The 109,691-nt window shown below is 71.6% G+C and carries 108 protein-coding genes, 1 tRNA gene and 2 pseudogenes (1 of these 111 running past the window's edge); 58 read left to right on the forward strand and 53 right to left on the reverse strand.

Annotation, left to right across the window (positions count from 1 at the left end):
- Positions 1-207 precede the first annotated feature (207 nt).
- Positions 208-411 (forward strand): annotated as a pseudogene (locus AC5JJ1_RS03915) (transposase); the annotation flags it as partial.
- A 102-nt stretch (positions 412-513) separates the two neighbouring features.
- On the forward strand, positions 514-1,254 hold the full coding sequence (locus AC5JJ1_RS03920) for an IS66 family transposase (protein ID WP_495783979.1): 741 nt from the start codon (positions 514-516) through the stop codon (positions 1,252-1,254).
- A gap of 120 nt (positions 1,255-1,374) precedes the next feature.
- On the opposite strand, the gene AC5JJ1_RS03925 is transcribed toward AC5JJ1_RS03920, so the two are convergent.
- From AC5JJ1_RS03925 to AC5JJ1_RS03990, 14 genes and pseudogenes are all read right to left on the reverse strand, one after another.
- Complete coding sequence (locus AC5JJ1_RS03925) at positions 1,375-2,049, reverse strand: hypothetical protein (protein WP_495783808.1); 675 nt, start codon at positions 2,047-2,049, stop codon at positions 1,375-1,377.
- Entirely contained in the window at positions 2,046-2,537 is a 492-nt protein-coding gene (locus AC5JJ1_RS03930; protein WP_495783809.1) for a hypothetical protein, read from the reverse strand. The genes AC5JJ1_RS03925 and AC5JJ1_RS03930 overlap by 4 nt, the downstream gene beginning before the upstream one ends.
- Positions 2,538-2,781: 244 nt before the next feature.
- Positions 2,782-2,919, reverse strand: a complete 138-nt coding sequence (locus AC5JJ1_RS03935; protein WP_495783986.1) for a hypothetical protein — start codon at positions 2,917-2,919, stop codon at positions 2,782-2,784.
- Positions 2,920-3,014: 95 nt separating this feature from the next.
- Positions 3,015-3,317: pseudogene (locus tag AC5JJ1_RS03940) on the reverse strand (transposase); the annotation flags it as partial.
- Complete coding sequence (locus AC5JJ1_RS03945; RefSeq protein WP_495783810.1) at positions 3,308-3,529, reverse strand: transposase; 222 nt, start codon at positions 3,527-3,529, stop codon at positions 3,308-3,310. The gene AC5JJ1_RS03945 and the pseudogene AC5JJ1_RS03940, both read right to left, overlap by 10 nt.
- Positions 3,530-3,616: 87 nt before the next feature.
- Positions 3,617-3,691, reverse strand: a tRNA-Thr gene (locus tag AC5JJ1_RS03950).
- 34 nt (positions 3,692-3,725) lie between these two features.
- The gene (locus tag AC5JJ1_RS03955; RefSeq protein WP_495783811.1) at positions 3,726-4,058 is read right to left on the reverse strand and encodes an FKBP-type peptidyl-prolyl cis-trans isomerase; all 333 of its coding nucleotides are present in this window, start codon (positions 4,056-4,058) and stop codon (positions 3,726-3,728) included.
- Positions 4,059-4,105: 47 nt separating this feature from the next.
- Positions 4,106-5,074: a Bug family tripartite tricarboxylate transporter substrate binding protein gene (locus tag AC5JJ1_RS03960; protein ID WP_495783812.1), complete on the reverse strand. Its 969-nt coding sequence runs from the start codon at positions 5,072-5,074 to the stop codon at positions 4,106-4,108.
- Positions 5,075-5,079: 5 nt separating this feature from the next.
- Positions 5,080-6,054, reverse strand: coding sequence for a Bug family tripartite tricarboxylate transporter substrate binding protein (locus tag AC5JJ1_RS03965; RefSeq protein WP_495783813.1), 975 nt, complete (start codon positions 6,052-6,054; stop codon positions 5,080-5,082).
- Between the two features lie 64 nt (positions 6,055-6,118).
- Entirely contained in the window at positions 6,119-6,805 is a 687-nt protein-coding gene (gene rpiA / locus AC5JJ1_RS03970; RefSeq protein WP_495783814.1) for a ribose-5-phosphate isomerase RpiA, read from the reverse strand.
- The gene (pgl, locus tag AC5JJ1_RS03975; protein ID WP_495783815.1) at positions 6,802-7,506 is read right to left on the reverse strand and encodes a 6-phosphogluconolactonase; all 705 of its coding nucleotides are present in this window, start codon (positions 7,504-7,506) and stop codon (positions 6,802-6,804) included. Before pgl ends, rpiA begins: the two co-directional genes overlap by 4 nt.
- Positions 7,503-8,333, reverse strand: coding sequence for a Cof-type HAD-IIB family hydrolase (locus AC5JJ1_RS03980; RefSeq protein WP_495783816.1), 831 nt, complete (start codon positions 8,331-8,333; stop codon positions 7,503-7,505). The genes pgl and AC5JJ1_RS03980 overlap by 4 nt, the downstream gene beginning before the upstream one ends.
- On the reverse strand, positions 8,330-9,877 hold the full coding sequence (gene zwf, locus AC5JJ1_RS03985; RefSeq protein WP_495783817.1) for a glucose-6-phosphate dehydrogenase: 1,548 nt from the start codon (positions 9,875-9,877) through the stop codon (positions 8,330-8,332). Before zwf ends, AC5JJ1_RS03980 begins: the two co-directional genes overlap by 4 nt.
- Positions 9,878-9,976: 99 nt before the next feature.
- Positions 9,977-12,295, reverse strand: coding sequence for a glycoside hydrolase family 15 protein (locus AC5JJ1_RS03990; RefSeq protein WP_495783818.1), 2,319 nt, complete (start codon positions 12,293-12,295; stop codon positions 9,977-9,979).
- 204 nt (positions 12,296-12,499) lie between these two features.
- Here AC5JJ1_RS03990 and AC5JJ1_RS03995 point away from each other — a divergent pair, with 204 nt between their 5' ends.
- The 3 genes from AC5JJ1_RS03995 (at position 12,500) to rfbF (ending at position 15,094) form a co-directional block, all read left to right on the forward strand.
- Positions 12,500-12,970, forward strand: coding sequence for a dTDP-4-dehydrorhamnose 3,5-epimerase family protein (locus tag AC5JJ1_RS03995; RefSeq protein WP_495783819.1), 471 nt, complete (start codon positions 12,500-12,502; stop codon positions 12,968-12,970).
- A gap of 292 nt (positions 12,971-13,262) precedes the next feature.
- Positions 13,263-14,312 (forward strand): NAD-dependent epimerase/dehydratase family protein, encoded by a 1,050-nt coding sequence (locus AC5JJ1_RS04000; RefSeq protein WP_495783820.1) that lies wholly within the window; start codon positions 13,263-13,265, stop codon positions 14,310-14,312.
- An 11-nt stretch (positions 14,313-14,323) separates the two neighbouring features.
- Positions 14,324-15,094, forward strand: a complete 771-nt coding sequence (gene rfbF / locus AC5JJ1_RS04005) for a glucose-1-phosphate cytidylyltransferase (RefSeq protein ID WP_495783821.1) — start codon at positions 14,324-14,326, stop codon at positions 15,092-15,094.
- Here rfbF and AC5JJ1_RS04010 read toward each other — a convergent pair.
- Genes AC5JJ1_RS04010 through AC5JJ1_RS04020 form a run of 3 tightly spaced genes read right to left on the reverse strand, consistent with a single transcriptional unit; the run spans position 15,091 to position 18,070 of the window.
- Positions 15,091-15,777, reverse strand: a complete 687-nt coding sequence (locus AC5JJ1_RS04010) for an SDR family NAD(P)-dependent oxidoreductase (RefSeq protein ID WP_495783822.1) — start codon at positions 15,775-15,777, stop codon at positions 15,091-15,093. The genes rfbF and AC5JJ1_RS04010 overlap by 4 nt on opposite strands.
- Positions 15,774-16,703, reverse strand: coding sequence for a hypothetical protein (locus AC5JJ1_RS04015; RefSeq protein ID WP_495783823.1), 930 nt, complete (start codon positions 16,701-16,703; stop codon positions 15,774-15,776). The genes AC5JJ1_RS04010 and AC5JJ1_RS04015 overlap by 4 nt, the downstream gene beginning before the upstream one ends.
- Positions 16,700-18,070 (reverse strand): DUF4910 domain-containing protein, encoded by a 1,371-nt coding sequence (locus tag AC5JJ1_RS04020; RefSeq protein ID WP_495783824.1) that lies wholly within the window; start codon positions 18,068-18,070, stop codon positions 16,700-16,702. The genes AC5JJ1_RS04015 and AC5JJ1_RS04020 overlap by 4 nt, the downstream gene beginning before the upstream one ends.
- Before the next feature lie 278 nt (positions 18,071-18,348).
- Here AC5JJ1_RS04020 and AC5JJ1_RS04025 point away from each other — a divergent pair, with 278 nt between their 5' ends.
- Both AC5JJ1_RS04025 and AC5JJ1_RS04030 read left to right on the forward strand, forming a co-directional pair.
- Positions 18,349-19,632 (forward strand): methyltransferase domain-containing protein, encoded by a 1,284-nt coding sequence (locus AC5JJ1_RS04025; RefSeq protein ID WP_495783825.1) that lies wholly within the window; start codon positions 18,349-18,351, stop codon positions 19,630-19,632.
- A gap of 19 nt (positions 19,633-19,651) precedes the next feature.
- Complete coding sequence (locus AC5JJ1_RS04030; protein ID WP_495783826.1) at positions 19,652-20,653, forward strand: glycosyltransferase family 2 protein; 1,002 nt, start codon at positions 19,652-19,654, stop codon at positions 20,651-20,653.
- Between the two features lie 287 nt (positions 20,654-20,940).
- Here the strand turns inward: AC5JJ1_RS04030 and AC5JJ1_RS04035 are convergent, their stop codons facing one another.
- Positions 20,941-21,708 carry an SDR family oxidoreductase gene (locus AC5JJ1_RS04035; RefSeq protein ID WP_495783827.1) on the reverse strand — a complete coding sequence of 256 codons (768 nt, stop codon included), beginning with the start codon at positions 21,706-21,708 and terminating at the stop codon, positions 20,941-20,943.
- 31 nt (positions 21,709-21,739) lie between these two features.
- Positions 21,740-21,910, reverse strand: coding sequence for a hypothetical protein (locus tag AC5JJ1_RS04040; RefSeq protein WP_495783828.1), 171 nt, complete (start codon positions 21,908-21,910; stop codon positions 21,740-21,742).
- Positions 21,911-22,106: 196 nt separating this feature from the next.
- On the opposite strand from AC5JJ1_RS04040, the gene AC5JJ1_RS04045 reads away from it, so the two are divergent.
- From AC5JJ1_RS04045 to AC5JJ1_RS04065, 5 genes are all read left to right on the forward strand, one after another.
- Positions 22,107-22,985: an SDR family oxidoreductase gene (locus AC5JJ1_RS04045; RefSeq protein WP_495783829.1), complete on the forward strand. Its 879-nt coding sequence runs from the start codon at positions 22,107-22,109 to the stop codon at positions 22,983-22,985.
- Between the two features lie 2 nt (positions 22,986-22,987).
- Positions 22,988-24,130, forward strand: a complete 1,143-nt coding sequence (locus AC5JJ1_RS04050) for an iron-containing alcohol dehydrogenase (RefSeq protein WP_495783830.1) — start codon at positions 22,988-22,990, stop codon at positions 24,128-24,130.
- Positions 24,131-24,226: 96 nt separating this feature from the next.
- Entirely contained in the window at positions 24,227-25,342 is a 1,116-nt protein-coding gene (locus tag AC5JJ1_RS04055) for an LLM class flavin-dependent oxidoreductase (protein ID WP_495783831.1), read from the forward strand.
- A 37-nt stretch (positions 25,343-25,379) separates the two neighbouring features.
- The gene (locus AC5JJ1_RS04060) at positions 25,380-25,592 is read left to right on the forward strand and encodes a hypothetical protein (RefSeq protein WP_495783832.1); all 213 of its coding nucleotides are present in this window, start codon (positions 25,380-25,382) and stop codon (positions 25,590-25,592) included.
- A gap of 148 nt (positions 25,593-25,740) precedes the next feature.
- Entirely contained in the window at positions 25,741-27,120 is a 1,380-nt protein-coding gene (locus tag AC5JJ1_RS04065; RefSeq protein ID WP_495783833.1) for an FAD-dependent oxidoreductase, read from the forward strand.
- A 2-nt stretch (positions 27,121-27,122) separates the two neighbouring features.
- On the opposite strand, the gene AC5JJ1_RS04070 is transcribed toward AC5JJ1_RS04065, so the two are convergent.
- Positions 27,123-28,364, reverse strand: a complete 1,242-nt coding sequence (locus tag AC5JJ1_RS04070) for an NAD(P)/FAD-dependent oxidoreductase (RefSeq protein WP_495783834.1) — start codon at positions 28,362-28,364, stop codon at positions 27,123-27,125.
- Between the two features lie 244 nt (positions 28,365-28,608).
- On the opposite strand from AC5JJ1_RS04070, the gene AC5JJ1_RS04075 reads away from it, so the two are divergent.
- Positions 28,609-28,764, forward strand: coding sequence for a hypothetical protein (locus tag AC5JJ1_RS04075; protein ID WP_495783835.1), 156 nt, complete (start codon positions 28,609-28,611; stop codon positions 28,762-28,764).
- Here AC5JJ1_RS04075 and AC5JJ1_RS04080 read toward each other — a convergent pair.
- Positions 28,761-29,165 (reverse strand): nuclear transport factor 2 family protein, encoded by a 405-nt coding sequence (locus AC5JJ1_RS04080; RefSeq protein ID WP_495783836.1) that lies wholly within the window; start codon positions 29,163-29,165, stop codon positions 28,761-28,763. The two genes, AC5JJ1_RS04075 and AC5JJ1_RS04080, sit on opposite strands and share 4 nt — an antisense overlap.
- Before the next feature lie 54 nt (positions 29,166-29,219).
- Here AC5JJ1_RS04080 and AC5JJ1_RS04085 point away from each other — a divergent pair, with 54 nt between their 5' ends.
- Positions 29,220-30,095 (forward strand): isocitrate lyase/PEP mutase family protein, encoded by an 876-nt coding sequence (locus AC5JJ1_RS04085; RefSeq protein WP_495783837.1) that lies wholly within the window; start codon positions 29,220-29,222, stop codon positions 30,093-30,095.
- On the forward strand, positions 30,095-30,814 hold the full coding sequence (locus AC5JJ1_RS04090) for a haloacid dehalogenase type II (protein ID WP_495783838.1): 720 nt from the start codon (positions 30,095-30,097) through the stop codon (positions 30,812-30,814). The genes AC5JJ1_RS04085 and AC5JJ1_RS04090 overlap by 1 nt, the downstream gene beginning before the upstream one ends.
- Positions 30,815-30,991: 177 nt before the next feature.
- Here the strand turns inward: AC5JJ1_RS04090 and AC5JJ1_RS04095 are convergent, their stop codons facing one another.
- The 3 genes from AC5JJ1_RS04095 to AC5JJ1_RS04105 all read right to left on the reverse strand — a co-directional run bounded on the left by AC5JJ1_RS04095 (position 30,992) and on the right by AC5JJ1_RS04105 (position 33,085).
- The gene (locus tag AC5JJ1_RS04095; RefSeq protein WP_495783839.1) at positions 30,992-31,216 is read right to left on the reverse strand and encodes a hypothetical protein; all 225 of its coding nucleotides are present in this window, start codon (positions 31,214-31,216) and stop codon (positions 30,992-30,994) included.
- A gap of 64 nt (positions 31,217-31,280) precedes the next feature.
- Complete coding sequence (locus tag AC5JJ1_RS04100) at positions 31,281-32,081, reverse strand: NUDIX hydrolase (RefSeq protein WP_495783840.1); 801 nt, start codon at positions 32,079-32,081, stop codon at positions 31,281-31,283.
- 5 nt (positions 32,082-32,086) lie between these two features.
- Entirely contained in the window at positions 32,087-33,085 is a 999-nt protein-coding gene (locus tag AC5JJ1_RS04105; protein ID WP_495783841.1) for a Bug family tripartite tricarboxylate transporter substrate binding protein, read from the reverse strand.
- A gap of 125 nt (positions 33,086-33,210) precedes the next feature.
- On the opposite strand from AC5JJ1_RS04105, the gene AC5JJ1_RS04110 reads away from it, so the two are divergent.
- Positions 33,211-33,930 (forward strand): DUF1028 domain-containing protein, encoded by a 720-nt coding sequence (locus AC5JJ1_RS04110; RefSeq protein ID WP_495783842.1) that lies wholly within the window; start codon positions 33,211-33,213, stop codon positions 33,928-33,930.
- Positions 33,931-33,986: 56 nt separating this feature from the next.
- Complete coding sequence (locus tag AC5JJ1_RS04115) at positions 33,987-34,634, forward strand: histidine phosphatase family protein (RefSeq protein WP_495783843.1); 648 nt, start codon at positions 33,987-33,989, stop codon at positions 34,632-34,634.
- Here AC5JJ1_RS04115 and AC5JJ1_RS04120 read toward each other — a convergent pair.
- Entirely contained in the window at positions 34,631-35,095 is a 465-nt protein-coding gene (locus tag AC5JJ1_RS04120) for a GatB/YqeY domain-containing protein (protein ID WP_495783844.1), read from the reverse strand. The two genes, AC5JJ1_RS04115 and AC5JJ1_RS04120, sit on opposite strands and share 4 nt — an antisense overlap.
- A gap of 127 nt (positions 35,096-35,222) precedes the next feature.
- On the opposite strand from AC5JJ1_RS04120, the gene carA reads away from it, so the two are divergent.
- The 12 genes from carA to AC5JJ1_RS04180 all read left to right on the forward strand — a co-directional run bounded on the left by carA (position 35,223) and on the right by AC5JJ1_RS04180 (position 45,082).
- Positions 35,223-36,599: a glutamine-hydrolyzing carbamoyl-phosphate synthase small subunit gene (carA, locus tag AC5JJ1_RS04125; protein WP_495783845.1), complete on the forward strand. Its 1,377-nt coding sequence runs from the start codon at positions 35,223-35,225 to the stop codon at positions 36,597-36,599.
- Positions 36,596-37,357 carry an SDR family NAD(P)-dependent oxidoreductase gene (locus tag AC5JJ1_RS04130; RefSeq protein WP_495783846.1) on the forward strand — a complete coding sequence of 254 codons (762 nt, stop codon included), beginning with the start codon at positions 36,596-36,598 and terminating at the stop codon, positions 37,355-37,357. Before carA ends, AC5JJ1_RS04130 begins: the two co-directional genes overlap by 4 nt.
- Positions 37,358-37,360: 3 nt before the next feature.
- On the forward strand, positions 37,361-37,996 hold the full coding sequence (locus AC5JJ1_RS04135; protein ID WP_495783847.1) for a LysE family translocator: 636 nt from the start codon (positions 37,361-37,363) through the stop codon (positions 37,994-37,996).
- A complete protein-coding gene (locus tag AC5JJ1_RS04140; protein WP_495783848.1) occupies positions 37,993-38,253 on the forward strand; it encodes a hypothetical protein in 261 nt (86 codons plus the stop codon). Before AC5JJ1_RS04135 ends, AC5JJ1_RS04140 begins: the two co-directional genes overlap by 4 nt.
- A complete protein-coding gene (locus AC5JJ1_RS04145; RefSeq protein ID WP_495783849.1) occupies positions 38,250-38,426 on the forward strand; it encodes a hypothetical protein in 177 nt (58 codons plus the stop codon). Before AC5JJ1_RS04140 ends, AC5JJ1_RS04145 begins: the two co-directional genes overlap by 4 nt.
- Before the next feature lie 14 nt (positions 38,427-38,440).
- Positions 38,441-41,686 carry a carbamoyl-phosphate synthase large subunit gene (gene carB, locus AC5JJ1_RS04150; RefSeq protein WP_495783850.1) on the forward strand — a complete coding sequence of 1,082 codons (3,246 nt, stop codon included), beginning with the start codon at positions 38,441-38,443 and terminating at the stop codon, positions 41,684-41,686.
- 196 nt (positions 41,687-41,882) lie between these two features.
- Complete coding sequence (gene greA, locus AC5JJ1_RS04155) at positions 41,883-42,356, forward strand: transcription elongation factor GreA (protein WP_495783851.1); 474 nt, start codon at positions 41,883-41,885, stop codon at positions 42,354-42,356.
- A gap of 8 nt (positions 42,357-42,364) precedes the next feature.
- Entirely contained in the window at positions 42,365-43,576 is a 1,212-nt protein-coding gene (locus tag AC5JJ1_RS04160) for a threonine ammonia-lyase (RefSeq protein ID WP_495783852.1), read from the forward strand.
- Positions 43,577-43,687: 111 nt separating this feature from the next.
- Complete coding sequence (locus AC5JJ1_RS04165; protein ID WP_495783853.1) at positions 43,688-44,302, forward strand: hypothetical protein; 615 nt, start codon at positions 43,688-43,690, stop codon at positions 44,300-44,302.
- Positions 44,303-44,329: 27 nt separating this feature from the next.
- Complete coding sequence (locus AC5JJ1_RS04170) at positions 44,330-44,632, forward strand: hypothetical protein (protein WP_495783854.1); 303 nt, start codon at positions 44,330-44,332, stop codon at positions 44,630-44,632.
- A gap of 42 nt (positions 44,633-44,674) precedes the next feature.
- Positions 44,675-44,923 (forward strand): hypothetical protein, encoded by a 249-nt coding sequence (locus AC5JJ1_RS04175; protein ID WP_495783855.1) that lies wholly within the window; start codon positions 44,675-44,677, stop codon positions 44,921-44,923.
- A 21-nt stretch (positions 44,924-44,944) separates the two neighbouring features.
- Entirely contained in the window at positions 44,945-45,082 is a 138-nt protein-coding gene (locus AC5JJ1_RS04180; RefSeq protein WP_495783856.1) for a hypothetical protein, read from the forward strand.
- Here AC5JJ1_RS04180 and AC5JJ1_RS04185 read toward each other — a convergent pair.
- Complete coding sequence (locus tag AC5JJ1_RS04185; RefSeq protein ID WP_495783857.1) at positions 45,072-45,551, reverse strand: Lrp/AsnC family transcriptional regulator; 480 nt, start codon at positions 45,549-45,551, stop codon at positions 45,072-45,074. The two genes, AC5JJ1_RS04180 and AC5JJ1_RS04185, sit on opposite strands and share 11 nt — an antisense overlap.
- A 163-nt stretch (positions 45,552-45,714) precedes the next feature.
- Between AC5JJ1_RS04185 and trxB the strand changes: the two genes are divergently transcribed.
- The 7 genes from trxB (at position 45,715) to AC5JJ1_RS04220 (ending at position 53,829) form a co-directional block, all read left to right on the forward strand.
- Positions 45,715-46,695, forward strand: coding sequence for a thioredoxin-disulfide reductase (gene trxB / locus AC5JJ1_RS04190; protein WP_495783858.1), 981 nt, complete (start codon positions 45,715-45,717; stop codon positions 46,693-46,695).
- A gap of 1 nt (position 46,696) precedes the next feature.
- Positions 46,697-47,584, forward strand: coding sequence for a LysR family transcriptional regulator (locus AC5JJ1_RS04195; RefSeq protein WP_495783859.1), 888 nt, complete (start codon positions 46,697-46,699; stop codon positions 47,582-47,584).
- A gap of 304 nt (positions 47,585-47,888) precedes the next feature.
- Complete coding sequence (locus AC5JJ1_RS04200) at positions 47,889-48,911, forward strand: hypothetical protein (RefSeq protein WP_495783860.1); 1,023 nt, start codon at positions 47,889-47,891, stop codon at positions 48,909-48,911.
- Positions 48,911-51,865, forward strand: coding sequence for a caspase family protein (locus AC5JJ1_RS04205; protein WP_495783861.1), 2,955 nt, complete (start codon positions 48,911-48,913; stop codon positions 51,863-51,865). Before AC5JJ1_RS04200 ends, AC5JJ1_RS04205 begins: the two co-directional genes overlap by 1 nt.
- A 124-nt stretch (positions 51,866-51,989) precedes the next feature.
- On the forward strand, positions 51,990-52,589 hold the full coding sequence (locus AC5JJ1_RS04210; RefSeq protein ID WP_495783862.1) for a nitroreductase family protein: 600 nt from the start codon (positions 51,990-51,992) through the stop codon (positions 52,587-52,589).
- The gene (locus AC5JJ1_RS04215) at positions 52,586-53,179 is read left to right on the forward strand and encodes a nuclear transport factor 2 family protein (RefSeq protein WP_495783863.1); all 594 of its coding nucleotides are present in this window, start codon (positions 52,586-52,588) and stop codon (positions 53,177-53,179) included. The genes AC5JJ1_RS04210 and AC5JJ1_RS04215 overlap by 4 nt, the downstream gene beginning before the upstream one ends.
- A 164-nt stretch (positions 53,180-53,343) precedes the next feature.
- Positions 53,344-53,829 (forward strand): hypothetical protein, encoded by a 486-nt coding sequence (locus AC5JJ1_RS04220; protein ID WP_495783864.1) that lies wholly within the window; start codon positions 53,344-53,346, stop codon positions 53,827-53,829.
- A gap of 471 nt (positions 53,830-54,300) precedes the next feature.
- Here the strand turns inward: AC5JJ1_RS04220 and AC5JJ1_RS04225 are convergent, their stop codons facing one another.
- From AC5JJ1_RS04225 to AC5JJ1_RS04235, 3 genes are read right to left on the reverse strand one after another with little or no spacing between them, the layout of a single operon-like run.
- Positions 54,301-55,434, reverse strand: coding sequence for a bifunctional 2-methylcitrate synthase/citrate synthase (locus AC5JJ1_RS04225; RefSeq protein ID WP_495783865.1), 1,134 nt, complete (start codon positions 55,432-55,434; stop codon positions 54,301-54,303).
- Positions 55,431-56,060: a GNAT family N-acetyltransferase gene (locus tag AC5JJ1_RS04230; RefSeq protein ID WP_495783866.1), complete on the reverse strand. Its 630-nt coding sequence runs from the start codon at positions 56,058-56,060 to the stop codon at positions 55,431-55,433. The genes AC5JJ1_RS04225 and AC5JJ1_RS04230 overlap by 4 nt, the downstream gene beginning before the upstream one ends.
- Positions 56,060-57,598: an MmgE/PrpD family protein gene (locus tag AC5JJ1_RS04235; RefSeq protein ID WP_495783867.1), complete on the reverse strand. Its 1,539-nt coding sequence runs from the start codon at positions 57,596-57,598 to the stop codon at positions 56,060-56,062. Before AC5JJ1_RS04235 ends, AC5JJ1_RS04230 begins: the two co-directional genes overlap by 1 nt.
- 121 nt (positions 57,599-57,719) lie before the next feature.
- Here AC5JJ1_RS04235 and AC5JJ1_RS04240 point away from each other — a divergent pair, with 121 nt between their 5' ends.
- Both AC5JJ1_RS04240 and AC5JJ1_RS04245 read left to right on the forward strand, forming a co-directional pair.
- The gene (locus AC5JJ1_RS04240; RefSeq protein ID WP_495783868.1) at positions 57,720-58,631 is read left to right on the forward strand and encodes a LysR family transcriptional regulator; all 912 of its coding nucleotides are present in this window, start codon (positions 57,720-57,722) and stop codon (positions 58,629-58,631) included.
- Between the two features lie 134 nt (positions 58,632-58,765).
- The gene (locus AC5JJ1_RS04245; protein WP_495783869.1) at positions 58,766-60,154 is read left to right on the forward strand and encodes a dihydroorotase; all 1,389 of its coding nucleotides are present in this window, start codon (positions 58,766-58,768) and stop codon (positions 60,152-60,154) included.
- A gap of 218 nt (positions 60,155-60,372) precedes the next feature.
- Here the strand turns inward: AC5JJ1_RS04245 and AC5JJ1_RS04250 are convergent, their stop codons facing one another.
- Positions 60,373-61,350 carry a Bug family tripartite tricarboxylate transporter substrate binding protein gene (locus tag AC5JJ1_RS04250; protein ID WP_495783870.1) on the reverse strand — a complete coding sequence of 326 codons (978 nt, stop codon included), beginning with the start codon at positions 61,348-61,350 and terminating at the stop codon, positions 60,373-60,375.
- A gap of 136 nt (positions 61,351-61,486) precedes the next feature.
- Between AC5JJ1_RS04250 and AC5JJ1_RS04255 the strand changes: the two genes are divergently transcribed.
- The 5 genes from AC5JJ1_RS04255 (at position 61,487) to AC5JJ1_RS04275 (ending at position 65,418) form a co-directional block, all read left to right on the forward strand.
- Positions 61,487-62,719 (forward strand): ABC transporter substrate-binding protein, encoded by a 1,233-nt coding sequence (locus tag AC5JJ1_RS04255; protein WP_495783871.1) that lies wholly within the window; start codon positions 61,487-61,489, stop codon positions 62,717-62,719.
- A 141-nt stretch (positions 62,720-62,860) separates the two neighbouring features.
- A complete protein-coding gene (locus AC5JJ1_RS04260) occupies positions 62,861-63,484 on the forward strand; it encodes a hypothetical protein (RefSeq protein WP_495783872.1) in 624 nt (207 codons plus the stop codon).
- A 17-nt stretch (positions 63,485-63,501) separates the two neighbouring features.
- On the forward strand, positions 63,502-64,464 hold the full coding sequence (locus AC5JJ1_RS04265; RefSeq protein WP_495783873.1) for an N-carbamoyl-D-amino-acid hydrolase: 963 nt from the start codon (positions 63,502-63,504) through the stop codon (positions 64,462-64,464).
- Between the two features lie 180 nt (positions 64,465-64,644).
- Positions 64,645-65,055 carry a hypothetical protein gene (locus AC5JJ1_RS04270; RefSeq protein ID WP_495783874.1) on the forward strand — a complete coding sequence of 137 codons (411 nt, stop codon included), beginning with the start codon at positions 64,645-64,647 and terminating at the stop codon, positions 65,053-65,055.
- A 54-nt stretch (positions 65,056-65,109) separates the two neighbouring features.
- Entirely contained in the window at positions 65,110-65,418 is a 309-nt protein-coding gene (locus AC5JJ1_RS04275) for a hypothetical protein (protein WP_495783875.1), read from the forward strand.
- 15 nt (positions 65,419-65,433) lie between these two features.
- Here the strand turns inward: AC5JJ1_RS04275 and AC5JJ1_RS04280 are convergent, their stop codons facing one another.
- The 7 genes from AC5JJ1_RS04280 to AC5JJ1_RS04310 form a co-directional block, all read right to left on the reverse strand.
- Complete coding sequence (locus AC5JJ1_RS04280; protein WP_495783876.1) at positions 65,434-65,841, reverse strand: cupin domain-containing protein; 408 nt, start codon at positions 65,839-65,841, stop codon at positions 65,434-65,436.
- Positions 65,842-65,911: 70 nt separating this feature from the next.
- The gene (locus AC5JJ1_RS04285) at positions 65,912-67,396 is read right to left on the reverse strand and encodes a Ppx/GppA phosphatase family protein (RefSeq protein ID WP_495783877.1); all 1,485 of its coding nucleotides are present in this window, start codon (positions 67,394-67,396) and stop codon (positions 65,912-65,914) included.
- 5 nt (positions 67,397-67,401) lie between these two features.
- A complete protein-coding gene (locus tag AC5JJ1_RS04290; RefSeq protein ID WP_495783878.1) occupies positions 67,402-69,579 on the reverse strand; it encodes an RNA degradosome polyphosphate kinase in 2,178 nt (725 codons plus the stop codon).
- A 9-nt stretch (positions 69,580-69,588) separates the two neighbouring features.
- Complete coding sequence (locus AC5JJ1_RS04295) at positions 69,589-70,335, reverse strand: chromosomal replication initiator DnaA (protein WP_495783879.1); 747 nt, start codon at positions 70,333-70,335, stop codon at positions 69,589-69,591.
- The gene (locus tag AC5JJ1_RS04300; RefSeq protein WP_495783880.1) at positions 70,335-71,456 is read right to left on the reverse strand and encodes an AI-2E family transporter; all 1,122 of its coding nucleotides are present in this window, start codon (positions 71,454-71,456) and stop codon (positions 70,335-70,337) included. Before AC5JJ1_RS04300 ends, AC5JJ1_RS04295 begins: the two co-directional genes overlap by 1 nt.
- Positions 71,457-71,482: 26 nt before the next feature.
- The gene (locus AC5JJ1_RS04305) at positions 71,483-72,088 is read right to left on the reverse strand and encodes a CDP-alcohol phosphatidyltransferase family protein (RefSeq protein WP_495783881.1); all 606 of its coding nucleotides are present in this window, start codon (positions 72,086-72,088) and stop codon (positions 71,483-71,485) included.
- On the reverse strand, positions 72,075-72,770 hold the full coding sequence (locus tag AC5JJ1_RS04310) for a hypothetical protein (RefSeq protein WP_495783882.1): 696 nt from the start codon (positions 72,768-72,770) through the stop codon (positions 72,075-72,077). Before AC5JJ1_RS04310 ends, AC5JJ1_RS04305 begins: the two co-directional genes overlap by 14 nt.
- Before the next feature lie 95 nt (positions 72,771-72,865).
- On the opposite strand from AC5JJ1_RS04310, the gene purM reads away from it, so the two are divergent.
- From purM to AC5JJ1_RS04325, 3 genes are read left to right on the forward strand one after another with little or no spacing between them, the layout of a single operon-like run.
- The gene (purM, locus tag AC5JJ1_RS04315) at positions 72,866-73,939 is read left to right on the forward strand and encodes a phosphoribosylformylglycinamidine cyclo-ligase (protein WP_495783980.1); all 1,074 of its coding nucleotides are present in this window, start codon (positions 72,866-72,868) and stop codon (positions 73,937-73,939) included.
- 46 nt (positions 73,940-73,985) lie between these two features.
- Positions 73,986-74,651 carry a phosphoribosylglycinamide formyltransferase gene (gene purN / locus AC5JJ1_RS04320; RefSeq protein WP_495783981.1) on the forward strand — a complete coding sequence of 222 codons (666 nt, stop codon included), beginning with the start codon at positions 73,986-73,988 and terminating at the stop codon, positions 74,649-74,651.
- Between the two features lie 13 nt (positions 74,652-74,664).
- Positions 74,665-74,823 (forward strand): preprotein translocase subunit SecE, encoded by a 159-nt coding sequence (locus tag AC5JJ1_RS04325; RefSeq protein ID WP_495783883.1) that lies wholly within the window; start codon positions 74,665-74,667, stop codon positions 74,821-74,823.
- 37 nt (positions 74,824-74,860) lie between these two features.
- Here the strand turns inward: AC5JJ1_RS04325 and ndk are convergent, their stop codons facing one another.
- Entirely contained in the window at positions 74,861-75,283 is a 423-nt protein-coding gene (ndk, locus tag AC5JJ1_RS04330; RefSeq protein WP_495783884.1) for a nucleoside-diphosphate kinase, read from the reverse strand.
- Positions 75,284-75,392: 109 nt separating this feature from the next.
- On the opposite strand from ndk, the gene AC5JJ1_RS04335 reads away from it, so the two are divergent.
- On the forward strand, positions 75,393-75,566 hold the full coding sequence (locus tag AC5JJ1_RS04335; RefSeq protein ID WP_495783885.1) for a hypothetical protein: 174 nt from the start codon (positions 75,393-75,395) through the stop codon (positions 75,564-75,566).
- Between the two features lie 44 nt (positions 75,567-75,610).
- On the forward strand, positions 75,611-77,476 hold the full coding sequence (locus AC5JJ1_RS04340; RefSeq protein WP_495783886.1) for an ABC-F family ATP-binding cassette domain-containing protein: 1,866 nt from the start codon (positions 75,611-75,613) through the stop codon (positions 77,474-77,476).
- On the opposite strand, the gene AC5JJ1_RS04345 is transcribed toward AC5JJ1_RS04340, so the two are convergent.
- The gene (locus AC5JJ1_RS04345; RefSeq protein ID WP_495783887.1) at positions 77,477-77,953 is read right to left on the reverse strand and encodes a DUF1203 domain-containing protein; all 477 of its coding nucleotides are present in this window, start codon (positions 77,951-77,953) and stop codon (positions 77,477-77,479) included.
- A 245-nt stretch (positions 77,954-78,198) separates the two neighbouring features.
- Between AC5JJ1_RS04345 and AC5JJ1_RS04350 the strand changes: the two genes are divergently transcribed.
- Positions 78,199-78,537 (forward strand): hypothetical protein, encoded by a 339-nt coding sequence (locus AC5JJ1_RS04350; RefSeq protein WP_495783888.1) that lies wholly within the window; start codon positions 78,199-78,201, stop codon positions 78,535-78,537.
- Between the two features lie 289 nt (positions 78,538-78,826).
- Here AC5JJ1_RS04350 and AC5JJ1_RS04355 read toward each other — a convergent pair whose 3' ends face one another.
- Positions 78,827-79,744, reverse strand: a complete 918-nt coding sequence (locus AC5JJ1_RS04355; protein ID WP_495783889.1) for an isoaspartyl peptidase/L-asparaginase family protein — start codon at positions 79,742-79,744, stop codon at positions 78,827-78,829.
- The gene (locus tag AC5JJ1_RS04360; RefSeq protein ID WP_495783890.1) at positions 79,741-80,664 is read right to left on the reverse strand and encodes a DUF1835 domain-containing protein; all 924 of its coding nucleotides are present in this window, start codon (positions 80,662-80,664) and stop codon (positions 79,741-79,743) included. The genes AC5JJ1_RS04355 and AC5JJ1_RS04360 overlap by 4 nt, the downstream gene beginning before the upstream one ends.
- Before the next feature lie 257 nt (positions 80,665-80,921).
- Between AC5JJ1_RS04360 and AC5JJ1_RS04365 the strand changes: the two genes are divergently transcribed.
- Positions 80,922-81,803 (forward strand): calcium-binding protein, encoded by an 882-nt coding sequence (locus AC5JJ1_RS04365; protein WP_495783891.1) that lies wholly within the window; start codon positions 80,922-80,924, stop codon positions 81,801-81,803.
- A gap of 399 nt (positions 81,804-82,202) precedes the next feature.
- A complete protein-coding gene (locus AC5JJ1_RS04370; RefSeq protein ID WP_495783892.1) occupies positions 82,203-83,903 on the forward strand; it encodes a methyl-accepting chemotaxis protein in 1,701 nt (566 codons plus the stop codon).
- An 87-nt stretch (positions 83,904-83,990) separates the two neighbouring features.
- Here the strand turns inward: AC5JJ1_RS04370 and AC5JJ1_RS04375 are convergent, their stop codons facing one another.
- From AC5JJ1_RS04375 to AC5JJ1_RS04390, 4 genes are all read right to left on the reverse strand, one after another.
- Positions 83,991-86,333: an LPS-assembly protein LptD gene (locus AC5JJ1_RS04375; RefSeq protein WP_495783893.1), complete on the reverse strand. Its 2,343-nt coding sequence runs from the start codon at positions 86,331-86,333 to the stop codon at positions 83,991-83,993.
- Positions 86,330-87,451: an LPS export ABC transporter permease LptG gene (gene lptG / locus AC5JJ1_RS04380; RefSeq protein WP_495783894.1), complete on the reverse strand. Its 1,122-nt coding sequence runs from the start codon at positions 87,449-87,451 to the stop codon at positions 86,330-86,332. The genes AC5JJ1_RS04375 and lptG overlap by 4 nt, the downstream gene beginning before the upstream one ends.
- Positions 87,448-88,623 (reverse strand): LPS export ABC transporter permease LptF, encoded by a 1,176-nt coding sequence (lptF, locus tag AC5JJ1_RS04385; protein ID WP_495783895.1) that lies wholly within the window; start codon positions 88,621-88,623, stop codon positions 87,448-87,450. Before lptF ends, lptG begins: the two co-directional genes overlap by 4 nt.
- 97 nt (positions 88,624-88,720) lie before the next feature.
- Entirely contained in the window at positions 88,721-90,145 is a 1,425-nt protein-coding gene (locus tag AC5JJ1_RS04390; protein WP_495783896.1) for an FAD-binding oxidoreductase, read from the reverse strand.
- A 211-nt stretch (positions 90,146-90,356) separates the two neighbouring features.
- Here AC5JJ1_RS04390 and AC5JJ1_RS04395 point away from each other — a divergent pair, with 211 nt between their 5' ends.
- Both AC5JJ1_RS04395 and AC5JJ1_RS04400 read left to right on the forward strand, forming a co-directional pair.
- Positions 90,357-91,157, forward strand: a complete 801-nt coding sequence (locus AC5JJ1_RS04395) for a M10 family metallopeptidase C-terminal domain-containing protein (protein WP_495783897.1) — start codon at positions 90,357-90,359, stop codon at positions 91,155-91,157.
- 128 nt (positions 91,158-91,285) lie between these two features.
- Complete coding sequence (locus tag AC5JJ1_RS04400) at positions 91,286-92,362, forward strand: tartrate dehydrogenase (RefSeq protein WP_495783898.1); 1,077 nt, start codon at positions 91,286-91,288, stop codon at positions 92,360-92,362.
- Between the two features lie 24 nt (positions 92,363-92,386).
- On the opposite strand, the gene AC5JJ1_RS04405 is transcribed toward AC5JJ1_RS04400, so the two are convergent.
- Together AC5JJ1_RS04405 and AC5JJ1_RS04410 are read right to left on the reverse strand one after the other, a co-directional pair.
- A complete protein-coding gene (locus AC5JJ1_RS04405) occupies positions 92,387-93,022 on the reverse strand; it encodes a hypothetical protein (RefSeq protein WP_495783899.1) in 636 nt (211 codons plus the stop codon).
- A 127-nt stretch (positions 93,023-93,149) separates the two neighbouring features.
- Positions 93,150-94,109, reverse strand: a complete 960-nt coding sequence (locus AC5JJ1_RS04410) for a class I SAM-dependent methyltransferase (RefSeq protein WP_495783900.1) — start codon at positions 94,107-94,109, stop codon at positions 93,150-93,152.
- A 63-nt stretch (positions 94,110-94,172) separates the two neighbouring features.
- On the opposite strand from AC5JJ1_RS04410, the gene AC5JJ1_RS04415 reads away from it, so the two are divergent.
- Positions 94,173-95,351: a M20 aminoacylase family protein gene (locus tag AC5JJ1_RS04415; RefSeq protein ID WP_495783901.1), complete on the forward strand. Its 1,179-nt coding sequence runs from the start codon at positions 94,173-94,175 to the stop codon at positions 95,349-95,351.
- Positions 95,352-95,430: 79 nt separating this feature from the next.
- On the forward strand, positions 95,431-97,341 hold the full coding sequence (locus AC5JJ1_RS04420; protein ID WP_495783902.1) for an AI-2E family transporter: 1,911 nt from the start codon (positions 95,431-95,433) through the stop codon (positions 97,339-97,341).
- Between the two features lie 4 nt (positions 97,342-97,345).
- Here AC5JJ1_RS04420 and AC5JJ1_RS04425 read toward each other — a convergent pair whose 3' ends face one another.
- Entirely contained in the window at positions 97,346-98,302 is a 957-nt protein-coding gene (locus tag AC5JJ1_RS04425) for an acetyl-CoA carboxylase carboxyltransferase subunit alpha (protein ID WP_495783903.1), read from the reverse strand.
- Positions 98,303-98,414: 112 nt separating this feature from the next.
- Here AC5JJ1_RS04425 and AC5JJ1_RS04430 point away from each other — a divergent pair, with 112 nt between their 5' ends.
- Positions 98,415-99,701 carry a methyl-accepting chemotaxis protein gene (locus AC5JJ1_RS04430; RefSeq protein WP_495783904.1) on the forward strand — a complete coding sequence of 429 codons (1,287 nt, stop codon included), beginning with the start codon at positions 98,415-98,417 and terminating at the stop codon, positions 99,699-99,701.
- Between the two features lie 89 nt (positions 99,702-99,790).
- Here the strand turns inward: AC5JJ1_RS04430 and AC5JJ1_RS04435 are convergent, their stop codons facing one another.
- Positions 99,791-100,693 (reverse strand): tyrosine recombinase, encoded by a 903-nt coding sequence (locus AC5JJ1_RS04435; RefSeq protein WP_495783905.1) that lies wholly within the window; start codon positions 100,691-100,693, stop codon positions 99,791-99,793.
- 4 nt (positions 100,694-100,697) lie between these two features.
- Positions 100,698-100,844, reverse strand: coding sequence for a hypothetical protein (locus AC5JJ1_RS04440; RefSeq protein WP_495783906.1), 147 nt, complete (start codon positions 100,842-100,844; stop codon positions 100,698-100,700).
- A 147-nt stretch (positions 100,845-100,991) separates the two neighbouring features.
- On the opposite strand from AC5JJ1_RS04440, the gene aroB reads away from it, so the two are divergent.
- On the forward strand, positions 100,992-102,722 hold the full coding sequence (gene aroB / locus AC5JJ1_RS04445) for a 3-dehydroquinate synthase (RefSeq protein ID WP_495783907.1): 1,731 nt from the start codon (positions 100,992-100,994) through the stop codon (positions 102,720-102,722).
- Between the two features lie 99 nt (positions 102,723-102,821).
- Here aroB and AC5JJ1_RS04450 read toward each other — a convergent pair whose 3' ends face one another.
- The 3 genes from AC5JJ1_RS04450 to AC5JJ1_RS04460 all read right to left on the reverse strand — a co-directional run bounded on the left by AC5JJ1_RS04450 (position 102,822) and on the right by AC5JJ1_RS04460 (position 109,530).
- Entirely contained in the window at positions 102,822-104,939 is a 2,118-nt protein-coding gene (locus AC5JJ1_RS04450; protein WP_495783908.1) for a PAS domain-containing protein, read from the reverse strand.
- A 131-nt stretch (positions 104,940-105,070) separates the two neighbouring features.
- Positions 105,071-108,565, reverse strand: a complete 3,495-nt coding sequence (metH, locus tag AC5JJ1_RS04455; protein ID WP_495783909.1) for a methionine synthase — start codon at positions 108,563-108,565, stop codon at positions 105,071-105,073.
- A gap of 14 nt (positions 108,566-108,579) precedes the next feature.
- Positions 108,580-109,530, reverse strand: coding sequence for an ArsR/SmtB family transcription factor (locus AC5JJ1_RS04460; RefSeq protein WP_495783910.1), 951 nt, complete (start codon positions 109,528-109,530; stop codon positions 108,580-108,582).
- A gap of 55 nt (positions 109,531-109,585) precedes the next feature.
- Here AC5JJ1_RS04460 and AC5JJ1_RS04465 point away from each other — a divergent pair, with 55 nt between their 5' ends.
- On the forward strand, positions 109,586-109,691 hold the beginning of the coding sequence (locus AC5JJ1_RS04465; RefSeq protein ID WP_495783911.1) for a hypothetical protein. Its footprint extends 257 nt past the window's final position; only the first 106 of its 363 coding nucleotides appear in the window; the start codon lies at positions 109,586-109,588; its stop codon lies beyond the right edge, outside the window.

Below are 109,691 nucleotides of genomic sequence, written 5' to 3' on the forward strand. Positions count from 1 at the left end.
GTGAAGTTGGCCATTCGTCAGATCAGGTCAAGACAATGAGGGCCGCCTCAATAACGCGAGCTCTCAGCTCATCATGTACATCGGCCTGCCCACTCTTTGCGCTCCCGGTGCCCCTCGTCCCGGATGGTCGCACCATACGCCGGGACACCAAGGCCGTCCCAGCCGGACGAGGCAGGCACCGAGGTCTACATACCAGTTACCAACGCTACCAACGCTATAGAGTCGCTCAATGCCAAGCTGCGCCGTGCGGTGCGAGCGCGCGGCCACTTCCCACACGATGACGCCGCGCTGAAGCTGCTCTTTCTCGTGTTGAACCGCGCGTCCAAAGATTGGAAGATGCCGCAGAAGGAGTGGAGCGCTGCCAAGGCACAGTTCGCCATCCTCTTCCAGGACCGCTTTGCCATCACCTGATCAACGCCGCCCCACACAAAATTCCTGACAGTCTCGCGCAGGCCGACGCCGAGCTGGGAGCCTGAGATCGCCGTGTAGCCCCTTGCGCCGACGCGGCGCCGTCTGAGGGGCGAGCATCCGCAGCGGCGCCTGCGCGACTTCCAGGGTATCTTGCAGGCCGACGCCTATACGGGGTTCGACGCCCTCTACGAGAGCGGCCCTGTGGTCGAGGCGGCGTGCTGGACGCATGCGTGGCGCTACTTCCACGGCGAGTTGCTGGCGAACGGCAGCTCGCTGGCGCGGGAGACCATCGAGCGCATGCAGCCGCTGTTTGCAATCAAGACGGAGATCCACGACCAGCCGCCCGAGGTGCGCGTCGCCGCCCGCCAAGCCCGCTCGGCTCCAATGATGGCTGGCCTGCACGGCTGGTTGGAGGCGACGCTGCGGCGGATCTCCGGCAAATCGAACCTGGCCAAGGCCATCCGCTACACGCTGGCGCAGTGGAGCGCGCTGACGGCGGTGCTGCGAGACGGCCGCGCCTGCCTGTACAACAACGCCGCCGAACGGCGGGTAGGGCCCCTGCCGCTGGGGCAGAAGAACGACCTGTTCGCCGGGTCGCTCGAAGGGCGGCAGGCGCGCGGCGATCCCCTGCACTCTGGTCGGCACCGCCGAACTGAACAGCTGGGACCCGCAGGCCCACCTGCACGTGCTGCTCGACCGCATCGCCGATCACCCGACCAACCGGATCAGCGAACTCACGCCATGAAACCTCCGGCCCGACGCAGCCTGACCTCCCTCACGCTGCTGGCGCCGCAGCGGCCGATGCACGCTTACGGTGTCTCCCCTGATCGGAGTTTGCTTTAGATCCAGGACAGGTCCCGCGCAGGTTCGGTAAGCGTCCTTCAGCGCATGGGTACGATACGCTGAGGCATGAGGCCGCATGACTCCAGTTGCACGCCAGACGGCCATACCATAGGCGCGCTGTTATCGTTGCAAGCGCCGTCGGACCTCTGCCCTGGACGAGGCCTGGGAGCGCTGTCGCCCAACTCTCCGGCGAATTTCGGCAAGGAAGGGCAGATCGATTGCGACCTTCACGGTGGCCGCCACCGCCAGAGCGGAGAGCGCTGCCTTTGACACGAGCCCCATGGTTCCGTCGATCAGCAATGCGTGGACGACGCTGCCTACCACGATTCCCAAGGCGAGGCCGACGTGACAAACGCGCCAGACCAGCAGCCTCCAACGCAGCCGCCCGCGTAGGACGGCGAGCAACGCGGAAGCGAGCACCGCCCAGGTTGCAAACACGCCCCAAGCGGAAAACGGCGTCGGCGACCGAAGCAGAAGGGCGTCCAAGACGTCGGGCGGGCTGGTCAGCCACAGAGCACCGACATGAACCAACACCGCCGCCACAAGCCCGGCGCCTACCCAGGCATGCACCCGCCGTCCGAGCCGCGCGCGCAGCCCTGGCAGGTATCCCCCCGCGAGCAATGGCTGGAGAAGGAGCAGTCCCAGCGCGACCACCCCCGCGAACCCAGCCGCGATATAGACCGGATCGCGCCATGCGAGCAGCGGGCTGCGCGCCGCGATGGCGGCCGGCACGACCAGGGCGGTGGCCAGGGCGGCCCAGATCAGGACCGACCGCAGGGACCTCGCGCCGGTCACGCCCGCCGCAGAACGAAATCCGCGCTCAGCCTTGTGTCGCTGGCGCTCCGCATCACGGGCCGGAGGAAGACTGTCTCGAAGCCGTTGCTATCGTGCTCCGCGTCGTAGGCCAGGTGCCCATGCGCCTGCCCGAAAGCGGGGATGATCTGTGGCATCTCCATCCGAAACACGCCATTCGCGTCCGTCAGCGTAGCGCCGTGGCTGTGCGGGTCGCGCTCGTGCCCTTCTGTCGTGTGCGCCCAGATCTGGATGCGCACACGCGGCAGCGGGGCGCCGTCGCCCGCTCGCCGGACGGTGCCGGTCATCAGGAAGCCACCGCTGCCGATGCGCTCCACGAAAGGTGCGCCGGGCAGGTAGTTATTCGCGCCGCCTCGCATCGTGGGCGTCGGGGCGAGGCCCTGCGCTCGCAGCGGGCTGACAAGGCCGGATGCGGCGGTCGCAGCGGCAGCGAGGAGAAGGGTACGGCGAGCCTTGGGCGCTTGGGTCATCGTAATTTGTCCTTTCGACCATACTGGGCGTCCTTGCCAATCGGCTTCGCTTCCGTTGCAGGAAGCGGCGAGTTGCGTCGGATCGGCACACCAAGACGGTGATGTAGGAACACGATGCACCCCGTAAAGCACCCTTCGCTTCCGGGCGTGGACTTCGGCGGCGCGAGACCTGCGGCCACGGACCTATGATGGGCGCTGTTGCGTAAATCAGCGTGAGGACGTGTTTCGGTCTTTGATGCCTTGATCAGGCGCAGGCGGCCGTATTGGGCATGCCAAGGGCGTTGAAGGTGTTCAGGATGGCACAGCGGATCTGCACCTCGGCGATCTGACGGGCGGGGTCGCGGGCTGCGACGCGCTCGCCCAAGCGCTTGAGGCGGGACATGGCGGTCCGGCGAGGCTACGCCGGAGATAGCCGCTCCACCGCTTCCAGAGCCGTCGGCCGAGATGCCTGGTGGTGCGGAGTGTCTCGTTGTGCGCCGTCGCTCCGGTGGTTCTCACCTTCCACCGCTTGCCGTTGCGCCGGGGCGGCACGACCAGGTCGGCCTGTCGGGTGACGGAGGCCTTGTAGACGCCGCGGGTATCGTAGGCGCCGTCGCCACTGATCACCTCGATCCGCTCCGCTTCCGGCAGCTGCGCCAGCAAGCCCGGCACGATCTCGCCGTCATCATGCCGGTGGTCCGTCACCTCCACGGCCCTGACCTCATGGCTGTCGGCGTCAACCACGAGGTGGACCTTGCGCCACACCCGCCGCTTGTCGGCCCCGTGCTTCCTCACCTCCACTCGCCCTCGCCCAGCACCTTCAGGCCCGTGCTGTCGATCACCAAGTGCAGCGGCCCGCCCCGTGGGCGGCAAGGGATCTCCACGGTCAGATCCTTCTGCCGCCGCGAGAGGGTGCTGTAATGCGGCACCTGCCAGTTTAGGGCAGCCAAGCGGATCAAGCTTCCCGCCATGCCCTGAGCCGCCCGCAGCTGCAACTGGTACAGAACCTTCAACGCCGCGTCTTAGTGGCGATGGCCTGCAAGACTTCCAGTAGGTAACAGGCAGATTGTGCCCCCAATGTGCCCCCGTTTATCGAAAACTGGTGCCGGGTGAGGGATTTGAACCCCCGACCTTCTGATTACAAATCAGCTGCACTACCCCTGTGCTAACCCGGCCCTTGCGGCTGCTTACCAGACGCGGATGCGGTGGTCAGCCCACCCCGAGCAGCTCGACGTCGAAGACAAGGGTTGCATCGGGCGGGATGACGCCGCCCGCGCCGCGGGCGCCGTAGCCGAGCTCGGGCGGAATGGTCAGCCTCCGCTGGCCGCCGACCTTCATTCCCTCCACCCCCCGGTCCCAGCCGGCGATCACATGCCCGGCACCGAGCTCGAAGCGGAAGGGCTGACCCCGGTCGCGCGAGCTATCGAATTTGCGGCCTTTGTTCTCCGGCTGGGAGGAGTCGAAGAGCCAGCCCGTGTAATGCACCTCGACGGTGTGGCCGGCCGTGGCGGTGGCGCCGGTGCCGAGCTTCTGGTCGGTCATGCCGTGTTCCTTGCTTGCGGCCGGGGATCATGCACCGGGCGCGCCGGCTAATCCACCCTCGCCCCCGAGGCGCGGATGAGGGGCGCCAGCCGCTCCTTCTGCGCCACGCGGTAGCTGGCGATCTCCTCGATGCCGGTCCACCAGGGGCTGGCGCCGAGATCCTGGTAGGCACGGACCAGCCCGGGGCTCTCCAGCGCCTGCCTGGTCAGCGTCGACATGCGCTGCACCACCGCGGACGGCAGCCCGGCCGGGCCGCAGACGCAGGTCCAAGAGACGACGTCGAAGCCCGGCAGGAACTCGCCGATCGCCGGGATCTCCGGCGCCACCGGGCTGCGCACATCCGAGGTGACGGCCAGCGGCCGCACCTGGCCCTGGCGGGAAAGGGAGAGCGTGCCGGGGATGTTGTCGAACATCATCGAGATCCGCCCGGCGACGAGGTCGAGCTGCGCCGGCGCGCTGCCGCGATAGGGCACATGCACCATCTCAACGCCAGCGAGCTGCTTGAACATCTCCCCCGCCAGGTGAAGCGTCGTCCCCGACCCCGCCGAGCCGAAGCTGTATTGGCCCGGCGCCGATTTCAGCAGGGCGATCAGCTCCGGCACGCTCTGCGCCGCGACGCCGAGATGCACGGCAAGCAGATTCGGCAACTGCCACAGGCCGGAGACCAGGGTGAAGTCCCGCTCCGGATCGAAGGGCAGGCTGCGGTAGAGCGTCGGCGCGATGGCATGCGAGGCAATGCCGCCGAGCCCGATCGTGTAACCGTCGGGCGACGACTTGGCGATCGCGTCCGCCCCGACATTGCCGCCGGAGCCGCTGCGGTTCTCAACCACGAATTGCTGGCCCGCGATCTCCGACATCCGCGCGCAGTAGATGCGGGAGAGCGTGTCGGTCGGCCCGCCCGGCGGATAGGGGTTGATGTAGCGCACCGGCCGGTTCGGCCAGTCGCCGGACTGGGCGAGCGCCGGCGCGGCGAGGGCGGGCAGCAGGCCGAGCGCGGCGCGGCGGGAGAGGGCCATGACGGTCACTCCACCTGCGCACCGGCGGCGCGGATGACGGGGGCGAAGGCCGCCTCGTTGGCGGCGCGGAAGGAGGCCAGCTCATCCGGCCCGGCGATCCAGGGCGCCGCGCCGTTGTCCTCGAAGCGCGCGACGAGGTCGGGGCTCTCCAGCGCCTGGCGGGTCAGGGCGGCGATGCGGTGCACCATGGGTGCCGGCAGCCCGGCGGGTGCCACGACCGATCCCCAGGAAGTGATCTCGAAGCCGGGCAGGAATTCCGCCATGGCCGGGATGTCGGGCGCCTGCGGGCTGCGCTTCGCTCCGGTGACGGCAAGCGCCCTCACCTTCCCCTCCCGCGCCTCCTGCAGGGCCTGGGGAATGTTGTCGAAGATCATGTGCACGCGGCCGGCCATCAGGTCGACATGCGCCGGCGCCCCGCCGCGATAGGGCACGTGCACCATCTCGAGCCCCGCCTGCGCCGCGAACATCGCGCCCGAGAGATGCACGGTCGTGCCGGAGCCGGAGGAGGCATAGGTGAACTTGCCCGGATTGGCGCGCACCAGCGCGATCAGATCCGGCACCGTCCGCGCCGGCACCGCCGGATGGACGACGAGCATGTTCGGCAGCTGCCAGAGGCCGCCGATATAGGTGAAGTCCCGCAGGGGGTCGAAGGGCAGCCGCTTGTAGAGCGTCGGCCCGATCGCCAGCGGCGCGACGCTGCCGAGGCCGATGGTGCGGCCATCCGGCGCGCTGCGGGCGATGGCTTCCGTCCCGATGTTGCCGGCCGAGCCGCTGCGGTTCTCGACGATGAACTGCTCGCCGGTGATCTCGGAGATCTTCTGGCACCAGAGGCGGGAGAGGATGTCGGTCCCTCCCCCCGGCGGGAAGATGCCGATGAAGCGGATCGGGCCCGGCGGCCAGTCGCCCCGCTGCCCGAGGGCGGGCGCGGCGAGCCCCGCCGCGACCAGCCCCAGTCCCGCACGCCGCGTGATCCGCGCCATACCCGGCCCTCCCGACCTTATCGTTGCGGGGAGTGTAGGGGCAGCGCGGCGCCGTCCGCCAGCGTCAGCTGCCGAGGGTCACGACCTCGCCATCCTGCCTGCCGACCAGCACCTGCGGCCGGAGGCCGAGGAAGAGGCCGGTCTCCACCACGCCCGGGATTCCGAGCAGCGCCTGGTCGAGCGCGGCGGCATCGGCGATGAGGCCGGTCGCGCAGTCGGCGATGAGGTGGCCGCCATCGCTGCGGAAGGGCGCGCCATCCGCCCCCTTGCGAAGCGCCGGGCGCAGGCCGAGCTCGGCCAGCCGCGCGAGCGTCCTCCGCCAGCCGAAATCGACCAGCTCCACCGGCAGCGCCCCGCGGCCGAGCTGCGGCACCAGCTTCGACTGATCGACGACGATCACCAGGCGCCGGCTGGCGGTCGCGACCATCTTCTCCCGCAGCAGCGCGCCGCCGCGCCCCTTCAGCAGGGCGAGGGAGCCCTCCTCCACCTCATCCGCCCCATCGATGGCGAGGTCGAGCGGCGCCTCCTCCAGCTCCACCAGCGGCAGGCCGAGGCGGCGGGCGAGCGCGGCCGTCCCATCCGAGGTCGGCACGCCGCCGGCGATCCGCAACCCGGCCGACAGCCGTGTCGCCAGCGCCTCCACCACCAGCACGGCGGTGGAGCCGGTGCCGAGGCCGACCAGCATGCCCGGCTCGACCAGCGCCACCGCGGCCTCGGCGGCCCGGCGCTTCTGGCGGTCCTGCCCGATCATGCGCCGGCCGCCGCCCGGTCGGCGAGGATGGCGACCGGCCCGGCCGGGCCGAGCCCGGCCGCGGGCAGGGCGCGATCCCCGGCCCGGAGGCGGGCCAGGATCTCCCGCTTCTCCTCTCCCGCGACGAGGAAAGCGGCGGCGCGGCTGCTGTTCAGCGCCGGGTAGGTCAGGGTGATCCGCGGCTCCGGCTTCGCGCCGAGGACGGCGAGCACCCAGGCCTTGCGCTCCAGCAGCGCCGGGTTGCCGGGAAAGAGCGAGGCGGTATGCCCATCCGGCCCGAGGCCGAGGAGCTGGATGTCGAAGAGCGGTTCGCCCGGGCGGGTGTCGGCGAAGCGCCGCAGCTCGGCCTCGTAGCGCGCGGCGGCGGATTCGGGCGTGCCATCGGTCGGGACCGGGTGAATGTTGCCGGGCGGGATGGGCACGCGATCGAGCATCGCCCGCCGCACCATGCCCTGGTTGCTGTCCGGATGGTCGGGCGGGACGAAGCGCTCGTCGCCCCAGAAGAGGTGGATGCGCTCCCAGGGCATCCGGCCCCGCCACTCCGCCGAGGCCAGCCGCTCATAGAGCCGCTTCGGGGTGGAGCCGCCGGAGAGGCCGATGGAGACCGCCCCCTCCCGCGCTATGGCCTGCTCCAGCAGCCAGGCGGCGGCCCGCTCGGCCAGCGCCTCCGCATCGGCCACGACCTCCGCGCGATGCATCATGCCGGCCTCTCCTCGCCCCTGGCGCGGGGGAGGATGATGTCGCGCACCGCGGCGGCGAAGCCGTCCGCGTCATTCGCCAGCGTGACCGCCGCGGCGCGGGCCTGCACCGCGGGCGGGGCATTGCCCATGGCGATGGCCAGCCCGGCGACGCCGAACATCGGCAGGTCGTTCGCCATGTCGCCGATGCAGGCCGTCTCCTCGGGCGGGACTCCGCAGAGCTGGGCGAGGGCCAGCAACGCATGGCCCTTGTCCGCCTGCGGATGCGTCACGTCGAGATAATAGGTCTGGGAGCGGTGGATGCTCGCCTGCGCGCCAAGCTCCGCCTGCAGGCTCGCCTCGCATTCGGCGAGGAGCGCGGCATCGGGCGAGGCGCCGACCAGCTTGCCGGCGCGGGCGATGAAGGGGTCGAAGCTGTCCACCCGGCGCGGGGCGAAGCCGATTGTGCGCTGCTCATGCGCGACGTAGTGGCCGTCCGGGTCCTGCACCAGCCACTCGCCATCGGCGAAGACCCAAGCGTCGATGCCGCGCCGGGCGAATGCCGCGAGCGCGGCGCGGGCCGCCGCCTCCGGCACCGGGCGCTCGGCCAGGCTGCGGCCCTCGCTGTCGAGGATGACGCCGCCGTTGAAGCCGGCCACCGGCGTCCCGAGGCGGAGCTGCGCCGCGAGCGGCGCGATCCCGCGCGGCGGCCGGCTGCTGACCAGGGCGAGCGCCACGCCGGCCTCGCGCAGCCGGGCGGCGGCCTTGATGGTCGCCGGGGTGAGGCGCTTGTCGGTCGTCACAAGCGTGCCGTCGACATCGGAGACGAGCAGGCGGATCGGGGCGGTCATGCGAGCTTCAGCCAGTGCCTGCCGTCGCGTGCCAGCAGCGCATCGGCCGCGGCCGGGCCCTCGCTGCCGGCGGCATAGGGCTCGACCTTGAGCGAGGCGTCGAGGATGGGCTGCACCGCGCACCAGCCGGCCTCGACATTGTCGGCGCGCTGGAACAGCGTCGCATCGCCGGTCAGCACGTCATAGAGCAGCGTCTCGTAGCCCGTGCTCGGCATGGTGCGGAACCAGTCGCTGTAGCGGAAGTCCATCTGCACGCCGGAAAGCGTCAGGGTCGGCCCCGGCTCCTTTGCGCTGAGATGGAGCGAGATGCCCTCGCTCGGCTGGATGTGGATCACCATAAAATTCGGCGTCAGCCGGTCCACCGGCGTCTCGCGGAACATGGCGAAGGGCGCCTGCTTGAACTGGATGGCGATCTCGGTGCGGCGCAGCGTCATCCGCTTGCCGGTGCGGATGTAGAAGGGTACGCCGGCCCAGCGCCAATTATCGATCTGCAGCTTCATCGCCACATAGGTCTCGGTGGCGCTGTCGGGCGCGACATTCGGCTCGTCGCGGTAGCCGGGCACCGGCTGGCCCTTCAGCGTGCCCGCCGCGTACTGGCCGCGCACCACGTCGCGGGCGAGCTCCGCGGGGCCGAGCGGGTGGATGGCCTGCACCACCTTCGCCTTCTCGGCGCGCACCGCATCGGCGTCGAAGCTGTTCGGCGGCTCCATCGCCGTCATCGCCAGGAGCTGCATCATGTGGTTCGGCACCATGTCGCGCAGCGCGCCGGTCGTCTCGTAGAAGCGGCCGCGCTGCTCGACGCCGACCGTCTCGGCGGCGGTGATCTGGACATGGTCGATATGGTCGCGGCGCCAGAGCGGCTCGAAGATGCCGTTGGCGAAGCGCAGCGCCAGGATGTTCTGCACCGTCTCCTTGCCGAGGAAATGGTCGATGCGGAAGACCTGGCTTTCCTCGACCAGGCCGAGGATGCGGGCGTTCAGCTCCCGGGCGGAGGCGAGGTCGGTGCCGAAGGGCTTCTCGACGACGACGCGGCGGAAAGCCCCGCCCTCCTGCCGCATCAGCCCGGCCTCGGCCAGGCGCTCGATGATCGGGCCGAAGAAGCGCGGCGCGGTGGCGAGGTAGAAGACGCAATTGCCGTGGCCGGCGCGCTGGCGGATCTCCTCCAGCCGGGCGGCGAGGCGCTCATAGGTGGCGGCCTCCTCGAATTCGCCGGTGAGGTAGGAGAGGCGCCCGCGCAGCCAGCCCCAGGCGCGCTGGTCGATCCCGTCGGCCGAGAACTCGCCGCCCTTGTCGGCGATGAAGGACTGCATCGCCTCCGTCAGCTGCTGGCGATAGGCCTCGTCGCTCCGTTCGTTGTGGTCGAGGGCGATGACGTGGAAGCCCTCCGCCAGCAGCCCGGCGCCGGTGAGGTTGTAGAGCGAGGGTGTGAGCAGGCGCTTGGTGAGGTCGCCGCTCGCTCCGAAGATCACCAGGGTCGAGGCAGGCGCGGGCTCGGCTCGGGCCAGCACGGCGGGGTCGGGGCAAAGGCGGGTGTTCACGTCCATGCGTCGAATGCCCTCTGTCACGCTGGCCCAGGGGCGAGCGGCGGCGGATTGGGGCCCGGCCGCAGCGGCGCGGCAAGGACCTGTCGAGGGGCGTAACGGTCAGGCCCCGGCCGGGACGATGCGGACCTGGCGGTCCGGCCCGCCATCAATGGAGAAGGTGAAGCCCTCGCCCGCCGGCAGCGCCTTGGTCGGCAGGTCGGCGCAGTGGAGGCCGAGCAGGCCCCCCGCCGTCCGCGCCTCGCCGCCCGGATGCCAGCGGATCAGGGCCGGGGCTTCCAGCAGCAGGCGGAGGCCCTGGCCGGCGCGGATCCAGCCCACCGGCATCCGCTGGCTCCAATGCGCCCGCGGCGCCTGCGGCCGCCGGCCGCCATAGCGGAGCCAGACCGGCTCCGGCCGGTCGATCGGGCGGCCGAGGCGGAGGCTAGCGGCGAGCTTCATGGCCTCCGCATGCGCCCAGACCAGCGGCATGGCGGAGCCGGAAGGGCGGCCCGGGAACAGGAACTGGGCCGGGATCGGCGCCGCCTCCCAGACCTGCTCGGGCAGCAGGCCGAGGCGGCTGCCCATGCGCGCCATGGCCCGCAGCAGCGCGCGCGCCTCCGCATCCCGCCCGGCGGCGAGCTCGTAATGGCCGCGCTCGCCGGTCAGCAGCGGCCAGGGGCGGCCGCGTCCGGTGCCGTCGAAGGGGCGGCCATCCTCATGCTCGCCATAGCCGTCGCCGTTGTAGCGGTACCAGCTGGGGCCGGAGGGGGTCTCGGCCCGCAGCAGGGCGTCGATCAGGCGAACGGTGCCGGCCATCAGCGGGTCATCCGCCCGGCGCAGGCCGAAGCGGACCAGCTGCAACGGGTCGGTGCTGATCAGCGTGTCGGCCGGCACGAGGCATTCGCCGTCATGGTTGCGCACCGGGACGGCGTCGCGGATGCCGGCGCGGTCGGCGAAGACGGCGGGCGATGCGGCACGGACGTAGTAGGCGGGGATGCCATGCCGGGCCACGAGCTCGGGGTCGGCGCCGAGGCACCAGTCCTCGATGCGGCTGTTCCAGTCATCGGCCAGCAGCAGCAGGTCCCGCCGCGCCCCGGCCTCCAGCACCTCCGCGCCGCAGACCAGGGCGGCGATGGCGGCGGCGAGGGTGAAGGTGTTGACGCCCGGCGTCTCCTCCCAGCGGTCCTGGTCCGTCGCCGGGCCGTGCAGGAGGATGAAGCGCAGCGCCTTCCGGACCATCCCGACGGGCCGGATGCCGCCCAGCGCATCCGCCTCGGCCAGCGCCGAGGCGAGCAGGACGGGGAAGGCCGCCTCGTCGAGCTGGATGCCGGTCCAGTGCGCCTTGCCGCCCAGCCACTGGTTCTGCGCCCAGCGGCCATCCTGCTGCTGGGTGGCGATCAGGTAGCGGAGGATGTTCCGCGCCTCCTCCCAGCCGCCGAGGGCGAGCAGCGCGCCGGCGCTCTCCACCAGGTCGCGCGGCCAGACGAGGTGGTAGCCCCCGGGATCGTCCGTGCTGCTGCCCCAGGGGATGCTGAGGCTCGCCACCATGGCGCCGAGGAAGGTCTTGTCCTGGTGCACCCGCAGCACCATTGCCGAGACCTGGGCCGCCTCACGGAACTCGTCGGGGCAGGCGCCGGGGACGACATTGGCGGCCTGCCAGGCTTCCCAGGCCTCGACATGGCGGTGCCAGACGGCGTCGAAGGGCTGCAGCAGGGCGGAGAGGGCGAGCGTCGCCGCCGCCTCCGGCTCCGGCGCGAAGCCGAGGGCGAGCACGCCGGCCTGGCCGCGCAGCTCGCCGAGCAGGGCGACATTGCCCGGGCCCGCCTGGTCATACTCCCAGCGCATGGCGTCATGCGTGGCGAAGTCCTGCCAGCCGTCGCTGGTGCCGACATAGCCGGCGCTGGCACGCGCCCAGGCCTCGTCCTGCGTCGCCGGATCCGCCGCGGCGAGGGCCAGGGCGTGGCCGCCCTGCCAGGCCGAGAGCAGCACCCGGTCGCGCTCGCGGCGGATGGCGGCGGTGTTCCCCTCCCCCGTGCCGCCGCAATGCGGCGCGAGCAGCACGTAGAGGCGCAGGTCCGCATCGCCCGTCAGCACCGCCTCGACCAGCAGCACGTCGCGGTCGCGTTCCGGCGCGATGCGCAGCGCCAGCTCGAAGCGCGGATGCCGGTGCACCACCTGCACGGCCGGGATGCCGGGGCCGGCGGTCGCAAGGTTGTAGTCGGCATTCCGCTTCACCTCGGTCCAGAAGCCGCGGCCATCGGCGACGATGAAGCCGAGGTCGCGGATCTGCGGCAGGTCGACGCGCGGGTGGTAGATCTCGTTCACGATGCCGTAGCCAAGGGTGAACCAGAGGCGCGACGCGCCGATGGCGGTGCCGACGATGTCCTTCGCGCTGCTGGTCCAGCTCGGGCGGATGCCGGGGGCGCCGGGGGCGGTCATAGGGGCTGCTCCGTCATGGCGCCTTCAGGCTTAGCACCTGCCCTCGGCACAGGCGAGGCCGTGCGCCCTGGCCGGAGCGTGAATGGTTCCGGCCTGCCTTCCCAAGCAGAACCGCGCCTTGCGCAATATCGGGAGACGGGCGGTAGATCGTCCACCCCACGAACCTCGCCGGCGCCTTCGTCATCGAGCTTGTGCCGCGCGGCGATGCAGCGGCGCCCTCGCCCGCACCAAGTGCCGCGAGGAATTTGCCGCGCACGGGCTGGCCGGCGCCCTCACGCGGCAGAATCCCTCCGTCGCCGTCCAGGCGGGCACGCTGCGCGGGATGCATTCCCAGCGCGACCGGCGGCCGAGGCCAAGCTGATCCGCTGCGTGCGCCGCGTGGCGCAGCATGGCATCCTCGATCTCCGTGCCGGCTCGCCAAGCCTCATGCGGCACGAAGCCTTCACGCTGAGTGCCGCGAACGGGCGCCGGCCCCAGATCCCGCCCGGCTTCGCGCATGGCGTCCAGACACCGGCCGACGATGCGGAGTGGACCAATCCCATCCCCGCCCCCTGCACGCCTTCGGCCGGGGGCGGGCTGCCCCATGACGGCCCGCTGGTCGGCATTGCTTGGCCGATGCAAAAGGCAGGTGCCGCGCCGATCCTCCGCTACCGCAGCCCCGACATGGCAGCGTGATCGCCGGCCCGCCATGGGATCGCACCTGGGCAAGCGTGGCGGGCGACGCCCATTTCCTTGAAACCTGGATGGCGTGCGGCCATTCCCAGCCCGGAGCCGCATGGCTTGGCCGACATTTTCCGAAATTGCGGCGTGGCAAGCGCACATTTGCGCTATCGCATCATCCGCGAGGCCAAAATATTATGAAGCGTGCGATCCATGACTGGCGGGCTTGTTACATGAGTGCAGCTTAACTCTCTGATTATGTGCTGCTGCCGGCCCCTGGCCGTCCGACACTGATGCGAGCGAGAGCATGAAGGTCCTGATCACCGGAAATATGGGCTATGTCGGCCCCGTGGTGGTCCGCCACCTCCGCCGACGTTTCCCCGAGGCGGAGCTGATCGGCTTCGACAACGCCTATTTCGCCCACTGCCTCACCGGCGGTGCGGTGCTGCCCGAGGCCCTGCTGAACCGCCAGGTCTTCGGCGATGTCCGCAGCATCGATCCGGGCCTGCTGCAGGGCGTCGATGCCGTGGTGCACATGGCGGCGATCTCCAACGACCCGATGGGCGACCGCTTTGCCCGGGTCACCGCCGAGATCAACCAGGACGCCTCCGTGCGGATCGCGCAGCAGGCCGAGGCAGCCGGCGTCCGCAACTTCGTCTTCCTCTCGAGCTGCAGCGTCTATGGCGTCGCCGCCGGCCCGCCGCGGCGGGAGGAGGACGAGCTCAACCCCGTCACCGCCTATGCCGCCTCCAAGATCGGGACCGAGCGGGCACTCGCCGGCCTCAACGGCGACATGACCATCACCTGCCTCCGCTTCGCCACCGCCTGCGGCATGTCCGACAGGCTGCGGCTCGACCTGGTGCTGAACGACTTCGTGGCCGGCGCCCTCAGCCGTGGCGAGATCACCGTGCTCAGCGACGGCACGCCATGGCGGCCGCTGATCGACGTGGCCGACATGGCGCGCGCCATCGAATGGGCGGCGACGCGGCCGGCCGAGCGCGGCGGGCGGTTCCTCACCGTCAATGCCGGATCGGATGACCGCAACCATCAGGTCCGCGACCTGGCCCATGCCGTCGCCGCGGCGCTGCCGGGGACCAAGGTCTCGATCAACACCTCGGCGCCGGTCGACAGCCGCTCCTACCGCGTCGATTTCAGCCGATTTGCCGAGCTGGCGCCGGAGCACCAGCCGCAGGTGACGCTGGACGGTTCCATCCGCCACCTCGTCGATGGCATGCAGGCGATGCGCTTCGCCGACGCCGAGTTCCGGCACTCGCCGCTCATCCGCCTTGCGGTGCTACAGCAGCACCGGGAGGCAGGCCGCCTCACCGACGATCTTGTCTGGCGCCAGGGCGCCTAGGAGACCCCATCATGAAAGTCGTGCTGCTGGCCGGCGGGTTCGGCACCCGCCTGGGCGAGGAGACCTCCATTCGCCCGAAGCCCATGGTCGAGATCGGCGGCATGCCGATCATGTGGCACATCATGAAGATCTACGCGCATTACGGCTTCCGGGACTTCGTCGTCCTCGGCGGCTACAAGGTGCGCTACATCCGCGACTACTTCCTCCGCTACCGCGACGAGAACTGCGACTTCTCGATCGAGCTCGGCACCGGCAAGGTGCAGTGGCTCGAGGCGGTCGCCGAGAACTGGCGCGTGACCGTGCTCGACACCGGCATCGATACGATGACCGGCGGCCGCATCCTCCGCGCCCGGAAGCATATCGGCGACGAGCGCTTCTGCCTCACCTATGGCGACGGCGTCAGCGACGTGAACATCCGCCGCGTCATCGCCGCTCACGAAGCGACCGGCGCCTGGTGCACCCTCACGGCCGTGTCCCAGCCCGGCCGCTACGGCGCGCTGCGGCTCTCCGACGACGGGCATGTCGTCGGCTTCCGCGAGAAGGACGCGCGCGACGGCGGCCTCATCAACGGCGGCTTCTTCGTCTGCGAGCCGCAGGTGCTCGACCTCATCGACGGCGACAGCACCGTCTTCGAGGAGGGCCCGATGCGGCGCCTGACGGAGCTCGGCAAGCTCGGCAGCTACCAGCATGACGGCTACTGGCAGAGCATGGACTCGCTCCGCGACAAGCAGACGCTGGAGGCCCGCTGGGCGGCGGGCGCGCCCTGGAAGCTCTGGGACTAGCTCTTCCGCATGGGGCGCAGCATCAGCTGCGTCGCCTCGGCCGTGCGCGGCAGCCTCAGCATCGCCAGCACGGCATGGGCGACGTCGCCCGGCTGGATCAGCAGTTCAGGCCGGTAGTCGCGGCCTTCCATCTCGAAGATCGCCGCCTGCCGCTCGCTCGCCGTGCGGCCCAGATAGATCGACAGCACCCGCACCCCATGCTCGTTCACCTCGCCGCGCAGGCTGTCGGCGATGGCGCGCATCGCATGCTGCGTGGCGGCGAACTGCCCGACATCGGGCGCCGCATTCAGTCCCTGCGTGGAGTTGATGAAGACGATCTGCCCCTCGACCTCGATCAGGAAGGGCAGCAGGCTCCGAAGCAGCGCGTAGGGTGCGATGACATTGGCCATCATCTGCCGGTGCAGCATCTCGGCCTCGACCGAGCGGCTGTAGAAGCCGGAGCTGAGCACCAGCGTATTGAGCCGCCCTGCCTCGGCGATGCGGGCCTCGATCGCCATGATCGCTTCCGGCGTGGTCAGGTCGCCGGCCAGGACCTCGGCGCCCGTCTCCTCGCGCAGCCGGGCGGCGCGGCCGGCGTCGCGCCCATGCAGAACGATATCGGCCCCGGCCTCGCGCAGGGCGAGGCCGACGGCGCGGCCTATATGGCCTGTGGCACCTGTGACAAGGGCAAGCTCCCCTTTCACCGAGCCATCGCGAGATCTGGTGTGAAGACGAGGGTGCGCCCTTCGATCGCCGTGCCGTCGTCATAGAGCGTCACCACCTCCTCCGGCAGGCGGGAGAGGTCGGAGGCACGCAGGTAGTCGCGCATGGTCGTGCCGGTGGCGCGGGAATCGACATTGGGCGCGCCGCGCCGCGCTGCCGCGTCGCCGCGGTGCACGGTACGGAAGTCGATGCTGTAGCGCGCGAGGCCGCTGGTGTTCGGCACCGTCTCATGCAGCTGCGCGGCGGAGAAGAGGATGACGCCGCCCGGCGGCACCAGCAGGCGCAGGTCGCGCTCGGCGATCTGCTCGGTCAGCTTCGGCTGCTCGCGCGTGTCCTGCTTGACGTGCTGCGCGGCGCTGGCCCGGTTCTTGGTGTTCCACTCGTAGTAATTGTAGATCTCGGAGGTGTTGCCTACCGGCCGCCCGAAATACTCTGGATAGAAGGCAAGGCAGTTGCGCGTCTCGATCTCGAAGATCGGCAGCCACCAATTGATCTGCGAAGGCGGCGCCGAATACCAGGTGTCGCGGTGCGCATGGAAGGCATAGGCGATGCCGGAGGTGAGGTAGTGCGTCGGATAGGCGGAGCGCAGCCGCGGCACGTCGAAATAGGTCTCGTCGACATCGCCGCCGACGCCCTTGATGATCTCGGGCAGCAGCCGCTTGCATTCAGGGTGGTGGATGAAGGCCGGCTTCAGCTTGGCCAGCACCGCGGCGCATTCCTCCATCGACAGCACCTGATCGATGCGGCGCGGGTCATGCGGCGCGAAGGCCTCGGCGATCATGCCGCGGGCCAGCTCCGTCAGCGCCCGGGTCGCCGGCATCGGCGAGTAGATGAAGATGTCGCCGCGATAGAGCGCCTCGCGCCGCTCCTCGTCGCTGCAACGCACATCGTAATGGACGGCGCTCATGCCCGTGCTCTCCCCGGTTCGGCCGAATTATCCGGGGCCGTGGCGCCCTCGGCAAATGGACTTGCCGTGACGAGCAGCCCCGCCGCTTCCGCAGCCGCAGCCGCGGCGCGGATCTCGGCGAATGCCAGGCCGGCCCGCTCGGCCATGTCGAACAGGCTGTGCCGCCCGTCGGCGAGGTTCAGCACCCAGAGCAGCGCCATCTGCCCATAGCCTCGCCCTGCCGCCGCAGGCCCGGTGCCGCCGATCGGCGCATAGAGGCCGCGCCGGCCGAGCTGCGGCTCGCCATGGGGCGCGGTCGAGACCGGCACGTAGTCTTCCTCGAGCACCTCGGCGATGGCGGCAAGGGCGGCGAAGGACCGGGCGAGGTGCTCCGGCCGGACGAAGTCGAGGTTGTCGGCCGAGCTGTGGTATTCCGGGAAGGTCCCGTTCGGCGAGCGCATGAGGCAGCCGACCGGCAGGTCGAAGCCGGGCGAGCAGTATTGCCGCTCGTCATAGCCATAAGGCGAGAAGGGCAGCAGCCGGTTCTCCGGCGATTCGTGCCGCAGCACATGCGCGGCGACGCGGTCGATCATCGCATCGCCGCGGCGCGAGGCCTTGTAGCTGATCGGACCGCCGTCCCCGAGGCAGGTGAGCACCAGCCCATGGGCAATCCGCCCCAGCCGATCGCGGTTCTGCGCCAGCCAGGCAAGCGAGCCGATGGTGCCCGGGATGAACAGGAAGCGCCAGCTCAACCGCCGCCTGCGGCTGCCCAGCAGCCGTGCGAGCTCGAGCCCTAGCGCGATGCCGGAGAGGTTGTCGTTGGCGAGGGACGGGTGGCAGCTGTGGATGGAGACCAGCACCTCCGCCTCGCTTTCGCCCGGCAGCAGGCATTCGCCGAAGGACAGCGAGCCTTGCTTCATATCCGTATCGATATGTACGCGATACGCTTCGTCCTGCAGGCTCTCGCGCAGCCGGTGCGGCAGGCAGAAGCCCCAGCTGTCGCTGTAATAGGCCGTGCGGTAGGGGATGAGCTCCGGCTGGTCCGGGATGCTGTGCAGGTGGCGCTGCAGGTCAGCCAGCGGCAGCACCGCGTCGATGGCGCGACTGTACTGAAGCAAGTGGAGGTTGTGCTCGGCGAAGTCGACGACGGTCGAGCCGTCGAGCCGGCGGATCCAGGCGCTGTGGGGCACCCATTCGCGCGGCACCGTCCAGTCGAGGACCTGCGTGCCGCTCGGCACCTCGCGGATCTCGAGCGGGATGCGCGCGGCGATGTAGCGCAGCGTCTCCCGCAGCCCTGGGCCGGTGATGCTGCGGCAGGTCGGGAAGAGAGCGGCGCAATGCGCGTGCAGCGCCGCGCCGTCCCCGACGGGTCCGTCCTTAACCATCATGTATTACGTCCGTTTCGTTACAACCAGGAGTACCCGGTTTTGCGGCGGCAGCGTAAAGGGTGAAAATAATGTTAGATACGTTTGGCCTGGCGAACCTTTTTCAAGGTGCGGTGAGCGCACGGCGTTGGGAGAACATCCTTCTGCGCATATCTGCAATGTTAACTGGAGACGAGGTAAGGTCCCGGCGATGATGCCCCAGGCCGGTAGGGAGGCAAGAGGCTCGTGAGTACATCGATGATGGCTGCCGTGCCGTGTTGCGCGACGGGGACTTGATACGCATGGACGGCTCCATTTCAGCGCCGGTCGCAGCCACGCTTCGCGCCAATCTCCCTACAGGCCCTGCCTGCCGCTGCTGCGGCGCGCCGCTGCACGAGACCTTCGCCGATCTCGGCCTGACACCGCTGGCGAATTCCTACGTCGTCCCGGCCGACGCGGCGCGGATGGAGCCATTCTACCCGTTGCACGCTCTGGTCTGCTCCGACTGCCGCCTGGTGCAACTTGCGGAGTTTGAAAGCCCGCAGGCGATCTTCTCGGAGTACCGCTACTTCTCCTCGGTCTCCGAGGCCTGGCTCCACCATGCCGAGACCTATGCCGAGCGCATGGTGGCGCGCTTCGGCCTCGGTGCCGGGACGCCGGTGGTCGAGGTTGCTAGTAATGACGGCTACCTGCTGCAGTACTTCGCCCGGCGCGGCATCCCCGTGCTCGGCATCGATCCGGCGGCCAATGTCGCCCGAACCGCCATTGCCCGCGGCATCCCGACCGAGATCACCTTCTTCGGCGCAGCGGCGGCGCAGCGGGTGCGCGCCGCGCATCCGCAGCCGATTCTGATGGTGGCCAACAACGTGCTCGCCCATGTGCCGGACCTGCACGATTTCGTCGAAGGCTTCCGCATCCTGCTCGCCCCGGGCGGGGTCGCCACCCTCGAATTCCCGCATCTTCTGCAGCTGATGCAGCATGGCCAATTCGATACGATCTACCACGAGCATTTCTCCTACATCTCCCTCCTTGTCGCCGAGCGCATCTTCGCGCAGCACCAGCTCACCGTCTTCGACCTTGAGGAGCTGCCGACGCATGGCGGCTCGCTCCGCCTCTTCGTGCGCCACGCGGTGGATGCGGCGAAGGCGGTAACGCCGGCAGTCGAGGCGATGCGGTTGCTGGAGCGCCAATACGGCCTCGAAGGGCCGGCGGCCTATCGCGGGTTTGCCGAGCAGGTGGTCGAGAGCAAGGCTGCGCTGCTGGAATTCCTGCTAGAGGCCCGCCGCCTGGGCCAGCGCGTCGTCGGCTATGGGGCGCCGGCCAAGGGCAACACCCTGCTCAATTACTGCGGCGTGGGTCCGGAGCTGCTGCCCTTCACCGTCGACCGCAGCCTGCACAAGCAGGGCCTGCTGCTGCCCGGCACCCGTATCCCGATCCGCGCGCCGGAAGCGATTCTTGAGGAACGGCCGGATTATGTGCTGATCCTGCCCTGGAACCTTCGCGACGAGATCGCTAATCAGATGGCCGGCATCCGCGCCTGGGGCGGGCGCTTCGTCGTGCCAATCCCGCGCGTCGAGATATTTTAGCAACCGGCGGAGGCCGTTTATGATGTCCAAGGTCTGTGCCGTCGTTCTCACCTACAATCGCCGTGCCCTGCTGGAGGAGTGCCTGCAAGCCGTTGCGGCACAGAGCCACGCCTGCGACCGCATCGTCGTCGTCGACAATGCCAGCTCGGACGGCACTGCGGAGATGGTGGCGGAGCGCTGGGCGGGCCGCGTCGACCTGCATGTGCTGCGCGAGAACATCGGTGCTGCGGGCGGCTTCAATCTCGGCATGCGCCTCGCCTACCAGACGGGCGCCGACTACATCTGGGTCATGGACGACGACGTCCTGCCGGAGCCGGATGCGCTGGCCGCCCTCCTCGTCGCGGGGAAGACGCTGGAGGGGCGGGGGATCAGCCCTGCCTACCTCACTTCCCTCGCCCGCGCCCCGGGCGGCGAGGTCACCAACGTGCCGGAGCTGGACCGTCGCCCCAATGCCCTCGCCTACGAGAACTGGCCGGACCTGCTGAACCACGGCCTGGTGCCGGTGACACGCGCTGCGCTCGTCTCCAACCTCTTCCCCCGGGCGACGCTGACGCGGCACGGCCTGCCCATCGCCGCGATGTTCATCTGGGGGGAGGATTCGGAATTCACCCTGCGTGTCAGCCAGGACCGGCCCGGCTACCTGGTCGGCGCCAGCCGCGCGCTGCATGTGCGCCAGCTCGCGGGGGTGCTCGACATCCGGACCGAGCGCAACCCGGCCCGCATCAACTACCACTTCCACCGCATCCGCAACGACGTCTTCATGAAGCGGCGCTTCGAGGGGCCCCGCGCGGTGGCGCGGCTGATCCGGCGCCAGGTGAAGCTGGCGGTGCAGCTCCTCCGGGAGCAGGAATTCGCCAAGGCGCGCATTGTGCTGCGCGGCCTGGCTGCCGGCCTGTCCTTCAACCCGACGGTCGAGGCGGCGGATGCGCCCTGCACCATAGCCGGTATCCGCCACGTCGCCGACGCATTGCCGGTGCTGGATGAGAAGGCCTTCCCGAAGGACCTGCGCCCGGCGGTCTAGGCGAGGGCCCGTCCGGGCCAGAGTTGGCCCGGCTCCAGCCATGCAGGATGATCAAGGGCTCTGCCCGTCACGGCAGGCGGGGCGTGGAGATCTTACCGCCTTGGCCGGGTTGGGCGGAATTCAGACTGCATGCGCTAGCGCCGGGGGCCTAAGCTCGGTCCCTGCCGGTCATGACGTCGCCATAGGGAGCGTCCTCCGCCAGGATGGCAAGGAGGCGCGCATCGGGCAGGATGAAGCTCGTCGGCCGCCGACGCCATAGCGAAGCGGGTATAGCGGCAATCACCGCCTCAGCGTCCGCCGCTGACCGGCAGCAGCGCGCCCGTGACATAGCCGGAGGACGGGGAGAGCAGCCAGAGCACCGCCTCCGCCACCTCCTCGGCACTGCCGCCGCGGCCCATCGGCACGCCCGCGGCCATGCGGGCGACGCGGTCCGGCAGGCCGGCGGCGGCGTGGATCTCGGTATCGATCAACCCGGGATTGACGGCGTTCACCCGGATGCCCTCCGCGGCCAGTTCCTTCGCAAGGCCGAGGGTCAGCGTATCCACCGCCCCCTTGCTGGCGGCGTAGTGCACCCATTCCCCGCCGCCGCCGAGGCCGGAGGCACGGGAGGAGATGTTAACCATCGCCCCGCCCCGGCCGCCATGGCGCGTCGACATCCGCCGGATCGCCTCGCGGCTGCAGGCGACGAGGCCGAGGAGATTGATGCGCAGCACCTCCTCCCAGACCGCATCCGGCGTCTCGTCCAGCCGCCCGGCCGGGCCGGTGATGCCGGCATTGTTCACCAGCGCATCCAGCCGGCCGAAGCGCCCATCGAGCTCGGCGAAGCAGCGCGCCCGCCCCTGCGCCTCGGCGACATCCGCCTGGAGGGCGACGACGGTGGCGCCCGCCGCCCGCGCCGCCTCGGCCGTTGCCTCGGCCCGGGCCGAATCGGTACGATAGGTGAAGAGGATGTCGTGGCCTTGCGCCGCGCCCAGCCGCACCACGGCGGCGCCGATGCCGCGGCCGCCTCCGGTGACGAGCAGGACAGGGCGGCCGGAGGGGGAGGGTGCGCTCATCCCGCAAGCCTGCCGCCTGATCGCGCCCGGCTCAAGTCACTAGCCAGCCCAGGGCGAGCACGATGCCGATGAGCAGGGCGACCGCGCGCAGGACGTGCAGGATTTCGGCACGCATTCCTTCGGGCCCGGGGCTCCCGCGCGGGGTGGTCCTGGGCTCCGGCTTGGTCCGGCCAACGGCCTTGGCGGCGCTTCGCGTGGCCATGGGAATCCTCCGCGAGATCGGCGACGGGCTGAAGATGCGGGCCACATCACCGCGAGACCGCCAATCCACACGCCAAGCCCGCAAGATTCGTTACGCCACAGGATTGCGCGGACATTCGGGGATGCGGCGGGCGTCCTGGCCGGGGCGGCACGGCTCGGGCAGTCTCCCGGGGACGCATCGAGGGAGGGATCCAGCCATGTTCCGAGACGACCTCTTCGCCGGCCAGCGCGTGCTGGTCACCGGCGGCGCCACCGGCCTCGGCCGCATGATAGCCGAGCGGCTGCTCTCGCTCGGCGCTGCGGTGGAGCTCTGGGGCCGCCGTGGCCCGGTGCTCGCGGAGGCGAGGGCGGCGATGGAGGCGCAGCATCCCGGCCGCGTCGCCACCCGCACCGTCGACATCAAGGACGCCGAGGCAGTGGAGGCCGCGGTCGCCGCCGCCTGGGACGAGGGGCACGGCTACACCCACCTCATCAACAACGCCGCCGGCAATTTCGTCAGCCGGACGGAGGATGTCTCGCCGCGCGGCGTCCGCGCCGTCAGCGACATCGTCTTCCACGGCACGCTCGCGGTGACGCAGGCGGTCGGCAAGCGCTGGATCGCGGCGAGGGATGGCGGCCATGCCGTCGTCTCCATCACCACCACCTGGGGCCGCACCGGCGCGCCCTTCGTCGTGCCCTCCGCCATGTCGAAGGCGGCGATCGACGCGATGACGCGCTCCCTCGCCGTGGAATGGGGCCGCTACGGCATCCGCCTCAACGTCATCGCCCCCGGCACCATCCCGACCGAGGGGATGTATGCCCGCCTCCGCCCCGGCGACAACGACCCGACGGCGAAGGCGGCCGCCAACAACCCGCTGGGCCGCGTCGGCAATGCGGAGGATATCGGCAACCTCGCCGCCTTCCTCCTCGCCCCCTCCTGGATCAATGGCGAGTGCATCGCCCTCGATGGCGGGAGCTGGATGATGAATGGTGGCGGCTTCCGCGACCTCTTCGCCTATGGTGATGCCGAATGGGCCGCGGCGCGGGAGCGCATCGCCGCCCGCAACGCGGCCGACAAGGCCCAGAGGGGAGGCTAGAGATGACGCTTCACGCCTGGCCTGCCCAGCAGCGCGTCCGCCATGGCGAGCCCGTGGCCGAGGCCCTGCCACCCGAGCTCGCGGATTGCGGGCGCGTGGTGCTCGCCACCACCCGGTCGCTGGCCCGCAGCCGCATCGCCGAGGCGACGCGCGCCGCCATCGGGGCCAAGCTCGCCGGCGAATTCGCCACCATGCGCGCCCATTCCCCGGTGGAGGACGTCCTCGCCCTCGCCGCCCTGCTCCGCGAGACGCGGGCCGACCGCGTGGTGGCGCTCGGCGGCGGCAGCGTGATCGACGGCTCGAAGGTCGCCTGTGCCGCGGTCTGGCGCGGCCTCGCCGACCCGGCCGCGCTGCTCGGCCTCGCCACCTCTCGCGGCGCCAATGCCGAGCAATGGGACGAGCCTGGCCTCTCGCCCCGCATCACCGCCGTGCCGACCACCCTTTCGGCCGCGGAATTCGCGCCGCATGCCGGCTTCACCGACATCGCGGCCGGGCGCAAGTACCGCGCGCTGCACTCGATGCAGGTGCCGATCGCCGTGGTGCTCGACCCGGCGGCGACGATGGAGACGCCGGGCGAGCTGCTGCTCTCCTCCGGCATCCGCGCCGTCGACCATGCGGCGGAGCGGCTCTGCGCGCTGGAGCGCGCGGCCTTCTCCGACGCCGTCTCGCGCCAGGCGCTGGAGATGCTGGCCGTGGCGCTGCCCGCCATCCACCGACGGGGCGACGATCTCGAGGCCCGCGCCGCGGCGCAGCAGGCCATGTGGCTCTCCGTCATGGGCGGCTGGGCCGGCGTGCCGGTCGGGGCGAGCCATGGCATTGGCTACCTGCTCGGCGGCGGGCGGGGCGTGCCGCATGGCATCACCTCCTGCCTCGGCCTGCCGGCGGTGATGCAGTGGAACGAGCCGGCCAATGCCGCGCAGCAGCGGGTCGTCGCCGACATCCTCGGCGGCGGCACGGCGTCGGAGGCGCTGCGCCGCTTCATCCGCGGCCTCGGCCTGCCGACGACGCTCGGCGAGGTCGGCGTCGCCGAGGCGGAAATCCCGGCGCTGGCGGCGAAATGGGATGGCGGCCCGCCCATCGCCACCAACCCGCGGAAGGTCAACGGCACGGCGGATGTGGAGGCCATCCTGCGGTTGATGGTGTAGCCGCTCACGTTTGGTTGTGAGCTTCGGGCTTGCGCCGCGCCCGCGCGTGGCGCCAGCATCCTCCGCAACCGGCACCAAGCCGGAGAGGAGGACGCCATGGAATTCGGCTATTTCATGATGCCGTCTCACCCGCCGGAACGCGGGCTGAAGGAAGGGCATGACTTCGACCTGCAGGTACTGCGCTGGCTCGACGAGCTCGGCTTCTCCGAGGCCTGGGTCGGCGAGCACCACACCGCGCCCTGGGAGCCGCACCCCTCCCCCGACCTGCTCATCGCCCAGGCGCTGAAGGAGACGACGCGGCTGCGCATGGGCCCGGGCGGCTTCCTGCTGCCCTACCACCACCCGGCGGAGCTCGCCAACCGCGTCGCCATGCTCGACCACCTCTCGGAGGGGCGGCTCAATTTCGGCATCGCGGCGAGCGGCCTGCCGAGCGACTGGGCGATGTTCAATGTCGACGGCATGTCCGGCACCAACCGCGAGATGACGCGCGAGGCGCTCGACATCATCCTGAAGCTCTGGACGCAGGAGGGGCCCTTCCACCACGACGGCAAGTATTGGAAGGTCGACAAGCCCGACACGATGTTCGGCTTCCTCAAGCCGCACATCAAGCCGCTGCAGGCGCCGCACCCGCCGATCGGCGTCGCCGGGCTCTCCAAGAATTCCGACACGCTGAAGATGGCGGGCGAGCACGGCTTCCTGCCGATGAGCCTCAACCTCAACCCAGGCTATGTGACGAGCCATTGGGACAGCGTCGAGGCCGGCGCCCGCAAGTCCGGCCGCACGCCGAGCCGGCGCGACTGGCGCCTGGTGCGCGAGGTCTTCGTCGCCGATACGGATGAGGAGGCCTGGCGGCTCTCGGTCGGCTCCATGATGGGGCGGATGATGGGCGAGTATTTCCTGCCGCTGCTCTCCAATTTCGGCTTCAAGGAATACCTGAAGCACAGCCCCGAGGTGCCGGACAGCGACGTCACCGTCGAGTACTGCGCCCGCCGCAACTGGCTGGTCGGCTCGCCGAAGACGGTCGCCGAGCGGCTGGAGCAGATCTACGAGGAGGTCGGCGGCTTCGGCCAGCTCCTGGTCTTCGGCTTCGACTACCAGGATAACCCGGCCGCCTGGCGCAACTCGCTCCGCCTGCTGCAGGAGGAGGTGCTGCCGCGTGTCTCCCACCTGACGCCCGCGGCACCCACACCGGCGCTGGCGGCGGCGCAGTAGCTTGCATCGGAGCGGGCGGAGAACCACCTCCAGGGGCATGAAGCCGCTCCTGGTCGCCGCCCTGCTCCTCCCTCTCGCCGCCTGCGGCCCCGGCGGGCTTCAGGCAGGCGGCGAGTATTCCGGCCAGCCCGACACGGTGATCGGCAATACCGAGCGCAACATGGCGACCGGCGCGGTCACCAGCGAAGGTGCCGTCTATGTCCGCCGCCAGGGCTACCTGACGACGCCGGCGGACCGGCTCCGCTACTAGCCCCGGCCGATCCGCGCCAAGGCATGATCCACGGTCACGGGATCGCGGATCATGCGTCAGCCTGTTGTCCTGCCGCATGACTCCAGCCTTCGGCGGTCATGCTCTAGGCTCGCGCCTCACATCCATCATCGAGGGGAAGCAGGCGGCCATGGCGGAGCACTACGACATCCTCGTCCTCGGCGGCGGCAAGGCCGGCAAGACCCTGGCGATGGACCAAGCCAAGGCCGGCCGGCGGGTCGGCATGGTCGAGGTCGGGCTGATCGGCGGGTCCTGCATCAACATCGCCTGCATCCCCAGCAAGGCGCTCATCCGCAGCGCCGAGGTGGCGCATCTGGTGCGCCACGCGGCGGAGTTCGGCACGGAGGCCACGGACGCCGCCACCAGCATGGCCTGCGTCGCCGCGCGCACCGCCGAGGTTGTCGCCGGCATGGTGGAGTTCAACGCCAATGCCTTCCGGGCGAGCGGCCTCGAGCTGCTGCTTGGCTGGGGCCGCTTCGTCGAGCCGCGCGTCATCGAGGTGGACGGACGGGAGGGCGTCCGGCGGGTCACGGGGGAGCGGATCTATCTCGACCTCGGCACCGTGGCGGAGATGCCGCCCGTGCCCGGCCTCGCCGATGCGGCGGCGCTGACCCATGTCGAGGCGCTCGCGCTCGACGTGCTGCCCAGCCGCCTCCTCGTCCTCGGCGGCGGCTATATCGGCCTCGAGATGGGGCAGGCCTTCCGCCGGTTCGGCGCCGAGGTCACCGTCATCGAGCGCGGCGAACGGCTCGCCGGCCGCGAGGATCCGGACGTCTCGGCGGCGCTGCAGGCGCTGCTCGAGGCCGAGGGGGTCGAGCTGGCGCTCGGCGCGCGCGACATGGTGGTGGAAGGCCGCTCCGGCGAGCAGGTCGCCATCCGGCTCGGCGACGGCCGCAGCTTCGAGGGCTCGCACCTGCTGGTCGCGGCGGGGCGGCGGCCGCGGACCGAGGGGATCGGGCTCGAGATCGCCGGCGTCGAGCGCGACGCGCGCGGCTTCATCCGGGTGGACGAGCACCTGCGGACCAGCGCGCCGGGCATCTGGGCCTTCGGCGAGGCGGCAGGCACGCCGATGTTCACCCATGCCGCGCTGGACGACTATCGCGTGGCGAAGAGCGGCATCCAGGGCGGCGGCCGCAGCACCGCCGACCGGATGATCCCCTATTGCGTCTTCACCGACCCGGAGCTGGCCCGCATCGGCCTCGACGAGGCCGAGGCGCGCCGCCGCGGCATCGCCTACCGCCTCGCCACCCTGCCGATGGGTGTGGTGCCGCGGGCGCGCACCCTCTCGCAGCGCCGCGGCTTCATGAAGGCGCTGGTCGCGGCGGAGGATGACCGCATCCTCGGCTTCACCATGCTCGGCGCCGCAGCGGGCGAAGTGATGAGCGTGGTGCAGATGGCGATGCTCGGGGGGCTGCCCTACACCGCGCTGCGCGACGGCATCCTGGCGCATCCGACGCTCGCGGAGGGGCTGAACATGCTCTTCGCCAACCTCCGCGCGCCCGCGGCCTGAGCTCAGGCGAAGCGCTCCACCGCGAAGGGCGCCAGGTCGAGATTGGGCGCCGGCCCCAGCATGGCCTGCGCCAGCACCGCGCCGGTCGGCGCCGATCCCGTGAGCCCCAGATGCCCATGGCCGAAGGCGCACCACAGCCCCGGCCAGCGCCGCACCGGGCTGATCACCGGCAGGCTGTCCGGCAGGCAGGGGCGGTGGCCCATCCAGAACCCCTCGGCGCCCTCCACCCGCGCCTGGGGGAAGGCCATGCGCAGGTCGCGCAGCAGCAGCTCCGCCCGGCGCGGCGTCGGCGGATGGTCGAGCCCGCCGAATTCCACCGTGCCGGCGATGCGCAGCCCCTCCTCCATCGGCGAGATGAAGGCCTTGCGGTCCGCCGGGATCACCGGCCGCTGCAGCGAGATGCCGGCATCCGCCAGCATGACGTGGTAGCCGCGCTGGCTCTCCAGGGGCACGCGGATGCCGAGCGGCGCCAGCAGCCGCGCCGACCAGGCGCCGGCCGCCAGCACCACCGCATCCGCCGCGACCGGGCCCGCGGCGGTGGCGACGCCCGTCACCCGCCCCTCCCCCGTGGTGATCGCCTGCACCGTCTCCTGCCGGATCGCGCCGCCCAGCCGCTCGATGCCGCGCGCCACCACCTCCGCCTGGCGGCGCGGGTTGAGGCTGCTGCCCTGGTCGGGGATGAAGACGCCGAGCGCGTAGTCGCCCCGCATGTCGGGCTCCAACTCGCGGATCGCCTCGGCGCCCTCGAGGAATTCGAGACGCATCCCGTGCTGTTGGCGCAGCGCCCAGCCCGCCGCGTCCTTCGCGTAATGCGCGCGGTCCCGGTAGAGGTAGAGCTGCCCGGTCTCCCGGATGAGGTCGAGCGCGCCCTCCTCGGCGAGGATGCGCCGGTGCTGCTCCATGGCGCCGAAGAGCAGGCCGGAGAGCGCCTCGGCGATGGCGGCGACGCGGGCCGGGCGGGCGTTGGCGACGAAGCGCGCGAGCCAGGGCGCCGCCCGCAGCGCGTAGCGGGCGGGGAGGTGCAACGCCCCCTCCGGGTCGAGCAGCATCCCCGGCACCTGCCGCAGCACGCCGGGCATGGCGAGCGGCGCGACCGAGCCGGCGCTGAGCGCCCCCGCATTGCCGGAGGAGGCACCGCCGCCGGGCGGCCCGCCATCCAGCACCGTCACCGCCGCGCCGCCGCGCGCGAGGTGCCAGGCCGTGCAGAGGCCGACGATGCCGGCGCCGATGACGATGATTCGCATGGGCCGAGCCTCCGCCCTGAGCCGTCGCCGCGCAACCCGCTGCTCGCCATTCCGGGCACAGCCGAACCGGGTGAAGGGTCAGGACAGGTGGATTGCGGGCGATGCTGCGCCGAGGATTGGTGGAGTTGGCCCTGTTGCTGCCGCTCTGCCTTGCCCGGGCGGAGGAAGCGGCAGTTCCGCCTAAGGTCCTCGATTTTATACCCGTGCCGGCCTGCCCCGCCGCGCCGGCGGCGGGCGCATGCGGATGGTCGTCATTGACGAGCGCCCGCACGAGGCCGAGCGCCATCGTCTGCCGCGCGACGTGCCGCTGCGGCGCTGGCTCGCCCGCCACGGCGCCGATTGCGGCCCGGTCTGGAACCGGGTCGCGGCGCCGTCGCTCGGCCTGTGGCTGGAGCCCTAGCCCTCGCGCGTCTCGAACCGGTAGACCTTGCTGACGATGCGCCAGCCCTCGCCCGTCCGGTTGAGCACGAGGTAGTCGGTGAAGTAGCGCGGCGGCAGCTGGCAGGCGACCTTCACGAAGGCGGTCTCCGGCCCGCTGATATCCATCATCAGGATCCGGTCGTCGCGGGCGAGGCCGCGGCTCGCCGCCGAGGGGCGGTTCCGCACCATCTCGAACCAGGCCTCCCGGGGGAGGTCCTCCACGCCGCCATCCTTCGCCCAGTAAAGGTGCGAGACGGGGTGGAAGGCGGCGGCCAGCTTCTCCACGCTGCCCTCGTAGAGCCCGTCGAAGTAGGTCTGGATCACCGCCTCGATCTCGGCGACGGCGCTGGCCGCCGTGGGTTTTCCGCCTGCGTCCGGCATGGGATGCTCCTCCTCGAACGGCACGAGCCTAACCGAGGAGGAGCACTCACCGCCATGGCCCATCCGAGCCTGAAGGCCGCCTTCGAGGCGGGACGCTTCGTCGTCGCCCCCGGCATCTTCGACATGATCTCGGCGAAAGTAGCGGATGGGATGGGCTTCACCAGCCTCTATGTCACCGGCTTCGGCACGGTCGCCAGCCATCTCGGCGTCGCCGATGCGGGCATCGCCACCTATACCGACATGGTCGGGCGCGTCGGCGCCTTCGCCCGCGGCTGCCGCACGCCGGTCGTGGCCGATGCCGATACGGGCTATGGCGGCCTGCTGAACGTCCGCCACACGGTGATGGGCTACGAGGCGGCGGGCGTCACCGGCATTCAGCTCGAGGACCAGGAGATGCCGAAGAAATGCGGCCACACGCCGGGCCGCCGCGTCATCCCCGCCGAGGAGATGGTGCTGAAGATCAAGGTCGCGGCCGAGGCGCGGCGGGACCCGAACATGCTCATCGTGGCGCGGACGGATGCGCGGACGACGCTCGGCCTCGAGGAGGCGATCCGGCGCGGGCAGGCCTATGCCGAGGCCGGGGCCGACGTGATCTTCATCGAGAGCCCGGAGAGCGAGGCGGAGATGCAGGCGATCGGGAAGGCGATCAGGAAGCCGCTGCTCGCCAACATGGTCGAGGGCGGGCGGACGCCGATCCTCCCAGCGAAGCGCCTCGCCGAGATCGGCTATGCCATGGCGATCTATCCGGCGGTCGGCTTCCTCGCGGTCGCGGCGGCGCTGGAGCGGGTCTATGGCCACCTCAAGGAGCAGGGCGACAGCCATGCGCTGCCTGGCTCCGAAAGCTACGGCTTCGGCCGCATCTGCGAGCTGATGGGCTTCCCCGAGGTGTGGGAGTTCGACAAGAAGTGGGCGCAGCCGGAGGGGAAGTGATGTTCGAGCATGTGAAAGCCCTCGTCTTCGACGTCTTCGGCACCGTCGTCGACTGGCGCGAGGGCATCGCGCGGGAGGCGGGGCCCTTCCTCGCGCGGATCGGGCGGGGCGACATCGACCCGCACGCCTTCGCCGATGCCTGGCGGGCGCGCTACCAGCCGGCGATGGAGGAGATCCGCAGCGGCAGGCGGGGCTTCACCCGGCTCGACGTGCTGCACCGGGAGAACCTGGAGCAGGTGCTGGAGGCGCATGGCATCGCGCCGGCCGAGATCGGCGAGGCGGCGCTCGACGCGCTGAACCATGCCTGGCACCGGCTCGACCCCTGGCCGGAGGCGGTGGCGGGGCTCACCCGGTTGAAGCGGCGCTTCATCATCGCGCCGCTCTCCAACGGCAACATCGCGCTGATGACCAACATGGCGAAGCGCGCCGGCATCCCCTGGGACGCCATCCTCGGCGCCGAGGTGGCGCAGGCCTACAAGCCGGACCCGCTGGCCTATCTGCGGACGGCCGAGGTGCTCGGCATCCGGCCGGCAGAGCTCTGCCTGGTCGCGGCGCATAATGGCGACCTGCGTGCGGCGCGGGCGGCGGGGCTCGCCACCGCCTTCGTGCCGCGGCCGACGGAGCATGGACCGGGGCAGACGGGCGACCTGGCGCCTGGCGAGGCCTGGGACGTGGTCGCGCGGGACTTCCAGGACCTGGCGCACCGGCTGGGCGTCTGAGCAGGATCCGCAGGGCGCGGACAAAATCCCCTCCGGCGCGTCCGGGCAGGCCTTGGACGGGCGCGGAGGGATGGGCGCAGCTCCGGGGTTTATAGGACTGTCATCCTATTCGTTCCGAATCCGGAAGGTAAGGCGGAAGTTCCCCGGTATCCGCCAGCGCCCTTCCGCCTGAACCCGTCAGCGCGTGCCGGCGCGGCCGGGCTGGTTGCCGCTGCCGACGCCGCCGGCGCCGCCGGGCTGCACGGGCGTTGGCACCCCACCGCCGGTCGACATGCTGTTCACCGAGCCGGTGGGCGAGGCAGCGGTGGGAGCCAGGGGCTCGCCGGCCGGCCGGCCACCGGAATTCGAGCAGGCTCCGAGTGCTGCGGCCAACGCCGCGATCCCCAACAACTTGACGATCATGAACCCCTCCTTGCTGTCGGACGACGCTGACGTAACCGAGACGGCGCAGGAAAGTTCCGCCCGCCTATCCCGCGGTCCGCACCTGCGGCACCATCGCCCGCATCCCCGCCGGGAAGAGCGGGCCGCCATAGCCGGCCTCGACCGGGATGCGGAGCATCTTCCGGCCCTCGGCATCCACCTCCAGCACCGGCTGGACCGTGACGACGGGGCGGCCGGCGGCACGCGACAGCGCATCGCCCAGGCTCTGTGCCTCGGCCAGGCGGAGGAGGTTTAGCCGGGTCGGGAAGAGCAGGGTGCGCTGGCCAGCCTCCGCCTCGGCCAGGGCCTGGGACGGGGAGATCCAGACGCTGTCCACCCCCTCATGCCCGTCATGCGTCGCCTCGTGGCCGCCAGGGGCGGGAGCGAGGAAGAAATGGGTGTCGAAGCGCTTGGAGAGGTCGGCGGGCGTGACCCAATGGGCGAAGGGGACCAGCACGTCGATGTCCGGACGCAGACCCTCGGCCTGGAGCAAGGCAGCGAAGCCGCTTCTCCCGGCATTCAGCGCCTCGCGGTGCGCGAGGGCGATGGCGGCGCCCTGGGCGGGGTCCAGCGCCGCGCCAGATTCGGTGCGGGCGAGGAGCAGGCCACTCTCCTCGAAGGCCTCGCGGATGGCGGCGACGCGGAAGGCGGCGAGCGGGTCCGTGCTGCCGAGGCCGGCGGCAATTTCCGCATCGGCCGCATCGACGCTGCCGCCGGGGAAGACCAGGGCGCCGGCGGCGAATTCGATCTCGCGGTGGCGGACGACCATGAAGGTCTCGGGGCCGGAGGGGCCGTCGCGCAGCAGCAGGACGGTGGCGGCGGGGCGCGCGGGGACGGGTTCGGGCAAGCGGGCTACTCCGTGCGGATGCCGGCGGCCTGGATGAGCGGGGCCCAGCGGGCATGCTCGGCCTGGAGGAAGGCGGCGAAGTCGGCGGGGCTGCCGCCGACGATCTGCGAGGCCTGGGTCTGCTCGATCACCCGGGCGACCTCGGGCTGGCGAAGGGCGGCGTTGAAGATGCCGTTGGCGGCCTCGACGAGCGGCTCGGGCAGGCCGGCCGGCGCCATGATGCCGTGCCAGCCCTGCGCCTCGAAGCCGGCGAGCGCGGGGCCGCCGGCCTCGGCGATGGTCGGGACATCGGGCAGGAAGGGGTGGCGCTGCCGCCCGGCCACGGCGAGCGGCCGCAGCTTGCCCTCGCGGATGAAGGGCAGGCTCGTCGAGACGGTGATGATGCTGCTGCTGGTCTCGCTGGCGAGCAGGCTGCGGGCGACCTCGGCGCCGCTGCGATAGGGAACGGGCGTCATGGCGATGCCGGTGCGGCGCAGCAGCAGCTCCTGCGCCAGGTGGCCGACATACCCGATGCCGGGATGGGCATAGACCATGTCGCCGCGGCGGCGGGCGAGGTCGAGGAAGGATGGGAGGTCGGCCGCGGGCAGGCTGGCGGGGACCAGCAGGACGAGCGGCAGGTTGATCAGGTGGCAGATCGGGGTGAAGGCGCGCATCGGGTCGTAGCCGAGGCTCGGCTGCAGCTCCCGCCCGATGGCGTTGGGGGCGAGGTCGGCCATCATCAGCGTGCTGCCGTCGGGGCGGGCCTGGGCGACGACGGCGCCGGCGATGGTGCCGCCGGCGCCGGCGCGGTTCTCCACCACCAGGGTCTGGCCGTTGGCAAGCCCCGGGAAGGCATTGGCGACGGTGCGGGAGAGGGTGTCGATCGCGCCGCCGGCGCCGAAGGGGACGATGAGGCGCACCGGACGGTCCGGCCAGGGCGTGGCCGGCTGCGCGCGGGCGAGCATGGGCAGGGCGAGGCCGCCCAGGAGCGTGCGTCGGTGCAGCGCATGGGGCGCTTGCGGCATGGGCGTGACCTCCCCGATCATGGCGCCGGGCAGGGTGCCGCCGGGGCGCAGCGGACGCAACCGCTGGCGGAATCGGGACGATGGAATATGATTCAGCTCCGGTTTGAGAGGAGAAGACGACCCGCATGACTTGGTCCATCGTCGCGCATGATCCGGCGACCGGCGCCTTCGCCGTGGCCGTGACGACCTGCGCCTTCGCGGTCGGGGCGAGCTGCCCCTTCGTGCGCTCGGGCGTGGGCGCCGTCTCCACCCAATCGATGACCAACCGCTATCTCGGGCCGGCGGTGCTGGACGGGATGGCACGCGGCCTGTCGCCGACCGCGGCGATTGAAAGCGCCCTGGCCGGGGATGAGGGGCGCGGCATCCGGCAGATCCATGCCGTCGACCGGCATGGGCGGAGCGCGGCCTGGACCGGGCAGAATTGCGTCGAGTGGTGCGGCGACCGGCCGGGGCAGGGCTTCTCCGTGGCCGGCAACATGCTGGCCGGCGAGGCGGTGCTGGCGGATACGGTGGCGGCCTTCGTCACCCGCGACGACCTGCCGCTGCCGGAGCGGCTGGTGGCGGCGCTCGAGGCCGGGGATGCGGTGGGGGGCGACAGGCGCGGGCGGCAATCGGCGGCGCTGCTGCTGACGACGACGGAGGACTTCCCCGACATCAACCTCCGGGTCGACGACCATTCGGAGCCGCTGGGCGAGCTCGGGCGCCTGCTCGGCATCTGGCGGCGGGAGCGGGAGCCGGGGCTCCGCGACCAGCCGCGCAAGGCGAACCCGTCGGGCTGGATCGACCTGGATGCGATCGAGGCCAACTGGCGGCGGAAGGGCTCGACCCTGCGGTTCCGGCGCTAGGGCATGGTCCGCGACCACTGGATTGCGGATCCAGCTCCAGCCTGTTGCTTCGTCGCATGATTCACGCCTCCGGCGATCATGCCCTGGGCCAGCGGGGCATGCCGGGGCAGCAGGTCTACTTCGTCACCCACCCCGATGTGCTGATCGACCCGGCGGTGCCGGTGCCGGACTGGCCACTCTCGCCCCGGGGGCGGGAGCGCATGTTCCGGGCGCTCGCCCTGCCCTGGGTCGCCGGCCTGGGCGCTGTCTGGTGCAGCGCGGAACGCAAGGCGCGGGACGCGGCGGCGATCCTGGCCGGGCATCGCGGGCTTCCGGTCGAGGTGCTGGCGGAGCTCGGCGAGAATGACCGCTCGGCCACCGGCTACCTGCCGCGGCCGGAGTTCGAGGCGGTGGCCGACCGGTTCTTCGCCCATCCCGAGGAAAGCATCCGCGGCTGGGAACGGGCGGCGAATGCGCAGAACCGGATCATCGGCGCGGTCGAGCGGGTGGTGACGGCCTCGGCGGGCTGCGGCGGCGACATCGCCATCCTGGCGCATGGCGGGGTCGGGGCGCTGCTGCTGGCCCGGCTGCGCGGCGAGCCGATCAGCCGGCGGCACGACCAGCCGCCCGGCCAGGGCGGCCATTACTTCGTCTTCGCGGCCGCGACGGGGCGGCTGCGGCAGGGCTGGATCGCCATCGACCCTCCAACCCCTGCCCCGGGCTAGCCGCCGAGCGCGGCCTTCACCAGCGGGCCGGCCTTGGCCATGTCGAGGCTGGCGGCATGCTTCGCCCGCAGCACGGCCATCACCTTGCCCATCTCCTTGACGGAGGTGGCGCCCGCCTCGACGATGGCGGCCTGCACGGCGGCCTGCATCGCCGCCTCGTCCATCTGCTGGGGGAGGAAGCCCTCGATGACGGCGATTTCCGCCTCCTCCTTCTCGGCGAGCTCGGGGCGGTTGCCCTGGCGGTAGAGCTCCACGCTCTCGCGCCGGCTCTTCGCCATGCCGCGGAGCATGGCGGTGATCTGATCGTCCGGGACCTTGTCGACGCCTGAAGGGCGGGCGGCGATGTCGACGTCCTTCAGCTTCGCCAGGATCATGCGGAGGGTGGAGGTGCGGGCCGTGTCCTTGGCGAGCATCGAGGCCTTGAGGGACTCGGTGAAGCGGCTGCGCAGATCCTCGGCCATGGAAATGTCTCCGACTCTAGGGGATGGGGGCTGTAGCATGGGGCAGGAGGGAGATGGGAATGGGAAGTTTTTTCCCAAAGCTCGCCTCCGGCTTGAAATGGGAAGTCCCTTCCCGCATGTTCCGGCCATGCGGACCGTCGAAGAGATCATCGCCCAACTTGGCGGCCCGGAGGCCGCCGCGGCGCGTTGCGGCATCGGCACCGAGGCGGTGCGGAAGTGGCGGCAGGCGCGGGCCATCCCTGCCCGCCATTGGCCGGCCATCCTCGCCGCCACCGGCCTCGCCCTCGCCGACATGCCGGGCACCCCTGAACCCCGTGCGGAGACAGCCATGACCGAGACCGTTCCCGAAGGCGCGACTGCCTGCCTGGTGCTGGCCGACGGCAGCGTCCTCTGGGGTCGAGGCTTCGGGGCGACCACGGCGCCGGGGGCGGCGCCGGTGGCCGAGGTCTGCTTCAACACCGGCATGACGGGGTATCAGGAGACGCTGACCGACCCTTCCTATGCTGGGCAGATCATCACCTTCACCTTCCCGCATATCGGCAATGTCGGCGCCAACCCCGAGGATATCGAGGCGGTGACGCCGGCGGCGCGCGGCCTCGTCGTCAAGCAGGACCTGACGGAGCCGGCCAATTACCGCGCGACGCGGCATCTAGACGACTGGCTGAAATCCTTCGGCATCCCGGGCATCGCAGGGGTGGATACGCGGGCGCTGACCATCCGCATCCGCGACGGCGGCGCGCCGAACGGGGTGCTGTGCTTCCCGGCCGATGGGCGCTTCGACCTCACAGCGCTCAGGGCGCAGGCCACTGCCTGGCCGGGGCTCGAGGGGATGGACCTCGCCCGCGAGGTTTCCTGCCGGCAGTCCTACCAGTGGGACGAGACCACCTGGGCCTGGCCCGAGGGCTTCGGCCGGCAGACGGCGGCGAAGCACAAGGTCGTCGCCGTGGATTACGGGGCGAAGCGGAACATCCTGCGCTGCCTTGCCTCGGCCGGGCTCGACGTGACGGTGGTGCCGGCGACGGCGACGGCGGAGGAGATCCTGCGGCACGGGCCGGACGGCGTCTTCCTCTCCAACGGCCCTGGCGACCCGGCGGCGACCGCCGAATACGCCGTGCCGGCGATCCAGGGCGTGCTGGAGAAGCGGGTGCCCATCTTCGGCATCTGCCTCGGGCACCAGCTGCTCGGCCTGGCGCTGGGGGGCAGGACCTACAAGCTCGACCGCGGCCATCGCGGCGCCAACCAGCCGGTGAAGGACCTGGCCACCGGGCGGGTCGAGATCACCAGCCAGAACCATGGCTTCGCGGTGGACGACAAGAGCCTGCCCGAGGCGGTGAAGGTCACGCACATCTCGCTCTTCGACAACTCGAACGAGGGGCTGATGGCGACCGATCGCCCGGCCTTCTCGGTGCAGTATCATCCGGAAGCCTCGCCGGGGCCGACGGACAGCCACCACCTGTTCCATCGCTTCGTCGAGCTGATCGAGAAGCACAAGGGAGGGGCATGATGTTCGACCTCAAGGGCCGCACCGGACTGGTGACCGGCGGGAATGGCGGGATCGGCCTCGGCTTCGCGCGGGGGCTGGCGAAGGCCGGCGCCCAGGTGATGGTCGCCGGGCGCAATGCCGAGAAGAACGCGGCGGCGGTTGCCGAGCTCAAGGCGCTCGGCGCTGAGGCGGATGCGGTCATCGTCGACGTGACCGACGGCGCCAGCATCGAGGCGATGGTGGTGGCGACCGCCGAGCGCTTCGGCGGCATCGACATCCTGGTCAACAATGCCGGGACCAATATCCGCAACCGGCCGGAAGTCTATGCCGAGGCCGACTGGCACACGGTGATCGACACCAACCTGACCAGCGCCTACCTCGCCTCCAAGGCGGCCTATCCGCATCTCAAGGCGAGCGGGCATGGGCGGGTGATCAACAACGGGTCGATGCTGTCGATCTTCGGCCTGCCCTTCCACATCGCCTATGCGGCGTCGAAGGGCGGCGTGGTGCAGTTCACCAAGTCGCTCGCCGTCGCCTGGGCGGCGGATGGGATCACGGTGAATGCCGTGCTGCCCGGGTGGATCGACACCGACCTGACGCGCAAGGCTAGGTGCGACATGCCGGGGCTGAACGACAACGTGCTCGCGCGGACGCCGAAGGGGCGCTGGGGCACGATGGAGGATTTCGAGGGGCTGGCGGCCTTCCTCGGCAGCGATGCGAGCGGCTTCATCACCGGCGTGGCGATCCCGGTCGATGGCGGGTTCTCGGTGCAGGGCTGAGCCTTGCCCTCCGCCGACACCCTCCTCGTCTTCGCCGCGCTCTCCCTCGGCCTCGCGGTGACGCCGGGGCCGAACATGCTCTACCTCGTCTCGCGCTCGCTGGCGCAGGGGACGGGGGCGGGGATGGTCTCGCTGGCCGGGTGCCAGGCGGGGTCACTCGCCATCATGCTCTGCGCGGCGGCAGGGATCACGGCGGCGCTGCTCGCCATCCCCTATGCCTGGGACGTGCTGCGGCTTGGCGGCGCGGCCTATCTGCTCTGGCTCGCCTGGCAGAGCGTCAGGCCGGGCGGGCAGCCGGTCTTCGCGCCGAAGGCGATGCCGCGGGAGCCGGCGACGAGGCTCTTCTCCGTCGGCTTCGCCACGGCGGCGCTCAACCCGAAGGTGGCGCTCTTCTACATGGCGGTGCTGCCGCCCTTCATCGACCCGGGCCGGGGGGATGCCTTCGCCCAGGCGGCGGTGCTCGGGGTGGTGCAGGTGCTGATCTGCGCGGGCTGCGATGCGCTGCTGGTCTCGGGCGCCGCGGGCGTCGCGCGCTTCCTCGGCACGCGGCCGGGCTGGATGGCGGTGCAGCGCTGGGTGCTCGGCGCGGCGCTCGGGCTGCTCGCCGTCAAACTGGTGAGCGAGGGTCATAAGGCATGACACTCTTCCTCATCGCACTCGCCGCCCTGTCCTGGACGGGGCTGAGCCTCGCCGTGCTGGCGATGGTGCTGCGGCGCATCGGCACGGCGCGGCAGGCGGCCTGGCGGGCCTTCGGCATCGGCCTCGTCGTCAACAGCATCTCCGCCTGGTACGCCTCGCCCGGCGAGCCGATCGCGGCCGTCATCCTCATCATCCTCTGCCACCTGCTGCTGCTGCCGGCGCTGCTGATCGCGGCGCGGCGGGAGGAGATGCGGTGACGCGGCGCCTCCTTCTCCTGCTCGGCCTCGCCGGCTGCGCGGTGAACCCGACGCCCGAGCAGATCCGCGCGCAATGCGAGGCGGAGCGCACGCGGCGCGGCATCCGGCGGTTGCTGCCGCCCGAGACGCGCGACCGCCCCGAATGCCTGCCGCCCACCGCGGCCCCGAACTGACGGATACCCGACCCATGCCGAAGCGCACCGACATTCAGTCCATCCTCATCCTCGGCGCCGGGCCGATCGTCATCGGCCAGGCGGCGGAGTTCGACTATTCCGGCGCGCAGGCCTGCAAGGCGCTCAAGGCGGAGGGCTATCGCGTCATCCTGGTGAACTCCAACCCGGCGACGATCATGACCGACCCGGGGCTGGCGGACGCCACCTATATCGAGCCGATCACGGTCGAGATGGTCGAGAAGATCATCGCCAAGGAGCGGCCGGATGCGCTGCTGCCGACCATGGGAGGGCAGACGGCGCTCAACACCGCCCTCAAGCTCGCCGAGGCCGGCGTCCTCGAGAAGCATGGCTGCGAGCTGATCGGTGCCAAGGCAGAGGTCATCGACAAGGCGGAGGACCGGCTGAAATTCCGTGACGCGATGACCAAGATCGGCATCGAGAGCCCGCGCTCGGCGATAGCCCATACGATGGAGGAGGCGCGGGCGGCGCTCGACCTCGTCAAGCTGCCCTGCGTCATCCGCCCCTCCTTCACCCTGGGCGGCACGGGCGGCGGCATCGCCTACAACCGCGAGGAGTTCGAGCAGATCGTGGCCGCCGGCCTGGATGCCTCGATGACCAACGAGGTGCTGGTCGAGGAGAGCGTCCTCGGCTGGAAGGAGTTCGAGATGGAGGTGGTTCGCGACAAGGCGGACAACTGCATCATCATCTGCTCCATCGAGAACCTCGACGCGATGGGCGTGCATACTGGCGATTCCGTGACCATCGCCCCGGCGCTGACGCTCACCGACAAGGAATACCAGCGGATGCGCGATGCGAGCATCGCCTGCCTCCGCGAGATCGGCGTCGATACCGGCGGGTCGAACGTGCAGTTCGGCATCAACCCGGCCGACGGGCGCATGGTGGTGATCGAGATGAACCCGCGCGTCAGCCGCTCCTCGGCGCTGGCCTCGAAAGCGACGGGCTTCCCGATCGCCAAGGTCGCGGCCAAGCTCGCCGTCGGCTACACGCTGGACGAGCTGAAGAACGACATCACCATGGTGACGCCGGCCTCCTTCGAGCCGACGATCGACTATGTCGTGGTGAAGATCCCGCGCTTCACCTTCGAGAAATTCCCCGGCACGCCGGCGACGCTTACCACCAGCATGAAGTCGGTCGGCGAGGCGATGGCGATCGGGCGGAGCTTCACCGAAGCCCTGCAGAAGGGGCTGCGCAGCCTCGAGACGGGCCTGTCCGGCCTCGATGAGATCGCCGCCCCCGGCGACGGCAGCGCGGAGGCCTTTCATGCGGCGCTGGCGACGCCGAGGCCAGACCGCATCGTCATAGCGGCGCAGGCGATGCGGGCCGGCGTCTCGCTGGCCGAGATCGCCGAGGCCAGTAAATTCGATCCCTGGTTCCTGCGCGAGGTGGAGAAGGTCGTCGCCGCCGAGCGGCGGGTGAAAGCCGAGGGACTGCCGAGGACGGCGACCGGGTTGCGCGCGCTGAAGGCGCTCGGCTTCTCCGACAAGCAGCTCGGCCGGCTCACCGGACAGGGCGAGGCGGCGGTGGAGGCGCATCGGCTGAAGCTCGGCGTCACGCCCGTCTTCAAGCGGATCGACACCTGCGCGGCGGAATTCGCCTCTGACACTCCTTATATGTACTCGACCTATGAGGGCGGGTTTGGGGTACCGGACTGCGAGAGCCGGCCGACGGACCGCCAGAAGGTCGTCATCCTCGGCGGCGGGCCGAACCGGATCGGCCAGGGCATCGAGTTCGACTATTGCTGCGTCCATGCCTGCTATGCGCTGAAGGAAGCGGGCTTCGAGACCATCATGGTCAACTGCAACCCGGAGACGGTCTCGACCGACTACGACACCTCCGACCGGCTCTATTTCGAGCCGCTGACCGGCGAGGACGTGATCTCCCTCATCCGCAAGGAGCAGGAGCGGGGCACGCTGCTCGGCTGCATCGTGCAGTATGGCGGGCAGACGCCGCTGAAGCTGAGCCAGGCGCTGCACAAGGCGGGCATCCCGATTCTCGGCACCTCGGCGGAGGCGATCGACATCGCCGAGGACCGGGAGCGCTTCCAGCACCTGCTGAAGGGCCTCGGCCTGCGCCAACCGCAGAACGGCACGGCGCGGACGCTCGACGAGGCGGCGCGCCAGGCGGAGCGGATCGGCTATCCCGTCGTCGTCCGGCCGAGCTACGTGCTCGGCGGACGGGCGATGGAGATCGCCTGGAACCGCGAGCAGCTCATGCGCTTCGGCCAGGAGGCGGTGAAGGTCTCGGGGGAGAACCCGATCCTCATCGACCAGTATCTCGCCGACGCGATCGAGGTCGATGTGGACTGCATCGCCGACGAGGATGGCGCGGTCTATGTCGCCGGCGTCATGGAGCATATCGAGGAGGCGGGCATCCATTCGGGCGACAGCGCCTGCTCGCTGCCGCCCTATTCGCTCCCCCCCGCCATCGTCACCGAGCTCAAGGCCGAGACCGAGGCGATGGCCAAGGCCCTCAAGGTCAAGGGGCTGATGAACGTCCAGTATGCGGTGAAGGACGGGGAGATCTTCGTCCTCGAGGTCAACCCCCGCGCCTCGCGCACCGTACCCTTCGTCGCCAAGGCGACGGGCGTGCCGGTCGCCAAGATCGGCGCTCTCGTCATGGCCGGGCGGCGGCTCGGCGAGTTCGACCTGGATGACAGCGCCGTCAACCGGCATGTGGCGGTGAAGGAGGCGGTCTTCCCCTTCAACCGCTTCCCGCAGGTGGACGTGATCCTCGGGCCGGAGATGAAGTCGACCGGCGAGGTGATGGGGCTCGATGCCAGCTTCGAGCGAGCCTTCGCCAAGGCGCAGCTCGGCGCCGGCGTGAAGCTGCCGCTGGCCGGCACCGCCTTCATCTCGGTGAAGGAGAGCGACAAGCCGGCCGCGGTGGTCCTCGCCCGGCGGCTGATCGACATGGGCTTCGTCGTGGTGGCGACGCGGGGCACGGCGGCCCGCATCCGGGATGCCGGCCTGGCCTGCGAGATCATCAACAAGGTGCTGGAGGGGCGGCCGCATTGCGTGGATGCGATCAAGTCCGGCGACATCCAGCTCGTCATCAACACGACGGGCGGCGGGCAGTCGGTGGCGGACAGCTTCGACATCCGCCGCTCGGCGCTGACCCAGGGCGTGCCGCACTACACGACCGCGGCAGGGGCCCGGGCGGCGGTGCATGCCATCGCGGCGCTCCGGGCCGGAACCCTTGATGTGGCTCCCTTGCAGGCCTACTTTCACCGCTCGTTCTGATCCCGGGCCCGGGTTCCGGCGGACCTCGCGGGGTTTACCTCGCGGGGCGGAACCCCAGGCCCGGTTTCCGTGTTCCCACTCGCCAACCCGTGCCGCAACCGCAAGGGTGGCGCGTCGGGGATGGCTTTTTTTGGTCGCGTTTGCGGTGGCGGACCGCGCACACTCCGCTTCGATACGCTCAAGGGAAGGGCTAGCCGTGCAGAAGTTCCCCATGACCGCGGAAGGTCTGGCGAAGCTGGAAGAAGAGCTGAAGGTCCTCCGGTCCGAGGAGCGGCCGGCGGTGATCCGCGCGATCGCCGAGGCCCGGGCGCATGGCGACCTTTCCGAGAATGCCGAGTACCATGCGGCGCGCGAGCGGCAGTCCTTCATCGAGGGCCGGATCGCCGAGCTCGAGACCATCATTCCCGCGGCCGAGGTGATCGACGTCTCCAAGCTCTCCGGCGACCAGGTGAAGTTCGGCGCCCGCGTCACCGTCGTCGACGAGGAGACGGAGGAGCAGAAGACCTACCGCATCGTCGGCGCCTATGAGGCGGACATGAAGGTGAACTCCATCTCCATCTCCTCCCCCCTTGCCAAGGCGCTGATCGGCAAGAAGGTCGGCGACAGCGTCGAGGTGCCGGCGCCGGGTGGCGCCCGCGCCTATGAGATCACCGCCGTCGCTTTCCGCTGACGCCAAAGGTGCTCGACCAGCAGGTCGGCCTGGCCGAGGTCCGGGCCGCGGCGGCGCGCATCAGTGGCGCCGTGCTGCGGACGCCGACCGTCGAGGTCGATGCGGTCTCCCGCGCCGCAGGGGCTCGGGTCTTCCTCAAGCTCGACAACCTGCAGGCGACGGGCGCCTTCAAGGAGCGTGGCGCGGCCAACCGCATCGCGCTGCTGACGGCGCGCGAGCGGGCGGCGGGCGTCATCGCCATGTCGGCGGGCAACCATGCGCAGGCGGTGGCGCGGCATGCCGCCCTTGCCGGGATCGCGGCGACCATCGTGATGCCGCGCTTCACCCCCTCGACCAAGGTGGTGCGGACCGAGGGCTGGGGCGCCCGCGTCGTCCTGCATGGCGAGACGCTGGCCGAGGCCGCGGCGCATGCGCATGCCATGGCGCTCAATGAGGGGCTGACCTTCATCCACCCCTATGACGATCCGGGCGTGATCGCGGGCCAGGGGACCCTGGCGCTCGAGCTGCTGGAGGATGCGCCGGGGCTGGAGGCGGTGGTCTTCCCCGTCGGCGGCGGCGGGATGCTGGCCGGCTGCGCCGGGGCGATCCGCGAGCTGCGGCCGGAGGTGCAGGTCTTCGGCGTCGAGGTCGAGGGCTACCCGGCCATGGCGCAGCGCCTGGCCGGGCGGCCGGTCGCGGTCGGCGGGCCGACCATCGCCGAGGGCATCGCCGTGCGCGATGTGGGGGAGCTGCCCTATGCGCAGCTCAAGCGGCTCGGCGTCGAGGTGCTGGTGGTGCCGGAGCGGGCCGTCGAGCAGGCGATCGCGCTGCTCGCCGAAGGGGCGAAGCAGGTGGCCGAAGGGGCCGGTGCGGCAGGGGTGGCGGCGATGCTCGCCCATCCGGCGCGCTTCGCGGGCCGCAGCGTCGGAACCGTCATCTGCGGCGGGAATATCGATGCCCGCATCCTCGCCAACGTGCTGCTGCGCAACCTGCTGCGGGATGGGCGGATCCTCAGGCTGCATCTCGACATTCCGGACCGGCCGGGCGTGCTGGCCGACATCGCCATGCGGGTGGCGGCAGCGGGGGGCAATGTGATCGAGGTGAGCCATCAGCGGCTTTTCGCCGCGCCCTCGGTGCAGAGCGCCGAGCTGGAGCTGATGGTCGAGGTCCGGGACACGGTGCAGGGCGATGCGATCATCGCGGCGTTGGAGGCCGCGGCTTACGCGGTGCGGCGCGGGTGAAGCCGCTCATCCTAGCATTCTCGGACCATCGACTTCACAATATTGTGGTTGAACCGAATGTCTATGTTATAGACAAGGGTCTACACCAATTGCCCGAAGGATAGCCTGCACGTGGACATGCTGCCGGAGCTGGTGACGTTTGCGATCGAGCAGCCCAGGCGGTTCCGAAGCCTCAGCTTCAGCGGCTGCACGGCGGAATTCACCATGGCCGGCCTCGCCGACCGGTTCGACAACAAGCATATTTGGCGCGTCTCCCTGCCGGCGCTGATGTCCCGCCCGCATCCCGCGACGATCACCCTGCCCGAGCATCCGCGGGCGGCGCACTTCCTCGCGCGGGAGCTGCGGAAGGAGGTGCGGGCGGTGCTGCGGGAGGGGGATTGGGACCTCGTCGTCTTCGATTTCGTCGGCGACAACCTGGTCGACTTCCTGTGCTTCGACGGCTGCGTCATCCCCGATATCCGCAACGGCATCTTCGATCCGGCCTGGATGGGGATCGACTTCTCCTGCCATCCGCCGTTGGCGGGGGCAGAGGTGCTGCCGGGCCACAGCGACGCCTACTGGGCGCTGTGGCGAGAGAGCTTCGCGGCATTCCATGGGGAAATCCTGGCGCCGAAGATCGCGGACGGGACCAAGGTGGTGGTCCTCACCCGCCCGATCTGCCGCCGCTTCCTGGCGGAGGGGGCGGAGCAGCGCTTCGAGCTGCCGCCGGCGCTGCAGGCGGCGTAGGCGCGGCTGCCGGGCCTCTATGATTGGATGGCTGGGTTTCCCGGGCTGCATTTCATCCCCTTCGATCCGGAGCTGATGATCTCGGGCGCCGACGTGCCCTATGGCGGGCCGGCGCCCCTTCATCCGGTGAAGGAGGCCTTCGCCCCGGTTCGGGCGGCGGTGCTGCGGCTGATGGGCGAGGGCGAGGCGACGGCACGGGCCCAGGAGACGCAGGCCCTGGCCGGGCTGCTGCGCGACGGCGCGGCAAAGGCGCATGAGCGGGACCGCGCTATCGCCCTTGCGCAGCAGGCCGAAGCGGAGCGGGATGCAGCGCAGGAGGCGGCCAGCTGAATGGAAGCCGAGCGGAACGCCGCATGCGAGGCAGCCGGCCAGATGAAGGCAGCGCTTGCGGCGGCGCTCGCCCGGACCGAGGCGCTGGAAGAGGAGCTGCACCGGGCCCGGGCCGCTTGCGCGGCGGAGGCGGCGGAGGCCGCGCTGATGCAGCGGATGCTCGGCCAGGGGAGGGGCTGGAGGGCGCGGCTTCTGCGCCGGAGCGGGCTGGTGGAGCTGGCGCGGCATGCGGCCCGGCGCCGGCGCTGGGCCCAGGCGGAGCGGTTCTACCGGCTGGTGCTGCGCGCCTGACCCGGCCGGGCGGCGCTCTGGGTGCAGCTCGGCCACATGCTGAAGGAGCAGGGCGCCGCGGCCGCCGCCGCCGGGGCCTATCGCCGGGCGGAGCGGCTGGCCCCCGGCGCCTGTGATGCGGCGCGCCACCTCGCGGCGCTCGGCACCGTCAGGACGTGACAGGGACGCCGGCCTCGTCCTTCGAGGTGCGGATGGTCTGCAGGGTCTGCACGCGGGCCACCATCTCGGCGGCGGTGAGGCGGGCGGTCAGCGCATTCTCATGCGCCGTGTCGCGCGCCACCAGGCGAAGCAGGAAGTCGCCACCGCCGCGGATCATGTGGCACTCGCGCACCTCGGGCCAGTCGCGCACCATCCGCTCGAAGGATTGCAGCACCGCCTCCTTCTGGCTCTCGAGGCCGACGAGGGCGAAGAAGGTGATCTCGTAGCCGAGGGCCACGGGGTCCAGGTCGGCATGGTAGCCGCGGATGATCCCCTCCTCCTCCAGCCGGCGCACGCGGCGGAGGCAGGGCGGGGCGGAAAGGCCGACGCGGCGGGCCAACTCGACATTGGTCATCCGTCCGTCCGCCTGCAACTCGGCCAGGATCTGGCGGTCCACCTCGTCGAGGGATGGGTCGGTCTCGATGGTCATGCTCTCTGTTCATTGCCGGTCGCGGGCGTCGGGCGCAATATCATTGCAGAGGGCCAGGGCCGCAAGAACATCGGCTACGATTGACCCGGCTTTCGCTTGTTCCGCAGGACGGCCGCGCAAATATGCTCGGCAACCCTTCTGACCGCATGCCGGGAGCCCGACCGTGTCCAACATCCACCGCACGCGCCTGCTGATCCTGGGCGCCGGCCCGGCCGGCTACACTGCCGCGATCTATGCAGCGCGGGCAGGGCTGAAGCCCCTGGTCGTCGCCGGCCTCCAGCCGGGCGGGCAGCTCACCATCACCACCGATGTGGAGAACTATCCCGGTTTTGCCGAGCCGATCCAGGGTCCCTGGCTGATGGACCAGTTCAAGGCCCAGGCGGAGCATGTCGGCGCCGCCATCCTCCAGGACGTGGTGACGCGCATCGACCTCAAGGCGCGGCCGATCCGGGCCGAGGGCGATTCGGGCGATGTCTACCTTGCCGAATCGTTGGTCATCGCAACGGGGGCGCAGGCGCGCTGGCTCGGCATCCCCGGCGAGCAGGCGCTGTCGGGCTTCGGCGTCTCGGCCTGCGCGACCTGCGACGGGTTCTTCTTCCGCGGCAAGTCCGTCGCGGTCATCGGCGGCGGCAACACGGCGGTGGAGGAGGCGCTCTACCTGTCCAACCTCGCCAGCCAGGTGACCCTGGTGCACCGGCGGGACAGCCTGCGCGCCGAGCGCATCCTGCAGGAGCGGCTTTTTGCCAAGCCGAATGTTACCGTCCTGTGGGATACGATGGTGGAGGAAGTGCTCGGGACCGAAGGGGGCCGCTTCCGCGCCGTCCGCGCCATCGCCACCCGCCATGCCCGCACCGGCGAGCGGGGGGAGCTGGCGGTGGATGGCGTCTTCGTCGCCATCGGGCATGACCCGGCGACCGCGCTCTTCCGCGGCCAGCTCGGGATGGATGGGGAGGGCTATATCGTGACCGATCCCGGCAGCACCCGCACCAGCATCCCGGGCGTCTTCGCCGCGGGCGACGTGCAGGACCGCATCTACCGCCAGGCGGTGACCGCCGCGGGCACCGGCTGCATGGCCGCGCTCGAGGCCGAGAAGTGGCTGGCGCACCTTCCCGAGGACGCCCCCGCCATCGAAGCCTGGACCTGACATGCCGCTGGACTGGGACAAGCTGCGCGTCTTCCACGCGGTCGCCGAGGCAGGCTCCTTCACCCATGCGGGGGAGACGCTCAACCTGAGCCAATCCGCCGTCTCGCGGCAGATCCAGGCGCTGGAGGAGGCGCTCGCCGTGCCGCTCTTCCATCGCCATGCGCGCGGGCTGATCCTGACCGAGCCGGGCGAGACGCTCAACCGCACGGTACGCGAGGTCTTCGCCAAGCTGGCGATGACGGAAGCGCTGCTCACCGAAAGCCGCGAGCGGCCGGCGGGGCGCCTCAAGGTGACCTGCACCACGGGCTTCGGCAGCACTTGGCTGGCGCCGCGGCTGTCGCGCTTCCTCGCGCTCTACCCCGATGTCAGCGTGACGCTGCTGCTGGACGACAGCGACCTCGACCTTGCCATGCGCGAGGCCGATGTGGCGATCCGCATGCACCCGCCGCGGCAGCCGGACCTGATCCAGCGGCACCTGGCGAGCTTCGGCTGGCGGGTCTGCGGCGCGCCCGCCTACCTCAAGCGCGCCGGGGTGCCGGAACGGGCGGAGGAGCTGGACGCGCACCGCATCATCTGCTGGGGCGAGCACCGGCCGCCGATCGACGAGGTGAACTGGCTGGCCGAGGCCGGGCGGCGGCCCGGCTCGGCGCGGCGCGCGGCGGTCGAGGTGAACAGCCTCACCGGCATGCTGCGGGCGGTGCAGAGCGGGCTCGGGCTGGCGGCGCTGCCGGACTACATGGGCCCCGATCTCGATGGGCTGCTGCAGGTGCTGCCGGAGCTGAAGGCGCCGAAGCTCGACGCCTATTTCGTCTATCCGGAGGAGATGCGGCACTCGAAGCGGGTCTCGGTCTTCCGCGACTTCCTCGTGACGGAGCTGGCCGGGCATTGATCCATGCGAATTCCGCAGGGGAGCCGGTCGTTTTCACCAATGCTGCATGGCAGCGGCGGGCGTAGGCTTCCTGCATCCGGCGGTTGTGCCGGAGAGGGTTTCGGGGGTCTCCCCTGACATCCTTCGTCTCCCAGACGTGAAGCCTCCCTGTTTGACTTGGCCGCTAGCCCCATGGGCTAGCGGCTTTCTTTTTGCGCGATCACGCCGGCACGATATTGCCGCGAAAGCACACAAGCCCGCGTGATGCTTGCCTCAACCCCCGGCTGTGCTGGCTGCATCGGCCCTATTCTGTTACGTTCGGGTCATGCATCATACCACTTCGCGGCGCCCGGTTCGGCGCCTGACCGCCGGCCTGACGGCCATCGCCCTCCTCGCGGGCTGCGCCACCAATCAGGTCGACCGAATCGGCGCCGATGACGGCAGCGATGCCTGCCGGCCGCAGCGCGTCGCCCTGGATTCGACAGGCAACTACTACGGCCAGGACATGGTCCGCGGCGCGGCCATCGGCGCCGTCTCGGGCGGCGTCCTGGGCGGGCTGATCGGCGCGGCCGCGACGGGGCGGACGCGGGACATCGCCATCGGCGCCGGCGCAGGCGTGCTGGCGGGCGGGGCGCTCGGCGCGGCGGGCGGCTACCTCGCCGCGAAGCGGCGGCAGGCGCAGGACCAGGCGAGCCTCAGCGCCGCGATCGGCGGCGACCTGGCCAACGAGAATGCGCAACTCGACAAGACCCAGCTTGCCTTCAACCAGCTCATCGACTGCCGGTTGATGGCGGCGGAGGCGATCCGCCAGGAGGTGCGCAGCGGGCGGATGCCGCTCGAGGCGGGGCGGCAGCAGATGGCGGCGCTGCGCGAGCGGGCGCAGCAGGACATCGCCATCGCCCGCAGGATTAACCAGCAGATCGGCACGCGCGGGGCGGAGTTCGACACGGCGATCGATGCCGTGGCGCCGGAGGCGCGGACCCAGGTGGCGACCCGCACCGCGGCCCCCCCTGCCCCGGCCCGGCCGCGCGCGCCGGTGCCGCTGCGCATCCGGCCGGAGCCGACGGCGCCCGAGATCGGCCGCGTCGCCGCCAACGAGCCGGTGCGGGTGAAGCCGGCGGGCAGCAACTACGCGCTGGTCGAGATGGATAGCGGGCTGCGCGGCTATGCGCCGGCCAGCAGCTTCCCCGGGCGGCGGCCGGCGGCGGCGGCGCCGGTTGGTGGTGGCGATGGCGGCGGCGTGCGGGAGCTGGCGGCCTCCAACATCGCCAAGCGCGACAACTTCAACGAGAGCGTGATCAATGCGGAACGGGCGGCGCAGGGCCAGGGCTTCGAGCTCGCCGGCTGATGCTTCGCCTGGGGCTGCTGCTGGCCGGGCTGCTGCTGGGCGCCGGGGCGGTGGCCCAGCCGGCGCCGCCTGAGCCGCCACAGCAGCCCTTCCTCCGCATCGAGGCGGGGGCGCATACCGCGCCCGTCGCGCGTCTGGCTGTGGATGCTGGCGGGCAGGTCCTGGCCAGCGTCTCGGACGACAAGACGCTGCGGCTCTGGACCCTGCCCGAGGGCACGCAGCGGCGGGTGATCCGGCCGCCGATCGGCACCAACGAGGATGGCGAACTCTATGCCGTCGCCCTCAGCCCGGATGGCGGGCGGGTGGCGGCGGCAGGCTTCACCGGGCAGTCCTGGGACGGCGTCTTCTGCCTCTATCTCTATGATGCGCGGAGCGGGCGGCTGCTGGCGCGGCTCTCGGGCTTGCCGGCGCCGGTGCAGCACCTCGCCTTCTCGGTGGATGGGCTGCGGCTGGGGGTGGCGCTCGGCGGAAAGGCCGGCATCCGCGTCCTCGATGCGCGGACGGGGCAGCTGCTGTTCAACGATGCGGGCTATGGCGGGCCGGCGCGGATGCTGGGCTTCGACCGGCAGGGGCGGCTCGCCACCGCCTCGGCCGATGGGCATGTGCGGGTCTACGACCCGACGGGGCGGCGGCTGGCGGACCGGGTGCCGCTCGCCGGGGCAAGGCCCTTCGGGCTTGCCTGGTCGCCGGATGGCGGGCTGATCGCCATCGGCTACGAGGACCGGCTGCGGGTGGAGGTGCTGGCGGCGGCCGACCTCCGCAGCGTCATGCTGCCGGATGTGACGGGCCTTGCCGGCGAGGGGCTGCCGGCCGTCGCCTGGGCTGCGGATGGGCAGGGCGGCGTGCAGCTCCATGCCGGTGGCTATGCGCGGCTGGCGGGGGCGCCGGCCGCCGCCGCGCGGGGGATCGCGGTGCAGCGGGAGGCGGCGCCCTCCCCCTCCCCCAAGCGCGAATTCGTGGTGCGGCGCTGGACGGATTTCGGCCTCGGCCCCTCGACCGACATTCCGGCGGCGCGGGATGCGATCTCCCACCTGCTGGCGCTGCCGGGCGGGGGCGTCGCCTATGCGGCGGCGGACCCGGGTTGGGGGCGGATCACGCCGGAGGGGCTGATCGCCTTCGCACCGAGGCCGCCCGGCGCGGATTTCCGCGCGACCGGGGCGAGCCTCGCCGCGACGGAGGATGGGACGACCCTGCGCGTGGCGCTGCGGCCGGGCGAGGCGCCGGTCGCTTTCGATGCGCTGGACGGCCGGCTCGGGGCGGCGGGCGGCGCGGCCGCCTTCCTGCCGGCGCGGACGGCGAGCGCGCGGCTGCCGGTCGCGGACTGGCACAATTCCAACCGGCCGCGGCTGGGGCAGGTCCCGCTGCGGCTCGGCGTGGGGGAGTTCGCGCGGAGCCTCGCCATCCTGCCCAAGGAGGATGGGTTCCTGCTGGGGACGGACACGCATCTCCGCCTCTTCGATGCGGCGGGGCGGCCGGTGGATGCGCTGGCGGTGCCGGGCGCCGTGTGGGGGCTGACCGTCGCGGGCGACATGGCGATCGCCGCGCTCGGCGACGGGACGCTGCGCTGGTTCCGGCTCGGCAGCGGGGCGGTGGTGGAGCAGGCGGCGCTCTTCATCCAGGCCGAGACCGGGCGCTGGGCGCTCTGGACGCCGGAGGGGCTGTTCGACCATGCCGCCAATGGCGGGCAGGAGCTGGTCGGCGTGCAGCTCAACCGCGGGCGGGCGCAGAACACGGAATGGGCGAGCTTCCAGCAGGCCTACCGTGCGCTTTATGCGCCGCAGGCCGTCCGGCAGCGGATCGCGGGCGACCAGGGGCCGGCGCAGCAGCGGCTGGCGCAGCTCGGCGAGGTCAGGGCGCGGATCGGCCGGCTGCCGGTGCTGGCGGCAGGCAGCGCCGCCTGCGCGGTGGTCGAGGCGGAGTGCCGGCCCATCGCCTGGGATGCGCGCAGCCTGCCGGAAGGGGCGACGGCGCTGCGCCTCAGCCTCGCCACGACGGATCGCGGGCTCGGCCTCGGGCCGCTCGACGTGCTGGTGAACGACCGCATCGCCGCGCGCATCGAGGCGAAGCCGGGCGAGACCGAGGTCGAGGTGCCGCTCGATCCCGGGCCGAACCGCATCGCCACCCGCCTCTATGCCGAGGACAGGACGCTCTTCGCCGATGGGCCGGCGCTCGCGCTCCGCCGCCCGGGCGATGCTGGGCCGCCAGCGGATGCGGGGCGGCTCGTCGTGCTCGCCATCGGTGTGAACCGCTATGCCAATCCGGAGCTCGACCTGCGCTTCGCCGTGCCAGATGCGGAGACGGTGGCGGGGCTGCTGCGGGACGGCGCCGGCTCGCTCTTCCGCGAGACGCAGGTGACGGTGCTGCGCGATGCCGAGGCCTCGCGGCGCGGCGTGCTGGATGCGCTGGCGCGCGCGGCCGACGATGTCGGGCCGGCGGACACCTTCATCCTCTACATCGCAGGCCACGGCATCCGGACGGAGCCGGACAACCGCTTCCTCTTCCTCCCCGCCGATACGCGCGACACCTCGGGCTGGGCGGCGCTGCGCGCACAGGGGATCGACGACGGCACGCTGGTCGCGGCGCTGGCGCGCATCCGGGCGCGGGATGCCTTCCTGCTGCTCGACACCTGCCATGCCGGGCAGCTCACCATGGAGCAGCTCTCGGCGCTCGGGAACGAGACGGGGCGCTTCCTGCTCGCCGCCAGCGGCAGCGTGCAGGAGGCACTCGACAGCTATGACGACCGCAACGGCGTCTTCGCCTATGCGCTGCGCGAGGGGCTCAGCGGCAAGGCGGCGATGGATGCCGAGGGGCGGGTCAGCGCGCTGGGCCTCGGCGAGTGGGTGACGCGGCGGGTGCCGGAGCTGGCGCGGCAGCGGCAGCACCAGCAGGATGCCGTCTTCCGCACGGCGCAGCGGGACCTGCGGTCCTTCCCGATCTCGCAGGTGCGGCGCTAGGGTAGTCCCCAAGGCGATGCCGCGCATCGCCGCGGGGGCTCCGGTCTTCGTCGCTCCCGTCACGACGTCCCGCACCGCCTGCCGCGGCAGAGCCGCACCGGCGCATCCGAGGAGCAGCAAGCGCATGTCCACGCCACCCGACCGCGAGGCGCCGGCCGACCACCCGATCGAGGCGCTGCTGCGCCGGCGCTGGAGCCCGCGCAGCTTCATCGGCGCGCCGGTCGCGCAGGCCGCGCTCGACAGCCTGCTGGAGGCGGCGCGCTGGGCCGCAAGCTCAAGCAACCAGCAGCCCTGGCACCTGATCATCGCACGCAGGGACCGGGAGGCGGAGGCCTTCGCCAGGCTGCTCGGCGTCCTGGCGCCGGGGAACCAGGCCTGGGCGGGCAGGGCAAGCGTGCTGATGCTGGCGGTCGCGCGGGTGGTGAACCCCGCGAACGGCAACCCGAACCGCCACGCCTTCTACGACACCGGGGCGGCCATGGCGCAGATGGCGCTGCAGGCCGTGGCGCTCGGGATGCAGCTCCACCAGATGGGCGGCTTCGACGCGGCGAAGGCGCGGGAGGTCTTCGGCATCCCCGAGGGGTACGAGCCCGCGGCGGCGATCGCGCTCGGCCCTGTCGGCCTGGCGGAGGCGCTGCCCGAGGCGCTGGCGGCGCGCGAGGTCGCGCCGCGGCAGCGCAGACCCGTCGCCGACTGGGCCTTCTTTGGCGGGTGGCAGGGGTGAGCGAGCAGGAAGACCGCATCGCCATCCGCGCGCTCGTCGAGAACTGGGCGCTGTGGCGCGACGCGGGCGACTGGGAGCGCTTCGCCACCTGCTGGCACGAGGACGGCTATATGTGCGCCACCTGGTGCCAGGCGCCGGCGCGGCAATTCATCGCGGCGAGCCGGGAGGGCTGGGCGCGCGGCGTCTCCATCCTGCATGTCCTCGGCGGGCACAGCGCGGACATCGCCGGCACCCGCGCCATCGGCCAGACCAAGATGACGATCAGCCAGCGCGCCGCGGTGCATGGCGTCCTCGTCGACGTGGTCTGCACGGGGCGCTTCTACGACTTCCTCGAGAAGCGGGAGGGGCGCCGGGGCGTGGTGCTGCGCCAGCCGAACTACGAGAAGGACCGGATGGACCCGGTGGATCCGGCGGCGCGGCTCAACCTCGATCCGGCGCTGCTGGCGCGCTTCCCCGAGGGCTACCGGCACCTCGCCTATCTGCAGACGCAGATCGGCTATGCGGTGAAGACCGACATGCCAGGGCTCAAGGGCGCGGAGGTGGAGGCGCTCTACGCCCGCGGAGCGCGTTGGCTCGCGGGCGTAGAGTAGCTTGGACTTAGGTCGCCGGGGCTTCCGCCTCGGCGGCCATCGGCGCCGGGGCCGGGGCAGCGGAGTTCATCGCCGCGGCCTTCCGCGCGGCGCGGGTTGCGGCCGCCTTCTTCGCCGCCTCGGAGCGGGCGGAGCTTGCCGGCGCGGCCTTCCTTGCAGCCGGCTTGGCGACGGCCTTGCGAGCGGCGGGCTTCTTCGGCGCGGCGGTCGCGCGCTTCGGCGCGGCCTTGCGGGCAGCCGGCTTCGCCACCGCCTTGCGGGCGGCAGGCTTCTTCGCGGCAGCGGCGCGCTTCGGCGCGGCCTTGCGAGCGGCGGGCTTCGCCACCGCCTTGCGGGCGGCGGGCTTCTTGGCGGCAGTGGCGCGCTTCGGCGCGGCCTTGCGGGCGACGGGCTTCTTCGCCGCGGCGGCGCGCTTCGGCGCAGCCTTCTTCGCAGCCGGCTTCCTGGCAGCGGCCTTCTTCGGCGCGGCCTTCTTCGCCACCGGCTTCTTGGCGGCGGCCTTGCGGGCGGCAGGCTTCTTCGCGGCGGCGGCGCGGCTGCGCGCGGTCACCGGCTTCTTCGCGGTGCGGCGGCTGGTGGCGACGGCCATCGGCTGCGCGCGGTCGGCGGCAGGGGTCTCGGGGGTATCGGTCACGGTTGGCATCTCCTAGCGCATTCCGGTGTTGATCGGGCGGCAGCGCGACGGCGCTTCGCCCGGGTGGTGGCAGCGGGCATCGCAGTCCAGGCCAAGTGGGCAGCATGCGATGGCGGGCGATCGGCGGCGTGATGCCGCATCATGCTGCCGCCTTCCGCATATCCGGCGCGGGGCGCTAAGACTTCGCCCCCCTCCGGCACGACGAATGCGACGAACCGCGCCGCATCGTCCCTCTGCCCGCGGTCCATAGACCGTCCTTCCCTGCTGCGGCACGCTGTCGCCGGATGGCTCCGCGAGGTGCAGCGGTGCAGGCACCGCCGAACGAATCGCATGCAACATCGTGCGCGCGAATCACGCTATCTGCACACGCAACCACCGTGTCAACAGAAACTGCAGTTCGCGCGCTGCTTTTATGCGTGAAGCGCACATGCAAACGGCCGCCGGATCGCTCCGGCGGCCGTTGCCTGCGATGCGATGCCGCTGTCGCTCAGCGCTGGTCGAGCGGCGGCACCGGGCGCTGCTCGGGCCCGACATAGTGCGAGAGCGGGCGGATGAGTCGGTTGTCCGCTGCCTGCTCGATGACATGCGCCGCCCAGCCGGTGATGCGCGAGGCGACGAAGATCGGGGTGAAGAGCGGGATGTCGAAGCCCATCAGGTAGTAGGCGGGGCCGGCAGGGAAATCGAGGTTCGGGTGGATGTTCTTCTCCCTCAGCATCTTCGCCGCCAGCACGCGGGAGGTCTCCATCCAGCGCCGGTCGCCCACCACCTCGGCCATCTTTTCGGCATACTTGGTCATGGTCGGCACGCGGCTGTCGCCGTTCTTGTAGACGCGGTGGCCGAAGCCCATGACCAGCGCCCTGTGGTCGAAGCGGCTGGAGAGCCATTCCTCCGCCTTCTCCGGCCCGCCGACCTCCTTCAGCATGTGCATCACGGCCTCGTTGGCGCCGCCATGCAGCGGGCCCTTCAGCGCCGCGATGCCGGCGGTGATGGCGCCATGGATGTCCGCCCCCGTCGAGGTCACCAGCCGCGCCGTGTAGGTCGAGGCGTTGAAGGTGTGCTCGGCGTAAAGGATCAGCGAGACGTCGAAGGCCTTCAGCACCTCCGGCTGCGGGACCTTGCCGAAGACCAGGTTGAAGAAATTCTCGCCGAAGCTGTGGGCGGGGTTCGGCTCGATCGGCTCGAGGCCCTTGGCGGCGCGATGGGCGGCGGCGATGGCGGTCGGGATCTTCGCCAGCAGCCGCGCCGCCTTGCGCCGGGTGGCGGGCTCGGAGACGTCGCCGCTCTCCGGATCCTCCATCCCCATGAAGGAGACGGCGGTGCGGATGGCGTCCATCGGGTGGGCGTCATGCGGGAAGTCCTTGATGACGCGGTGCAGCGCCGGGCTGATGGCGCGCTGGCCGGCGACCTCCCCGTTGAAGGCGGCCAGCTGCGCCTGGTTCGGCAGCTCGCCGTTCCAGAGCAGGTAGGCGACCTCCTCGAAGCTGCAGGTCTCGCAGAGGTCCTGCACGGCATAGCCGCGATAGGTGAGGCTGTTGGTCTCCGGCATCACCTTGGAGACGGCGGAGACATCGGCATAGACGCCGACCAGGCCCTTCTTGATCTCGGGGGTTGCTTCGCTCATGCGGTCTCTCCTTCGCATGTGCCCAATGGCACGTATTGGTCTGGCGGCGGGGCCCAGGCGAGGATCACGTCCGGCTCCCCCTCCGCATGGGCCGTGGCGTCGCGGCAGGCGATCATCCGGAAGCCGCGCTGGCCATGGAAGGCGAGCGCGGCCCGGTTGCGCCGGAAGCAGGCGAGGCGGAGGCCGCCCGGCGCGGCGGCCTTCGCCCTCTCGAGCAACATGGCGCCGATCCCCCTGCGGTGCAGAGAGGGCGTCACGTAGAGGTGCAGCAACTCCTCCCCCTCCCGGGCGAGGTAGCCGACCGGCTGGCCCGCCCCCTCCGCGACGGTGACGCGGCAGCGGGCCAGCAACTCGCCGGCGAACCAGGCGAGCGTCTCCGCCTCCGTCCAGGGCCGCACCAGGCCAGGCAGCGCGGCGTCGAGCGCGGCCCGGTGGATGGCGGCGAGCGCCGGCGCATCGGCCGGCCTGCCGGGGCGGAGGGTAATGGGCATCGTCCAGACACCTGTCGACTGTGCTCCGGCCCGGTGCCCTTCCGCGGCTTTGCCGCAGAAGGCCGTGCCGAAGCCTGGGGCGCCGAGGGCTTTCGGCCCCCCTGCGGCGCCGCGCAGCGGCGTCGTGGGGAGCATCAGAAGATCCCGGGCTTCCCTTCGGCCAGCGCGCCCTTCGGTAGGGCCACGTTCAGCACCTCGAGCTCCCCTGCGGGGATGCGGGCGAGGTCCTGCACATCGGCGAGGAAGCGCTCGCTCTCCTTCCCGGAGATGAGGCCGTCGGTCAGGATCCGGAACTTGTTGATGTAGTCGGCCCGGCCGAAGGGCCTCGCCCCGAGCGGGTGGGCGTTGGCGACGGCCAGCTCGTCGCTCAGCACCGAGCCGTCCTTCATGGTGATCTCGACGCGGCCGCCGAAGGAGAGCTCGTTCGGGTCCCGCGAGTGGTAGCGCCGGGTCCACTCCGCCTCCTCCCGGGTCTCGATCTTGTGCCAGAGGCGGACAGTGTCGGGCCGCGCCGCCCGCTTCGGGGCGTAGCTGTCGACATGGTGCCAGCGCCCGTCCTGCAGGGCGACCGCGAAGATGTACATGATGGAGTGGTCGAGGGTCTCCCGGCTCGCCTTCGGGTCCATCTTCTGCGGGTCGTTGGCGCCGGTGCCGATGACGTAGTGGGTGTGGTGGGAGGTGTGGATCAGGATCTTCTCGATCGCCTCGAAGTCCGTAATTTTCTCCCGCATGCGGAAGGCGAGGTCGATCAGCGCCTGGGACTGGTACTCGGCCGAGTGCTCCTTGGTGTAGCTGTCTAGGATGGCGCGCTTCGGCTCGCCCGGGGCCGGCAGCGGCACCTCGTAGTAGACCGGCTCGTAGGCCGCCGTGCGGCCCTCCTTGTCGGCTACGCTGCGGCCGGAGAGGACCCAGCCGATGACGCTGTCCTCGCCTTCATAGATAGGGGACGGCGCGCCCTCCCCGCGCATGGCGCGGTCCACGGCCTCGACCGCCAGCTTGCCGGCATGGGCGGGGGCGAAGGCCTTCCAGCTGCTGATCTCGCCCTTGCGGCTCTGGCGGAAGGAGATGGAGACGTGCAGCGCCTGCTGCACCGCCTGGTAGATCGTCTCCTGCGGCAGCTTCAGCAGCGTGCCGATGCCGGCCGCCGCCGAGGGGCAGAGATGGGCGATGTGGTCCACCTTGTGCTCGTGCAGGCAGATGGCGCGCACCAGGTCGATCTGGATCTCGTAGCCGGTGGCCAACCCCCGGATCAGGTCCTTCCCCGACTTCCCCATGGTCTGGGCGACGGCCAGGATCGGCGAGATGTTGTCGCCGGGGTGGGAGTAGTCGGCGGCGAGGAAGGTGTCGTGCATGTCGAGCTCGCGCACCGCCGTGCCGTTCGCCCAGGCCGCCCACTCGGGGGAGAAGCGCTTGCCCGCCGGCATGCCGAAGATGGTCGCGCCGTCCTTGCGTGGATGGCCGAGCGCCATGGTGCGGGCGGAGGTGACGGGGCGGCGGTTGATGGCGGCGATGGCGACGGAGGCGTTGTCGATGATCCGGTTGATGATCATCCCGGTCACGTCCTTCTCGACCGCGACCTTGTCGGCGGCGACGCCGGCGATCTTCCAGGCGAGCTGGTCCTCGCGCTTCAGCAGCGACTTGGACGGGTAGAGCTTCACTTCGTGTTTCTGCATCGGCGGCATTCCCCCGGCCTCGATTGAAGAGGGATGCTTTGTCCCCCCGCCGGGCATCTTCGTCCATTCCGATTGAGCCGCAAGGACGATAGGATTTCCGTATCGAGATCGGTCGGGGACGATGGACTTCCGCATCCTACGCCGCATGGGGCATTTCCTCGCCGTCGCCGAGGAGGGGCATTTCGGCAGGGCGGCGGCGCGGCTCGGCGTCTCGCAGCCGCCGCTGACCGCGCAGATCCAGGCGCTGGAGGCCGAGCTCGGCGTCCGCCTGCTCGAGCGCACGCGCAAGGGCGCGCGGCCGACGCGCGAGGGCGAGGCGCTGCTGCCCATCCTCCGCCGCCTCGCCGAGGAGGCGAAGCAGGTCGAAAGCCTGGCGCGGGAGCTGCGCGCCGGCCGCCACGCGCCGATGGCGATGGCCTGCGTCACCTCGGCGCTCTTCGACTACCTGCCGCCGCTGGTGCGCGGGCTGCGCGCGGCGGCGCCGGACAGTGCCCTCGCCGTGCGCGAGATGGACACGGCGGATGCGGTGGAGGCGCTGCGCCGCGGCGAGGTGGATTTCGCCCTCGCCCGGCTCGACCGCGACCGCCCGCCGCTCCGCGTGCTGCCGCTCGGCTCGGACGCGCTGGTGGCGGCGCTGCCGGAGGGGCATGCGCTGCTCGCCGAGGCCGGGCCGCTGCCGCTGGCCGCGCTCGCCGGCGAGGCGCTGGTGCTGCTGCCGCGCTCGATCAGCCCGGCCTATTTCGACCGCCAGGTCACCGCCTGCCGCGAGGCCGGCTTCGAGCCCGTCGCCATGCGCGAGGTGGGCAGCGCGATGGCGCAGCTCGCCTTCGTCGCGGCGGGGCTCGGCGTGGCGCTGGTGAGCTCGGGCATGGCGGTGCTGCGGCCGCCGGGGGTTGCCTTCCGCTCGCTGGCGGGGCCGGTCGGCTCGGTCGGCGTGGCGCTGGTCTGGAATGGCGAGCGCGAGACGGAGGCGGCGCGGGCGGCGATCGCCGTGGCGCGCGGGGCCTTTCCGGCGCCCGGGGATGCGGCGTAACGCGCGATCGCCGGAGGCCGGGACGGCCGAAGGCGTGAATCGCGCGGTCAAACAATAGCGGGATCATGATCCGCAATCCCCTGATCGCGGATCATGGTCTAGCCTCGGCGGGGACCGATTCCAAGGATGCCAGCATGGACCAGAGCCCCTTCGACCGCGTGATCCTCGGCGACATCGTGCTACCCGATGCGGTGCTGCCGGGCGGCTATGTCGGCATCCGCGGCGAAACCATCGCCGCCATCGGCCAGGGCGCGCCGCCGCCGGCCGGGGCCGTCGCCGACTACAGCGGCCGGCTGGTGCTACCCGGGCTGGTCGACGGCCACATGCACACCAGCAGCAGCACCGGCTGGCCGGGGATCGAGGGCGCCTCCATGTCGGCCGCCGCCGGCGGCGTCACCACCTGCGTCGACATGCCCTACGACGTGCCGCAGCCGGTAACCGAGGCCGCCGTGCTGCGCGCCAAGATCGGCGTGGTCGAGGCCTCGAGCCATGTCGACATGGCGCTCTACGGCACCATCGCCAAGACCGGCGGCGTTGCCGCGATCGAGGGGCTGGCCGCGGGCGGCGTCTGCTCCTTCAAGCTCTCCACCTATGAATACGACGCGGTGCGCTTCCCGCGCATCGACCATCCGACCATGCTCGAGGCCTTCCGCGAGATCGCCAAGACCGGGCTGATGTGCGCCATCCACAACGAGGACCAGGAGCTGGTGCAGCGCCTGACCGAGGAGGCGAAGGCCGCTGGGCGGACCGACCCCATCATGCACGCCCGCACCCGCCCGCCGCTCGCCGAGAGCATGGCGGACCTCGAGATCTTCGAGATGGCGCTGGAGACGGGCTGCCACGTCCACATCGCCCATTCGTCGCTGGCGCGCGGCTTCGAGCTGGCGGCGCTGTTCCGCCGCCAGGGGGCGAAGACCAGCGGCGAGGCCTGCATCCAGTATCTCTGCATGACGGAAGAGGACCTCGTCCGGCTCGAGGGCTTCGGCAAGTGCAACCCGCCCTTCCGCTCGGCCGCCGAGGTAGAGCGGGTCTGGGGCGCCGTCGCCGCCGGGCAGGTCGCCTATGTCTCGACCGACCATGCGCCCTGGCCGCGCGAGCGGAAGGTCTACAAGGGCGACATCTTCGCCCCCGGCGCCGGGCTCACGGGGATGCAGAGCTTCACGCCGCTGATGTTCTCCCTGCTCGAGGAGCGCGGCCTGCCGCCGACGCTGATGGCAAGCCTCTGCGCCGAGCGCCCAGCGCGCTTCCACGGCCTCGCGCCGAAGAAGGGCGCGATCCGCATTGGCGCCGATGCCGACCTGCTGGTGCTGGAGCGCGGCGAGTTCACCTTCGACGAGGCGCAGATCCGCGACCGGCCGGATGCGCGATGGTCGCCCTATCACGGCCGGCGGATGCGGGCGCGCGTCGCCGCCACCTGGCTGCGCGGCAGCCTCATCTGGGATGGGGCGGAGGTGCTGGCGCGGCCGGGCCAGGGGCGCTTCGTGCCGCGGCAGCACCGGGAGACCTATCTGGGCGAGGGCTGACCGCCAGCTCCCGGTCCAGGCGGCGCAACGCACGGCGCAGCGCCGCCCTGGTCTCCGACAGGCCGAGCATGTCGGCCGCCAGGATCAGCAGGCCGAGGGACTCGCCGATCTGATGGCGAGCCCGGTCAGTCGGGCAGGCGTCCTCGTCCTCGGGCATCTCCTCCCCCGCCTCTCGGGCGCGTTACGCGCGGAGGGCCGGGTTGGATGCAGGGCGCGGCCTATTCCACGCGGATATCCGCCTTACGGATCACCGGCTCCCAGCGAGCGCCGTCCTCCTCGATGATGCGGGCCAGCGTCAGCCCGTCGGCCCAGGCGGATTCGATGCCGCGGGCGGCCATGGCCGCCTTGCCCTCGGGCGTGTCGACCGCCATGCGGACGGCCTCCGCGATACGGGCGAGGATGGCGGGCGGCACGCCGGCGGGGGCGAGGACGGCGCCCCAGTTGTCCACCGCATAGCCGGGCAGGCTCGCGGCCTGGGCGACGGTCGGCACGCCCGGCATCAGCGGGCTGTCCTGGGCGGCGAGGTTGCCGAGCGCCCGGAGCTGGCCGCCCTTCACCAGCGGCTCCACCGCGGACCAGGGGGCGGAGACCAGTTCCACCTCGCCGGCGACGCAGGCGGTCACGGCGGGGCCGGTGCCGCGGTAGTGGACATGGGTCAGCCTGCCGCCCGACATGCTGTCCATCAGCTCCGCCGAAACATGGGTAATGGTGCCGAGGCCGGGCGTGCCGTGGTTCAGGGAGCCCGGCTGGGCGCGGGAGATGGCGACGACCTCGGCCAGGTCGCGCGCCTTTAGCTTCGGCCCGCCGGCGATGACCGTGGGGGCGAGCGCCACGCGGGCCACCGGCGCCAGATCCCGCTTCAGGTCGAAGGGCATGGTGCGGAAGACGAATTGGTTCACCACGATGGTGTTGAATACCGTGACCAGCGTGTAGCCGTCGGGCGGCGCCTTGGCGACGGCGTCGGTGCCGATGTTGCCGCCGGCGCCGGAGCGGTTCTCCGGCACCACCGGCTGGCCGATGGCGTCGCCGATGCGCTGGGCCAGCAGCCGGCCGAGGATGTCGCTGCCGCCGCCGGGCGGAAAGGGAATGACCATGCGCAGCGGCCGGCTGGGGAAGTCGCTGGCCTGTTGCGCGAGGCCAGGGCTGGCGAGCGGGGCGGCGGCGAGCACCAGGGCGGCACGGCGGGTCAGCGGCATGGCATTCCTCCTTGACGGAGTCACATGCCGCATGCGGCAGCCCCTGTCATCGGGGCTTATGCGCTGGCGGGCGGAAAGCGGAACGGTGTAGCCTCCGCGCAGGCGGCGAGAAACGCCGCCCGGGAGGACAACGACAATGACGACATCTCGACGCGCCCTGCTGGGCGCGGGCGCCGCGCTGTCCGCCGGCGGCCTGCCCTGGCGCAGTGCCCGTGCCCAGGCCGCCGACACCATCCGCATCGCCCTGCTCTGCGACTTCTCCGGCACCTACCGCGACGTGACGGGGCCGACCGAGCTGGCCTGCATCCGCCAGGCCGTCGCCGAGTTCGGCAACCGGGGCTTCAACATCGAGGTGGTCTTCGCCGACAACCAGAACCGCGCGGATGTCGGCTCCAACGTCACCCGGCAGTGGTTCGACCGGGACGGGGTCGATGTCGTGGTGGATGGCGGCGCCTCCTCGGTGGCGCTGGCGGTGAGCGAGGTGGTGCGGGAGAAGAACAAGGTCTTCCTCAACACCTCCTCCGCCACCTCCGACCTCACCGGGCCCAAATGCTCGCCGAACACGGTGCACTGGACCTACGACACCTGGATGCTGGCAAAGTCGACCGGCGGCGCCACGGTGCGGGCGGGCGGGAACAGCTGGTACTTCGTCACCGCCGACTACGCCTTCGGCCATGCGCTGGAGCGGGATACCGGCACCTTCATCAGGGCCGCCGGGGGCAGCATCATCGGCTCGGCACGCACCCCCTTCCCCGGCACGACGGATTTTAGCTCCTTCCTGGTGCAGGCGATGGCGGCCAAGCCGAAGGTGATCGGCCTGGCCAATGCCGGGTCGGACACTATCAACTGCATCAAGCAGGCCTCGGAGTTCGGGCTGTCGCGGCGCGGCATCAAGCTCGCCTCGCTGCTGATGTTCCTCCCCGACGTGCATGCGCTCGGCCTTGCCACGGCGCAGGGGTTGATCTGCACCGAGACCTTCTACTGGGACCTGAACGACCGGACCCGCGCCTTCTCCGCCCGCGTCCGGCCGAGTATCGGCAACAACGCGCTTTGCATGAACCATGCGGGCGGCTACGCGGCCGTGCTGCATTACCTGAAGGCGGTGGCCGATATGGGCGTGCCGGCGGCCAAGGCGAACGGCGCCGAGACCGTGGCGCGGATGAAGGCGATGCCCTGCGACGACGACTGCTTCGGCCCCGGCACCATCCGCGCCGATGGCCGCAAGCTGCACCCGGCCTACCTGTTCGAGGTGAAGAAGCCGGAGGAAAGCCGCGGCCCGTTCGACTACTACAAGCTGCTGCAGACGACACCGGGCGAGGAGGCCTTCCGGCCGATCGGCGAGGGCGGATGCCCCTTCGTCAGGACCTGAGGGCCGAGGCGGCGAGGTTCACGGACCGGCCAGGGCCTCGCCGCAGGACGGCGATAATTTTACTTCGTATACGTATCCATCTTGTTGCTACAGCAACGAGATGGATGCGATACCGGTCTGGCCAGTCACAGAAGGCCGACCATGCCGTCACCGATCACGCTGCGCTTCAACGGCGAGACGACCATCGCCTATATCGTGCGCTTCAAGCCCTCCCATACCGAGGGGCCGCCCGATGGCGGCCATAGCGACTGCATCCTGCCGAGTGGTGCGCCGGTCGGCTATTTCGGGACGACCGCGATCGGTGGGACGGGCATCGTCTTCAGCTACGCCACCTATCTCGCGCAGCGCCGGCACTACGTGAAGCTGGCCAATGCGCGTGCCGAGCCCTGCGTCTCCACCATGCTGGTGCTCGATGTCGGCAAGCGGCGGGCGGAGGCCTTCCGCGACTCCTGGCTCGCCATGAGGGCGAAGACGGATGGCTTCACCATCACCGGCAACAATTGCTCGACCCATGCCTCGCGCGCCTTCTATGCGGCGGGGCTGATCTCGACCCATGAGGTCGACGGCATCGACACGCCGAACAACCTCTACGACCAGATCGTCAGCGACAGCCCGGTCGGCTGGAAATCCTACAGCGGCTACCTGGATTTCGACCCGATCGGCTCCGGCGCGGATCCGTTGATGATACCCTATGCCGTCACCCTCGACGCCACCGTGGTGCCGACCCTCGGCGGGCCGGGCGGCGGGGGCGGCAGCATGATCTAACCCCCGGAGCCTCGCCCATGTCCCGACGCATCGTCCTCGCCGCCGCCCAGTTGGGGCCCATCCAGAAGGCGGAGGGGCGGGAGGTCGCGGTCGGGCGCATGGTGCGGCTGATGGAGACGGCGCACCGGCGCGGGGCGGAGGTGGTGGTCTTCCCGGAGCTCGCCCTCACCACCTTCTTCCCGCGCTGGTACCACGAGGACCTGGCGGAGGCGGACCACTGGTACGAGACCGCCCTGCCCTCCAACGCCACCGCGCCGCTCTTCGAGGCGGCGCGCCGGTTCAACATCGGCTTCCACCTCGGCTATGCCGAGCGGACGCCGGAGGGCCGGCGCTTCAACACCGCCGTCTACGTCCACCCCTCGGGCGAGGTCGTTCTGAAGTACCGCAAGGTCCACCTGCCCGGCCATGCCGAGCACGACCCGACGCGCCGGGTCCAGCACCTGGAGAAGCGCTACTTCGAGGTGGGCGACCTCGGCTTCCCCGTGGTCCGCGCCCCGGTCGGCGAGGCGCAGGTCAATATCGGCATGATGATCTGCAACGACCGGCGCTGGCCGGAGGCTTGGCGGGTGCTCGGGCTGCAACAGGTCGAGCTGGTCATGCTCGGCTACAACACGCCGAGCCTCAACATGGAGAACCGCGGCTTCGAGGCGCATCATCTGCGCGTCTTCCACAGCCACCTCTCGATCCAGGCGGGCTGCTACCAGAATGCCTGCTTCGCCGCCGGCGTCGCCAAGGCCGGCGATGAGGACGGACACGAGCTGTTCGGCCATTCCATCATCGTCAACCCGCAGGGCGAGATCATGGCCCAGGCGACGAGCTGGGGCGACGAGCTGATCGTCGCCGACTGCGACCTCGGCATGTGCGAGCTGGGGCGGCGCACGATCTTCAACTTCGCCGCCCACCGGCGGGTGGAGGCCTATGGGCGGATCACTGGGCAGACGGGAAGCGAGGCGCCGGCGGAATGGGTGCCGAAGGCCTGAAGCATCCCCGGTTCACGCGGGGCCACCGGACATGCGCCCGGCTGTTGTCATCGGAGCGGCTTCACGCCTCTGGACGATGCCGTCCCGCAGCGCTCTGCTCCAGGCCCTCATGCAGCCGGGACATCCCTTCGCGTCGTTGCCGGCTTAATACCTTATCTGGAATGATTGGAGGACACTGCCTTGCGTCTCTGGGTGATCAGGCTGCTACTGGCCCTGTTGATGCCCGTCATGGCCGCGGCCCAGGCCCAGCTCGGCAAGCCGGAGGCGCTGCCGCCGGTGACGGGCGGCCGGATGGCCCCGGCCGAGCCCGGCGGGAAGCCGCCGCCGCTGCCGCCGGCCGGTAGCACGGGCAGCGCCGCGGCGCCGCGGGCGCCTGCCGCACCGCCCGGCAACGGCCAGGCGCCGCCGCGCTGTGCCCAGCCGATCGCCAACAACTGCCTTTCGCAGCAGAGCGCCTGCCAGGTCGCCTGCCCGCCCATGTGGAGCATGAACCCGAACGCCCCGGCCTTCACGCCGACCGACCGGGCCGGCTGCATGAACCAGTGCATGCAGCGCTACCTCTCCTGCATGCGGCTCTACAACTGCATGTAGCGCGATGCGGGCGATAGCCACGGAACCGAACCGAATGGCGGGCGCTATGGCGGCATGCCCCATGCCATCGCCCCCCGGCTTCCCCTCCTCGCCGCCCTGCTGATCGCCGGCCCGGCGCTCGGGCAGACGCCGGCAGAGCGCGCCTCGCGCCAGCTCAACCAGGAAACCCGCCAGGACCGCGCCGTCGACCAGGCGGAGGCGGCGCGGGAGCCGCAGCCCATCATCCCCCCGGCGCAGGTGCTGCCGCTGGAGGCGGACCGGAGTTCGCTGCGGCCGGATATCGGGCGCCCGGAGGAGCAGGGGCGCCTCGGCACCGGCAATACCGGGGCGCAGCCGGGGCTGAACCAGAATACCCAGCGGTAGTCGCGCCGCGCCCTCTCAATGGATCGGGTCGAGGAAGGGTGTCCCCGGCTCGGCCACATAGACGATGAGGACGCGTGCCGCGTCGCCGCCGCTCCGGTTGTAGCCGGTCATGCGGACATGCGGCGGCTCCACCAGCGCGCCGCCGGCCGGGACGGTGACAGGCTCCCGCCCCTCCATCTCCAGCGTGAAGGCGCCCTCGAGCACGTAGACGGTCACCGGAAAGCGGTGGGTGTGGAAGACCGTCGCCTGGCCCGGGGCGATGGTGGCGGTGAGGACCTGGATTTCCTGCCGCTCGCCGCGCGGCATGCCCTGCACCACCTCGCGGAGCAAGAGGTTCGGCCGGGCCGGCTCCTGCGCCGTCGCCGCGGCACTGCCCATCGCCACCATGCCCAGCATGGCGCCCAAGCCCGCGATCCAGCGCATCCTCCGGTCCTCCCATGTTGGCCGGGGAGAATTGACGCAGAAATCGCGGGGCGCGGGGCAAAAACTTCGGTCAGCCGTCGACTTCGACGATCGCCTCCAGGCCGAGCACGGCGCCCAGCTGCTCCACGCGGCGGAGCACGCTCTCGCCGGCGAAGACGCCGGTGCCCTCGGCGAGGCGCAGCATCAGCCGGCTCCCCTGGCGCTCGAGGCGGGTGCCGGCCAGCAGGGCGGGCGTGCCGCCGCATAGGGTGTAGGCCAGGCGGAAGGCGGCGCCGAGCGCCTCCGCCCGGCGGATGGTCGGCAGGTCCAGCAGCACGCGGGTCGGGCCGAGGAAGGGGGCGCTCGGGTCGGCCTCGTAGCGGAGGGCGGCGCAGAGGCCGAGGAAGGCGCGGGCATGGTGGTCGAGCCCGGCGCCATGCTGGCGCAGCACCCGGAGGAAGGCCTGCTCCGCCCGGTATTCCGGATGGTCGTGGCTGCCGATGTCCGAGACCCAGCAGGCGGCCTCGCGGAGCGCCCGCACCGCGGGATCCTGGTCGGGGAAGATCGGGTCGGTCCAGGCGACCAGCGCAGGCGGCAGGCCCGGGTCGCGGCCCCAGGCGGCGGCGAGGGCGCGGGCGGCGGCCAGCATCGGGTCGGCCCCGCGCACCGCCTCCGGCAGCAGCCGGGCGTACCAGCCCTCCCGCAAGCCGTTCGCCGAGAAGACGACGCGGGCGGCGCCGGTCGCCCGCAGCAGGCGGCGCATGGTGACGGCCGCGAAGGGCATGTCGGCGAGGCGCTTCTGCGGGGCGCCGGCCATCCGCTCCAGCACCCGGCGGGACGCGGCCATGACGACGCCGGCGAGGTCGCGCGCTTCCTCGCGGCGGAGGACGTAGTGGTGGACGATTGCCAGCGGGTAGCCGGTCTGGGCGATGTGCATCCGCGCCAGCGCCCGCCAGGCGCCGCCGACGAGGTAGAGGTCGCGGCCGCCGCCCTCGGCGAGCCAGGGGTGCTTCGCCAGTTCCTCCTCGGCGATGGCGCGGGCGCGGGCCACTTCGCCGCCGGCGCGCTCGGCCAGGCGGATGGCGCCGATGGGCAGCGAGGCGGCGCGGGCGACCCGCCCCTCGGTCAGCCGCACCACCTCCAGGCTGCCGCCGCCGAGGTCGCCAAGCACGCCATCGGCGCCGGGGAAGCCGAGGAGGACGCCATCGGCCGAGAGCCGGCCCTCCTCCTCGCCGGTCAGGATGCGGATGCCGAGGCCCGGCATCCGCTCCCGCATGGCGGCGACGAAGGCCGCGCCATTGGCGGCGTCGCGCACGGCCGCCGTCGCCACCACCTCCAGCGGGTCGGCGTGCATGGCATGCGCCACGGCGTGGTAGCGGGCGAGGACGGTGAGCGCCGGGCCAATCGCCTCCTCGTTCAGCCGCCCGGTCGCCTGCAGCCCCCGCCCGAGGCCGAGCACGGCCTTCTCGTTGAAGATCGCCTGCGGGTTCCGCCCGCGCCCCTCGAAGATGACGAGGCGGACGGAGTTCGAGCCAAGGTCGACGACGCCGCAGCGGGGCGCGACGGGAGCAGTCATGCGGATCAGTCCTGGGCGATGCGGTCGGGGCGCGGCTTGCGCATCGCTGCCCGGCCGCTGCGGTGCAACGCGCTGCCGCGGCCGGAGAGGGAGGGGTTGGTCATGAAATATTCATGCGCCGAGACCGGCTGCGCCCCGCGGGGCAGGCGGCGCCAGGCGCCCTCGCTGGTCAGTTCCCAGCTCTGGGCGTTGTCCTTCAGGTTCACCACCATGATCTGGTCGAGGATCTGGGCATGCACGGTCGCATTCTCGACCGGCACCATGGTCTCGACCCGCCAGTCCATGTTGCGCGCCATCCAGTCGGCCGAGGAGATGAAGACCCGTGCCCGGCGCGAGGGCAGCCGGTGGCCGTTGCCGAAGACATAGATGCGCGAATGCTCGAGGAAGCGGCCGACGATCGACTTGACCCGGATGGTCTCGGACAGGCCGGGCACGCCGGGGCGGAGGCAGCAGATGCCGCGCACCACGCAATCCACCTTCACCCCGGCGCGGGAGGCGGCGTAGAGCGCGTCGATGAGCTGCTCGTCGACCAGGCTGTTCATCTTCAGCCAGATGCCGGCGGGCCTTCCCTCCTCGGCGAAGCGCCGCTCCTGCTCGATCAGGCCAAGGAGGGTGGGGCGGATGGTCAGCGGGGCGAAGGCCAGGCCCTCCATCCGCTCCGGCCGCGCATAGCCCGTCATGTAATTGAATAGGCGCGCGGCATCGCCGGTCAGTGCCGGGTCGGCGGTGAAGAAGGAGAGGTCGGTGTAGATGCGCGCCGTCACGGGATGGTAGTTGCCGGTGCCGAAATGCGCGTAGGAGCGGAGCGCAACGCCCTCGCGCCGCACCACCAGCGACATCTTGGCATGGGTCTTCAGCTCGACGAAGCCGAAGACGACCTGCACGCCGGCCGCCTCCAGCTCCCGGGCGAGGGCGATGTTCCGCTCCTCGTCGAAGCGGGCCTTGATCTCGACGATGCCGGTGACGTTCTTGCCCGCCTCCGCCGCCTCGATCAGCGCGCGGGCGATCGGGCTGTCGCGGCTGGTGCGGTAGAGCGTCTGCTTGATGGCGACCACATTGGGGTCCCGCGCCGCCTGGCGGAGGAACTGCACCACCACGTCGAAGCTCTCATAGGGGTGGTGGACGACGATGTCCTTCGCCCGGATCGCGGCGAAGCAGTCGCCGCCATAGTCGAGGATGCGTTCCGGGAAGCGCGGCGTGTAGGGCGTGAAGAGCAGGTCCGGCCGGTCGTCGATGATGAGCTGGCGGAGGTCGTCGAGGCCGAGCAGCCCGTCGACCACGAAGACGCCGCTGCGCTCGGCATCCAGCTCCTCGATGACGAAGTCGACGATGTCGGAGGGCGTCGCGGCGGTGACGGAGAGGCGGATGGCGCGGCCGCGGCGGCGGCGCTTGAGCGCCGTCTCATAGGAGCGGACGAGGTCCTCCGCCTCCTCCTCGAACTCGACATCGGTGTCGCGGATCAGGCGGAAGAGCCCGTGCTCGGCCGGGATGAAGCCGGGGAAGACGCGGCGCAGGCTGAGCTCGATCAGGTCCTCGAGCAGGAGGAAGCGGACGGCCGTCTCGCCATCCTGCTTCGGCAGGCGGATGAAGCGCTCCACCTGCGCCGGCAGGGGCAGCAGGGCGCGCATGGTGCCGCCATCCTCCTCCCGCACAAGCTTCAGGACCATGCAGGCGGCGAGGTTCTGGATGAAGGGGAAGGGGTGCGCCGGATCCACGGCCAGCGGCGTGAGCACGGGAAAGACCCGCTCCATGAACCAGCCGTCGAGCCAGAGGCGGTCGGCCTCGCTCAGCTCCTCGGGGCGGAGGACGATGAGGCCGGCCTCGCGGATCAGCCCGCGGAGCTCCCGCCAGGCGGCCTGCTGCGCCTCGATCAACACCTCCGCCCGGTCATGGATGGCGGCGAGCTGCTGCGGCGGCGTGCGGCCGTCGGGCGACCGGGTGGTGATGCCGGCGCCCTCCTGGCCGATCAGCCCGGCGACGCGGACGGAGTAGAACTCGTCGAGATTGGCCGCCGAGATGGCAACGAAGCGCAGGCGCTCGAGCAGCGGGTGGTGCTCGTTGCCGGCCTCCTCCAGCACGCGCGTGTTGAAGTCGAGCCAGGAGAGCTCCCGGTTGATGAAGCGCTCCGGCTCCTGCGCGGGGGTCTCGGCGACGGGCGGGGTGCGGGTCTCGGCGAGGCTCATGCGGGCACCCTACAGCAGGGTCGGGGATGGCGGGCAGCCGGTCTCGGCCAATGCCATGGATTCGTCATCCGCACCGAATCCCGGCAGGTCGGCCAGGGTGGCGCGCGCCAGCGCCCGGGTGACGCGGCCGCCGAGCGCGAGCGCAGCGCGGTCGAGCCGGGCGGCGGCCTCGGCGATGGCGGCCGCCTCGCGCGGCAGCCGGGCGAGGAGGAAGGCCTGCACCCCCTCCTCCACCCGGAGCTGGCGGTGGGCGAAATGCCGCCGCAGCAAGGCGGCGAGCAGGTCGTCGCTCGGCGGGCGGATGCCGGCGGCGGGCATGGCGCGCAGCCGGCTGCGGAGGTCGGGCAGCGCGACCGGCCAGCGGGCGGGCGGGGCACGGCCGGCCAGCAGCAGGTGCTGGCCGCGCTCGGCGCAGAGGTTGAGGAGGTGGAGCAGGGCGGCCTCCTCCGCCATGCAGTCGGCATCGTCGAGGGCGAGGCCGGGGCCAGCGGGCACCTCCGGCAGGCCGCGGAGGGAGGGGCCCAGCAGCACCGGCCAGCCGCGGCGCGCGGCGAGGCCCCGCAGCAGCAGCGACTTGCCGGCGGCGGCGGGGCCGTGCAGGGCGAGGCGGCGCTGCGGCCAGGCCTCGGGCCGGGCGAGCCAGGCCAACGCCTCGGCATTGCTGTCATCGGCCAGCACCGGCTCCGTCTCGACGGGTGCTGCGGCGGGCAGCGGCAGGGCGAGCTGCCGCGGGAGCGGAGCCGTCGTATCCAGCATCAGCCGGTCCGCGGCGGGTCGAGATAGAGCGGGCTCTCGAGGTAGCGGCGCAGCCAGTAGCGGGCGATGACGCCGATCACCGCCGCCAGCGGCACCGCCAGCAGCACGCCGAGGAAGCCGAAGGCCACGCCGCCCGCGAAGAGGGCGAAGATCACCCAGACGGCGTGCAGCTCGACCCGGTCGCCGAGCAGCCAGGGGTAGATCACGTAGCCCTCGATCACCTGGCCGGCGACGAAGACCGCCATCACCACCAGCACCCCGTTCCAGGTGCCGAACTGGGCGAGCGCCAGGGCCAGCGCGGTGACGAGGCCGGTGATGGAGCCGATATAAGGGATGAAGGAGAGGATGCCCGCCATCAGCCCGACCGTCAGGCCGAGCTCCAGCCGCACGGCGGAGAGCGCCGCGGCGTAGTAGACCGCAAGCAGGGCGCAGCAGAGCAGCTGGCCGCGCAGCCAGGCGGAGAGCACGCGGTCCGTGTCGCGGGCGAGCTGGCGGAGCGTCGCAGCGGAGCGGCGCGGCAGCCAGGCATCGATGCGGCGGATGATCCGCGGCCAGTCGCGCAGCAGGTAGAAGGCGACGACGGGCGTGACGGTGACCAGGGTGAAGACGCTGAACAGCGCGATGCCGCCGGTGATCATCCGCGCGAGCGAGGTGCCGAGATAGGAGATGATCGACCCGGCCTGGCCGACCGCAAGATCCTGCAGGCGCTGGTCGAAGACATCCGGCCCGAGGCGCTCCGACAGGGCGGTCAGCGCATCCCGCACCGCCTGGCCGATGCCGAGGACATAGGCCGGCAGGCGCTGCAGCAGGATCGTCACCTGCGCCACCAGCAGCGGGTAGAGCAGCAGCAGGCAGAGCAGGGCGAAGGCAACGAGGGCCAGGATCATCAGCAGCGCCGAGACGCCGCGCGGGATGCCTATGCGCGTCAGCCGCGAGGCCGGCGGGTCGAGGAAATAGGCGATGACGGCGGCCAGCACGAAGGGGGTGAGGATCGGCGAGAAGAGCCAGAAGGCGAGGAACAGGCTGCCCGCGACGCCGAGGGCTAGGGCAACGCGCTGGGCGCGGGTCGCCACCGGCGGCGGGATGCGGGGGCGGGCCAGGGGCGGCGGCTCGGGCTTCATGGCCGGGGGCTGGGGCGGGACGAGGTTCATGGCCGCGGCCCGGGATGGTGAGTCCAGTGGATGGCCGAGACCACATAGGCGATGCCGGAGGCGAGCGTCGTCAGCGCCACGGCCCAGATCAGCGCGGTCAGCAGCCCGTCGGCGGCGAGGCCGAAGCCGGCGATGAAGAGGGCCAGCGCGGCGAGGGCGATCTGCAGGCAGGTGTTCAGCTTGGAGACCAGCAGCGGGCGGATGCGCGGCGGCTGGCCGAGCACCCAGAGCACCAGCACGCCGCCGACGATCAGGAGGTCGCGGAACACCACCATGATGGCGAGCCAGTCCGGCAGTCCGCCGATGGCGGCGAGCGTCACATAGACCGAGACGAGCAGCGCCTTGTCGGCCACCGGGTCGAGCATGGCGCCGAGCGCGCTGCGGGCATTGGTCACCCGCGCGAGCCAGCCATCGATGCCGTCCGAGATGCCGGCGCCGACGAAGACATAGAAGGCGAGGTCGAGGCGATGGTGCAGGATCAGCCAGATGGTCGCCGGCACGGCGCAGAGCCGCGCGAGGGTGATGAGGTTGGGCAGAGTGACGAGCACATGCGGCGCCGCCTCCCCTGCCCGCTCGGCCGGGCGCGTGTCAGCTTCCGGCAAGGCCCAGCCGCCAGGCGGGGCCCGCCTGTTCCAGCGCAATGCCGAGGGCGGCGAGCAGCGCCGCGGCCTCGGGCGGCGGGGCGCGCAGGCCGAGCCGGAGGCGCGCCGCATCGACGGCGATCGCCTGGACGTCGACCGAGGCGACCGGGGGCGCCCCGCGCAGCCGCCGCTGGAGTTCGAGCCATTCGCCCATGGAGCGATAGATGGCCCTTGCCTCGATCCAATTCGAGGCCGGCGCGGCGGCGGCCACGGGGGGCGGCGAGGCGCCCGGCACGCTGACGCTGCCGCCGAGCGCCGAGCGCACCCGGTTGGGGTCGAAGACCACGGTGATGCGGCCGGTGTAGCGCGTGGGCGCCGTCCGCTCCTGCTCGATGACGATGGAGCGGACCATGTCCTCGAGCCGCTGGTCGGACAGGTTGACCGGCGGCAGCCCGGCCTCCGACAGGGCGCGCTCCCAGGCGGTGCGGCGGCCGGCGGCCAGCGCCCGCTCGCGCGCCAGCACGCCGTTCTCGGCCGAGGCCTCGGCGGGGATGCCGCGCTGGGTGAGGTTCAGCGCCGAGGGATCGGGCATGGTGGCGACGGAGGGCAGCGCGGCGGTCTGCGCCAGGGCGGAGGTGATGGCCGGCGCGGCGGCGAGGGCCAGGCCCGCCATGCCCCGGAGGACGCCTGATCTGCCCAGCATTGCGCTTTCTCCTGCCATGCGGCCCGGCACAGGGGACGCGCCGGTGAAGGCGCGCTAGAAAGCCGCCGACTCCCCTTAGCCGATCGGAGGCCGCCCTGACCAGTTCCCCGCGAAACAGCCTGACCTACCGTGATGCCGGGGTGGATATCGATGCCGGCGACGCGCTGGTCGAGGCGATCAAGCCGATGGCCCGGTCCACCAGCCGGGCCGGCACCATGGGCGGGCTCGGCGGCTTCGGCGCGCTCTTCGACCTGAAGGCGGCGGGCTTCACCGACCCTGTGCTGGTCAGCTCGACCGATGGCGTCGGCACCAAGCTGCGCGTCGCCCTCGATGCCGGGCTGCACGGCACCGTCGGCATCGACCTGGTCGCCATGTGCGTGAACGACCTCGTGGTGCAGGGGGCGGAGCCGCTCTTCTTCCTCGACTACTTCGCCACGGGCAGGCTGCGGCTGGAACAGGCGCGAGACGTGATCTCCGGCATCGCCGAGGGGTGCCGCCGGGCCGGCTGCGCGCTGGTCGGTGGCGAGACGGCGGAAATGCCGGGGATGTACGCGGCGGAGGATTACGACCTGGCCGGCTTCTCGGTGGGGGCGGCGGAGCGCGGGGCGCTGCTGCCGCGGCCGGATGTCGGGCCGGGCGACGTGCTGCTCGGGCTCGCCAGCACCGGGGTGCATTCCAACGGCTTCTCGCTGGTGCGGCGGGTGGTGGAGGCGGCGGGGACCGGCCTCGGCGCCCCCTCCCCCTTCGGCGGCGGCACGCTCGGCGAGGCGCTGCTGGCGCCGACGCGGATCTATGTGAAGTCGCTGCTCGCCCTGCACCGGGCGGGGTTGCTGAAGGCGGCCGCCCACATCACCGGCGGCGGGCTGCCGGGCAACCTGCCGCGGGTGCTGCCGAAGGGCGTCGCCGCGGCGGTGGATGCGGGCGCCTGGACGGTGCCGCCCGTCTTCGCCTGGCTGGCCCAGGCCGGCAACGTGGCGCCGGAGGAGATGCTGCGCGTCTTCAATTGCGGGATCGGCATGGTCGCCGTCGTCGCGGCCGGAGCGGTCGCCGAGGCGACCGCCCTGCTGGAGGGCGCGGGCGAGACCGTCTTCGGCATCGGCACGCTGGAGCCCGGGGGCGGCGAGGCGCAGGTGCGGATCGGCAACCTGCCCGAGGGCTGGCCGCGATAGGGGAGCCGGACCGATTCAGACCCCTACGCCTGGCGGCGCCCCGGTCATCGGGCCGGCGAAGGTCCCGACCGCCATCCTGATCTCCGGCCGCGGCTCCAACATGGTGGCGCTGCTGGAGGCGGCGCGGGCGCCGGACTTCCCGGCGGAGATCGCCCTAGTCCTCTCCAACAAGGCGGATGCCGGCGGGCTGGCGCTGGCGGCCGCCGCCGGGGTGCCGACGGCGGTGGTCGAGAGCCGCCCCTTCGGCCGCGACCGCGCGGCGCATGAGGCGGCCGTCCAGGCGGCGCTGGAGGCACATGGCATCCGGCTCGTCTGCCTCGCCGGCTACATGCGGCTGCTGACGCCCTTCCTCGTCGGGCGATGGCCAGGGCGGATGCTCAACATCCATCCCAGCCTCCTCCCGGCCTTCCCCGGTCTCGACACCCATGCGCGGGCGCTGGCCGCCGGCGTCCGACTGCATGGCTGCACCGTGCATTGGGTCACCGAGGAGATGGATGCCGGGCCGATCCTCGCCCAGGCCGCGGTGCCGGTGCTGCCGGGGGATACGGAGGCGACGCTCGCCGCCCGGGTCCTCGCCCAGGAGCACCGGATCTACCCGGCAGCGCTGCGGGCGGCGGCGGGCGGGGCGCTGGCGCATCCCAACGGCTCGGCCGCGCTCGCCAACCCCTTGCCGAGCCCGCCCGCGCTTTCTACACCCCATTCCGAGAGCTGATGGGGACCGGACCGTGGCCGAACACCATGACCATTACGATTTCGGGGCCGTCGACGAGAAGGCGCTGCTCGTCGAAAAGGAGCGGGGCTGGGAAGGCTTCGTCCAGTTCACGACCTGGGGAATCGTGATCACCGTGTTGCTGCTGCTGGGGCTCCTGCTTTTCGTGGCGTGACGAAGGGGGGCCGGCCCCGAGGGCCGGCCCGGCTGCCTCAGCCGACGATCTCGGTGCCGGCGAAGAAGAAGGCGATCTCCGTCGCGGCGTTCTCGGCGCTGTCCGAGCCATGGACGCTGTTCGCCTCGATGCTCTCGGCGAATTCCTTGCGGATCGTGCCGGGCGCGGCATTGGCCGGGTTGGTGGCGCCCATGATCTCGCGGTTCCTGGCCACCGCGTTCTCGCCCTCAAGCACCTGCACCACCACCGGGCCGCTGATCATGAAGCTGACCAGGTCCTTGTAGAAGGGCCGCTCCCTGTGGACAGCGTAGAAGGCGCCGGCCTGGGCCTCGCTCAGCTGCAGCCGCTTCTGGCCAACGATGCGGAGGCCCGCCTCCTCGAACTTGGCATTGATCTTGCCGGTGAGGTTCCGGCGGGTCGCGTCCGGCTTGATGATGGAGAGGGTGCGTTCCACGGCCATGCTTGCGTTCCTTCGTGACGGTGGCGGCGGGATAGGCGGGCCGGGGCGCGGATGCAAGCCCAACCCGGCCCGCCCCGCGGCGTTGGGGATGCAGCAGAGGAGCGCCCCAATGGCCGATGACACGCTGAAGCCCCAGACACCCCATATCCCCCGGCCGCCGAGCCAGGCGGATATCGACCTGGTGAGCAGCCAGCAGGGCATGGTGTCCGACGAATGGGGCGAGGCGCCGGCGCCGAAGCCCCCCTCCCCGCCCGAGGCCGAGACCGAGGGCCAGCCCAGCTAGCCATCCTGCGTGACGGGGGGAGACGGCGGCGGTAGAAGGCGCGCATGACCGTGCTCGCCATCCGCGACCTCACCCTCCGCATCGCCGGCCGCGCCCTGCTGGAAGCCGCCGACCTCGCCGTCGATCCCGGCCGCAAGGTCGGGCTGGTTGGCCGCAACGGCGCCGGCAAGTCGACGCTGCTGAAGGCGATCATAGGCGACATCCAGCCCGATGCCGGTGAGATCCGCCTCGCCCAGCGCGCCCGGCTCGGCCATGTGGCGCAGGAGGCGCCGGGCGGGCCGGAGAGCCTGCTCGAGACGGTGCTCGCCGCCGATACGGAGCGCGCCGCGCTGCTCGCCGAGGTCGAGGCCGGGGCGGAGCCGCACCGCATGGCCGAGATCCATGAGCGGCTGATCGCCATCCAGGCCGACAGCGCGCCCTCGCGCGCCGCGACCATCCTCGCCGGCCTTGGCTTCGACGCGGCGGCGCAGGCCCGCCCCAGCACCGAGTTCTCCGGCGGCTGGCGGATGCGCGTGGCGCTGGCCCGCGTGCTCTTCCTCGAGCCCGAACTGCTGCTGCTCGACGAGCCGACCAACCATCTCGACCTCGAGGCGACGATGTGGCTGGAGGGCTGGCTGCAGCGCTTCTCGGGCGCGGCCATCATCGTCAGCCATGACCGCGGCCTGCTCGAGCGCTGCGTCGACGCCATCGCCCATCTCGACCGCGGCAAGCTCACGCTCTATCCCGGCGCCTTCGACAATTTCGTCCGCGTCCGCACCGAGCGGCAGGCGCAGCAGGCGGCGATGAACGAGAAGCTCGCCGCCGAGCGGGCGCATATCCAGAGCTTCGTTGACCGCTTCCGCGCCAAGGCGAGCAAGGCGCGCCAGGCGCAGTCGCGCATCAAGGCGCTGGAGCGGATGCCGGCGATCGAGAGCGTGGTCGAGGACCACGTGACCCGCTTCGCCTTCCCCGAGCCCGCCGAGCTGGCGCCGCCGGTGCTCTCCATCTCGGGGGGGAGCATCGGCTATGACGGGCGGGTGGTGCTGCGCGGCCTCGACCTCAGGCTCGACCAGGACGACCGCATCGCGCTGCTGGGGGCCAACGGCAACGGCAAGTCGACCCTCGCCAAGCTCTTCGCCGGGCGGCTGTCGCTGATGGGCGGGCGCGAATTCCGCTCGCCCAAGCTGAAGATCGGCTACTTCGCCCAGCACCAGACCGACGAGCTCGACATGGAGGGCACGCCGCTCTCCCACATGCAGGCGGCCATGCCCAAGACGACGGTGACGCAATGCCGCTCCCAGCTCGCGCGCTTCGGCCTCGACGTGGAGCGGGCGACGACGAAGATCTCGGCCTGCTCGGGCGGTGAGAAGGCGCGGCTGCTGCTGGCGCTCTGCACGCGGGAGGCGCCGCAGCTCCTCATCCTCGACGAGCCGACCAACCACCTCGACATCGACGCCCGCGATGCGCTGGTGAAGGCGCTGGCCGACTACAACGGCGCCGTGATCCTCATCAGCCACGACCCGCATCTGGTGGAGCTGGTGGCGGATCGGCTCTGGCTGGTCGGCGACGGCAAGGTCGCGCCCTTCGAGGGCGACCTCGACGACTACCGGGCGCTGCTCGGCGGCGGCCGCCGGGCCTCGCGGGCCGAGCCGGCCGGCGCGGCGCGGCCGTCGGAGCGGCGCGGGCGGGCGGAGAGCCGCACCGCCCTCGCCCCGCTGCGCGACCGGCTGAAGCAGATCGAGGCGCAGATCGCCAAGCTGCAGGACGAGGCGGCGGTGATCGACAAGGCGCTGGCCGACCCGCGCCTCTATGCCGGCAACAAGACCGACCTCATCAACCGCGCCACCACCCGCCGCGCCGTGATCAACAAGATCCTGCCGGGGCTGGAGACGGAGTGGCTGGAGCTGCAGGAGAAGCTCGAAGCGGCCTGATCAGCCGAGCTTCTCCACCGCCGTCAGCAGGCAGCCCGGCCGCGCGGTGTGGATGTTGACGAAGCGCGTGCGCGGGTCGGCGAGCGCGCGCTCGAGCAGCGGCGCAACCGCGCTGCCCTCGCTGACGGCGCCGAGGTCGTAGAGGCACATCTCCGCCCCGTCATAGGCGCGGACGGAGACGATGCCGTTGGCAAGGACGATGGGGGCAATCTCGTCCACCGCCTCGAAGGGCGCGCAGTCGCGGGCGTGCAGGAAGATCGGGCTCGGCGCCCAGTACACGCCCTGCGGATGCGGCAGGGCATAGCTGCCAAGCAGCATAGCCTCGCCGGGCTCGCCGAGTTGCAGGCAGTGACGGCAGGGGAAGCCGGGGCCGTCCACCACGCGGCGATGCAGCGGCTGCCCGCGGTCATCCGTGCCCGTGGCGCGCCAGCGCCGGGCCGTCTCGGTCGGGATGGGCGTGCAGCGGAACCGGGTCATGCGCGAGGTCTCCTTCGCCGTGACCCTCGCTTGGTCCGGGATGCTGCGCCTTCCGCCGGTTGCTCCGGCATGTCCGGGGGAGCCCAAGCCTCACGGCGGCGCGACCTTTGGGGTCCGCGGCGGGCCGCGCATCATTCATTTCGAAAATGATAGGCATGCGTCGAACGCATTGGCGCGGCCGGGCCATGCGGTCCATCTGGTGCGGCGAAGGCGGCCCCGGGCTGCCCAGCCATGAAGGACAGGATATGATCCGCTCTGCTCTCCTCGCTTCCGTGATTGCCCTTGGCGCCACCGGCGCCGCGCTGGCGCAGGAAGGCCCGCTGCTCGTTGGCGGCGGCGGCGACGGCGGCCCGCGCGTTGTCTACTCCACCACGCCCACCAACAACATCGTCGGCGGCGCCCAGGTGGCCATGAGCGGCGGCGAACTCGACCGCAGCTACAGCTACGGCGCGGTGACGAGCTTTCCGGGCCAGGCCGGCACGCTGGTCGGCGGTCTCGCCGATGGCGGCCCGCGGGTGATCTATGCCCCGCAGCAGGACAGCGGCGACCTCGCCAGCCTCCGCATCGGCGCGCCGCGCAGCTAGAGCAAACTCCGATCAGGTGGAACCACCTGGTCGGAGGTACTTGCTCGACCCGGCAACAAGCCAGAGCGGGTTCCGTGAGCCTATGCGAGCGGAAACCGCTGCAGGACGCGTGCCGTTCGACCTGGCTCACGGGACGCGCTCCAGCCTGTTGTTTGGTTGAGCGAATTACCCCGGAGCGGTCTCCGCCCGCGCCGGCTCGCGCAAGCCGCTCCGGCATCGTGTTCGGCCGGGCAAGCTCCGATCAGGTGGTCTCGCCCGACCAGACCTTGAAGCTTCGGTCCTCCGTGCCTCAGGCGTAGATGCCGACCTCAGGCGCTGCACCGTCGCGGAGGGTCCCGCGATACATGCCCGCGGTGCCGAAGGCGATGCCTGGCTCACCCGCCGCATCGACCGCGATGAGCCCGCCGCTGCCGCCATGCGCCGGCACCAGGATCTCGGCGATGTCGGCCGCGGCCTGCTGCACCGCCTGGCCGCGGTGACGCATCAAGGCGGAGAGCTCATGTGCCGCGGCGCAGCGGATAAAGGCCTCGTCGACCCCCGTGCAGCTCACCGCGACCGTCGCATCGGCCCAGGTGCCGGCGCCGATCAACGGGCTGTCGCCGACGCGGCCTGCGCGCTTGTTCGTCATCCCCCCGGTGGAGGTGGCGGCGGCGAGGCGCCCGGCGCGGTCGCGCGCCACGGCGCCGACCGTTCCCATGCGCGAGGGCAGGTCGTGGTCGAGGGCGATGCGCCCCGCCTCCAGGGCCGCCTGCAATTGCTGCCAGCGATGCTCGGTGCGGAAATACTCGGGAGGCGCCAGGGCGAGGCCCTCGGCCTCGGCGAAGCCGTCGGCTGCAGGCCCGATCAGCAGCACATGCGGCGTCCGCTCCATCACTGCGCGTGCCGCCGAGATCGGGTTGCGGATGCGCTGCACGCCGGCGACCGCACCGGCGCGGCGGGTGGCGCCGTCCATCAGCGCGGCATCCAGCTCGATCGTCCCGGCGGCGGTAAAGGTGGCGCCGCGGCCGGCATTGAAGAGCGGACAGTCCTCCAGCGTGCGCACCGCCTGCTCCACCGCGTCGAGCGCGCTGCCGCCCTGTGCCAGCACCGCGCCGCCGGCGGCGAGCGCGGCCTCCAGCGCCGCACGATGCTCCGCCTCGCGCGCCGCCGACATGTCCTCGCGCCGGATGGTGCCGGCGCCGCCATGGATGACGAGGGTGGTCCTCATGCGGCGGCTCCGGGGATGACGGCGACCTGGTCGGGATCCCAGAGCCAGGGCGGGTCCGGCAGCACGTGCACGCCCGCCTGGAAGCGCGGCGGCGGGCGGAAGCGGTCCGTCCCCGCCAGCACGGCGGCGCCGCGCGGCGTCAGGTGAAGCTGCGCGTCGCGCGAGACCAGCCGATTCGGGCCCTGGCGCAGGCGGCCGATCACCTCGCGCAGGATGAGGTCGGTAAGGTGGAAGACGGGATCGCCCTCTTCGAGGCGGCCGAGAAGGGCTGCCTCCTCCGTGATGCCGGCGGCGATGGCGCGCAGCACGCGGCGCTCCGTCTCGCCGAGCCCGTCCGTCGCCCAGGGCAGGTCGCGCAGGTGGCGGCGCAGCGCCGCGGCGAGGAACGGCAAGGCCAGCTCGCGCCGGCTGAGCGCGTCGAGCCCGCGCGGGTCGGGCGCGGCGAAGGCGGCCCAGGCCTCGGCCGCCTGCTCGATCTGCAGGTCGGACAGCGGCGCGGGGTGGAGCGCGCCGAGCTCGGCATCGCTCAGCCTCGGGAAGCAGCGTTCGCCATCGGCCGGCAGCAGCAGCAGTCGGCCGCGCAACAGGCGCTTCTCGGCCAGCAGCGAAAGGATGCGGATGAGCGCGATCTGGTCCCAGAGGTCGTGCTCGAACCAGAGCCAGACGGCCTCGCGCCGGTGCAGGCCGTTGAGCGCGGCATATTCGCGGCCGAGGCGGAGGCGCACCGCGGCCGGATCCTGCCCCGAATGCAGCGCCACGTAGCGCGCGCGCATGCCGAGCCAGGCCATCAGGTCGCCATCGTCCTGCGCCGGTCCGACGCAGACCGGATCGGCGAAGCAGAGGTATTCCCCGGCAATGCCGGCCGATTGCAGGCGGCTGCGGAGGTCGTCGCCGCAACGGAGGTGCAGGAGCGGCGTCACCGGCGGCGCAGGCCTGCCTGACCGGGGGCGGTTGCGAATCCCGTGTCGCGCGGCCTTGCGGCCATGCCTGTCCTCCGTCCCTTGCCGGCTTGATCGGCCAGCCTTGGCGAAGCATGCGACGGAACCGCAACCCCGCGCCACCCCCTTTGCCACGCCAGCCCGAGCGGCAGCGGCGTCGCGCAAGCGTGTCATCGAGACCATCGCAGGGGCTGCTGAGGCCGTCCCAGGCTCGCGCACAGGTCGGTAGGGCGAGGATCGTGGCACTGCGCAACGGCACTGCGGGGGCGGACAGCCTGCTTGGGACGACAGGGGGCGACCTGATCCTCGCCGGCGGCGGCAACGATACGATCTTCGGCGACAACTTCATAGGTGAGGGCCGTTCGGGCGGGCCGCTGCCGCCGGAGTCCAATTCCAGCGGCATCCTGCCCGGCCGCAACCTCATCCTGGCCGGCGCCGGCGACGACCGGGTCAGCGCAGGCATCGGTGCGGACACGGTGTTCGGCGGCAGTGGCAATGACTCGATCAGCGGCTTCGGCGTCTTCCTCGGCAGCCCGACCGGGGGCATCGGGGTGATCGACGCGGACGGGTCGGACCTGCTCATCGGCGGTGCGGGCAACGATACCATCAATGCCGGCGGCGCCGCCGACCAGGTCTACGGCGGTGCGGACGACGATGTCATCAATGGCGGGCGCGGCGCCGGCCAGCTCCACGGCGGCGCCGGCGAGGACCGGTTGCGCGGTGGCGAGGGAGCGGACCGGTTGGCCGGCGGGGGCGGCGCCGATGTCTTCATCTATATCAGGGATATTCCCTTCGGCGGCCCCGAATCCGGCGTCGGCCCCGGCGCGCGGGACGTGATCCTCGACTTCTGCCAGGGCGTGGACCGCATCGATCTTCGCGGCTACGCCAACACCTACGCCCAGGACCAGAAGTCGGTCTTCCTCGACGGTGCCGAGTTCGGCGCGAGCCTCGCCCTTCAGGTCCGCACCGTGGTCGAGGACGGGCATACCATCATCCAGCTCGTCACCGTCTACGGCGACCCGGGCCCGAGCGTCCCGCTGCCCACGCCGTCGGGGCCTTCGGAGGAGATCGAGCTCGCCGGGCTCTACGACCTGACCGCCGCGGATTTCATCCTGTTCTGACCAGGCTCGGCACATCCGTGGGCAAGACCTGCGGATGACGACGCCCGCCCCTGCACGAAGCGTCCGCGCGGGGGCGGCGCAGTCCCCGCCGCCATGGGACGTGGCGGCAGGTCATGGCGTTCGGGCGGCCCGGCAGGCGCGGGGGCTCAAGAGCGCCGCCTCGAAGGCATCGCGCAGCGTCCGCATGATGCGCTTGGCCGCGCCTGGACCGTCGGCGACGATGCCCATGCCGCGCAGGGCCGGCACCACCCGCTAGCCAGGCTTGCTGCTGGCCAGATCGCCCGGCACGTGCGGATGCATCTCCGGCGAGCCGCTTGAGGATCGGCATGTCGCCTACGGTTACGGGCTCTTATCGATTCGATGGCAGGCTCTGCTGGGATCCAGGGAGAAGATTGGATCATGCGGAAGCTTCGCCTCCCCTATGTCTGGCATGGCCTGGCGCCGCGGCTCCTGGCGGCGGTCGGCCTGCTGGCGGCGGTGGCGGCTGCCCTGCCGCTCATGGCGGACCGCATGCTGGCGCTGCAGGCCGAACGGATGGCGGCGGGCGCCGAGTTCACCGCGCGCGCCATCGCGGCCGGCCGGGCGACCTCCAACCTGCTGGCCTTCGCCAGGGCGACGGATGTGCTGGCCGTGGCGATGCCGGCGGAGGACCGGCAGCGCATCGAGGCCATCGCCGCGGACGAGCAGCAGCGGCTGGAGCGGCGGATGGAGCAACTCGCCCAGGTGCTGGTGGTGCCCGCCAACCGGGAGGACCTAGCCGCGGCCGCGGCAGGCATCGCCCGCTACCGGGTGCAGCAGGAAGCGATCCTCGCCGCCTCCCACGCAGGGCGCCTGGAGGAGGCGGGGCGGATCGCCCTTGCCGCCGCGCCCGAGGTCGAGGCCATCCGGCAGAAGCTGCGCGGCATCGAGCAGAGGGTGGACGAGCTGATCCGCGGCATGGCGCAGCAGGCAGCGGCCGAGATGCGTCAGGGGCGGGCCTGGCTGGCCTCGCTGGCGGCGGGCGGCATCCTCCTGGCGGTCGGCCTCGCGCTCTGGATCGTGCTGCGGCGCGTGACGGGCCCGCTGACGCGGCTCAGCCGGCGGGCGGATGCGCTGGCGGCCGGGCAGCTGGAGGAGGAGACGTCGGAGACCGGGCGGCGGGACGAGGTGGGCGCCATCGCCCGGGGGCTGGAGGCGCTGCGGGCGGCGGCGCGCCGGGCCAGGCTGCTGGAGGCGGAGGCGGCCACGGCCGGGCAGGAGGCCGAGGCAGCCCGGCTGCGGCAGCGGCAGGAGCTGGCGGTCGGGATCGAGGCGCAATTGGGCGCCGTGCTGGCAGGGCTCGCGGCCTCGGCCGCCGCGCTGGAGGGCAGCATCGGCACCCTTTCGGACCAGGCGGACCGCAGCGTCGGGCGGGCCGGCACCGCCGCGCAGCGGGCCGCGGAGGCGACGAGCCATGTGCAGAGCGTGGCCGCCGCGGCGGAGGAGCTGGCCAGCTCCGTCCAAGAGATCGGCCGGCAGGTCACCGAGGCCGCGCAGGCCAGCCAGCGCGCGGTGGCGGAGGCGGAGGCCGCGGACGGCACCATCGGCGGATTGTCAGAGGCCACGGGCCGCATCGGCGACGTGGTGCGGCTGATCGGCGACATCGCCGGGCAGACCAACCTGCTGGCGCTGAACGCGACGATCGAGGCGGCGCGCGCGGGCGAGGCCGGCAAGGGCTTCGCCGTGGTGGCGAGCGAAGTGAAGCAGCTCGCCGGGCAGACCGCCAGGGCGACGGAGGAGATCGGGCAGCAGATCGCCGCCATCCAGGGCGCCACGACGGAGGCGGTGCAGTCCATCAAGGGCATCGCCGGCATGGTCGCCCAGCTCGACCAGGTGGCGGCCGCCATCACCGCGGCCGTGGAGCAGCAGGGCGCCGCGACGCAGGAGATCGCCCGCAGCGTCGCCCAGGCGGCGGCAGGGACGACCGAGGTTTCCGCCACCATCGCCGAGGTCAGCGCCGGCGCCGGGGAGACCGCAGGCGCCCTGCAGGCGATGCGGCGGACGACGGCGGATGTCTCGCGTCAGGGCGGCACGCTGCGCGGCGCGCTCGGCACCCTGCTTGAGGGGCTGCGCGCCGCCTGACGCGGCCTCCGTTCGCCCTGGCTGACGGAGGCCGCTCCAGCCCGTCGTCGCGGCGGGCCGACTGCCCCGATCGGCGTCTGCCCGGGGTCAGATCGCCCGGAAGAAGTACTCGCCGAGCGTCTTGAAGCCGAGGCGGAAGAGGATGACGGTGTTCGCCGCGTAGAGCGTCTGGGTGGTCGGGTCCTGGGCGAATCGCTTGATGAAGCGCCCTTCGATGATGAAGCACTCGTCCTCGTAGCCGGCCGAGCCCTGGACGAGGACGGCGCGGCCCAGGCCGAGGTCGTACTTCCCGGTCGCCGCCACGCGCCAGTACTGGCCAATGCGGGCGGTGAAGCCGGCGCCCACCTCCTCGCGGGTGCGGCTGGGAACGAGGTAGGGCAGCGGCGGGGAGTAGAGGTAGCCTGCCGACAGCGTCACCCGGCCAAGGCCGAGATTGGCGATGGTGTCGACCAGCCGCCGGTCGGTGATGTTCTCGCCGTCGAGGCGGATGCGGCCGATGGCGTCGAACCAGGTGGTCGGCGCGATGCGCAGCCGGGCGACATAGTCCGAGGCGCGGCGGTCGAGGCCGGAGCCGGCATAGGGGCTCGAGACCTGGTCGTCGAACCGGAAGGAGCGGCCGATCAGCCCCTCGATCTGCCCGCCATTCGGGAAGTCCCAGGCGGCGCGGAGGGCGGTGTCGATGCGCGTGCCGCCCTCCTGCCGGTCGCGCCCGGTGAAGCGGTTGAGGGCGAAGAGGTTGGCGTCGGTGAACTCGAAGTCGATGCTGTCCTCATTCGGCACCCTGCGCTGCGGCCCGACCCGCGGGCCGGTGACGATCTGGACATGCGGCTCGATGGTCTGGCTGCCCCAGTTGCCGGCATAGCGCACGAAGGGCATCCGCCAGTCGAGCGCGGCGCGGATATTGCCGTTGAGCCGGTCGCCATTGGCCTCGGGCAGGAAGGTCGGCGGCTCCTGCAGCCCCTGCGCGCGGTAGGCGAGGCCGTCGGCCTGAAACTTCACCGTCCAGAGGCCGCCGAAGCGGTCCGTCTCCGGCCGCTGCCAGGAGACGCGGCTGGACAGCCGCTGGGTGGAGCTGCCGATGTCGCGGCTGATGCCGAGCAGCCCGGCATCCACGGTCAGGAAGCCGCCGAGATACTTGCCGTGCGGCGCGTGCTCGACCACGGCATTGGGCAGGACATAGGGAATCTGCCGCGTGTCGTCCACGCTGCGCAGGCCCTGATAGATGCGGCCGTCGATGCGGGCATAGGTCTCGGTGCCCCAGAAGCCCTCGACGAAGGCCTGGCTGGTCAGCACGCGGCGGTACTCGTAGCGGAAGGTGCGGAGATACTGCTCGGAGCTGGCGCGGTTGAGGTCGAAGCCGGCGCGCCAGTTCTCGTCGATGGTGAAGCGGCCCTTGAGGAAGATGTGGCCGGCCAGCTCGCGCTTGCCGCCGGTGTCGGTGCCGTTCAACCCGCCGATCGAGGCGCTGCCGGTGATCTCGCCAAAATTGAACAGCTTGCGGTATTCGAGGCCAAGGTTGGGATACTGCCGCGTCGAGAAGATCGGGATGACGGTGAGGTCGGAGGTGTCGTCGATCGCCCAGTAATAGGGCGTCTCGGCGAAGGCGCCGAGGAAGCGGGTATAGCCGAGCGTCGGGAACAGGAAGCCGGAGGCGCGCGGCGCGCTCGGGTCGGGGTGCGAGAGGTAAGGCGTGTAGAGCACCGGCCAGCCGCCCAGGCGCACGGTGGCGTCGCGGTAGGTGATGCGCTGCTCGCCCTTGTCCTGCGTGGCGCGGCGGGCCTCCACCTGCCAGAGCGGCGGCGCGGTCGGGTCCTCGGCACAGAGGTCGCAGGAGGAATAGACGACGCGGGCCAGCTCGTTGATCGTGCCTCCGGTGCGGCGGGCGCCGTTCGCCGCCATGCGGCCATTAGCGGCGAGCAGGGCGCGGACGCCCTCCAGCACGCCGTCGCGGAAGCGGTCCTTCAGCTCCGCCTCGTCGGCGAAGAGGACCTGGCCGTCCGGCTCCAGCAGCTGGACGTTGCCGCGGGCGGTGGCGATGCCGGTATTGCGGTCATAGGTGAACTCGTCGGCGCGCAGCAGACGCTCGCCCTGCCAGGCCTCGACCCGGCCGCGGGCGATGACGAGGCCCTTTTCGCGGTCGTACTCGACCTCCTCCGCCGTGAAGGTGACGGGGGCGTTGCGGTCGACCGGCTGGCTGCTGCCGCCGGCGATGCCGCCGAAGGGCTGGACGGCAGGCGCGCCCGAGCCGGGCACTTGGCTCATCCCAGGCGTGCCCGTCCCGGGCGCGGGCGCCACCAGCGAGGGGCGGATGGAGCTGTCGAGCGGCGTGTAGCTCGGCTGCTCGAGCTGCGCGAGGGCCGGTCCGGCCGGCAGCAGCGCGAGCGCCCCGCCGAGGAGCAGGCGCCGGCGGCGTGCGGGACGAGGGCTCATCCATCCTCCAGATGCAGCAGCAGGGCGAGGGCGAGCAGCAGCCCGGCCAGGGTCGGCGCCCAGGCGGCGAGGGAGACCGGGAGCGTCCCGGCCTCGCCGAATTCATTGGCGATCTTGTCGAGCACGAACAGCATGAAGCCGGCCGAGACGCCGGCCCCGATCATCTGCGCCACCCCGCCGCGGCGGGAGGAGCGCATGGAGAAGCCGGCCGACAGCAGCGCCATGGCGGCGGCCAGCAGGGGCAGCGAGAGCAGGCTCTGGAAATGCAGCCGGTGCCGCACGGCGGAGAAGCCGGCCGCCTCCAGCACCGCGATGAAGCCGGGCAGCGCCCAGACCGAGAGCGTGTCCGGCGAGGCGAAGCTGTTCTCGATGCGGTCCGGCGTCAGCTCGGTCGGGACGCTGAGCTCCTGCTTCAGCCCGGCGCTGCGGTCGGCGTTGAAGGGCACGGCATCCTCCAGCACCCAGCGCCCAGGCAGCAGCCGGGCGCGCGGCGCCTCGATCCGGGCCAGCGGCCGGTCATTGGCCGAAAGCCGCCACAGGGAGACGTCGGTCATGCTGAACCCATCCCGCGCCGCCTCCCGGTCGGAGACCGGGCGGCCGGAGAGGATGGCGACCCCTTGCTCCTCGATGCCGCGATCCGCCTGGCGGAGCCAGAGCCGGCCGCCGGCGAGCGCGGTGATGCCGGCGCTGGTGCGGAGATAGGCGTAGTCCAGCCGCTCGGCGCGGGCCAGCATCACCGAGGAGAGCGGCGAGATGGCGGCCGTGCCGAGCCCGCCGAACAGCAGGGCGACCGCGACCGGGCCGGAGAGGAAGCCCCAGGCGGAGATGCCGGCGGCGCGGGCCACCACCAGCTCCGAGGAGCGGGTGAGCCGCCAGAAGGCCAGCAGCCCGCCGAGCAGGATGGCGAAGGGCAGGATCTGCAGGGCGACGTAGGGCAGGCGCAGCCCGGCGATCGTCGCCACCAGGGCGAAGCCGGCATCCTGCCGGGTCGCGGCGCGGCGCAGCAGCTCGATGAAGTCGAAGAGCGAGACGAGCAGGGTCAGCCCCGCCAGCATCGCCACCGTCGCGCCGAAGAAGCGCTGCGCGACATAGCGCGTGAGGGTCACCGCCAGCATCATGGCGTGGCGGCGCCCGCGCCGCGGCGGCCGAACCACCAGTGCTGCGGCCAGCCCGGCGCGCCGGAAAGGATCCAGGCGGAGACGAGGCCGGGCAGCAGCGTGTTCAGCCAGATCAGCGGGATCAGCCGCGGCGTCCGCGCCGCGAGGTTGCCGGCGGTGAGGCCGAAGGCGAGCAGCGCCACCACCACCGCGATGCCGGTGAAGAGACGGAGGCTGCCGCCATGGCGGCGGAACTGCCCGGTCAGCGCCGTCGCCAGGGCGACCAGGGCATAGGTCATCGCCGTCAGCGGGCCGCTCAGGCGCTGGTGCGCCTCGGCGACGAAGCGTTTCAGGTCGCGCTCCGGGACATGCTCGGCCGGGTCGGGGTGGAGCAGCTCGCCGAGGGTGCGCTCCTGGGCGTTGCGGTAGCGGCTGTCCGCCTCGCCGCTGCGGGCGCGGGCGAGGTCGACGCTGTTCTCGCTGAAAGACAGGACGGAAAGGCGGAGTTGCGGCGCCGTGCCGGGCGGCGACCCGGCGGGCGGCGGCACCTTCTCCACCTGCTGGCGCTGGCCGTTCTCGAGGGTGACACGGGGGCCGTTGGGGCCGGGCGAGATATGCCCGGTCTCGGCGAGGATGGTGACCGGGGCGCCGGCCTCGCGCGCGTCATGCACCAGGATGCCGCGCAGCGTGCCGTCCGGGTCGCGGTAGCGGGCATAGACGGTGAGATCGTCGCCGACCGAGCTGAACACGCCCTCCTGGACCAGGATCGCCGCCAGCTCGTTGCGGATCTCGTACTGCCAGGCGCGGAAGGCGGCCTGGCTCCGCGGCACCACCCACAGATTGAGCGCGTAGCAGAGCAGCATCGCCAGCCCGGCGATGGCCAGTACCGGACGGGCGAGCTGCCATTGCGAGAGGCCGGCGGCGCGCATCACCACCAGCTCCCGGTCCGAGGCGAGGCGGACATAGATGAAGAGCGAGACGACGAAGGTGGTGATCGGCAGGATGATGGCGAAGAAGCTCGGCAGCAGCAGCCCGGTCAGCTCGATGAAGACGCTGAAGGACAGGCCGCGGTCGAGCACCAGCTCGATGAAGCGCAGCGACTGGGTCAGCCAGACGAGCGCCGCCAGGCCGATGGTCACGGCAAGCAGCGCGACGCCCAGCTGGCGGAAGATGTAACGGTCGAGGCGGCTCATCACGAATCAAGCGGTAGGGGCGCGCACCCTAGCCGCTGGCGGTGGCGGGGGAAAGGATCGGGGCCGGCATCGGACCGTTGGCGGGCCGGCGTTGCCCTCAGGGCAACACCTTGCCGGGGTTCATGAGGCCCTGCGGGTCGATCGCCGCCTTGATCCGCTGCATCACCGCGAGCTCCGGCCCGCCGCGCCAGCCCTCCATCATGTCGGTCTTGAGGCGGCCGATGCCGTGCTCGGCGCTGAAGCTGCCGCCCAGCTCGCGGACCACCTCGTTCACCGTCTCCATGATCGCATGGCTGCGGGCGAGGAAGGCGGCGGCGTCCATGCCCTCCGGCTGCTGCAGGTTCATGTGGATGTTGCCGTCGCCCATATGGCCGAAGGGCACCGGGCGGATGCCGGGCATCAGCCTGCGGCAGGCCTCGGAGGCACGGCGGATCAGCTCCGGCGTCCGCGAGACGGGGACGGAGACGTCGTTCTTGACCGAGGCGCCCTCGCGCTTCTGCGCCTCGGGATGCTCCTCGCGGATGCGCCAGATGGCGGCGCGCTGGGCCTCGCTCTCGGCGATGGCGGCGTCGAGCACCTCCTCGGCCTCCAGCGCCTCCTCCAGCACGGCTTCCAGCAGGGCGCGCAGCCCGGCATCGGGGCGGGTGGAGGCGAGGTCGACCAGCACGTAATGCTCGGCAGGCGTCGAGAGCGGGACGCTGCCGCCCTCGATCAGCCGGGCATAGAACCCGACGCCGGTGCCGGACATGTATTCGAAGGCGCGCACCGCCGTCTCGTCCCGGTCGCGGAAGCGGCGGAAGAGGGCAAGCGCCGCATCCTCGTCGCGGACGGCGCAGAGCGCGACCTCGCTTTCGCGCGGGCGGGCGAAAAGGCGGAGCACGGCGGCGGTGATGAAGCCGAGCGTCCCCTCCGCACCGACGAAGAGGTGGCGTAGCGCGTAGCCGGTATTGTCCTTCCGCAGGCGGCGGAGGCCGTTCCAGATCTGCCCGTCCGGCAGCACCACCTCGAGGCCGAGCATCAGCTCCCGCGCATTGCCGTAGCGGACGGTGGTGTTGCCGCCGGCATTGGTCGAGAGCACGCCGCCGATCGTCGCCGTCCCCTCGGCGCCGAGCGAGAGGGGGAAGAGGCAGCCGGCCCCGGCCGCCGCGTCCTGCGCCGCCTTCAGCACCAGGCCCGCCTCGGCCGTCATCGTCATGTCGAGCGGGTCGAGGTCGCGGATGCGATTCATCCGGGCGAGGGAGACGACGACCTGGCGGCCGCCCTCGTCGGGCGTTGCGCCGCCGACCATGGAGGTGTTGCCGCCCTGCGGCACCAGCGGCATGCCGGCGGCGGCGCAGAGACGCACCGCCTCGGCCAGTTCCACCGTACTGGCGGGGCGCAGCACGCAGGGGGTGCGGCCGCGATAGAGGAGGCGCCAGTCGGCGAGATGCGGCTCGAGATCGGCCGGCGCGGTCAGGAGGCCACGCGGGCCGAGCAGCGCGGAAAGGCGGTCGAGCAGCAGGGGCGGAAGGTTGTCGGACATGGCGGGAAGGTCGTGCCGAAGGGGGCCGGGGTCAATCGCCAAGCGCTGCCTCATCGAAGCCCGGCGCCGGCCGCGTCGCGGCAGCGATACCACCCTGCGGCGGATTCAGCTCCCGCTTACTCATCTCTCGGGTTTGTGCAATGTGACGGAACCGCTTCGCCGTTAGGATGAATATTGTATTCAATACAGTAGTCGTGTGACGAGGAAAGCAATGCCATTCCATATCTATGGCGCTTCGGGGTCAGATACTTTGCTCGGCGATGCCGGCTCAAATGATATCCACGGCCGCGGCGGTAATGACCTGATCTACGGCGACGGGCTGAACGGGCCCCGTCCGCCGATCTTCCCGGAGCCCTGGCCCGGCCCCGTCATCCACGACAACTGGATCGCCAGCGGCAGCGGCAATGACACGGTCTATGCCGGCTACGGCAACGATCATGTCTGGGGCGGCAGCGGCAACGACCTCATCATCGGCTACGGCTTCGCCGCCGGGAACGATCCCTATCGGAGCGCCCAGGCACGCGAGAGCGACGGCCGCGACATCCTCTACGGCGGCGACGGCTTCGACACGCTGTTGGGCGGCGGCGGCGACGATACCTTGGACGGCGAGGCTGGCGACGACGTGCTGGTGGGCGGCGTCGGCGCCGACCTGCTCACCGGCGGCAGCGGGCACGACATCTTCCGCTTCGGCGGCACCAACGTCCAGGCCAAGCTGCCGGTCTACGACACGACCGGGGACGTGGTGACCGACTTCCATCATGGCGAGGACAGGCTCGACCTCACGCCCTTCATCACCCCCTATATGCCAAAGCCGGCAGTGGACTTCCTCGGCGCCGGCGCCTTCACGGACGCCACCCACATGCAGGTGCGGGCGGCGGTCGAGGGTGGGCATACCGTGGTCGAGGTTTATGTCCCCTTCTTCATCGGCATGGGCCCGCCGCCCGGACCGAGCGCGAGCTTCACCCTGCTCGGGGAGCATCACCTGGTGAAGTCGGACTTCATCCTGTCCTGACGGCGCCTCCGGCGTGGAGCCTGATCGCGCCTCCGGCGCGTGGCCTGGTCGCGCCTCCGGCGCCGGGGCTTGATGGCGCCCGGCCTCCCGGGCTTCATGGCGGGCAAGGAATTGGAGGGAGGCCCGCCATGCGCGACCTGAGGATTGCCGCCATCGGCGGCGACGGCATCGGCCCCGAGGTGATCGAGGCCGGCTGCCGGGTGCTGGAGGCGACGGCGCGGGCCGATGGCGGCTTCGCCTGCCGGTTCGAGCGCTTCGACTGGGGCAGCGCCCTGTACCGCGCCAGCGGGCGGATGATGCCGGAGGACGGGCTCCGCCGGCTCGAGGGATTCGACGCCATCTTCTTCGGCGCGGTCGGCGCGCCGGACATCCCCGACCACGTCACCTTGTGGGAGCTGCGGCTGGCCATCTGCCAGGGCTTCGACCAGTACGCCAATGTGCGGCCCACGCGCCTGCTGCCCGGCGTCGCCGGGCCGCTGCGGGAGGAGCTCGGCCGGCAGATCGACTGGGTGATCGTCCGCGAGAATTCCGAGGGCGAGTATGCCGGCGTCGGCGGCCGCGCCCATCGCGGCCTGCCGATCGAGGTCGCCATGGATGTCGCCGTCTTCACCCGCGAGGGCGTGGCGCGCATCTGCCGCCATGCCTGCGAGGTCGCCATGAGCCGGCCGCGCCGGCTGCTGACCGTCGTCACCAAGTCCAACGCGCAGCGCCACGGCATGGTGATGTGGGACGAGGTCTGCGCCGAGGTCACGGCGCAGTACCCGGACCTCACCGTCGACAAGATGCTGGTGGACGCCATGACCGCGCGCATGGTGATGAAGCCGGGGACGATCGACACGGTCGTCGCCACCAACCTGCATGCCGACATCCTCTCCGACCTGGCCTCGGCGCTGGCCGGCTCCCTCGGCATCGGCGCGACGGGCAATATCGATCCCTCGCGGCGGCGGCCCTCGATGTTCGAGCCGATCCACGGCTCGGCCTTCGACATCACGGGGCGTGGGATCGCCAACCCGCTCGGCGCCTTCTGGACGGCGGCGATGCTGCTCGAGCATTGCGGCGAGCCGCGCGCGGCGGGGCGTCTGATGGCGGCGGTGGAGGCGGTGACGGGGCGCGGCCGGGTGCTGACGCCCGATCTTGGCGGCACCGCGACCACGGCAGAGGTGACGGCGGCGGTGATCGCGGCGCTGGAGGGGGCGAATGCCTGAGCGGCACCGCCCCCGGCGCACACGCTACCTGACGTTGTAGTTGGTCAGCCCGCAGGCATTCACGTTCCGCCGCTCCTGCGCCTGGCCGCCCGAGAAGACGATGCGCAGGTCGTAGTTGCACTCGCCCTGCGGCAGGCGGACGGGGAAGGTCGCACCCGGCTGCACCACGTCGTCGCCCAACCGGTCCGGACCCCAATTCTGCTGCGAGGAGGGCGAGGCGTAGAACTCCTCGATCACCCGGCCGCTCTGGTTCACCAAGTTGAAGGAGGGGTTGCCCTGCTGGGTGCTGCCCTGCTGCTGGTTGCGCTGGGGCCGCGGCGGCGGCCCGGCCTGCTGGCCGAGCACGAAGTCCGTCATGGCGCAGGTGTTGACGTTCCGCCGCTCCTCCGCCGTGCCGCCCTGGTAGACGATGCGGATGTCGAAATTGCAGTTGCCATCCGCCGGCAGCCGCACGATCCAGGAGGCGCCGGGCGCGATCACCTGGTCGCCCAGCCGGTCCTGGCCCCAGCTCCGCTCGGTCGAGGGCGAGGCATAGACCTCGTTCACCACATTCGGCGTGTTGTTGACGATGCGGAAGGATGGGTCGCTGGACTGCGCCTGCCCGGGACCCGCCCAGGCGAGGACACCAAAGGCCGCGGCCAACACCATGCGACGCAACATGCAACCCTCCGGATAAATCGGCCCGCAGGATTACCCGATCGGTCCGGGGGCGACCATAGGTTGCGCCCAGCCCGGCCGTACACGGCGGCGTCAGGCGATGGCGGATGCTCCCGAAGCCGCGCGCGGGTCAGCGCCGCGGGCGCACCTCGAGCACGGCACGGGCGACGAGGTCGTCGGCGGCGGGGCGCATCGCCTCCGGATGCGGCCGGGCCGGGCCGCGCGGGCGGCGCGACCAGACCACGGCTTCGGGCACCTCCACCTGGAAGCCGGCGCGGCGGAAGCGCCCGACCATGGCGGAGAGGCCGAGCCGGTTCACGTAGATTCCCGCCCGCCCGACCAGCGGGCTCGCCCAGAAGGCATCGCTGAAGCGGAGATGGTGCAGCCCGCCGCCGAGATGGTCCTGGAAGTCGATCCGGTGCAGGCCGATGCCGTCCGGCGCCGTCACCCGGCGGAGCTGGGCGAGCAGCGGGCCCATCTCGTCCCGCCGGACATGCTCCAGCACCGCCTCGCTCACGACGAGGTCGATCGCCCCGTCCGGGATGGCGCCGAGCGCGGAGGGGCCGCCATGCAGCAAGGTCGCGTGGCAGCGCCGCAGCACCGCGGCGCGGTCGGTGCAACCGGCGAGGTCCGGCACGGGCAGTCCCTGGCTGCGCGCCATGGCGGCGACCTGCTGGTAGGCCGCGGCCTCGGCCGGGGCGCTGTCAGCCGGGTCGACGAACCAGACATGCTCCAGCCCGAGCCCGGCCAGCACCGGGGCGCGCAGCACCATCCGCCCCGGCCCGACCTCGAGGATGGTGCGCGGCCGGCGGCCCATCAGCCGCGCCGCATCGCCGATCCAGGCCGAGGGCGCGCCGAGCAGCTTCGCCGGGTTGCGCGCATCGAAGGAGGGGCGCGCCAGGCCGAATGCCCGGGCGCGGTCGCCATGCACGCCGATCGCGGCGAGGCCGAGCTTGACCGCGAGCTTCACCCACCAGGGCACCGGCGCCCCGCGCGACAGCCCGTGCGGCGCGGGCAGCACGCGCCGGGGCCCCGCCATGTCCTCCGTCTGGTGTTCCGTCGCCACGTTGTTGACCCGATGCTGTCGCAAGTTTAGCGCAAAGGGATAGCCCAGAGCGATGGGGCTTGCCCACTTCAACCGCAGGAGACCCGCGTGAATCCCGTCGAGCACATCCGCCGGTACCAGGACGAACTCGCGGCCTGGCGCCGGGATCTCCATGCCCACCCGGAGACCGGCTTCGAGGAGGTGCGGACCAGCGCCCTGGTGGCGGCGCGGCTGGCCTCCTGGGGGATCGAGGTGCATCGCGGCATCGGCCGCACCGGGGTGGTCGGCGTGCTTCGGGCGGGCAATGGCGACCGGGCGGTGGGGCTGCGGGCCGACATGGACGCGCTCGACATGCCGGAGGCGAACGGCTTCGCCCATCGCTCGACCATCCCCGGCAAGATGCATGGCTGCGGCCATGACGGGCACACCACCATGCTGCTCGGCGCCGCCCGCTACCTCGCCGAGACGCGGAACTTCAACGGCACCGTCCATTTCATCTTCCAGCCCGCCGAGGAAGGCCAGGGCGGCGCCCGGGCGATGGTGGAGGAGGGGCTGTTCCGCCGCTTCCCCTGCAATGCCGTCTACGGGCTGCACAACCGGCCGGGCATGCCGGTCGGGCGGTATGGCATCCGCGCCGGGGCGATGATGGCCGGCTGCGCCTTCTTCGACCTCGTGATCCAGGGCAAGGGCGGCCATGGCGCCCGGCCGGAAAGCACCGTCGACCCGGTGGTCTGCGGCGCCGCCATCGTCTCCGCCTACCAGTCGATCATCGGCCGCAACGTGGCGCCCAACGACACCGGCGTCGTCAGCGTCACCGGCTTCAGCGCCGGGACGGCCTACAACGTCATCCCCGACCAGGTCTCGCTGCGCGGCACCGTCCGCGCCTTCCGCACCGAGACCATGGCGCTGATCGAGCGGCGGATGCGCAGCCTCGCCACCAGCATCGCCGAGGGTTTCGGGGCCGAGGCGCGGCTCGACTTCCGCGAGGTGACCGTGCCTGTCGTGAACGGCGCCGAGCAGACGGCGATGATCGCCGATGCCGCGGCCGCCCTGGTCGGCGAGGCCGCCGTCGACCGCAACCGCATCCCGGCCATGGGCTCCGAGGACTTCTCCTACATGATGGCCGAGGTGCCGGGCGCCTATATCCTGGTCGGCAACGGCGAGGGCGAGGCGGGCGGCTGCGAGGTCCACAATCCGCATTACGACTTCAACGACGCCGCGATCCCCTACGGCGCCGGCATCCTGGCTGCGGTGGCGGAGCGGGAGCTCGCGCCGATGAAAGGCTAGACCTTCGCAACGGAACCCGGGGCCGGGCGTTCGCTGTGCATCGGCCCCTCCCGGCCGACCCACCGCGAACCGAGGCCGGATGCCCGAACCGAGACACGCCCCTGCGCCCGCCCGCGGCCTGAGCGCGGCGGGCACCCCCGCCTCCGGCCTGCAGATGCTCCAGGGCGCGCTGCTGATCATCGCGGTGCTCTATTTCGGCCAGGACCTCCTGGTGCCCCTGGTGCTCTCCGTGCTGCTCGCCTTCGTGCTGGCGCCGGTGGTGCGCCTGCTGCGGCGGGTCTACCTGCCGCGCCCGGCGGCCGTGCTGGTCAGCGTGCTGCTGGCCTGCACCCTCATCTTCGGCATCGGCGGGCTGATGGGCCGGCAGGCCACCCTGCTCGCGGAGAACATCCCGAGCTACCAGGCGACCATCCGCCAAAAGCTGTCCGGCCTGCAGGGCGCGAGCAGCTGGCTCGACCGGGTGAGCGGCGCCGTCCAGGCCGTCGGCCACGGCATGGGCGGGGCGACCGAGCCGCCCGCCGCCCGCGCCGCGCCGGAGAGCGATGCCCGCCCGCCCCTGCCGGTCGAGATCCGCACGCCGGACCCGACGCCGGTCGACATGCTCCGCCGCGTCGCGGAGCCGCTGCTCGGCCCGCTGGCGACGGCCGGCATCGTCGTCATCCTCGTCATCTTCATCCTGCTCTACCGCGAGGACCTGCGCGACCGGTTGATCCGCCTCGCCGGCGCGCGGGATCTCCACCGCACCATGGCGGCGATGGACGACGCGGCCTATCGCCTGTCGCGCTTCTTCCTGGCGCAGACGGGGATGAATGCCTGCTTCGGCCTCTTCATCGCCGCCGCACTCTGGATGATCGGCGTCCCCAACCCGCTGCTCTGGGGCTTCGTGGCCGGGCTGATGCGCTTCGTGCCCTTCATCGGCGTCTTCATCACGGTGAGCGGGCCCATCCTGCTGGCGCTCGCCGTCGATCCGGGCTGGACGACGCTGATCTGGGTGTTGGCGCTGTTCGGCGTCTCCGAGATGCTGATGGGCCAAGTGGTGGAGCCCATGGTCTTCGGCCACTCGACCGGCCTTTCGCCCATCGCCGTGATCGCCGCGGCGACCTTCTGGACCTGGCTCTGGGGCCCGGTCGGGCTGCTGCTGGCGGTGCCGCTGACGGTCTGCCTCGTCGTGCTGGGCCGGCATGTCGATCGGCTGGAATTCCTCGAGGTGATGCTCGGCGACCGGCCGCCACTCGACCCGGAGGAAACCTTCTACCAGCGGGCGCTGGCCGGCGACGCCAATGCACTCGCCGAGCAGGCGGAACGCTGCCTGAAGGAGAGGCCGCTCGCCGAGTATCTGGATGCCGTGGCGCTGCCGGCGCTGCGCCTCGCCCAGGCGGATGCGGTGCATGGCGCGCTGCGGCCCGAGCGGCGCGAGGCCCTGCTGCGCAGCGTCGAGCTGCTGATCGAGGATCTGGAGGAGGAGGAGGATCCGCCGCCGCCCGAGGGCGAGGCGCCGCCCGAGCCCCTGCCCGCCGCCTGGCATGTGCCGGGCGCCGTGCTCTGCCTGCCCGGGCGCGGGCCCTTCGATGCCCTGGCGGCGAGCATGCTCGGCCAGGTGCTGACGCGGCGCGGCTTCGGCGTGCAGGTCGGTGGCGTGAGCGCGGTGCCGGGCGCGCCGCCACGGCTGATCTGCCTCTGCCTGCTGGAGGGCGGCAGCAGCAGCGCGACCGCCCGCTACCTGCTGCGCCGGGCGCGGCGGCGGCTGCCGGGCGTGCCGGCCATCGCCTTCGCCTGGTCGCCGGGCGGCATGGAGGAGAGCGAGGGCGTGCTCGCCAAGGCACTGCGCGCCGAGGGCGAATCGGCGCCGCTGCAACTGGCGATGACCCTGGCCGAGGCGCTGGACCTCGCGGTGGAGGCAGCCGGCACGGCGCCGCCGCCGGTGCTCACCGCGCCGGCGCCGAGGCCGGAGGCGCCGCCGCCGCTCGGCGTGGCGCCGGCTTCGGCCTGAGCGCTCACACCACGCTGTTGCGGCCCATCTCCAGGAATTTCTCCCGGCGGCGGGCACGCAGCGTGGCGCCGTCCAGCGCCAGCAGCGGCTCCAGGCATTCCCACACCTTGTCGCCGACGGCGGCAAGCGTTGCCGCCGTGTCGCGATGGGCGCCGCCCATCGGCTCCGGTACCACGGCATCGACCAGGTTGAGGCGGCGGAGGTCCTCGGCCGTCAGCTTCAGGGCCTCGGCCGCGGTCGGCGCCTGGGCAGCGTCGCGCCAGAGGATGCTGGCGCAGCCCTCGGGGCTGATGACCGAGTAGACCGAGTGCTCCAGCATCAGGATGCGGTCGGCCGCCGCCAGGGCGATGGCGCCGCCCGAGCCGCCCTCGCCGATGATGGTGGCGACGAAGGGCACGGGCGCCTCGAGGCAGGCCTCGATCGAGCGGGCGATGGCCTCGGCCTGGCCGCGCGCCTCGGCCTCGATGCCGGGGAAGGCGCCGGCGGTGTCGACGAAGGAGAGGATGGGCAGGCCGAAGCGGCCGGCCAGCTCGATGATCCGGTGGGCCTTGCGGTAGCCCTCCGGCCGGGCCATGCCGAAATTGTGCAGCACCCGGCTCTCGGTGTCGCTGCCCTTCTCCGTCCCCAGCACGGCGACGGCGCGGCCGCGGAAGCGCCCGAGCCCGCCGACCACCGCCGCGTCGTCGGCGAAGGCGCGGTCGCCGGCCAGCGGCGTCCATTCCTCGATATGGGCGCGGATGTAGTCGAGGCATTTCGGCCGGTCCGGGTGGCGGGCGACCAGGGTCTTCTGCCAGGGCGAGAGCTTGGCATAGGTGGTCTTGAGCAGGGCCTGCGCCTTGTCGCGCATCCGCCCGACTTCCTCGGCGACGTCGATCCCGCCGGCATCGGAGGTCCGACGCAGCTCCTCGATCTTGCCTTCCAGCTCGGCGATCGGCTTCTCGAAATCCAGGAAGTGGCGCATGGCGGGCGGGGTTAGCGGAAAAGCTGCCGCGGCGGAAGCGGGGCGCTTAGCGATTGATTCAACTCCGTACCCCATCCTCGGGCCCCGACCGCAAGCCCATCCGAGGACACCGATGCTGCGCTCCTTCATCCGCCGCGACGACCTGACCGACAAGGCCGAATGGCTGGACACCCTCTCCCGCCATGCCGGCGTCGGCCTTTGGGACGCCGTGCTGCACGAGGGGGATGCGATGCATCCGAAGGCGCGCTGGACCTGGTCGGCCGAGTTCCGCCGGCTCTGCGGCTTCGGCTCGGCGGCGGAATTCCCCGATGTGGTGCAGTCCTGGTCCGACCGGCTGCACCCGGAGGACGTGGCGCCGACCTTCGCGGCCTTCACCGCCTCGCTCGCCACCGGCCGCGGCTACGACACCACTTACCGGCTGCGCTGCAAGGACGGGCAGTACCGCTGGTTCCGCGCGACCGGCGGGGTGATCATGGGCCATGACGGCAAGCCGCGCCGCGCCTGCGGCTCGCTGGTCGACATCCATGCCACCGTCGAGTCGGAGGCCGCGCACCGGACGCGCCTCCAGGAGATGTCCGGGCGCTTCGAGCGGGAGATGCTGGAGGTGGTCACCGCCCTGGCCGGCGCCGCGGAGGCGCTGCGGGCGGACGCCTCCGCGCTGCATGCGGCCGCCGAGCGCACCTCCGGCCAGGCCGCGACGGCGGGCACGGTCGCCGGCGAGACCACCGGCAATGTGGGGGCCGTCGCCGCCTCGACCGAGCAGGTCACCGCCTCCATCCAGGAGATCGGGCAGCAGGTCGTCCGCTCCACCCAGGCGACCAGCACGGCAACCGAGCAGGCGCGCGGCGCGACCGAGGTGGTGCGCAGCCTGATCGAGGACGTCCAGTGGATCGGCGACGTGGTCAAGCTGATCAGCGACATCGCCGGGCAGACCAACCTGCTGGCGCTGAACGCGACGATCGAGGCGGCGCGCGCCGGCGAGGCCGGCAAGGGCTTCGCCGTGGTGGCGAGCGAGGTGAAGACCCTGGCGGCGCAGACGGCGAAGGCGACGCAGGACATCACCGTGCGGATCAATGCCGTGCAGACCGCGACCGACAGCGTCGCCGCGGCCATCGGCGGCGTCGCCGAGACCATCCAGGAGCTGAACGGCACCGCCGCCGCCATCGCCGCGGCGGTGGAGCAGCAGGGCGCCTCGACCCAGGAGATCGCCCGCAGCATCCAGCAGGCGGCCGAGGGCACGCATGCGGTCTCGGCCACCATCGCCCACATGTCGGACGCGGCCAAGGAAACCGGGGACGGATCCGGCCGCATCGTCCAGGCGGCCGACGGGCTGTCCAGCCGCGTCTCGGAACTGCGGCAGCATATGGGCAGCTTCCTCGAGGGGATGCGGGCTGCCTAGGGCAGGTCGGGTTCCCTGGACATGTTCCGGGCCGTTGCTGACGGAGCAGATTTTCGCCTCTGGACGAAGCCGTCCTGCGGCAATCCGCTCTAGCCCTCGGCCAGCGGGTGATGCGCCTCGACCAGCGCCCGCAGCCGCTCCTCCATCACCTTGGTGTAGATCTGGGTGGTGGCGATGTCGGCATGGCCGAGCAGGATCTGCAGGCTGCGGAGGTCGGCGCCGCGGGCCAGCAGATGACTGGCGAAGGAATGCCGCAGCACATGCGGCGAGACCCGTTCCGGGGCGAGGCCGGCCGCCATCGCCGCCTCCTTCAGCAGCAGGCCGAGGCCCTGGCGGGTCATGTGCCCGGCCGCGCCGCGGGAAGGGAAGAGCCAGCGGCGCCGGCGGTCGCCTGCGGGCGCCTCCTCCGCTCCGGCGCGGGCCTCGGCAGCGGCCTCCCGGGCGCGGGGGGAGATCGGCACCAGCCGCTCCCGTCCGCCCTTGCCGCGCAGCGCGATCATCGGCTGGTCGGCCCGCAGTGCCGAGGCGGGGAGCGTGACCAACTCCGTCGCCCGCAGCCCGGCGCCGTAGAGCAGCTCGATCGCGGCGACGGCCAGCGGGCCACGGCCCTTGGGCAAGGTGGCGGCGCCGGCGAGCAGGGCGGCGACCTCCTCCTCGGCCAGCGGCCTGGGCAGGGGCGGGGTCGGGCGCGGGCCGTCCAGCAGCTCGGTCGGGTCGTCGGGACGGATGCCCTCGCGGGCGAGGAAGCGGTAGAACTGGCGCAGCGCCGAGAGCCGCCGCGCCGCCGTCCGCGGCTTCAGCCCTAGATCGGCCAGCGAGCGGAGGTAGTCGCTCAGCGGCTCGGGCCCCGCCGCCTCCGGCGCCAGGCCGAGCCGGGCGCAGAAGGCCGCGAAATCCTCGAGATCGGTCGCATAGGCGGCCAGGGTGTTGCGGGCGGCGCCGCGCTCGGCCGCCAGCATCTCGAGGAAGGCTTCGCGGAGGGCGCCGGCCAAGGGGTCAGCGGGTCTGGAAGCGGTCGTTCGGCAGGGTGCGCTCCACCGCGGTCGGGGTGGCGGCGGGTGGGAAGGCGCCCAGCGCCAGCAGCCCAGCCGCCGCCAGGGCAAGCAGGATCACGGCCAGCAGCAGGATGGGGCGGCGGAACATGGGCGGCTGAGCTCCTAGAGCAGGATCGCCGAAGGCTGGAACGGCCGTAGGCGGGAATCATGCGACGTGACGAAAGGGAAACACCGGCCTCTGTAACGAAGCCCGCCCCATCGCATCGGGGCCGCGGTGTGCTAGCCTCTTGGCATCGTGTCGCGCAACACCGCCAACGCCATCGTTCCACAGGGCGCAATCCAGGACCCGGAGACGGCCATCTGGACCGGCCCGCCCGCGCCTGCGCGGCGGCCGGAGCGCAGCATTGTGCTGGTGGGAATGCCGGGGGCGGGGAAGACCTCCATCGGCCGCCGCCTGGCGCTCCGCCTCGGCCTGCCCTTCCTCGACGCCGATGCGGAGATCGAGGCGGCCGCCGGCCTGCCCATCACCGACATCTTCGCCCGCTATGGCGAGGCGCATTTCCGTGACGGCGAGCGGCGGGTAATCGCCCGGCTGCTGGCCGGGCCGCCGCTGGTGCTGGCGACCGGCGGCGGCGCCTTTGTCGATGCGCGGACGCGGGATGCCATCCGCGCCTCCGGCGCCGTCTCGGTCTGGCTGCAATGCCGCATGGCGACGCTGCTGAAGCGCGTCGCCGGGCGGGAGCACCGGCCGATGTTCCTCAACGCCGACCCGGCCGAGGTGCTGGAGCGGCTGATGGCGGCGCGCCACCCCCTCTATGCCGAGGCCGATATCGTGATCGCCTGTTCCGACGAGAGCCCCGAGGTCACCACCCGCCGGGTGCAGCAGGCGGTGGAGGGCTGGCAGCCCCCTGCCCGCCTCTCCGTCCCGCTCGGCGAGCGGGGCTACGACATCCTGGTCGGCGAGGGGCTGCTGGCCCGGGCGGGGGCGCTGCTCGCCCCGGTGCTGCCGGCCCGGCGCGTGGTGGTGGTGTCGGACGAGGTGGTCGGGCCGCTCCATCTGCCGGTGCTGCGGGCGGGCCTCGCCGAGACCGGCACCGCCATCCTCGCCGAGATCACCATCCCGGCCGGCGAGGCGAGCAAGAGCCTCGCCCAGGTGCAGCACCTGCTGGAGCGGATGCTGGGCGCAGGCGCCGACCGGCGGACGGCGGTGCTGGCGCTCGGCGGCGGGGTGGTGGGCGACCTGGCCGGCTTCGCCGCGGCGATCGCGCTGCGTGGCCTGCCCTTCGTCCAGTTGCCGACGACGCTGCTCGCCCAGGTGGACAGCTCGGTCGGCGGCAAGACGGGGGTGAACCTGGCGCTCGGCAAGAACCTGGTCGGCGCCTTCCACCAGCCGCGGCTGGTGCTGGCCGATACCGGGACGCTCGGCACGCTGCCGGTGCGGGAGCTGCGGGCCGGCTATGCCGAGGTGGCGAAGCACGGGCTCCTCGCCGGCGAGCGGCTCTGGCGCTGGTGCGAGGCGCATGGCCCGGCGCTGGTCGAGGGCGACCGGGAAGCGCTGGTGACCGCCGTGCTCGAGAGTTGCCGGCTGAAGGCCTCCGTCGTCGCCGGCGACGAGCGGGAGGAGACGGAGGAAGGCGGCCGGGCGCTGCTCAATCTTGGCCATACCTTCGGCCATGCGCTCGAGGCGGAATGCGGCTATGGCGGCATGCTGCTGCATGGCGAGGCGGTGGGGGTCGGGCTTGGGCTGGCCGCCAGCCTCTCGGCCCGGCTCGGCCATTGCAGCCAGGAGCTGCCGGGGCGGGTGATCGCCCATCTCCAGGCCTGCGGCATGCCGGCGCGGATCGGCGACCTGCCGCGGCGCTTCTCGGCCGCGGCGCTGCTCGGGCGCATGCGCAAGGACAAGAAGGCCCGGGAGGGGATGCTGCGCTTCGTGCTGCTGCGCGGCCCGGGCGACGCCTTCACCGCCGGCGACGTGCCGCCCGAGGCCGTCGAGCGGCTGCTGCTGGATGAGGGCTGCGACGGCTAGAACGGTACCGCTCGACCCGACTCACGGACCCCGCTCGAGCCTGTTGCTTGGCCGAGCCAATACGGCCGATCCGGTGAGCCCGCCTGACCGGAGTTCGCCCTAGCCAGGCTCCTGAAGCAGGCGGAGGGTCGATCTCCCCTCGCCTTCCGTCAGCTCGGCGGCGATCTGCCGGGCCAGCGCCTTCACCACCGTCTGGCCGAGCCCCGACGTGCCGCCGCAGCCCGGGCTGCGGCCATGGGCCTCGACCTCGGCCAGGATGGCGCCGTCCTCCAGCCGGGCCGAGAGCTGCACGGGCCCGCCACGGCGCAGCGCCTGGGTCACCAGCTCCGACAGGATGAGGGCGAGGGGGATGGCGCGCTCGGCATCGAGGGTCAGCCCTTCGGGCGCTGCGGTGCGGATATCGGCGGCCGGGTGGTGCACCGCCGCGCCGGCGGCCAGCTCGCGCAGCATGTCGGAGAGGCGGATGTTGCGCAGGTCCGGGCTCTGCTGCAGCGCCCGGTGCGCCTCGGCCACGGCCTGGACGCGGGCGGTCGCGGCCTCCAGCGCCTCGCGCGCCGCCGGTTCCTCCACCCGCCCGGCCTGGAGGCGGAGCAGGGCGGCAACCAGCTGGAGGCTGTTCTTGATGCGGTGGTCGGCCTCGCGGGCCAGCTGCTCGCGGGCGACCAGGGCCTCGCGCAGCCGGTCCTCGGCGATGTGGCGCTCCTCGGTATCGGTGCAGGTGCCGACCCAGTGGCGGACCAGGCCGGCCGCATTGCTGACCGGGGCGGCCTTCACCCGGTGCCAGCGATAGCGGCCCTCGCGGTCGCGCAGCCTGGCGTCCACGTCGTAGTCCCGCCCCTCGGCCCGCGCGGCGGCCCAGGCGGCGGCGAGGCCGCCACGGTCCTCCGGATGCACCAGATCGGCCCAGCCGCCGCCCCGAAGCCGGTCGAGGTCGAGGCCGGTCAGCTCCCTCCAGCGGGAATTGACATAGTCTGGCTCGCCATTCGCATCGGTCTGCCAGACCAGGTGGGGCATGGCCTCGGCGAGGGTGCGGAAGCGCGCCTCGCTGTCGCGCAGCGCCCGCTCGGCCCGCTTGCGGGCGTCGATATCGGTGTTCACGCCAAGCCATTCGACGATGCGGCCGGCAGCATCGCGCAGCGGGGCGGCGCGGGCGGCAGTCCAGCGCCAGCGGCCCTCCGGGCCGCGAAGGCGGTATTCCACCTCGTAATTCTCGCCGCTGGCGACGGTCCTGGTCCAGCGGTCGCGCACCCGGTCCCGGTCCCCGGGATGCAGCGCATCCAGCCAGCCCCAGCCAACGGACTGCGCCGGCGTCTGGCCGGTGAGCGAGGCCCAGCCGCCCGTGCTGATGAGCATGCCGTCCGCCGCCGCGGTCCAGACCGCAAGCGCCCCGGCCTCGACCAGGGCGCGGTAGCGGGCATCGAGGCCGATGCCGGCCTCCGGCGGATCGGTCCAGGCGAGGATGCCGCCGGCGATGCGGCCGGCGCGGTCGCGCACCGGCGCGGCGCTGCATTGCAGGCTGCGCTCGGCACCGTCCCAGGCGCGCAGGACGAAGGGTTGGCGGCTGACGGGCTCGCCCTCGGCCAGGGCGCGGGACAGGGGCAGCTCCGCCGGCCCGGCGGGCGGGCGGCCATCGGGGTGGTGGATGGTCCAGCCGGTGGCGGAGGTGCCGCTGGCCAGCAGCTCCGCCGCCTCCCCCCCGGACAGGCCGAAGCCATGGCGGCTGAGGCGGCGCAGCCCCCCGTCCGGCCCGGCGATGGCAAGGCCGAGCGGCGCATGCTCCAGCACCGCATCGAGCATGGCGGCAGCGGCCTCGGCCTTGCGCAGCCGGTCGTGCAGCGCGGTCACGTCGCGGAGCTGGACGAGGACGCCGGTGACGATGCCGTCGCGGGAGCGGAGCGCGGAAGCCTCGGCATCCCAGAGCCGGCCGGAGGCGCCGAGGGGCAGGGCCTTGCCCTCGACGCGGCGGGGCCGGCCAGTGGTCCGCACCAGGTCGAGCGGGGCGAGGTGCCCGCCCTTGGCGAGACCTGGGAAAATCTCCGCGGCCGGGCGGCACTCGAGCTCCGTGCGGTCCTGGCCGCAAGCCGCGGCGAAGGCCGGGTTCACATAGAGCAGGCGGTGGGTCGGACCGGCGATCACGGCAACCGGATGCGGCGCAAGCTCGGCGAAGCTGCGGACCGCATCGATGTCGGGCGCCGCTCCTCGGCCTTCCTCTGGCACGCTCCGCTCCTCAGGCCCGGGGCCCATCGCCCAAGCATCCTAGGCCCTGCGCCGCTAGGGCGCGATGCCTATGCAGGCGCATCGGATCAAAGGCGCGGGAGCCGCCGGTGAGCGAGGGAACTGCTCGACGACTACACCGAGAAGTATTTCGCGCGCGGGTGGTGCAGCACGATGGCGCTGGTCGACTGCTCCGGATGAAGCTGCCATTCGTCGCTGATCGAGACGCCGATGCGCTCGGCGCCCAGCAGCCGCAGCAGCGGCACCTGATCCTCCAGCCGCGGGCAGGCCGGGTAGCCGAAGGAGTAGCGGCCGCCGCGATAGCCCTGCTGCAGCATCTTGTCCATGTCGCGGTCGTCCTCCCCGGCGAAGCCCCATTCGGCGCGGATGCGCTTGTGGACATATTCCGCCATCGCCTCCGCCATCTCGACGCTGAGGCCGTGCAGGTAGAGGTAGTCCTGGTAGCGGTTCTCCTCGAACCATTCCCGCGCCATGTCGGAGGCTTTCTGCCCGACGGTGACGACCTGCAGGCCGATGACGTCGCGGCGCTCCGGCCCGTCGCCGATGTCGCGGATGAAGTCGGCGATGCACTCGCCATCCTGCTTCGGCTGGCGCGGCAGGGTGAAGCGGCAGGCCTCGGTCACGCCGTCCTCCTCGAAGAGGATGAGGTCGTTGCCCGCGCCGGCGCATTTCCAGTAGCCGTAGATGGCCTGGGGCCGGAGGATGTTCTCCGCATCGGTCAGCGCCAGCATGCGCTTGAGGACGGGGCGCAGCTCCTGCTTCGCCCAGCCGATGAAGTCGTCGAGCGAGCGGCCCTGCTTCCGGAAGCCCCACTGGAATTGATAGAGGCTGCGCTCGTTGATGAAGGGAATTATGGCCTTGGGCGCCGCCTCGATGACGCGGGCGCCCCAGAAGGGCGGCGCCGGCACGGGTTCCTCGGCGGTGAGCCGCCGCCGCCGCGCCTCGGCATAGGCGACGTCGACGGGCGCGAAGCCGCGCGGGTCGGCGGTGCCGAGGGTGCGGGCCTCGTTGCGCGACTTGCCCTTCCGCTTTGACTGCAGGGCGGCGAGGTAGTCGTCGAAGCCGTTGCCCGTCACCTTGTCCATGAGGTGCAGGCCGTCGAAGGCATCCCGCGCATAGGCGACGCGGCCGGAGGCATAGGCGCGGACGCAATCATCCTCGACATAGTTTCGCGTCAGTGCGGCGCCGCCGAGCAGCACCGGCACGTCGATGCCGATGCGGCTCATCTCCTCGAGGTTCTCGCGCATGACGACGGTCGACTTCACCAGCAGGCCGGACATGCCGATGGCATGCGCCCTGTGTTCCCTGACCGCCGCCACCATGTCGGCCAGCGGCACCTTGATGCCGAGATTGACCACGCGGTAGCCGTTGTTGGTCAGGATGATGTCGACCAGGTTCTTGCCGATGTCGTGCACGTCGCCCTTCACCGTGGCGAGGACGATGGTGCCCTTCTCCTGGCCCTCCACCTTCTCCATGAAGGGTTCGAGATAGGCGACGGCGGCCTTCATCGTCTCGGCGCTCTGCAGCACGAAGGGCAGCTGCATCTTGCCGGCGCCGAAGAGCTCGCCGACCACCTTCATCCCATCCAGCAGCACGTCGTTGATGATGGAGAGCGGGGCGATGCCCCGGTCGAGCGCGTCCTGCAGCTCCTCGTTCAGCCCCTTGCGGTCGCCGTCGACGATGCGGTCCTTGAGGCGGCCCTCGACCGTCTCGGCGCGGACCTTCTTGACGTTGTCCGCCGCCTTCCGGCCGGAGAAGATCTCCAACAGCTTCTGTAGCGGGTCGTAGCCCTCGCGCCTGCGGTCGAAGATCAGGTCCTCGGCGACCTCCACCTCCTCCGGCGGGATCAGGTGCAGCGGCTTGATCTTGCTGACATGCACGATGGCGCCGGTCATGCCGGCCTTCACGGCATGGTCGAGGAAGACGCTGTTCAGCACGTGGCGCGCGGCCGGATTGAGGCCGAAGCTGATGTTGGACAGGCCGAGGATGATCTGGATGTCGGGGAATTCCTCCCGGATCATCCGGATGCCCTCCAGCGTCCACTGGCCGAGCTTGCGGTCGTCCTCGTTGCCTGTGGCGATGGTGAAGGTCAGCGGATCGATCAGCAGGTCGGACTGCGGCAGGCCATGCTTGTTGCAGGCGAAGTCGACCAGGCGGCGGGCGATGCGGAGCTTGTCCTCCGCCGTCTTCGCCATGCCGACCTCGTCGATGGTCAGCGCGATGACGGCGGCGCCGAATTTCCTGGCGAGCACCAGCCGGTCATGCGCCGCGCCCTCGCCATCCTCGAAATTGATCGAGTTGATGATCGGCTTGCCGCCATGCAGCTTGAGCGCGGCCTCGATCACCGGCGTCTCGGTGCTGTCGATCACCAGCGGCGCGTTGACCGAGGAGGTGAAGCGGGTGACGACCTCGTTCATCTCGGCCATCTCGTCGCGGCCGACGAAGGCGGTGCAGATATCGAGGCTGTTGGAGCCCTCGCCCACCTGCTCGCGGCCCATGGCAACGCAGCCGTCCCAGTCATGCGCCGCCTGCCGCTCGCGCCAGGCCTTGGAGCCATTGGCGTTGCAGCGCTCGCCGATGGAGAAATAGGCATTCTCCTGCCGCAGCGAGACCGCGCCGTAGAGCGAGGCGACGGAGGGGATCCAGTGGTACTTGCGGGCGACCGGGGCCGGCCGCCAGGAATCATGCTTGCGCAGCATGGCATCGAGCGCCGCGATATGCGGCGTCGAGGTGCCGCAGCAGCCACCGATCAGGTTCACCCCGTCTTCGCGGACGAAGCGCTCCATCCAGCTCGCCATCTCCGCGGCACCGAGCGGGTAGTGGGTCTTGCCGTCCACCAGCTCCGGCAGGCCGGCATTGGGCTGGACGCTGATCAGGCCCGGCCAGTTCTGCGAGAGGAAGCGGACATGCTCGGCCATTTCCTGCGGGCCGGTGGCGCAGTTGAGTCCGATCAGCGGCACGTCGAGCGCATGCACCACGGTGGAGGCGGCGGCGATGTCGGGGCCGACCAGCAGCGTGCCGGTAGTCTCGACCGTCACCTGCACGAAGATCGGCAGGTCGCGCCCGGTCTGCTTGAGCGCCGCCTTGGCCGCGTTCACCGCCGCCTTGATGAAGAGCGTGTCCTGGTTGGTCTCGGTCAGCAGCGCATCGACGCCGCCGGCGATCAAGCCGCGGCACTGCTCCTCGAGGGCCGCCTGCAGGTCGTCATACTTGATGTGGCCAAGGCTCGGCAGCTTGGTGCCCGGGCCGATATCGCCGATCACCCAGCGGTCGCGCCCGTCGGAGAAGGTCTCGGCCGCCTCGCGGGCCAGCTCGCCGGCGAGCTTGTTGATCTCAAAGGCGCGCTCGGTCAGCTCGAACTCGCCCAGCGTCACCGGCGAGCCGCCGAAGCTGTTGGTCAGCACCATGTCGGCGCCGGCCTCGAAATAGCCGCGATGGATCTCGCGCACGAGGTCGGGGCGGGAAAGGTTCAGCACCTCGGTGCAGTTCTCCTTGCCCCAGTAGTCCTTGTCGACATCGAGGGTGAGGGCCTGCACGCGGCTGCCCATGCCGCCGTCGCAGAGCAGCACGCGGTCGTGGAGGGCCTGGAGCAGGGGGGGACGCGCCATGGGGGGAGGGCTTCCTAGAAGGTCAGGGCAGGCAGGGCGGCGACGGGCACGGCAAGCCGGCGGGCCGGCCAGAGGCGGACGGCGAGCGGGCCGGGGATGGTGACGGGCGGCAGGGCGGCGCAGCCGGCGGGGCCGAGCCAGCCGGCGATCAAGGCATCGTCGAAGCCGGGCCAGCGATGGGCGTGGCGGTCCAGCAGCTCCGCCCGCTCATGCGGGGCGAGGTCGAGGATCAGCAGCAGCCCGTCGGGCCGCAGCACGCGGGCGGCCTCGGCCAGCGCGGCCGCCGGGTCCTCGGCGTAGTGCAGGACCATCTGCATCGTCGCCAGGTCGAAGCCGGCATCGGGCAGCGGCAGGCGGTACATGTCGGCCTGGCGCACGGCGCAATGGGCGCCGAGGCCACGCTCGGCGAGGCGGGCGCGGGCCAGGGCCAGCATGTCGCGGCTGGCATCGATGCCGAGTGCCGCCTCGGCCCGGGGCGCCAGCAGCTCCAGCAGCCGGCCGGTGCCGGTGCCGATGTCGAGGAAGCGGCCGATCCGCTCCGGCAGGGCGGCGAGCAGCGCGGCCTCGATCGCCTCGGCGGGCAGGCCGAGGGCGCGCATCTCGTCCCAGTCGGCGCCGTGGCGGCGGAAGGCGTCGGAGGCGATGCGGGCACGCTCGGCGGCGAGGCGCGCGGCCTGGCGGCGGTCGGCGGCAAGAAGCGGGTCCTCCTCCGGCAGCCGGGCGAGCAGCTGGTGGACCAGCCCGGCAGCGGCGGGGACCTGGAAATAGGCATTGGCGCCCTCCGGCAGGCGCTCCAGCAGCCCGGCTTCGACGAGGAGCTTCAGGTGCCGCGAGAGGCGGGGCTGCGACTGGCCGAGCACGGCGCACAGGTCGGAGACGCAGAAGGCCCCGCGGGCGCAGAGCGCCAGCAACCGAAGGCGGGTCGGCTCGGCGGCGGCGCGCAGCTGGGCCAGAAGCTCATCCATGGCGCTGGATATCACATAAAGATATCCTTATGTCTAGTGGCGGATGGAGGTTCCGATGGCCTGGACGCTGGATGCGCGCATCCCCTTGCTGCTGGTGGAGGATGAGGCGGGGCTCGATGCGGCGCTCGCCGCCGGGCCGCCGGCAGCGGTGCTGGCAGAGG

The sequence above is a fragment of the Belnapia sp. genome (assembly GCF_059504005.1).

Excerpts from the sequence above, each read along its gene's own strand:
- AC5JJ1_RS03930 (WP_495783809.1), bottom strand. The coding sequence starts at position 2,537 with ATGACCCAAGCGCCCAAGGCTCGCCGTACCCTTCTCCTCGCTGCCGCT.
- AC5JJ1_RS03935 (WP_495783986.1), bottom strand. The coding sequence starts at position 2,919 with ATGTCCCGCCTCAAGCGCTTGGGCGAGCGCGTCGCAGCCCGCGACCCC.
- AC5JJ1_RS03955 (WP_495783811.1), bottom strand. The coding sequence starts at position 4,058 with ATGACCGACCAGAAGCTCGGCACCGGCGCCACCGCCACGGCCGGCCAC.
- AC5JJ1_RS03960 (WP_495783812.1), bottom strand. The coding sequence starts at position 5,074 with ATGGCCCTCTCCCGCCGCGCCGCGCTCGGCCTGCTGCCCGCCCTCGCC.
- AC5JJ1_RS03965 (WP_495783813.1), bottom strand. The coding sequence starts at position 6,054 with ATGGCGCGGATCACGCGGCGTGCGGGACTGGGGCTGGTCGCGGCGGGG.
- rpiA (WP_495783814.1), bottom strand. The coding sequence starts at position 6,805 with ATGATCGGGCAGGACCGCCAGAAGCGCCGGGCCGCCGAGGCCGCGGTG.
- pgl (WP_495783815.1), bottom strand. The coding sequence starts at position 7,506 with ATGATGCATCGCGCGGAGGTCGTGGCCGATGCGGAGGCGCTGGCCGAG.
- AC5JJ1_RS03980 (WP_495783816.1), bottom strand. The coding sequence starts at position 8,333 with ATGACCGCCCCGATCCGCCTGCTCGTCTCCGATGTCGACGGCACGCTT.
- zwf (WP_495783817.1), bottom strand. The coding sequence starts at position 9,877 with ATGGACGTGAACACCCGCCTTTGCCCCGACCCCGCCGTGCTGGCCCGA.
- AC5JJ1_RS03990 (WP_495783818.1), bottom strand. The coding sequence starts at position 12,295 with ATGACCGCCCCCGGCGCCCCCGGCATCCGCCCGAGCTGGACCAGCAGC.
- AC5JJ1_RS03995 (WP_495783819.1), top strand. The coding sequence starts at position 12,500 with ATGCAGCGGCGCCCTCGCCCGCACCAAGTGCCGCGAGGAATTTGCCGC.
- AC5JJ1_RS04000 (WP_495783820.1), top strand. The coding sequence starts at position 13,263 with ATGAAGGTCCTGATCACCGGAAATATGGGCTATGTCGGCCCCGTGGTG.
- rfbF (WP_495783821.1), top strand. The coding sequence starts at position 14,324 with ATGAAAGTCGTGCTGCTGGCCGGCGGGTTCGGCACCCGCCTGGGCGAG.
- AC5JJ1_RS04015 (WP_495783823.1), bottom strand. The coding sequence starts at position 16,703 with ATGAGCGCCGTCCATTACGATGTGCGTTGCAGCGACGAGGAGCGGCGC.
- AC5JJ1_RS04020 (WP_495783824.1), bottom strand. The coding sequence starts at position 18,070 with ATGATGGTTAAGGACGGACCCGTCGGGGACGGCGCGGCGCTGCACGCG.
- AC5JJ1_RS04025 (WP_495783825.1), top strand. The coding sequence starts at position 18,349 with ATGGACGGCTCCATTTCAGCGCCGGTCGCAGCCACGCTTCGCGCCAAT.
- AC5JJ1_RS04030 (WP_495783826.1), top strand. The coding sequence starts at position 19,652 with ATGATGTCCAAGGTCTGTGCCGTCGTTCTCACCTACAATCGCCGTGCC.
- AC5JJ1_RS04035 (WP_495783827.1), bottom strand. The coding sequence starts at position 21,708 with ATGAGCGCACCCTCCCCCTCCGGCCGCCCTGTCCTGCTCGTCACCGGA.
- AC5JJ1_RS04040 (WP_495783828.1), bottom strand. The coding sequence starts at position 21,910 with ATGGCCACGCGAAGCGCCGCCAAGGCCGTTGGCCGGACCAAGCCGGAG.
- AC5JJ1_RS04045 (WP_495783829.1), top strand. The coding sequence starts at position 22,107 with ATGTTCCGAGACGACCTCTTCGCCGGCCAGCGCGTGCTGGTCACCGGC.
- AC5JJ1_RS04050 (WP_495783830.1), top strand. The coding sequence starts at position 22,988 with ATGACGCTTCACGCCTGGCCTGCCCAGCAGCGCGTCCGCCATGGCGAG.
- AC5JJ1_RS04055 (WP_495783831.1), top strand. The coding sequence starts at position 24,227 with ATGGAATTCGGCTATTTCATGATGCCGTCTCACCCGCCGGAACGCGGG.
- AC5JJ1_RS04060 (WP_495783832.1), top strand. The coding sequence starts at position 25,380 with ATGAAGCCGCTCCTGGTCGCCGCCCTGCTCCTCCCTCTCGCCGCCTGC.
- AC5JJ1_RS04065 (WP_495783833.1), top strand. The coding sequence starts at position 25,741 with ATGGCGGAGCACTACGACATCCTCGTCCTCGGCGGCGGCAAGGCCGGC.
- AC5JJ1_RS04070 (WP_495783834.1), bottom strand. The coding sequence starts at position 28,364 with ATGCGAATCATCGTCATCGGCGCCGGCATCGTCGGCCTCTGCACGGCC.
- AC5JJ1_RS04075 (WP_495783835.1), top strand. The coding sequence starts at position 28,609 with ATGGTCGTCATTGACGAGCGCCCGCACGAGGCCGAGCGCCATCGTCTG.
- AC5JJ1_RS04080 (WP_495783836.1), bottom strand. The coding sequence starts at position 29,165 with ATGCCGGACGCAGGCGGAAAACCCACGGCGGCCAGCGCCGTCGCCGAG.
- AC5JJ1_RS04085 (WP_495783837.1), top strand. The coding sequence starts at position 29,220 with ATGGCCCATCCGAGCCTGAAGGCCGCCTTCGAGGCGGGACGCTTCGTC.
- AC5JJ1_RS04090 (WP_495783838.1), top strand. The coding sequence starts at position 30,095 with ATGTTCGAGCATGTGAAAGCCCTCGTCTTCGACGTCTTCGGCACCGTC.
- AC5JJ1_RS04095 (WP_495783839.1), bottom strand. The coding sequence starts at position 31,216 with ATGATCGTCAAGTTGTTGGGGATCGCGGCGTTGGCCGCAGCACTCGGA.
- AC5JJ1_RS04105 (WP_495783841.1), bottom strand. The coding sequence starts at position 33,085 with ATGCCGCAAGCGCCCCATGCGCTGCACCGACGCACGCTCCTGGGCGGC.
- AC5JJ1_RS04110 (WP_495783842.1), top strand. The coding sequence starts at position 33,211 with ATGACTTGGTCCATCGTCGCGCATGATCCGGCGACCGGCGCCTTCGCC.
- AC5JJ1_RS04115 (WP_495783843.1), top strand. The coding sequence starts at position 33,987 with ATGATTCACGCCTCCGGCGATCATGCCCTGGGCCAGCGGGGCATGCCG.
- AC5JJ1_RS04120 (WP_495783844.1), bottom strand. The coding sequence starts at position 35,095 with ATGGCCGAGGATCTGCGCAGCCGCTTCACCGAGTCCCTCAAGGCCTCG.
- carA (WP_495783845.1), top strand. The coding sequence starts at position 35,223 with ATGCGGACCGTCGAAGAGATCATCGCCCAACTTGGCGGCCCGGAGGCC.
- AC5JJ1_RS04130 (WP_495783846.1), top strand. The coding sequence starts at position 36,596 with ATGATGTTCGACCTCAAGGGCCGCACCGGACTGGTGACCGGCGGGAAT.
- AC5JJ1_RS04140 (WP_495783848.1), top strand. The coding sequence starts at position 37,993 with ATGACACTCTTCCTCATCGCACTCGCCGCCCTGTCCTGGACGGGGCTG.
- carB (WP_495783850.1), top strand. The coding sequence starts at position 38,441 with ATGCCGAAGCGCACCGACATTCAGTCCATCCTCATCCTCGGCGCCGGG.
- AC5JJ1_RS04170 (WP_495783854.1), top strand. The coding sequence starts at position 44,330 with ATGGCTGGGTTTCCCGGGCTGCATTTCATCCCCTTCGATCCGGAGCTG.
- AC5JJ1_RS04175 (WP_495783855.1), top strand. The coding sequence starts at position 44,675 with ATGAAGGCAGCGCTTGCGGCGGCGCTCGCCCGGACCGAGGCGCTGGAA.
- AC5JJ1_RS04185 (WP_495783857.1), bottom strand. The coding sequence starts at position 45,551 with ATGACCATCGAGACCGACCCATCCCTCGACGAGGTGGACCGCCAGATC.
- AC5JJ1_RS04195 (WP_495783859.1), top strand. The coding sequence starts at position 46,697 with ATGCCGCTGGACTGGGACAAGCTGCGCGTCTTCCACGCGGTCGCCGAG.
- AC5JJ1_RS04200 (WP_495783860.1), top strand. The coding sequence starts at position 47,889 with ATGCATCATACCACTTCGCGGCGCCCGGTTCGGCGCCTGACCGCCGGC.
- AC5JJ1_RS04205 (WP_495783861.1), top strand. The coding sequence starts at position 48,911 with ATGCTTCGCCTGGGGCTGCTGCTGGCCGGGCTGCTGCTGGGCGCCGGG.
- AC5JJ1_RS04210 (WP_495783862.1), top strand. The coding sequence starts at position 51,990 with ATGTCCACGCCACCCGACCGCGAGGCGCCGGCCGACCACCCGATCGAG.
- AC5JJ1_RS04225 (WP_495783865.1), bottom strand. The coding sequence starts at position 55,434 with ATGAGCGAAGCAACCCCCGAGATCAAGAAGGGCCTGGTCGGCGTCTAT.
- AC5JJ1_RS04230 (WP_495783866.1), bottom strand. The coding sequence starts at position 56,060 with ATGCTCCCCACGACGCCGCTGCGCGGCGCCGCAGGGGGGCCGAAAGCC.
- AC5JJ1_RS04235 (WP_495783867.1), bottom strand. The coding sequence starts at position 57,598 with ATGCAGAAACACGAAGTGAAGCTCTACCCGTCCAAGTCGCTGCTGAAG.
- AC5JJ1_RS04240 (WP_495783868.1), top strand. The coding sequence starts at position 57,720 with ATGGACTTCCGCATCCTACGCCGCATGGGGCATTTCCTCGCCGTCGCC.
- AC5JJ1_RS04245 (WP_495783869.1), top strand. The coding sequence starts at position 58,766 with ATGGACCAGAGCCCCTTCGACCGCGTGATCCTCGGCGACATCGTGCTA.
- AC5JJ1_RS04250 (WP_495783870.1), bottom strand. The coding sequence starts at position 61,350 with ATGCCGCTGACCCGCCGTGCCGCCCTGGTGCTCGCCGCCGCCCCGCTC.
- AC5JJ1_RS04255 (WP_495783871.1), top strand. The coding sequence starts at position 61,487 with ATGACGACATCTCGACGCGCCCTGCTGGGCGCGGGCGCCGCGCTGTCC.
- AC5JJ1_RS04260 (WP_495783872.1), top strand. The coding sequence starts at position 62,861 with ATGCCGTCACCGATCACGCTGCGCTTCAACGGCGAGACGACCATCGCC.
- AC5JJ1_RS04265 (WP_495783873.1), top strand. The coding sequence starts at position 63,502 with ATGTCCCGACGCATCGTCCTCGCCGCCGCCCAGTTGGGGCCCATCCAG.
- AC5JJ1_RS04275 (WP_495783875.1), top strand. The coding sequence starts at position 65,110 with ATGCCCCATGCCATCGCCCCCCGGCTTCCCCTCCTCGCCGCCCTGCTG.
- AC5JJ1_RS04280 (WP_495783876.1), bottom strand. The coding sequence starts at position 65,841 with ATGCGCTGGATCGCGGGCTTGGGCGCCATGCTGGGCATGGTGGCGATG.
- AC5JJ1_RS04285 (WP_495783877.1), bottom strand. The coding sequence starts at position 67,396 with ATGACTGCTCCCGTCGCGCCCCGCTGCGGCGTCGTCGACCTTGGCTCG.
- AC5JJ1_RS04290 (WP_495783878.1), bottom strand. The coding sequence starts at position 69,579 with ATGAGCCTCGCCGAGACCCGCACCCCGCCCGTCGCCGAGACCCCCGCG.
- AC5JJ1_RS04295 (WP_495783879.1), bottom strand. The coding sequence starts at position 70,335 with ATGCTGGATACGACGGCTCCGCTCCCGCGGCAGCTCGCCCTGCCGCTG.
- AC5JJ1_RS04300 (WP_495783880.1), bottom strand. The coding sequence starts at position 71,456 with ATGAAGCCCGAGCCGCCGCCCCTGGCCCGCCCCCGCATCCCGCCGCCG.
- AC5JJ1_RS04310 (WP_495783882.1), bottom strand. The coding sequence starts at position 72,770 with ATGCTGGGCAGATCAGGCGTCCTCCGGGGCATGGCGGGCCTGGCCCTC.
- ndk (WP_495783884.1), bottom strand. The coding sequence starts at position 75,283 with ATGGCCGTGGAACGCACCCTCTCCATCATCAAGCCGGACGCGACCCGC.
- AC5JJ1_RS04335 (WP_495783885.1), top strand. The coding sequence starts at position 75,393 with ATGGCCGATGACACGCTGAAGCCCCAGACACCCCATATCCCCCGGCCG.
- AC5JJ1_RS04340 (WP_495783886.1), top strand. The coding sequence starts at position 75,611 with ATGACCGTGCTCGCCATCCGCGACCTCACCCTCCGCATCGCCGGCCGC.
- AC5JJ1_RS04345 (WP_495783887.1), bottom strand. The coding sequence starts at position 77,953 with ATGACCCGGTTCCGCTGCACGCCCATCCCGACCGAGACGGCCCGGCGC.
- AC5JJ1_RS04350 (WP_495783888.1), top strand. The coding sequence starts at position 78,199 with ATGATCCGCTCTGCTCTCCTCGCTTCCGTGATTGCCCTTGGCGCCACC.
- AC5JJ1_RS04355 (WP_495783889.1), bottom strand. The coding sequence starts at position 79,744 with ATGAGGACCACCCTCGTCATCCATGGCGGCGCCGGCACCATCCGGCGC.
- AC5JJ1_RS04370 (WP_495783892.1), top strand. The coding sequence starts at position 82,203 with ATGCGGAAGCTTCGCCTCCCCTATGTCTGGCATGGCCTGGCGCCGCGG.
- AC5JJ1_RS04375 (WP_495783893.1), bottom strand. The coding sequence starts at position 86,333 with ATGAGCCCTCGTCCCGCACGCCGCCGGCGCCTGCTCCTCGGCGGGGCG.
- lptG (WP_495783894.1), bottom strand. The coding sequence starts at position 87,451 with ATGATGCTGGCGGTGACCCTCACGCGCTATGTCGCGCAGCGCTTCTTC.
- lptF (WP_495783895.1), bottom strand. The coding sequence starts at position 88,623 with ATGAGCCGCCTCGACCGTTACATCTTCCGCCAGCTGGGCGTCGCGCTG.
- AC5JJ1_RS04390 (WP_495783896.1), bottom strand. The coding sequence starts at position 90,145 with ATGTCCGACAACCTTCCGCCCCTGCTGCTCGACCGCCTTTCCGCGCTG.
- AC5JJ1_RS04395 (WP_495783897.1), top strand. The coding sequence starts at position 90,357 with ATGCCATTCCATATCTATGGCGCTTCGGGGTCAGATACTTTGCTCGGC.
- AC5JJ1_RS04400 (WP_495783898.1), top strand. The coding sequence starts at position 91,286 with ATGCGCGACCTGAGGATTGCCGCCATCGGCGGCGACGGCATCGGCCCC.
- AC5JJ1_RS04405 (WP_495783899.1), bottom strand. The coding sequence starts at position 93,022 with ATGTTGCGTCGCATGGTGTTGGCCGCGGCCTTTGGTGTCCTCGCCTGG.
- AC5JJ1_RS04420 (WP_495783902.1), top strand. The coding sequence starts at position 95,431 with ATGCCCGAACCGAGACACGCCCCTGCGCCCGCCCGCGGCCTGAGCGCG.
- AC5JJ1_RS04425 (WP_495783903.1), bottom strand. The coding sequence starts at position 98,302 with ATGCGCCACTTCCTGGATTTCGAGAAGCCGATCGCCGAGCTGGAAGGC.
- AC5JJ1_RS04430 (WP_495783904.1), top strand. The coding sequence starts at position 98,415 with ATGCTGCGCTCCTTCATCCGCCGCGACGACCTGACCGACAAGGCCGAA.
- AC5JJ1_RS04440 (WP_495783906.1), bottom strand. The coding sequence starts at position 100,844 with ATGTTCCGCCGCCCCATCCTGCTGCTGGCCGTGATCCTGCTTGCCCTG.
- metH (WP_495783909.1), bottom strand. The coding sequence starts at position 108,565 with ATGGCGCGTCCCCCCCTGCTCCAGGCCCTCCACGACCGCGTGCTGCTC.
- AC5JJ1_RS04460 (WP_495783910.1), bottom strand. The coding sequence starts at position 109,530 with ATGGATGAGCTTCTGGCCCAGCTGCGCGCCGCCGCCGAGCCGACCCGC.